92 protein-coding genes, 3 pseudogenes and 1 riboswitch are annotated in these 98,937 nt (G+C 70.7%); of the genes and pseudogenes, 49 read left to right on the top strand and 46 right to left on the bottom strand.

The window, feature by feature from the left end:
• Positions 1 to 123: 123 nt before the first annotated feature.
• Positions 124 to 1,224 (bottom strand): pyridoxal-phosphate-dependent aminotransferase family protein, encoded by a 1,101-nt coding sequence (locus tag IG08_RS0135455; protein ID WP_030612395.1) that lies wholly within the window; start codon positions 1,222 to 1,224, stop codon positions 124 to 126.
• Between the two features lie 174 nt (positions 1,225 to 1,398).
• On the opposite strand from IG08_RS0135455, the gene IG08_RS0135460 reads away from it, so the two are divergent.
• From IG08_RS0135460 to IG08_RS0135510, 11 genes are all read left to right on the top strand, one after another.
• Positions 1,399 to 2,262 (top strand): ABC transporter substrate-binding protein, encoded by an 864-nt coding sequence (locus tag IG08_RS0135460; RefSeq protein ID WP_030612397.1) that lies wholly within the window; start codon positions 1,399 to 1,401, stop codon positions 2,260 to 2,262.
• On the top strand, positions 2,259 to 3,092 hold the full coding sequence (locus IG08_RS0135465; RefSeq protein ID WP_030612399.1) for an amino acid ABC transporter permease: 834 nt from the start codon (positions 2,259 to 2,261) through the stop codon (positions 3,090 to 3,092). The genes IG08_RS0135460 and IG08_RS0135465 overlap by 4 nt, the downstream gene beginning before the upstream one ends.
• Complete coding sequence (locus IG08_RS0135470) at positions 3,089 to 3,883, top strand: amino acid ABC transporter ATP-binding protein (protein WP_030612402.1); 795 nt, start codon at positions 3,089 to 3,091, stop codon at positions 3,881 to 3,883. Before IG08_RS0135465 ends, IG08_RS0135470 begins: the two co-directional genes overlap by 4 nt.
• A 109-nt stretch (positions 3,884 to 3,992) precedes the next feature.
• Positions 3,993 to 5,084 carry an amidohydrolase family protein gene (locus IG08_RS0135475; protein WP_030612405.1) on the top strand — a complete coding sequence of 364 codons (1,092 nt, stop codon included), beginning with the start codon at positions 3,993 to 3,995 and terminating at the stop codon, positions 5,082 to 5,084.
• Between the two features lie 156 nt (positions 5,085 to 5,240).
• Complete coding sequence (locus tag IG08_RS0135480) at positions 5,241 to 6,146, top strand: SCO1860 family LAETG-anchored protein (RefSeq protein ID WP_030612408.1); 906 nt, start codon at positions 5,241 to 5,243, stop codon at positions 6,144 to 6,146.
• 126 nt (positions 6,147 to 6,272) lie between these two features.
• On the top strand, positions 6,273 to 6,884 hold the full coding sequence (locus tag IG08_RS0135485) for a hypothetical protein (protein ID WP_030612412.1): 612 nt from the start codon (positions 6,273 to 6,275) through the stop codon (positions 6,882 to 6,884).
• A gap of 256 nt (positions 6,885 to 7,140) precedes the next feature.
• Complete coding sequence (locus IG08_RS0135490) at positions 7,141 to 7,995, top strand: ABC transporter permease (protein WP_030612414.1); 855 nt, start codon at positions 7,141 to 7,143, stop codon at positions 7,993 to 7,995.
• Positions 7,992 to 8,879 carry a carbohydrate ABC transporter permease gene (locus IG08_RS0135495; protein ID WP_030612418.1) on the top strand — a complete coding sequence of 296 codons (888 nt, stop codon included), beginning with the start codon at positions 7,992 to 7,994 and terminating at the stop codon, positions 8,877 to 8,879. Before IG08_RS0135490 ends, IG08_RS0135495 begins: the two co-directional genes overlap by 4 nt.
• Positions 8,880 to 8,940: 61 nt before the next feature.
• The gene (locus IG08_RS0135500) at positions 8,941 to 10,590 is read left to right on the top strand and encodes a type 2 periplasmic-binding domain-containing protein (protein WP_030612421.1); all 1,650 of its coding nucleotides are present in this window, start codon (positions 8,941 to 8,943) and stop codon (positions 10,588 to 10,590) included.
• A 50-nt stretch (positions 10,591 to 10,640) separates the two neighbouring features.
• Entirely contained in the window at positions 10,641 to 11,693 is a 1,053-nt protein-coding gene (locus IG08_RS0135505; RefSeq protein ID WP_043456087.1) for a LacI family DNA-binding transcriptional regulator, read from the top strand.
• Between the two features lie 110 nt (positions 11,694 to 11,803).
• Complete coding sequence (locus tag IG08_RS0135510) at positions 11,804 to 13,678, top strand: DUF2264 domain-containing protein (RefSeq protein WP_030612429.1); 1,875 nt, start codon at positions 11,804 to 11,806, stop codon at positions 13,676 to 13,678.
• Positions 13,679 to 13,896: 218 nt separating this feature from the next.
• Here IG08_RS0135510 and cobC read toward each other — a convergent pair whose 3' ends face one another.
• The 5 genes from cobC to cobM are packed head-to-tail and all read right to left on the bottom strand — an operon-like array spanning position 13,897 to position 19,683.
• A complete protein-coding gene (gene cobC, locus IG08_RS0135515; RefSeq protein ID WP_234343046.1) occupies positions 13,897 to 14,958 on the bottom strand; it encodes an Rv2231c family histidinol phosphate aminotransferase CobC in 1,062 nt (353 codons plus the stop codon).
• The gene (locus IG08_RS0135520) at positions 14,948 to 15,874 is read right to left on the bottom strand and encodes a sirohydrochlorin chelatase (protein WP_030612435.1); all 927 of its coding nucleotides are present in this window, start codon (positions 15,872 to 15,874) and stop codon (positions 14,948 to 14,950) included. The genes cobC and IG08_RS0135520 overlap by 11 nt, the downstream gene beginning before the upstream one ends.
• 46 nt (positions 15,875 to 15,920) lie before the next feature.
• Positions 15,921 to 17,621, bottom strand: coding sequence for a precorrin-3B C(17)-methyltransferase (cobJ, locus tag IG08_RS0135525; RefSeq protein ID WP_030612437.1), 1,701 nt, complete (start codon positions 17,619 to 17,621; stop codon positions 15,921 to 15,923).
• Positions 17,618 to 18,868: a bifunctional cobalt-precorrin-7 (C(5))-methyltransferase/cobalt-precorrin-6B (C(15))-methyltransferase gene (locus IG08_RS0135530; RefSeq protein ID WP_030612440.1), complete on the bottom strand. Its 1,251-nt coding sequence runs from the start codon at positions 18,866 to 18,868 to the stop codon at positions 17,618 to 17,620. Before IG08_RS0135530 ends, cobJ begins: the two co-directional genes overlap by 4 nt.
• On the bottom strand, positions 18,865 to 19,683 hold the full coding sequence (cobM, locus tag IG08_RS0135535) for a precorrin-4 C(11)-methyltransferase (RefSeq protein WP_030612443.1): 819 nt from the start codon (positions 19,681 to 19,683) through the stop codon (positions 18,865 to 18,867). The genes IG08_RS0135530 and cobM overlap by 4 nt, the downstream gene beginning before the upstream one ends.
• Before the next feature lie 98 nt (positions 19,684 to 19,781).
• On the opposite strand from cobM, the gene IG08_RS0135540 reads away from it, so the two are divergent.
• A complete protein-coding gene (locus IG08_RS0135540) occupies positions 19,782 to 20,510 on the top strand; it encodes a ZIP family metal transporter (RefSeq protein ID WP_030612446.1) in 729 nt (242 codons plus the stop codon).
• 17 nt (positions 20,511 to 20,527) lie between these two features.
• Here IG08_RS0135540 and cobI read toward each other — a convergent pair whose 3' ends face one another.
• The 7 genes from cobI to IG08_RS0135575 are packed head-to-tail and all read right to left on the bottom strand — an operon-like array spanning position 20,528 to position 31,540.
• Positions 20,528 to 21,292 (bottom strand): precorrin-2 C(20)-methyltransferase, encoded by a 765-nt coding sequence (gene cobI, locus IG08_RS0135545; protein ID WP_043456066.1) that lies wholly within the window; start codon positions 21,290 to 21,292, stop codon positions 20,528 to 20,530.
• Positions 21,277 to 22,824, bottom strand: a complete 1,548-nt coding sequence (locus IG08_RS0135550) for a cobyrinic acid a,c-diamide synthase CobB (RefSeq protein ID WP_030612450.1) — start codon at positions 22,822 to 22,824, stop codon at positions 21,277 to 21,279. Before IG08_RS0135550 ends, cobI begins: the two co-directional genes overlap by 16 nt.
• Positions 22,821 to 23,420, bottom strand: a complete 600-nt coding sequence (cobO, locus tag IG08_RS0135555) for a cob(I)yrinic acid a,c-diamide adenosyltransferase (protein ID WP_030612453.1) — start codon at positions 23,418 to 23,420, stop codon at positions 22,821 to 22,823. Before cobO ends, IG08_RS0135550 begins: the two co-directional genes overlap by 4 nt.
• Positions 23,420 to 25,435 carry a putative cobaltochelatase gene (locus IG08_RS0135560; RefSeq protein WP_030612456.1) on the bottom strand — a complete coding sequence of 672 codons (2,016 nt, stop codon included), beginning with the start codon at positions 25,433 to 25,435 and terminating at the stop codon, positions 23,420 to 23,422. The genes cobO and IG08_RS0135560 overlap by 1 nt, the downstream gene beginning before the upstream one ends.
• On the bottom strand, positions 25,432 to 29,088 hold the full coding sequence (cobN, locus tag IG08_RS0135565; RefSeq protein ID WP_030612460.1) for a cobaltochelatase subunit CobN: 3,657 nt from the start codon (positions 29,086 to 29,088) through the stop codon (positions 25,432 to 25,434). Before cobN ends, IG08_RS0135560 begins: the two co-directional genes overlap by 4 nt.
• Entirely contained in the window at positions 29,085 to 30,593 is a 1,509-nt protein-coding gene (locus tag IG08_RS0135570; protein ID WP_030612463.1) for a cobyric acid synthase, read from the bottom strand. Before IG08_RS0135570 ends, cobN begins: the two co-directional genes overlap by 4 nt.
• Positions 30,590 to 31,540 carry a cobalamin biosynthesis protein gene (locus IG08_RS0135575; protein WP_030612465.1) on the bottom strand — a complete coding sequence of 317 codons (951 nt, stop codon included), beginning with the start codon at positions 31,538 to 31,540 and terminating at the stop codon, positions 30,590 to 30,592. The genes IG08_RS0135570 and IG08_RS0135575 overlap by 4 nt, the downstream gene beginning before the upstream one ends.
• Before the next feature lie 101 nt (positions 31,541 to 31,641).
• Positions 31,642 to 31,781: riboswitch (cobalamin riboswitch) on the bottom strand.
• 224 nt (positions 31,782 to 32,005) lie between these two features.
• Between IG08_RS0135575 and IG08_RS0135580 the strand changes: the two genes are divergently transcribed.
• Positions 32,006 to 32,272 carry a DUF397 domain-containing protein gene (locus tag IG08_RS0135580; RefSeq protein ID WP_078655875.1) on the top strand — a complete coding sequence of 89 codons (267 nt, stop codon included), beginning with the start codon at positions 32,006 to 32,008 and terminating at the stop codon, positions 32,270 to 32,272.
• Between the two features lie 244 nt (positions 32,273 to 32,516).
• On the opposite strand, the gene IG08_RS54725 is transcribed toward IG08_RS0135580, so the two are convergent.
• The 5 genes from IG08_RS54725 to IG08_RS0135610 form a co-directional block, all read right to left on the bottom strand.
• Entirely contained in the window at positions 32,517 to 33,161 is a 645-nt protein-coding gene (locus IG08_RS54725) for a hypothetical protein (RefSeq protein WP_043456069.1), read from the bottom strand.
• Positions 33,162 to 33,202: 41 nt separating this feature from the next.
• Positions 33,203 to 34,069: a helix-turn-helix domain-containing protein gene (locus tag IG08_RS0135595; protein WP_030612474.1), complete on the bottom strand. Its 867-nt coding sequence runs from the start codon at positions 34,067 to 34,069 to the stop codon at positions 33,203 to 33,205.
• Between the two features lie 324 nt (positions 34,070 to 34,393).
• On the bottom strand, positions 34,394 to 34,615 hold the full coding sequence (locus IG08_RS0135600; protein ID WP_030612477.1) for a hypothetical protein: 222 nt from the start codon (positions 34,613 to 34,615) through the stop codon (positions 34,394 to 34,396).
• 31 nt (positions 34,616 to 34,646) lie between these two features.
• A complete protein-coding gene (locus IG08_RS0135605; RefSeq protein ID WP_030612479.1) occupies positions 34,647 to 35,897 on the bottom strand; it encodes an inorganic phosphate transporter in 1,251 nt (416 codons plus the stop codon).
• Positions 35,898 to 36,050: 153 nt separating this feature from the next.
• The gene (locus tag IG08_RS0135610) at positions 36,051 to 36,800 is read right to left on the bottom strand and encodes a lysozyme (RefSeq protein ID WP_030612481.1); all 750 of its coding nucleotides are present in this window, start codon (positions 36,798 to 36,800) and stop codon (positions 36,051 to 36,053) included.
• Between the two features lie 196 nt (positions 36,801 to 36,996).
• On the opposite strand from IG08_RS0135610, the gene IG08_RS0135615 reads away from it, so the two are divergent.
• The 3 genes from IG08_RS0135615 to IG08_RS0135625 all read left to right on the top strand — a co-directional run bounded on the left by IG08_RS0135615 (position 36,997) and on the right by IG08_RS0135625 (position 40,536).
• Positions 36,997 to 37,728 (top strand): class II aldolase/adducin family protein, encoded by a 732-nt coding sequence (locus IG08_RS0135615; protein ID WP_030612483.1) that lies wholly within the window; start codon positions 36,997 to 36,999, stop codon positions 37,726 to 37,728.
• A 124-nt stretch (positions 37,729 to 37,852) separates the two neighbouring features.
• A complete protein-coding gene (locus IG08_RS0135620; RefSeq protein ID WP_030612485.1) occupies positions 37,853 to 38,980 on the top strand; it encodes an alpha/beta hydrolase in 1,128 nt (375 codons plus the stop codon).
• A gap of 158 nt (positions 38,981 to 39,138) precedes the next feature.
• Positions 39,139 to 40,536: a hypothetical protein gene (locus IG08_RS0135625; protein ID WP_199820961.1), complete on the top strand. Its 1,398-nt coding sequence runs from the start codon at positions 39,139 to 39,141 to the stop codon at positions 40,534 to 40,536.
• A 10-nt stretch (positions 40,537 to 40,546) separates the two neighbouring features.
• On the opposite strand, the gene IG08_RS0135630 is transcribed toward IG08_RS0135625, so the two are convergent.
• Entirely contained in the window at positions 40,547 to 40,960 is a 414-nt protein-coding gene (locus IG08_RS0135630) for a VOC family protein (RefSeq protein ID WP_030612492.1), read from the bottom strand.
• 99 nt (positions 40,961 to 41,059) lie between these two features.
• Positions 41,060 to 41,958: pseudogene (gene ypfJ, locus IG08_RS54730) on the bottom strand (KPN_02809 family neutral zinc metallopeptidase).
• A 210-nt stretch (positions 41,959 to 42,168) separates the two neighbouring features.
• Here ypfJ and IG08_RS0135640 point away from each other — a divergent pair.
• The 3 genes from IG08_RS0135640 (at position 42,169) to IG08_RS0135650 (ending at position 45,284) form a co-directional block, all read left to right on the top strand.
• A complete protein-coding gene (locus IG08_RS0135640; protein WP_030612495.1) occupies positions 42,169 to 43,767 on the top strand; it encodes an ABC-F family ATP-binding cassette domain-containing protein in 1,599 nt (532 codons plus the stop codon).
• A 375-nt stretch (positions 43,768 to 44,142) separates the two neighbouring features.
• Complete coding sequence (locus tag IG08_RS0135645; protein ID WP_010355597.1) at positions 44,143 to 44,364, top strand: helix-turn-helix domain-containing protein; 222 nt, start codon at positions 44,143 to 44,145, stop codon at positions 44,362 to 44,364.
• A 116-nt stretch (positions 44,365 to 44,480) separates the two neighbouring features.
• The gene (locus IG08_RS0135650) at positions 44,481 to 45,284 is read left to right on the top strand and encodes an enoyl-CoA hydratase/isomerase family protein (protein ID WP_030612500.1); all 804 of its coding nucleotides are present in this window, start codon (positions 44,481 to 44,483) and stop codon (positions 45,282 to 45,284) included.
• A 2-nt stretch (positions 45,285 to 45,286) separates the two neighbouring features.
• Here the strand turns inward: IG08_RS0135650 and IG08_RS0135655 are convergent, their stop codons facing one another.
• Positions 45,287 to 46,006, bottom strand: a complete 720-nt coding sequence (locus IG08_RS0135655) for a hypothetical protein (protein ID WP_030612503.1) — start codon at positions 46,004 to 46,006, stop codon at positions 45,287 to 45,289.
• 87 nt (positions 46,007 to 46,093) lie between these two features.
• Here IG08_RS0135655 and IG08_RS0135660 point away from each other — a divergent pair, with 87 nt between their 5' ends.
• Genes IG08_RS0135660 through amaP form a run of 5 tightly spaced genes read left to right on the top strand, consistent with a single transcriptional unit; the run spans position 46,094 to position 48,460 of the window.
• Positions 46,094 to 46,582 carry an Asp23/Gls24 family envelope stress response protein gene (locus IG08_RS0135660; RefSeq protein ID WP_030612507.1) on the top strand — a complete coding sequence of 163 codons (489 nt, stop codon included), beginning with the start codon at positions 46,094 to 46,096 and terminating at the stop codon, positions 46,580 to 46,582.
• A gap of 33 nt (positions 46,583 to 46,615) precedes the next feature.
• On the top strand, positions 46,616 to 46,810 hold the full coding sequence (locus IG08_RS0135665; RefSeq protein ID WP_020121359.1) for a hypothetical protein: 195 nt from the start codon (positions 46,616 to 46,618) through the stop codon (positions 46,808 to 46,810).
• A gap of 5 nt (positions 46,811 to 46,815) precedes the next feature.
• Positions 46,816 to 47,199 (top strand): Asp23/Gls24 family envelope stress response protein, encoded by a 384-nt coding sequence (locus tag IG08_RS0135670; protein ID WP_030612514.1) that lies wholly within the window; start codon positions 46,816 to 46,818, stop codon positions 47,197 to 47,199.
• The gene (locus tag IG08_RS0135675; RefSeq protein ID WP_030612517.1) at positions 47,196 to 47,876 is read left to right on the top strand and encodes a DUF6286 domain-containing protein; all 681 of its coding nucleotides are present in this window, start codon (positions 47,196 to 47,198) and stop codon (positions 47,874 to 47,876) included. The genes IG08_RS0135670 and IG08_RS0135675 overlap by 4 nt, the downstream gene beginning before the upstream one ends.
• A gap of 5 nt (positions 47,877 to 47,881) precedes the next feature.
• Complete coding sequence (gene amaP, locus IG08_RS0135680) at positions 47,882 to 48,460, top strand: alkaline shock response membrane anchor protein AmaP (RefSeq protein ID WP_030612520.1); 579 nt, start codon at positions 47,882 to 47,884, stop codon at positions 48,458 to 48,460.
• A gap of 6 nt (positions 48,461 to 48,466) precedes the next feature.
• Here amaP and IG08_RS0135685 read toward each other — a convergent pair whose 3' ends face one another.
• The 5 genes from IG08_RS0135685 to IG08_RS0135705 all read right to left on the bottom strand — a co-directional run bounded on the left by IG08_RS0135685 (position 48,467) and on the right by IG08_RS0135705 (position 53,254).
• Positions 48,467 to 49,222, bottom strand: a complete 756-nt coding sequence (locus IG08_RS0135685) for an SDR family oxidoreductase (protein ID WP_030612523.1) — start codon at positions 49,220 to 49,222, stop codon at positions 48,467 to 48,469.
• Between the two features lie 5 nt (positions 49,223 to 49,227).
• The gene (locus IG08_RS0135690; RefSeq protein WP_030612526.1) at positions 49,228 to 51,012 is read right to left on the bottom strand and encodes a glycoside hydrolase family 15 protein; all 1,785 of its coding nucleotides are present in this window, start codon (positions 51,010 to 51,012) and stop codon (positions 49,228 to 49,230) included.
• Between the two features lie 79 nt (positions 51,013 to 51,091).
• On the bottom strand, positions 51,092 to 51,886 hold the full coding sequence (locus IG08_RS0135695) for an SURF1 family cytochrome oxidase biogenesis protein (RefSeq protein ID WP_030612529.1): 795 nt from the start codon (positions 51,884 to 51,886) through the stop codon (positions 51,092 to 51,094).
• Between the two features lie 48 nt (positions 51,887 to 51,934).
• A complete protein-coding gene (locus IG08_RS0135700) occupies positions 51,935 to 52,168 on the bottom strand; it encodes a hypothetical protein (RefSeq protein WP_078655876.1) in 234 nt (77 codons plus the stop codon).
• A gap of 99 nt (positions 52,169 to 52,267) precedes the next feature.
• On the bottom strand, positions 52,268 to 53,254 hold the full coding sequence (locus IG08_RS0135705) for a DEDDh family exonuclease (protein WP_030612534.1): 987 nt from the start codon (positions 53,252 to 53,254) through the stop codon (positions 52,268 to 52,270).
• An 89-nt stretch (positions 53,255 to 53,343) separates the two neighbouring features.
• Between IG08_RS0135705 and IG08_RS0135710 the strand changes: the two genes are divergently transcribed.
• Positions 53,344 to 54,054, top strand: a complete 711-nt coding sequence (locus IG08_RS0135710) for a VIT1/CCC1 transporter family protein (protein WP_030612537.1) — start codon at positions 53,344 to 53,346, stop codon at positions 54,052 to 54,054.
• Here the strand turns inward: IG08_RS0135710 and IG08_RS62580 are convergent.
• Positions 54,051 to 57,020, bottom strand: a complete 2,970-nt coding sequence (locus IG08_RS62580) for an NACHT domain-containing protein (RefSeq protein WP_052425005.1) — start codon at positions 57,018 to 57,020, stop codon at positions 54,051 to 54,053. The two genes, IG08_RS0135710 and IG08_RS62580, sit on opposite strands and share 4 nt — an antisense overlap.
• A gap of 151 nt (positions 57,021 to 57,171) precedes the next feature.
• On the opposite strand from IG08_RS62580, the gene IG08_RS0135720 reads away from it, so the two are divergent.
• From IG08_RS0135720 to IG08_RS54735, 4 genes and pseudogenes are all read left to right on the top strand, one after another.
• A complete protein-coding gene (locus IG08_RS0135720; protein WP_030612543.1) occupies positions 57,172 to 58,038 on the top strand; it encodes a sterol desaturase family protein in 867 nt (288 codons plus the stop codon).
• Entirely contained in the window at positions 58,035 to 58,703 is a 669-nt protein-coding gene (locus IG08_RS0135725; protein ID WP_030612546.1) for a lysoplasmalogenase, read from the top strand. The genes IG08_RS0135720 and IG08_RS0135725 overlap by 4 nt, the downstream gene beginning before the upstream one ends.
• 37 nt (positions 58,704 to 58,740) lie before the next feature.
• Positions 58,741 to 58,899, top strand: a pseudogene (locus IG08_RS63135) (IMP dehydrogenase); the annotation flags it as partial.
• Positions 58,900 to 58,970: 71 nt separating this feature from the next.
• A pseudogene (locus IG08_RS54735) lies at positions 58,971 to 59,828 on the top strand (zinc-binding dehydrogenase); the annotation flags it as partial.
• Positions 59,829 to 59,841: 13 nt separating this feature from the next.
• Here IG08_RS54735 and IG08_RS0135735 read toward each other — a convergent pair.
• The 4 genes from IG08_RS0135735 to IG08_RS0135750 form a co-directional block, all read right to left on the bottom strand.
• A complete protein-coding gene (locus IG08_RS0135735; RefSeq protein WP_030612549.1) occupies positions 59,842 to 60,849 on the bottom strand; it encodes a CopD family protein in 1,008 nt (335 codons plus the stop codon).
• Between the two features lie 100 nt (positions 60,850 to 60,949).
• Positions 60,950 to 62,314 carry a CoA transferase gene (locus tag IG08_RS0135740; protein WP_030612552.1) on the bottom strand — a complete coding sequence of 455 codons (1,365 nt, stop codon included), beginning with the start codon at positions 62,312 to 62,314 and terminating at the stop codon, positions 60,950 to 60,952.
• Between the two features lie 73 nt (positions 62,315 to 62,387).
• Positions 62,388 to 63,956, bottom strand: coding sequence for a S8 family peptidase (locus IG08_RS0135745; RefSeq protein ID WP_030612555.1), 1,569 nt, complete (start codon positions 63,954 to 63,956; stop codon positions 62,388 to 62,390).
• 96 nt (positions 63,957 to 64,052) lie between these two features.
• Positions 64,053 to 65,582 (bottom strand): S8 family serine peptidase, encoded by a 1,530-nt coding sequence (locus tag IG08_RS0135750; protein WP_030612558.1) that lies wholly within the window; start codon positions 65,580 to 65,582, stop codon positions 64,053 to 64,055.
• Between the two features lie 253 nt (positions 65,583 to 65,835).
• Here IG08_RS0135750 and IG08_RS0135755 point away from each other — a divergent pair, with 253 nt between their 5' ends.
• From IG08_RS0135755 to moaA, 3 genes are all read left to right on the top strand, one after another.
• The gene (locus tag IG08_RS0135755) at positions 65,836 to 66,192 is read left to right on the top strand and encodes a DUF485 domain-containing protein (RefSeq protein ID WP_030612561.1); all 357 of its coding nucleotides are present in this window, start codon (positions 65,836 to 65,838) and stop codon (positions 66,190 to 66,192) included.
• On the top strand, positions 66,189 to 67,808 hold the full coding sequence (locus tag IG08_RS0135760; RefSeq protein ID WP_030612571.1) for a solute symporter family protein: 1,620 nt from the start codon (positions 66,189 to 66,191) through the stop codon (positions 67,806 to 67,808). The genes IG08_RS0135755 and IG08_RS0135760 overlap by 4 nt, the downstream gene beginning before the upstream one ends.
• A 156-nt stretch (positions 67,809 to 67,964) precedes the next feature.
• Entirely contained in the window at positions 67,965 to 68,954 is a 990-nt protein-coding gene (gene moaA / locus IG08_RS0135765; RefSeq protein ID WP_030612574.1) for a GTP 3',8-cyclase MoaA, read from the top strand.
• A gap of 12 nt (positions 68,955 to 68,966) precedes the next feature.
• On the opposite strand, the gene IG08_RS0135770 is transcribed toward moaA, so the two are convergent.
• Positions 68,967 to 69,185 (bottom strand): hypothetical protein, encoded by a 219-nt coding sequence (locus tag IG08_RS0135770; protein ID WP_030612578.1) that lies wholly within the window; start codon positions 69,183 to 69,185, stop codon positions 68,967 to 68,969.
• A 199-nt stretch (positions 69,186 to 69,384) separates the two neighbouring features.
• Complete coding sequence (locus tag IG08_RS0135775) at positions 69,385 to 69,783, bottom strand: DUF3099 domain-containing protein (RefSeq protein ID WP_030612580.1); 399 nt, start codon at positions 69,781 to 69,783, stop codon at positions 69,385 to 69,387.
• A gap of 245 nt (positions 69,784 to 70,028) precedes the next feature.
• On the opposite strand from IG08_RS0135775, the gene IG08_RS0135780 reads away from it, so the two are divergent.
• A complete protein-coding gene (locus IG08_RS0135780) occupies positions 70,029 to 70,307 on the top strand; it encodes a GlsB/YeaQ/YmgE family stress response membrane protein (RefSeq protein ID WP_030612583.1) in 279 nt (92 codons plus the stop codon).
• 56 nt (positions 70,308 to 70,363) lie between these two features.
• Here the strand turns inward: IG08_RS0135780 and tyrS are convergent, their stop codons facing one another.
• Genes tyrS through IG08_RS0135795 form a run of 3 tightly spaced genes read right to left on the bottom strand, consistent with a single transcriptional unit; the run spans position 70,364 to position 74,595 of the window.
• Positions 70,364 to 71,632 carry a tyrosine--tRNA ligase gene (tyrS, locus tag IG08_RS0135785; RefSeq protein WP_030612586.1) on the bottom strand — a complete coding sequence of 423 codons (1,269 nt, stop codon included), beginning with the start codon at positions 71,630 to 71,632 and terminating at the stop codon, positions 70,364 to 70,366.
• 48 nt (positions 71,633 to 71,680) lie between these two features.
• On the bottom strand, positions 71,681 to 73,075 hold the full coding sequence (locus IG08_RS0135790; protein WP_030612588.1) for a metallopeptidase TldD-related protein: 1,395 nt from the start codon (positions 73,073 to 73,075) through the stop codon (positions 71,681 to 71,683).
• Positions 73,072 to 74,595 (bottom strand): TldD/PmbA family protein, encoded by a 1,524-nt coding sequence (locus IG08_RS0135795; RefSeq protein WP_030612591.1) that lies wholly within the window; start codon positions 74,593 to 74,595, stop codon positions 73,072 to 73,074. Before IG08_RS0135795 ends, IG08_RS0135790 begins: the two co-directional genes overlap by 4 nt.
• A 240-nt stretch (positions 74,596 to 74,835) precedes the next feature.
• On the opposite strand from IG08_RS0135795, the gene fabG reads away from it, so the two are divergent.
• The 3 genes from fabG (at position 74,836) to IG08_RS0135810 (ending at position 76,840) form a co-directional block, all read left to right on the top strand.
• Positions 74,836 to 75,540, top strand: a complete 705-nt coding sequence (fabG, locus tag IG08_RS0135800) for a 3-oxoacyl-[acyl-carrier-protein] reductase (protein ID WP_030612594.1) — start codon at positions 74,836 to 74,838, stop codon at positions 75,538 to 75,540.
• A 5-nt stretch (positions 75,541 to 75,545) separates the two neighbouring features.
• Positions 75,546 to 76,313: an enoyl-ACP reductase FabI gene (gene fabI / locus IG08_RS0135805; RefSeq protein WP_030612597.1), complete on the top strand. Its 768-nt coding sequence runs from the start codon at positions 75,546 to 75,548 to the stop codon at positions 76,311 to 76,313.
• Positions 76,314 to 76,486: 173 nt separating this feature from the next.
• Entirely contained in the window at positions 76,487 to 76,840 is a 354-nt protein-coding gene (locus IG08_RS0135810) for a hypothetical protein (protein ID WP_030612599.1), read from the top strand.
• On the opposite strand, the gene IG08_RS0135815 is transcribed toward IG08_RS0135810, so the two are convergent.
• Positions 76,815 to 77,510 (bottom strand): FadR/GntR family transcriptional regulator, encoded by a 696-nt coding sequence (locus IG08_RS0135815; RefSeq protein WP_030612602.1) that lies wholly within the window; start codon positions 77,508 to 77,510, stop codon positions 76,815 to 76,817. The genes IG08_RS0135810 and IG08_RS0135815 overlap by 26 nt on opposite strands.
• 70 nt (positions 77,511 to 77,580) lie before the next feature.
• Here IG08_RS0135815 and IG08_RS0135820 point away from each other — a divergent pair, with 70 nt between their 5' ends.
• The 4 genes from IG08_RS0135820 to IG08_RS0135835 all read left to right on the top strand — a co-directional run bounded on the left by IG08_RS0135820 (position 77,581) and on the right by IG08_RS0135835 (position 80,022).
• Entirely contained in the window at positions 77,581 to 78,885 is a 1,305-nt protein-coding gene (locus IG08_RS0135820; protein ID WP_030612604.1) for a CynX/NimT family MFS transporter, read from the top strand.
• Between the two features lie 48 nt (positions 78,886 to 78,933).
• A complete protein-coding gene (locus IG08_RS62585) occupies positions 78,934 to 79,050 on the top strand; it encodes an SGM_5486 family transporter-associated protein (protein ID WP_106981092.1) in 117 nt (38 codons plus the stop codon).
• A gap of 181 nt (positions 79,051 to 79,231) precedes the next feature.
• Positions 79,232 to 79,438, top strand: coding sequence for a hypothetical protein (locus IG08_RS0135830; protein WP_030612607.1), 207 nt, complete (start codon positions 79,232 to 79,234; stop codon positions 79,436 to 79,438).
• Positions 79,439 to 79,503: 65 nt separating this feature from the next.
• On the top strand, positions 79,504 to 80,022 hold the full coding sequence (locus tag IG08_RS0135835) for a SixA phosphatase family protein (RefSeq protein ID WP_030612614.1): 519 nt from the start codon (positions 79,504 to 79,506) through the stop codon (positions 80,020 to 80,022).
• Positions 80,023 to 80,086: 64 nt separating this feature from the next.
• On the opposite strand, the gene serB is transcribed toward IG08_RS0135835, so the two are convergent.
• Positions 80,087 to 81,304 carry a phosphoserine phosphatase SerB gene (gene serB, locus IG08_RS0135840; RefSeq protein WP_030612615.1) on the bottom strand — a complete coding sequence of 406 codons (1,218 nt, stop codon included), beginning with the start codon at positions 81,302 to 81,304 and terminating at the stop codon, positions 80,087 to 80,089.
• A 195-nt stretch (positions 81,305 to 81,499) separates the two neighbouring features.
• A complete protein-coding gene (locus IG08_RS0135845; RefSeq protein ID WP_043456082.1) occupies positions 81,500 to 83,599 on the bottom strand; it encodes a streptophobe family protein in 2,100 nt (699 codons plus the stop codon).
• A 250-nt stretch (positions 83,600 to 83,849) separates the two neighbouring features.
• Here IG08_RS0135845 and IG08_RS0135850 point away from each other — a divergent pair, with 250 nt between their 5' ends.
• A complete protein-coding gene (locus tag IG08_RS0135850; RefSeq protein WP_030612617.1) occupies positions 83,850 to 86,351 on the top strand; it encodes an ABC transporter ATP-binding protein/permease in 2,502 nt (833 codons plus the stop codon).
• A gap of 81 nt (positions 86,352 to 86,432) precedes the next feature.
• Here the strand turns inward: IG08_RS0135850 and IG08_RS0135855 are convergent, their stop codons facing one another.
• The 3 genes from IG08_RS0135855 to IG08_RS0135865 all read right to left on the bottom strand — a co-directional run bounded on the left by IG08_RS0135855 (position 86,433) and on the right by IG08_RS0135865 (position 89,267).
• Entirely contained in the window at positions 86,433 to 87,191 is a 759-nt protein-coding gene (locus IG08_RS0135855) for a transglycosylase SLT domain-containing protein (RefSeq protein WP_030612618.1), read from the bottom strand.
• Between the two features lie 298 nt (positions 87,192 to 87,489).
• A complete protein-coding gene (locus IG08_RS0135860; protein WP_030612619.1) occupies positions 87,490 to 88,575 on the bottom strand; it encodes an S-adenosylmethionine:tRNA ribosyltransferase-isomerase in 1,086 nt (361 codons plus the stop codon).
• A complete protein-coding gene (locus IG08_RS0135865; RefSeq protein WP_030612620.1) occupies positions 88,572 to 89,267 on the bottom strand; it encodes an SDR family NAD(P)-dependent oxidoreductase in 696 nt (231 codons plus the stop codon). The genes IG08_RS0135860 and IG08_RS0135865 overlap by 4 nt, the downstream gene beginning before the upstream one ends.
• Positions 89,268 to 89,452: 185 nt before the next feature.
• Between IG08_RS0135865 and IG08_RS0135870 the strand changes: the two genes are divergently transcribed.
• From IG08_RS0135870 to IG08_RS0135885, 4 genes are all read left to right on the top strand, one after another.
• Positions 89,453 to 90,598: a GAF domain-containing sensor histidine kinase gene (locus IG08_RS0135870; RefSeq protein ID WP_030612621.1), complete on the top strand. Its 1,146-nt coding sequence runs from the start codon at positions 89,453 to 89,455 to the stop codon at positions 90,596 to 90,598.
• Positions 90,591 to 91,232 carry a response regulator gene (locus IG08_RS0135875; RefSeq protein WP_030612622.1) on the top strand — a complete coding sequence of 214 codons (642 nt, stop codon included), beginning with the start codon at positions 90,591 to 90,593 and terminating at the stop codon, positions 91,230 to 91,232. The genes IG08_RS0135870 and IG08_RS0135875 overlap by 8 nt, the downstream gene beginning before the upstream one ends.
• 179 nt (positions 91,233 to 91,411) lie before the next feature.
• Positions 91,412 to 91,657: a chaplin ChpE gene (chpE, locus tag IG08_RS0135880; RefSeq protein ID WP_030612623.1), complete on the top strand. Its 246-nt coding sequence runs from the start codon at positions 91,412 to 91,414 to the stop codon at positions 91,655 to 91,657.
• 187 nt (positions 91,658 to 91,844) lie between these two features.
• The gene (locus IG08_RS0135885; RefSeq protein WP_030612624.1) at positions 91,845 to 92,084 is read left to right on the top strand and encodes a chaplin family protein; all 240 of its coding nucleotides are present in this window, start codon (positions 91,845 to 91,847) and stop codon (positions 92,082 to 92,084) included.
• Positions 92,085 to 92,374: 290 nt separating this feature from the next.
• Here the strand turns inward: IG08_RS0135885 and IG08_RS0135890 are convergent, their stop codons facing one another.
• The gene (locus tag IG08_RS0135890; protein ID WP_078655877.1) at positions 92,375 to 93,163 is read right to left on the bottom strand and encodes a hypothetical protein; all 789 of its coding nucleotides are present in this window, start codon (positions 93,161 to 93,163) and stop codon (positions 92,375 to 92,377) included.
• Between the two features lie 138 nt (positions 93,164 to 93,301).
• On the opposite strand from IG08_RS0135890, the gene IG08_RS0135895 reads away from it, so the two are divergent.
• The 3 genes from IG08_RS0135895 to IG08_RS0135905 all read left to right on the top strand — a co-directional run bounded on the left by IG08_RS0135895 (position 93,302) and on the right by IG08_RS0135905 (position 95,706).
• Complete coding sequence (locus tag IG08_RS0135895) at positions 93,302 to 94,099, top strand: ABC transporter ATP-binding protein (RefSeq protein ID WP_030612626.1); 798 nt, start codon at positions 93,302 to 93,304, stop codon at positions 94,097 to 94,099.
• 94 nt (positions 94,100 to 94,193) lie between these two features.
• A complete protein-coding gene (locus IG08_RS0135900; RefSeq protein ID WP_030612627.1) occupies positions 94,194 to 94,625 on the top strand; it encodes an NfeD family protein in 432 nt (143 codons plus the stop codon).
• A gap of 130 nt (positions 94,626 to 94,755) precedes the next feature.
• Positions 94,756 to 95,706, top strand: a complete 951-nt coding sequence (locus tag IG08_RS0135905) for an SPFH domain-containing protein (protein ID WP_030612628.1) — start codon at positions 94,756 to 94,758, stop codon at positions 95,704 to 95,706.
• Between the two features lie 64 nt (positions 95,707 to 95,770).
• Here IG08_RS0135905 and IG08_RS0135910 read toward each other — a convergent pair whose 3' ends face one another.
• The 3 genes from IG08_RS0135910 to IG08_RS0135920 form a co-directional block, all read right to left on the bottom strand.
• Positions 95,771 to 96,277, bottom strand: a complete 507-nt coding sequence (locus IG08_RS0135910; protein ID WP_030612629.1) for an HNH endonuclease — start codon at positions 96,275 to 96,277, stop codon at positions 95,771 to 95,773.
• Positions 96,278 to 96,422: 145 nt separating this feature from the next.
• Positions 96,423 to 96,962, bottom strand: coding sequence for a YbhB/YbcL family Raf kinase inhibitor-like protein (locus IG08_RS0135915; protein WP_030612630.1), 540 nt, complete (start codon positions 96,960 to 96,962; stop codon positions 96,423 to 96,425).
• A gap of 44 nt (positions 96,963 to 97,006) precedes the next feature.
• Positions 97,007 to 97,789, bottom strand: a complete 783-nt coding sequence (locus IG08_RS0135920; RefSeq protein WP_030612631.1) for a sporulation protein — start codon at positions 97,787 to 97,789, stop codon at positions 97,007 to 97,009.
• Positions 97,790 to 97,927: 138 nt separating this feature from the next.
• Between IG08_RS0135920 and IG08_RS0135925 the strand changes: the two genes are divergently transcribed.
• Entirely contained in the window at positions 97,928 to 98,578 is a 651-nt protein-coding gene (locus tag IG08_RS0135925) for a DNA-3-methyladenine glycosylase (protein WP_030612632.1), read from the top strand.
• Positions 98,579 to 98,937: the final 359 nt, after the last annotated feature.

The raw sequence follows: 98,937 nt of genomic DNA on the forward strand, positions 1-98,937 counted from the left end.
GCCTCGGCCGGCAAAATCCAGCCCCTCCGGCGTTTGAGGAGCGGGGTCTGGGGCGGAGCCCCGGAAGGATGGGACGGGTAGGGGCGGCGGGGGCGAGAAAAAACCGCCCCAGCCGCCGGCACGCTACCGCCAGCTGTCCTCCGCCACCCGCAGCGCCCCCTCCACATCCACGCTCAACCCCTTCGAAGCCAGCGCAGCGCCCAGCGCCGAAAGACTCGCCCGCACCGCCCCCCGAGTCGCGTCCACCCCATAGTGGTTGACCCGGATCATCTCCTTGGCCAACGCACCCCCACCCGCGGCCAGCGGCACGGCCGGGTCGGACTCCATCGCCCGAGCCACCAGCTCCGACGCGTCGACCCCCGACGGCGCCCGCAGGGTCGTAGCGACCGGCGCCGCATCCACCGCCTCGTACACGTACGGCTCCAGACCCCCACCCAGAGCCGACGCCCCCGCCCTCGTCGCGGCCGCGGCAGCCGCGTGCCGCGCCATCACCGCATCCAGCCCCACGGCCTCGATCCGCTCCACGCACGCCTCCAGCGCGAGCATCTCCAACTGGGCCGGAGCGTGCAGCAGCGCCTTCCGCCCGCCGTCGATCCAGCGCTCCTTCCAGTCCAGCAGCGACAGATACGACCGCCGCGGCGCCAGAGGATTCGCCGCCATCCGAGCCCACGCCCGCGAGCTCACCGACACCGCCGACACGCCCGCCGGCCCGCCCATCGCCTTCTGCGCCCCGATCACGCACAGGTCCACGCCCCACGCGTCCGGCAGCACCGGCTCCGCCCCGATCGAGGCCACGGCGTCGAGGTAGAACAGCGCGCCGTGCTCACGCACCACCTCGCCGATCTCCGCGACGGGATTCGTGTTGCCGGTCGCGGCCTCCGCGTGCACGAGCGAGACGAAGTCGATCGCCGGGTGCTCGGCGAAGGCCTCCCGGATCTGGCCGGCGGTGACCGCCGTGTGGAAGGGCACCGCGAGGTCGATCACCGTCGCGCCGCAGTCCCGCAGCCAGTTCCCGAAGGTCTGCCCGTAGGGACCGGTGATGACGTTCAGTGCGGTGGTACCCGGACCGGCCGTCCCGCGAATCGCTCCCTCCAGCGGCAGCAGCGCCTCACCCTGCATGATCACGACGTCCTGCTCGGTGCGCAGCAGTCGTGCCACACGGTCCTCGATCGAGGCGAAGTGGGCGGCGCCGAGCGGGGGCAGGTCCAGAAACGGATGCGTCACGGTGGTGCTCTCTTCACTCACGGGGTAGACGAGACGAGAGTATCCGGAACCCTCCTAGCTCTGCCGACCGGCGACTTCTTAGGCCAGATGACCCCGGCACCATCGGTTTGATTTGAGAGGCTCAAACTTCTCCTTATAATCGGAACCTACAGTTCCCCCACAGGAAGGCCCGCCGTGAAGACGCTCCCCGGCCGCCGGACCCGCATTCTGGCCGTCACCACCGCGACGGCAGGGCTGATGCTCGTGTCTGTCACGGTCTCCGGCTGTACCTCCAGCGACGACGGCGGCAGCGGTTCGAAGACCGCCGCCGGTGGGGTCGAGCTGGTCAAGGCCGGTCAGCTGACGACGTGCACGCACCTGCCGTACCCGCCCTTCCAGTCGGAGATCGACGGCAAGGTGCAGGGCCTCGACGTGGCGCTGATCGACCTCGTCGCCAAGGACCTGGGCGTGAAGCAGGAGATCCTCGACACCCCGTTCGAGAACTTCAAGACCGGCGCCTTCCTCAACTCCGGTGAGTGCGACCTGGCCGCGGCCGGCATGACCATCACCGAGGAGCGCAAGAAGAACGTCGACTTCTCGGACCCGTACTTCGAGGCCACCCAGGCCCTTCTCGTCGACAAGGGCAGCGGGATCACCTCGCTCGCCGACGCGAAGTCCAAGGGCGTCAAGCTCGGCGCCCAGGCGCAGACCACCGGTGAGGACTACGCCAAGGGCCAGGGCTTCGACCCGGTCTCCTTCGAGTCCTCCGACGCGGTCCTGAGCGGCCTGCGCTCCGGCCAGGTCAAGGCCGTCGTCATCGACTACCCGGTCGTCCAGGGCTGGCTCAAGACCAAGGCCAACGCCGACGCCTTCGAGGTCGCCGACAACATCAACACCGGTGAGCAGTACGGCTTCACGGTGAAGAAGGGCAACACCAAGCTGCTGGCCGCCATCGACAAGGCGCTCACCGACGCCAGGGCCGACGGCACGTACAAGAAGCTGTACGAGAAGTGGATCGGCCCGTACGACGAGACCGCGGCGTCTCCGTCCGCGTCATGACCTCCACCGACGTACAACTCCAGCCGAAGAAAAAGGGCCTGACCCGCCGTCAGAAGCGCAGCCTCTCCCGCGGCGTCCAGTACACCGTCTTCGTCGCCGCCGTGATCGCCTTCGCGGTCTCGGCGGACTGGGGCCGGCTGAAGAACCAGTTCGCCCAGTGGGACATCGCCGAGCAGATGTTCCCGGACGTCATCACGCTGGCGCTGAAGAACACCGTGCTCTACACCCTGTCCGGCTTCGTGGTCGGCCTGGTGCTCGGCATGGTCATCGCGCTGATGCGGCTGTCGTCGGTGGGCCCGTACCGCTGGTTCGCCGGCGTGTACATCGAGATCTTCCGCGGTCTGCCCGCCCTGCTGATCTTCATCTTCATCGGCGTCGCCGTCCCGCTGGCCTTCCCGGGCACGGAGATCGTCGGCGGCACGTACGGCAAGGTCGCGCTCGCGCTCGGCCTGGTGGCGGCGGCGTACATGGCGGAGACGATCCGCGCGGGCATCCAGGCGGTGCCCAAGGGACAGATGGAGGCGGCCCGTTCACTGGGCTTCTCGCCGACGAGGGCCATGATCTCGATCATCATCCCGCAGGCGTTCCGGATCATCCTCCCGCCGCTCACCAACGAACTCGTCCTCCTCTTCAAGGACTCCTCGCTGGTGCTGTTCCTCGGCGTCACCCTGGAGGAGCGCGAACTGTCCAAGTACGGCCGTGACCTGGCCAGTACGACCGCCAACTCCACGCCGATCCTCGTCGCCGGCCTGTGCTACCTGCTGGTCACGATCCCGCTCGGCTTCGTCGTACGCCGTATGGAGGCGAAGGCCGGGGAGGCCGTGAAATGAGTGAGAAGCCCCTCGCGGCCCGTCCGGAGATCCAGGTCCGGGACCTGCACAAGTCGTTCGGCGACAACGAGGTCCTCAAAGGCATCGACCTGGAGATCGGCCAGGGCGAGGTCGTGTGCGTGATCGGCCCGTCCGGCTCGGGCAAGTCGACGCTGCTGCGGTGCGTGAACCTGCTCGAAGAACCCACCAAGGGCCAGGTCCTCGTCGGCGGCACCGAACTCACGGACCCCGACGTCGACATCGACGCCGCACGCCGCCGTATCGGCATGGTCTTCCAGCAGTTCAACCTGTTCCCGCACCTCACCGTGACGGAGAACCTCACACTGCCGCAGCGCAGGGTCCTCAAGCGCGACAAGGCGGCAGCCGCCAAGGTGGCCGCCGAGAACCTGGAGCGGGTGGGCCTGTCGGAGAAGGCGGACGCCTACCCCGCCTCCCTCTCCGGCGGCCAGCAGCAGCGTGTGGCCATCGCCCGCTCGCTGTCGATGGGCCCCGAGGTGATGCTGTTCGACGAGCCGACGTCGGCGCTCGACCCGGAACTGGTCGGCGACGTCCTGGCGGTCATGCGGATGCTGGCCGACTCGGGCATGACGATGATGGTCGTGACCCACGAGATGACCTTCGCGCGCGAGGTCGCCGACCGGGTCGTCTTCATGGACGACGGCGTGATCGTCGAGGACGGCACCCCCGAGCAGGTCATCACCAACCCCCGCCACGAACGCACCCGCCACTTCCTTTCGCGCCTGCTGGACCCGGCGATGGCAGAAGTCGAGGAGGAGGACAGCGCCCCGTAAGGGGCGCGGGGCTGTGACATTGTGCGGCTCCGCCGCGTGGGCGCGACCAGCCACAACGGACCCGCAGCCGACGCACGGTGCTTTCGGCGGAGCCTTTATCGTGCGGTACATGAGCGATCGCGCGGTGCTGCACGTGAAGGGCAGGGTCCTCGTCGGACCTGACGACGTCCGGGACGAACTGTGGGTCGTCGGCGGGCGGATCTCCTACGACCGCCCCGGCGGCGACCGCGACGTCCGTACCGTCGAAGGCTGGACCCTCCCCGGCCTCGTCGACGCCCACTGCCACGTCGGCCTCGGCCCGCACGGCCCGGTCCCGGAGGACGTCGCCGAGAAGCAGGCCCTGGCCGACCGCGAGGCCGGCGCCCTGCTGATCCGCGACGCGGGCTCGCCCTCGGACACCCGCTGGGTCGACGACCGCGAGGACCTCCCGAAGATCATCCGGGCGGGCCGGCACATCGCCCGCACCCGCCGCTACATCCGGGGCTACGCGTACGAGATCGAGCCGGAGGACCTGGTCGCCTACGTCGCCCAGGAGGCCAGGCGCGGCGACGGCTGGGTGAAGCTGGTCGGCGACTGGATCGACCGTGACCTCGGCGACCTGACCCCCAGTTGGCCGCGCGAGGCGGTCGAGGCGGCCATCGCGGAGGCCCACCGCCTGGGTGCCCGCGTGACGGCCCACTGCTTCGCCGAGAACTCCCTGCAGGACCTCGTCGAGTCGGGCATCGACTGCATCGAGCACGCGACGGGCCTCACGGAGGACCTGATCCCGCTCTTCGCCTCGCGCGGCGTCGCCATCGTCCCGACCCTCGTCAACATCGCCACCTTCCCGAAGCTCGCCGACGGCGGCGAGTCCAAGTTCCCCCGCTGGTCGGCCCACATGCGCCGACTGCACGAACGGCGTTACGACACGGTCCGCTCCGCGTACGACGCCGGTATCCCGGTGTACGTCGGCACGGACGCGGGCGGCACCCTGCCCCACGGCCTGGTGGCCGCCGAGGTCGCCGAACTGGTCACCGCCGGCATCCCGCCCGTCGAGGCGCTCGCGGCGACCTCGTGGGCGGCCCGCAAGTGGCTCGGTCGCCCCGGCCTGGAGGAGGGCGCACCGGCGGACCTGGTGGTGTACGAGTCCGACCCGCGCGCGGACGTACGCGTCCTGACGGCGCCACGGAGAGTGATGGTGAACGGCCGGGTCGTGAGTTGAGCCCCGTGAGTGTGGAGAACGTGCGTGCCCAGGGAATCGAAGGCGTGCGCGGAAATGGCACTTTGGGGTGAACCCGCGTCAGCATGCTGACCGTTCACCCTCAGTGCGTAATCCTTGCCGGGTCCCGAGCAAGTCACCCTTCTGGGAGTCCCCACCTTGAACGGCATCAACTTCCGCATGCCCGCACGCCGTCTCGCGACCGTCGCGACGGCCACGGCCCTGGCCGCAGGTCCCGCGGTCCTGGCCGGCGCGGGCACCGCCCACGCGACCGACGACCAGGGTCGCGCGAGCGCCGTCGTCCTGCGCACCGGGCTCGACGTGTCCCTGCTCAACAAGACCGTGAACGTCCCGCTCGCGGTCTCCCTCAACGAGGTCCAGGCGCCCAACAGTGCCCAACGGACCGCTCTCACCGCCAAGTTGGACGGCGTGAACGGAGGTCAGCCGTTCAGCGTGCTGGGCGCCGAAGTCGCCGACGCGAAGGCGACGGTCACCGCCGCCAAGGCCGAGGCCTCCACCAACCTCGCCCACGCCAAGCTCCACGTCCCCGGGCTGCCGCTGCTCTCGCTCATCGAGCTCGGCACGGTCACCTCCGAGGCGACCTGCGAGGCCGGCAAGACGCCGACCGCCTCCTCGAACCTGCTGGGCCCGGTCACGGTCCTCGGCAAGAAGGTCACGGTGACCGCCGGCGGCACGACGGACGTCAAGGTGCCCGGCGTCGGCGAGGTCCGCCTCGACCTGTCGAAGACGGAGACCACCTCGAGCACGGCGGCCGCCACGGCCCTCGAACTCAAGGTCTCCGTCAACCCGTTGAAGCTCAACGTGGCAGAGGTCGAGGGCACCCTGACCCTGGCCGAGGCGACCTGCGAGGCGCCGCCGGCACCCGCGGAGTCGGCCGACCCCACCACGAGTCCCGCCTCCGATGTCCAGGCGCAGGGCGCTTCGGCCGAGGGGGGCCTGGCCGAGACGGGCGGCAACTCGATGACGCCGTACATCGCGGGCGGCGCGATCGCGCTGCTCGTGGCCGGCGGGGGAGCGGTGGTGCTGGCCCGACGCCGGAGCTGATCGCCGAGTGTGACGGTCCGGGTGCGTACCGCACCCGGCCTTCACCCGAATGGCGCAGTATCGGGATCTCTGGGAGCTTGGAAGGCAGGAGGGGCACGCCCTGCGGGTGGGGGGAGGAGGTCCCGAATGCGAGTCGCACCGCTCACCGGTCTGGTGGCCGTGGCACTGACGGTCGCGGGATTCCTTCTGTTCGGCGACACGCCGGACTACGACGCCTCCGGCGCCGAGGTCAGAAGCTTCTACGACGACCATCGGGCACAGATCGCGGTCAGCCTGTATCTGCTGGTCCTCGCCTCGGTGTTCTTCGTCTTCTTCGCCGCTCACCTGGCCCGGGTGATCCGGGCCGCCCCGGGCGGCGACGACTGGCTGCACCGCGTGGTCTTCGCGGGCGGCGTGCTGATCGCCGTGGGCTTCCTGGTGGGCTCCGCCCTCAACCTGGCCCTGGTCGACCTCTCGGACAAGTCGTCGGCGGCCGACGAGGCGCTGCAGTCGCTCAACGCCCTCAGCGAGGACTTCTTCATCCCGTTCGTCGGCGGGATGGGCCTCATGCTGCTGGCCGCCGGACTGGCCACGGTCCGTGCCGAGGCCGGCCCCCTGCCCCGATGGCTGAGCTGGGTCGCCGTCGCCCTCGGTGTCCTGGTCTTCATCCCCTGGGTCGGCTTCTTCGCCTTCCTGCTCGCGGGAGTGTGGGTGGCCGTCGTGAGTGTCCTCCTGGCCCGTCGCTCCGAATCAGCCTGAGAGCGTTTTCACTCGTCGGTGCGCTTTGACGCATCGCTCTGACATGGGTCAACTTCCTATCTTTGTCAGATCTGTTGACCCAGACATGAAAGCGTTTTAACTTCCTCCTCGCTCCGACTCCTAGACGCGAGGGGGACCCGTGGCGGCTGTTCTGCGGGAACACACAGGTACCGAGGAGATGGGCGCGCCTCCCCGCCCGTCCGGCGACGCGCTCCGCAGACGAAAACCTTTTCAGAGCCGGGTCCTTCTGCTGTTGATGCTGCCCGGCCTCGCCTACTTCCTGCTCTTCCACTACGGCGCGCTGGTCGGCAACGTCATCGCGTTCAAGGAGTACGTCCCCTTCGACGGCCTCTGGGGCAGCCCCTGGGTTGGACTGGGCAACTTCCAGCGGATGTTCGAGGACGCGGCGTTCTGGGACGCGGTGCTCAACACCGTCTGGATCTCCGTCCTGCAGCTCGTCTTCTACTTCCCGGTGCCCCTCGGGCTCGCGCTGCTCCTGCACAGCCTCACCTGGAGCTCGGTGCGCCGGTTCGTGCAGTCGGTGGCGTATCTCCCGCACTTCATCTCGTGGGTGATCGTCGTCGCCCTCTTCCAGCAGCTGCTCGGCGACGCCGGACTGCTCAACTCCTCGCTGGACGGCATGGGTTGGCACACGGTCGACATCATCGGCAACCCGGACGCGTTCAAGCCGCTCGTCGTGGCGCAGGTGATCTGGAAGGACGCCGGCTGGGGCACGATCATCTTCCTCGCGGCACTGGCCCAGGTCGACGAGCAGCAGTACGAGGCGGCCGCGATCGACGGAGCCGGGCCCTGGCGCCGCTTCTGGCACGTCACGCTGCCCGCCATCCGCCCGGTGGTCGTGCTGCTGCTCATCATGCGGCTCGGCGACATCCTCTCCGTCGGCTTCGAGCAGATGCTGCTGCAGCGCGACGCGGTCGGCCCGGAGGCCTCCGAGATCATCGACACCTTCGTCTACTACCAGGGCATCGTCGGCGGCGACTACGGATTCGCCGCCGCCGCGGGCCTGTTCAAGGGCGTCATCGGCGCGCTGCTCGTGTACGCCGCGAACAAGGTCGCCCACCGCCTCGGCGAACAGGGGGTCTACAGGTGAGCTCATCGACAAGGCCCGGCTGGCTGGAGAAGCCGAAGCCCGTGACCCAGGCGGGGAAGGCTCTCGCCCTCGTCGCCGTCGTCCTCCTGGTCTGCGTGCCCTTCCTCGTCATCGTGTCGACCTCGCTCGCCTCCACCGACGAGGTCGTCGACAACGGCGGCTGGGTGCTGTGGCCGACCGAGCCGTCGCTCAAGGCCTACCGCGACATCCTCGACGGCGGCATCGTCACCCACGCCCTCGGCGTCAGTATCGGCGTCACACTCGTCGGCACCCTGCTCAGCCTCGTCTGCACGGTCACGCTCGCCTACGCCCTGTCCCGCCCCGGCGTCTTCGGCGGCAGACCGGTGCTGCTCCTGATCCTCTTCACGTTCCTGTTCCCGCCCGGCATGATCCCGAGCTTCCTGCTGGTCAAGGAGCTGGGCCTGCTGGACAGTTACTCCTCGATCGTCCTGCCCGTCCTCGTGAACGTCTTCAACCTCGTCGTCCTGCGCGGCTTCTTCCAGGGCATCCCCGAGGAGCTGTACGAGGCGGCACGGCTCGACGGGGCGGGGGACTGGCGGGTGCTCGTCTCCGTCGTACTGCCGCTGTCCAAGGCCGCGTTGGCCGTCGTAGGACTCTTCTACGCGGTGGCGTACTGGAACTCCTGGTTCTACGCCTCGCTCTATCTGGAGAGCGACCACTGGCCCCTTCAACAGGTCCTGCGCACCTACGTGGTGGCCGGTTCCGGGCTCACCGACGCCACCACCGGCGAGGGCACGGTCACCGCGCCGCAGACCGTGCAGATGGCGGTGCTGGTGATCGCCACCGTGCCGATCCTGCTCGTCTATCCCTTCCTGCAGAAGTACTTCACCAAGGGTGTGCTCACCGGCGCCATCAAGAGCTGACCCTCCTCGTGTCACGAACTGACCCTCCCTCAAGAGCCGCTCCCAGAAAGGTCGTTCGCTCATGCCCCGCATGTCCCGACGTACCCTGCTGCGTTCCATGGCCGCAGGCGGCGCCGCAGTCTCGGTCCCAGGTCTGCTGACCGCCTGTTCCACCGGCTCGGGCGACAGCGACGTCTCCAACGCCGGCAAGAAGCTCGCCGCCTGGCCCGCGTACAAGGCCGCCGCAGGCCCCAGGCCGGACCTCGCCGCCACCGAGGCGGGAGTCCAGGCCGGGTACACCGCCTACCCCTCCGACCTGGTCAAGTCGGTCTCCCGTACCCCCGGAGACGGTACGACCGTCAAGGTCATGTCGGTGTCCTTCGGCACACCGCCCAAGCCGGCCTCCGCCAACCGGTTCTGGGCGGCGGTGGAGAAGGCCCTCGGGGTGAAGATCGAGTACACGATCATCTCCCAGGCCGACTACCAGAAGAAGATGGCGACGGTGATGGCCGGTGACGCCGACACCCTGCCGGACATCATCAACATGTTCTCCGGCTTCGTGCTGCCCCGCGAGGCCGAGTTCGTGCAGCGGAGGGCCGAGGACCTCACGCCGTACCTCTCCGGCGAGGCGATCGCCGACTACCCCAACCTCGCGGGCATCCCCACCCACGCCTGGCGCGACATGGGCCGCATCGGCGGCCGCATCTTCGGCATCCCGCTGGAGCGCCCGCTGCCCGGCTCCACCCTCTGGATCAACCAGGGCATGTTCACCGACGCGGGCATGAAGGAGGGCTGGACCTCCGAGGACTTCGCCGCCGTCGCCAAGCGGGCGACCGGCGGGAAGACGTACGCGCTCGGCGCCGCAAACGGCTCCCTGTTCGGCAACGCCGTGCACTCCGCCGCCCACAACGCGCCCCAGGAATGGGCCGTCACCAAGGACGGCACCTTCCTGCCGGGCTGGGCCGACGAACGCTTCAAGGCGTCGATCGCCTTCCAGTCCGGGCTCCGCAAGGCCGGCTCCTACCACCCCGACGCCACGTCCGTCTCCCAGATCGACCTGACGACCCTCTTCTACAACGGCACCGTCGGCTCCATGCAGGACGGCTTCGGCGCCTACCTGCCCAAGTACCGTGAATCGCAAGGCAAGTTGACCCCGGCCGCCGCGCTGCCGTACAGCGTCGACGGCAAGCCCGGCGGTATCGTCGCGGCCCGTCGTTCCTTCGGCTACACCGTGCTGAAGAAGGCGAAGAAGGACCGCGTCGAGCTGCTGCTCCGGATCCTGGACTACCTCGCGGCCCCCTTCGGCAGCCGGGAGTGGGAACTCGTCCACTACGGCGTCGAGGGCACCCAGTTCACCCGCGGCAAGGACGGCTCGCCCGAGCCCACCAAGCTCGGCGAGGTCGAGAACAACACCAACCTGCCGCTGAAGTACCTCGCCGAAGGCCCTCAGGTGCTGTTCGTGCCGGGCATGCCGGATGCCGTACGGGCCCTGCACGCCTGGCAGCAGAAGGTGGTGCCGTACGCCGTCCGCAACGCCTCCTACGGCCTTCAGTCCCGGACCAAGAACGCCCAGGGCACCACGCTCAAGGCGATGCTCGACGACACGGTCACCGGGATCGTCGCCGGACGGCTCCCGCTGTCCGGCTGGGACGGGGTGGTCAAGAAGTGGCGTGCCCAGGGCGGCGACAGAATGGCCGAGGAATTCGCGAAGGACCATGCGGCCAACACGTGACGCGTGACGTTCCGCTGGTGCAACAGGAGACGTGGGGGATGGGGAACGGTATGACAGGCAAGGGTCGGGTCACGATTCGCGAGGTCGCCGAGCGGGCGGGCGTGTCGATGGCCACGGCGTCGCGGGCGCTGAGTGGCAACCATCCGGTGCCCGCCGCTACCCGGGCCCGCGTGCTGCGTGCCGCGCGTGATCTCGACTACGTCGCCAACGCGCATGCGCGGGCGCTGGTGGGGGGTGGCCGGAAGATGGCCGCGGTCGTCGTCCGGCAGGTCACCAGTCCCTTCTACGCCCAGGTCGCCGAGGGGGTCGAGGCGGAGGCCGCCGACCGGGGGTGGCTGTGCGTGGTCGGGGCGACCGGTGGGGATCCGCAGCGCGAGATGGAGTTCGTGCAGTTGATGCGGGAGGAGGGGGCGCGGCTGGTGATCCTGGTGGGCGGGGTCGTCGAGGACGACGCGTATCGCTCGCGCGTCGCTCACTATGCGCAGGCTCTGGATTCCTCGGGGGCGCGGCTCGTGCTGTGCGGGCGGCCGGCTCCGGATCCTGAAATACCGGCGCTGGTCGTCGAGTTCGACAATGAGGCGGGGGCTCGGGCGATCACCGGTTATCTGCTGTCGGCCGGTCATCGGCGGATCGTCTTTCTCGGGGGGTTGCCCGGGAACACCGCGCTGGACGCCCGTGTCGCCGGGTATCGGGCGGCGCTCGCCGAGCACGGGCTGCCGCCGGCGGCCGCGCACGTCGTGGACTGCGGGCTGGGGCGGGCGGCCGGCTTGCGGGCCATGGCTGAACTCCTCAAGGAGACACGAGAGTTCACTGCAGTGTTCGCCGGGGACGACATGGTTGCCGCCGGTGTGCTGCGGGCCGTCGCCGAAGCGGGTCTGCGTGTCCCCGAGGACATCTCCGTCGTCGGCTACAACGACATTCCGCTCGCGGAGGACTTCAACCCGCCGCTGACCACGGTCCGTACGCCGGCTGAGGAGCTTGGCCGTGCCGCCGTGCGGATCGCTCTGCGGGATCCCGAGAACGCGGCCGGGAATCACCACCTGCTGGGCACCCACATCGTCGTGCGCCGCAGCGTGGCCGCCCCACAGCGAGGGCCGTCGTGACGCTGCGGGTCGTTTGTGGCTGGTCGCGCCCCGCGGCGGAGCCGCTTGTCGATACAGCCCCGCGCCCCTAGGGACGTTGACCGCACCGACAGATGGAGGACCTACCCCGCATGACCGCGCCGCATGTGTCGCTGCCCGGTGACCCGACGCACCTGCTTCCGCCTTCCGATCACGGTTTGTCTCCTCTGACCGGCTGGACCCGTGTCCACTGGGAAGCGCTCGCCGACCGTCTCCTCGACGGGCTCCTGCCGTATGCCACCCCGGGCTTCGCCCAGTACCGCCTTCCCGGGCCGCCCAGCCACTCCGGCCCCTGGTCCGACGGGCTCGAAGGCTTCGCGCGCTCCTTTCTGCTCGCCGCCTTCCGGATCGCCGGCTCGGGCGGTCGAGTCGGACCCGCCCTCATCGAGCGGTACGCCACCGGGCTCGCCGCCGGTACCGATCCGCACCACACCGAGCGCTGGCCGCCCATCACCGATCGGGCCCAGCCGATGGTCGAGGCAGCGTCGATCGCCATCGCGCTGCACGAGTCCCGGCCGTGGTTGTGGGACCAATTGGATGAGCCAGTACGTGGCCAAGTGGTCGAATGGCTAGGCCACTTCGTCGGCGCCGACGTCAACGACTCCAACTGGCGTCTGTTCCAGGTCATCACGGAGGAGTTCCTGGCCTCCGTCGGCGCCCCGCACAGCCGCGCCGAGATCGACGCCGGGCTCGCCCGTCTCGACGACTGGTACCGCGGCGGTGGCTGGTACACCGACGGCGACGGCCGTAAGTTCGACTACTACAACGCCTGGGCCCTGCACCTGTACCCGGTCCTGTGGGCGCGCATCGCGGGCCCGCGCGCGGACCCTGACACCGTCGCCCGGCACCGCACGCGACTGCGCGAATTCCTCGGCGTACACCAGCACTTCTTCGGCTCCGACGGCGCCCCGGTCCACCAGGGCCGCTCCCTCACCTACCGTTTCGCGACCGCCGCCCCTCTCTGGGCGGGCGCCCTCGCCGACGCCACCCCGCTGCCCCCCGGCCGCACCCGCCGCCTCGCCTCGGGCACCCTGAAGCACTTCGCCGAGCGGGGCGTGCCCGACGAGCGCGGGCTGCTCAGCCTCGGCTGGTACCGGCCCTTCCTCCCCGTCTCCCAGCGCTATTCGGGCCCGGCCTCCCCGTACTGGGCGAGCAAGGCCTTCCTCGGCCTGCTCCTGCCCGAGGCCCACCCCGTCTGGACGGCCACCGAGGAGCCCGGCCCCGTCGACACGGCCGACACCACCCTTGCCCTGCCCGCACCGGGCTGGCTCCTGCACTCCACGGCGGCCGACGGGATCGTACGGCTCGTCAACCACGGCAGCAACCGGCTCCCGCCCCCGCCCGCGACGGCCGAGGACAGCCCGCACTACGCACGGTTCGCCTACTCCAGCGCCACCGCCCCGGAGACCCCGGCGGGCCCCGACAACCACCTCGCCCTGCTCGCCGCCGACGGCACGCCTTCGCCGCGCGGCCGTATCCATCCCCTCGGCGCCGACGGGCGTCGGGCCGCTTCCCGGCACGGTGGCATCGAGACGGTGAGCGTGGTGCACGGGCCGTGGGAGGTGCGGGTGCACCGGCTTGACGGGCCGCCCGACTCGCCGGTACGGGAGGGGGGTTGGGCCATCGCCGATGACAGCACTCCGGCGGAGAGTCGGACCGGTCCCGGCCGGGCGTGGGCCCGCCGTGCCGACGGACTGACCAGCGCGCTCGTCGGCCTGTACGGCTGGGGTGGCGCCGAGGGCACGGTGGTGCACGTCGTCGGCGCCAACGCCGTAGGAGAGCACTCGGCGACGCCCTGCCTCGAACTGGCCGCCGCGGTACCTGTGTTGGTCACGCTGGTGGTGCTCAGCGCCGACCCCCAGGTGTCGATCACGGGGGCCGGCGCCACGGTCGCCGGCGACGGCACGGTCGAGATCCGCTTCCCGGACGGGACCAGGGAGCGGGTGTCTCCCCCTGAGAGCCTGTGAACAAACCCCCGCCTGCGCTGCGGCGTCTGGCACGCACTCCCCCAGAGGGTGGACCCCCAGCGGCGTTGCCGAAACGCCCACGTGGCTCCTCCCCCACGCTCGAACAACCTCGCGCGGGTGGACCCCCATCGAGGACGCTCCGGCGCCTTGCGATCGCACGCACCAGACGCCGCAGCGCCCGCCCTTCGGGCGGACGACGGGGGTTTGTTCACAGGCTCTCACCGGTCCGCCAGCGTCACCGCCTGGTCCAGCGCCTGGAGGAACGAGTTGACCGTGGCCCGGTCCCGTACCGCGAGCCGCAGCCACTCCTCGCCGAGTCCCGGGAACGTGTCCCCGCGCCGCACCGCGAAACCGAGGTTGCGCAGGTGCCGTCGTACGGCGGCGGCCCGCGGCAGGCCGATGAGGACGAAGGGACCCTCGGCGGGCTCGACGACCCTCAGGCCGTCCGGGCCGAACTCCCGTAGCCCGGCGACGAGATGGGCCCGGTCGGCGGCGATGCGGTGGGCCGCGTGGGCGGCCTCCGCCAGGGCCTGCGAGGAGACACACACCTCCGCCGCCGTGAGGGCCGGCGTGGACACCGGCCACAGTGGCTGGGCCCGCTCCAGTTCCGCGATCGTCTCCGGGGCGGCCAGGACATAGCCGATGCGCAGTCCGGCCAGCCCCCACGTCTTGGTGAGGCTGCGCAGCACCACGAGCCCGGGCACGTCCGTCCGCCCGGCCAGCGCCTCCCGCTCGCCCGGTACCGCGTCCATGAACGCCTCGTCCACCACCAACGTCCGCCCAGGACGGGCCAGTCGGGCGATGACGGCGGCCGGATGCAGGACCGACGTGGGGTTGGTCGGATTGCCGATCACCACCAGGTCCGCGTCCTCGGGGACGGCCGCCGGGTCCAGCCGGAAGCCGTCCTCCTCGCGCAGCAGGACCCGGTCGACCGTGTGGCCGGCGTCCCACAGTGCGGCCTCCGGCTCCGTGAACTGCGGGTGCACGACAGCCGGTTGACGGACCTTCAGGGCACGGGCGAGCAGCACGAAGGCCTCGGCCGCGCCCGCCGTCAGCAGCACACGCTCCACCGGGAGCCCGTGCCGCGCCGCCACGGCCGCCCGTGCGGTCCGCCCGTCCGGATACGCGGCCAGTTCGCCGAGAGAGCCCGCGATCCGCTCCCGCAGCCAGGCCGGAGGCGTGTCCGCCCGGACGTTCACGGCGAGGTCCGTGAGCTGAGCTCCGTCGTCGCGGACCTCGGCGTCCCCGTGGTGCCGCAGGTCGTGTCTCTCAGTGGGCATGGGAGGGCGCGCCATGGTGGTGTCCGTGGTGGTGATGGTGGCCGTCGTCGTCGGGGTGGAAGTGCGGCTGCTGCGGCAGTCCCACCTTGTCCTCGAACCCGGGCAGCGCGATGCGGTACACGCACGAGTCGCAGTTCATCCGCAGGTCGCCCTTGAGGGCCTCCCGGTACCGCTCCATCACCAGGTCGAGCAGCTCCGGCTCCGGACCGATGACCTCCGCGGACCGCACCTCGATCTCCGGGTGCGCGGCCGCCCAGCCCTCCGTCTGCTGCGTCACCCGCTCCGGCAGGATCCCGGTGAACAGGAAGTACGGCAGCACGACGATCCGCCTGGCGCCCAGTTTGACGCACCGGTCCAGCCCGCTCGGCACGTCCGGCGCCGCCAGCGACACGAACGCCGTCTCCACGCCCGCGTACCCGCGCCCCTCCCACAGCAGCCGGGCCGCCTTGTGCACCTCGGCGTTGGCGTCCGGGTCCGTCGAGCCGCGGCCGACCAGCAGCACGGTCACGTCCTCCCGGTCCGCGGGCGTCCGCACGGCGGAGCCCAGCGCCTCGTCCAGCCGCCGCTCCAGCACGTTCAGCAGCGACGGGTGCGGGCCCAGCGGACGCCCGTAGGTGTAGGAGATCCCCGGGTGCCGCTCCTTCTCGCGGGCCAGCGCGGCCGGGATGTCACCCTTGGCGTGCCCGGCGGACACCAGCATCAGCGGCACGGCGGCGAAACGCCGTACGCCCTGCTCCACCAGCTCGGTGACGGCGTCGCCCAGCGGTGGCGGGGACAGCTCGATGAAGCCGCCCGCGACGGTCAGTTCGGGGTGACGGCGCCCCAGCTCCCGGACGAAGTCGCGGAAGGCCTCGGCTCCGCCCTCGTCCCGGGTGCCGTGGCCGGCGATGAGCAGGGCGGGCTGGGGGGTGGTCACTGTTTCTCCTCGGAGAGCTCGGAAAGTTCGGAAAGCGAAGTGGGGTTCACTTGGTGTCCTCCTGCGATGCCTGCCAGCGGTAGCCGCGCGGCGTCACCATGCGCCCCGCGATGTCCCGGGTCGCCGTGTTGCCCACGGTCACGACCGTCATCATGTCGACCGTCGCCGGGTCGAGGGCGGCCAGTGTCGTCAGCCGGCTGGACTCGTCCGGGCGCGACGCGTTCCGTACGACACCGACCGGCGTCGTCGGCTCCCGATGCTCCGCGAGGATCGCCAGCGCCTTGGGCAGCTGCCAGTCCCGGCCGCGCGAGCGGGGATTGTAGAAGGTGACCACGATGTCCGCCTCGGCCGCCGCCCGCACCCGCCGCTCGATGACCTCCCACGGCGTGTGCAGGTCGGACAGGCTGATCGACACGTGGTCGTGCCCGAGCGGCGCACCGAGGATCGCGGCGGCCGCGAGCGCGGCGGTCACGCCCGGCACACCGATCACGTCGATGTCGTCGGACGCCTCGGCGAGTGCGGGGGAGGCCATGGCGTACACGCCCGCGTCCCCGCTGCCGATCAGCGCGACGGCCTGCCCCTTCCGGGCCTCTTCCACGGCCGTCCGCGCCCGCTCCTCCTCCGCGCCGAGCCCCGACTCCAGGATCCGGGTGCCGGGGCGCAGCAGATCGCGGATCTGGTCGACGTACTGGTCGAGCCCGACGAGCACGGAGGCGCGCCGCAGCTCCGCCTTCGCGCGGGGCGTCACCAGGTCCCGGGCGCCGGGTCCGAGCCCGACGACCGCGAGCCGGCCGCGCGCGGAACGCCGTACGACGGCACAGGTCGCCATCGCGGGCTGCCCGTCCGCGCGCTCCGACTTCCGCTTGGGGACGAGGAGTTCACCCCCGCGGGCGAGCGCGGCGGCCTCCGCGACGGAAGGGGTGCCGACGGCGGCGAGCGGCGCGTCGGAGGGGTTGGGCACCTCGACCTGCGCCAACTCCTCTGCGGAGTGGGTGACCAGGGGCACGCCCAGGCGCTGGGCGGCCGCCACGATGCCGGGCTCCTCGGCCTTGGCGTCGACGGTGGCGAGTTCGGCGATGCTACGGCGGGACAGTCCCGCATCCCCCAACGCGCTCTCGATCAGCCCGAGCACCTCGTCGACCGGCGCCCCCTTCGAGGCGCCGACGCCCACGACGAGGGACGGCGGCCGCAGGACGACCTCGCGCTCGGCGGCCTCGACGAGACGGTCCGTGAGGCGGATCGCGTACGCGCCTTCCTCGCCGACCCGGAGCGGAGGCAGCGGCCAGGCCAACTCGGCCTTCAACGCCACCGGTTCACCGTCGAGCATGGCCCGGGAGACCCCGGCCACATCGCCCTCCACGGGGAACCCGAGCGTGTCCAGACCGGGCACCCCCACCGCATCCGTCGCCGTGGTCACGACGGGCTCGGCGCCCAGCAACTCCCCGACCTCGCGGGCGAGTTCATTGGCCCCGCCGCCATGTCCGCCCACCAGCGACACGGCGAACCGCCCGCTCTCGTCGACGCACACGACACCCGGGTCGGACGCCTTGTCGCCGAGCAGCGGCGCGATCAGCCGTACGACTGCTCCCGTAGCCAGGAAACACACGAGCTGCTCGCACTCCGCGAACGCGGTCCGTACGGCGTCCCCGACGGGACCGTCGTACACGCGCGTGCGGTCCGGCCACGCCGCGGCCAGCCGGTCGCGCGCCGCCGCCCCCGCCGAGGTGGCGGAAATGAGGCCGATCACTGGGCAACTCCTTCTCGATATACGGGATATACGGGATGTACGGGGTTTCTGTTACCCCACAGCAGGAAAACCGGATTGGTCGCCGCGAGCCGGGTCACGTCCCCCGGCAGCGGCGCGAGCCGGGACGACTGCAGCAGCACCCCGTCGCAGTCGAACCCGGCGCCGGTGAGCGCCGCACGCACGGCCGGCACCCGGTCGAGCGCGGCCATGGCGACGACGACGGTCCGCCGGGCCCGCCGCGCGGACGCCGTCACGATGGCGGGCAGTTCACGCCCTCCGCCGCCGACGAACACGGCGTCGGGATCGTCGAGATCGGACAGCACGGTCGGCGCGGCCCCGTGCACGACGCGTACGTCGACGCCGTGCGCGGCGGCATTGGCACGGATCCGCTCGACCCCGTCCAGGGTCTTCTCGACCGCGATGACGGCGGCGCCGAACCGCGCGCACTCGACGGCCACGGACCCGGAGCCCGCGCCCAGGTCCCAGACCAGGTCGCCGAGGCGCGGCCCGAGCCGGGCCAGGGCGAGCGCCCGTACCTCGGACTTGGTGATCATCGAGTCCCGGTGGGCGAACTCGCCCTCCTCCAGGGCCCATCGGGTGGGCCCGGCAGGCGGCCCGGCGACGGTACGCACGGCGCCGAGCGCCCGCGCTTCGTCCAGGCACAGCACCACGCTCACCGCCGGACCCCAGTCCCGGGCAGCGGCCTCGGCGGGCGTGACCCGCTCGACGTGCTCGTCCGCGGAGCCCAGCGCGGAAGCCACGACGAGGACGCGCGCATCGCCCCTGAGCGCGGTGCCGAGCTCCGCCGGTCCGGCCCCCGGCCCGGTCAGCACGGCCACCTTGGGCCGGGCGCGGCACACATTCACCGCCGTACGCAGATCGCGCCCGTGCGCGCTGACGACCACGGCGTCGTCCCAGGGCAGTCCCGCACGCGCGAAGGCGGTGGCGACGGAGGAGACACCGGGCCGGACGTCCAGCGCGGCGGAACCGAACCGCTCGGCCAGCACCCGCACGATCCCGAAGAACCCGGGATCCCCGGAGGCGAGCACGACGACCGGGCTCTGCTTGTCGAGATGCCGCTCGATGACGTCCAGCGCCGGTGCCAGCGGACCGAGGACGACCTGCTCGGCGCCGTCGGGGACCGGCGCGGCGGCCAGATGCCGCCGCCCGCCCACGACGAGCCGCGCCCCGGCCAGTGCCTCGGCCGGAACCGGCGCCCCCGTCCCCGTGCCGACAACCGTGATCACGTACTCGCACCCCGCTCGCGCAGAGCCCTGCGGGCCGCCGGGTCGGCCCTGCGGTAACCGTGGAAGTGACCGGGGTGGTAGAGATGCGAGCGCGTGCCCTCGGCGTCGAGCGCCGGGCCGACCAGGAAGAGCGTGTGCTTCCAGAGCTTGTGCTCCTTGACCGTCTCCTCCAGCGTCTCGATCGTGCACCGCACGATCAGCTCCTCCGGCCAGGTCACCTGGTAGGCCACCACGACCGGAGTGGAGGTCGGATAACCACCCTCCAGCAGCTCCCGCACGAGCTGCCCGCTGCGCGCCGCCGACAGGAAGATCGCCATGGTGGTGCCGTGCTTGGCGAACTCCCGCACCTCCTCCCCGGGCGGCATCGGCGTCTTGCCGCCGCCGAGCCGGGTGAGGACGACGGACTGCGCGACCTCCGGGATGGTCAACTCGCGCTGCGCGAGCGCGGCGACGGCGGAGAACGCGGAGACGCCGGGGATCACCTCGGTCGCGATGCCGATCCGGGCACACCGGTCCAGCTGCTCCTGGGTACCGCCCCAGAGGGCGGGATCGCCGGAGTGAATACGGGCGACGTGCAGGCCCTCGGCGACGGCCCGCTCGTAAACGGCGACGACGTCTTCGAGCGACATCGTCGCCGAGTCGAGGATCTCCGCGCCCTCGCGCGCGTGCTCGAGGACCTCCGCCTGCACCAGGCTCGCGGCCCAGATCACGACGTCGGCCTCGGCGATGGCGCGCGCGGCACGGAACGTCAGCAGGTCGGCGGCGCCGGGGCCGGCACCGACGAAGGTCACCTTGCCGGTGGGGGCATCGGCCATGGGATCGGTCCTCTCTGGTAAAGCTCTGGGTCTTACGAGTGCTGCGGCTGTCGCCGCCGGATGTGCGCGAACGGGGCTTGATCGGATACCAAGGGCCTATGGCGGTCTTCGTCGCGCTCGGCGCGTTCCTGATGACGCTGGCCGGCGGCTGGACGGCACTGCGTGTGACCGACCGCCGTCATCTGGTCCTGGGCCTGGCCGGTGGCCTGATGCTGGGTGTGGTCGGCCTGGATCTGCTGCCGGAGGCGCTGGACGCGGCCGGCACCGAGGTCTTCGGCGTACCCGCGGCCCTGCTCCTCTTCGTGGCCGGCTTCCTGCTGGCCCATCTGGTGGAACGTCTGCTGGCGGTGCGGCAGGCCGCGCACGGCGCCGACGAGCACAACGGCCGGGCCCCCGAGGTGGGCCTGACGGCAGCCGCCGCGATGGTCGGCCACAGCGCCATGGACGGCGTGGCGATCGGCGCGGCCTTCCAGGTGGGCGGCGGCATGGGTACGGCGGTCGCGCTGGCCGTCGTAGCCCACGACTTCGCGGACGGCTTCAACACGTACACGATCACGAGCCTGTACGGGAACGCCCGCCGCAAGGCGATCGCGATGCTGCTCGCGGACGCGGCGGCCCCGGTGGTCGGCGCGGCCTCCACGCTCTTCTTCACCATCCCGGAACAGCTGCTCGGCGGCTATCTCGGCTTCTTCGGCGGCGCGCTCCTCTACCTGGCGGCGGCCGAGATCCTCCCCGAGGCCCACCACGAACACCCCGCCCGCTCGACCCTGTTGTGCACGGTCGTGGGGGTGGGATTCATCTGGCTGGTGGTGGGGATCGCAGGTTGATCCGGATCTGGGGCCGGTCACAGCTTTCCGCCCCGCCCGCCCTCGCGCCGCGCGGGCGCGATGAGCGTCGACAGGTACGGCAGGGCAGCCCCGTCGAGCTCGGCGGCCGGCCGGATGTCCTCGGACTCCAGCCCCAGCGCCGACCCCCATACGGCGTCCTCGATCCGCCCGGTCTCCCGCAGCGCCTCGGCCACCTCGCCGGCCTGTCGCCCGAACTTGTACGCGACGACGGTCCCGGGCCCGTTGAGGGCGTCCTTGAGCGCGGCGGCTCCGGCGGTCACGGGAACGAGGGTCAGCGGCTCGGTCCCCTCCGTGAGAACAGCCCCCGACCGCGCGGCAAGGTCCTGCATGGCGGTGATCCCGGGCACGGTCTCGACGACGACGCCGGGCACGAGCTCGGCGATGGTCTGCGCGAGATAGGTGAAGGTGGAGTACACGTTGGGGTCGCCGATGGTCGCGAAGGCGACGGCAGCGTGCCGGTCGAGCAGCTCGACGACCCGCGCCCCGGCCGCGTCCCAGGCGGCCTCCCGCCGCGCCCGGTCGCTGCGCTCGTTGAGCGCGAACACCACCCGGACGACCTTCTCCTCGGGCACGTAGTGCAGCACGGTGGCTTCGGCCCGTCCCCGCTCCCCGCCATCTTTTCCATCAGACGCAGCCATCACGGGTACGACAACGACATCGGCGGCACGCAGAGCGTTGACGCCCTTGACGGTCACCAGCTCGGGATCGCCCGGGCCCACCCCGACTCCGATCAACCTGCTGCTGCTCATGACGTCCGGCACCTCTCCACGAACCTACGGGCGACACCGGGCTCGGACGCCCAGTGCGTGTGCAGATAACTCGCGTGCACACCACGCTGTACAAAACCCTCGAGCCGCCGTTTCGGAGTGCGCACACCCCAGGCGGCCTCCGGCCCCGAGCCGGGCTCGACGACCGTCCGATGAAACTCGTGCCCTCGCATCCGAGTCCCGGCGACCGCCAGCACACTGTCGCTCACGGCCACGGCGTCCCGATACCCCAGGGTGAGCCGCTCGTCCATCCGCGCAGTGGCGTCGAGCACCCCACACATGGGCTGCCCGTCGAGCTCATGGCAGAGATACAGCAGCCCGGCGCACTCGGCGGCAACGGGCGCGCCACTCTCCGCGAGGGCCGCGACGGACTTGCGGAGCGGTTCGTTGGCGGACAGCTCGGCCGCGTACACCTCGGGGAACCCGCCACCGATGACCAACCCGGCCGTCCCGTCGGGCAGTTGCTCGTCCCGGAGCGGATCGAAGGTGACGACCTCGGCACCGGCGGCGGCGAGCAGCTCGGCGTGCTCGGCGTAGGAGAACGTGAACGCTGCTCCACCGGCAACGGCAACCCTCAGCCTGTCCGGCGCGTGATGTTTTCGCCCCCGCCGCCCCTTCCCGTTCCCGTCCCCGGGGGCTCCGCCCCCGGACCCCCGCTCCTCAAACGCCGGAGAGGCTGATTTAGCCCGTCCGGCGTTTGAGGACGAGGCCCCTTCAGGGCCGATGCGGGGGTCTGGGGGCGCAGCCCCCAGGGACGGGACGGGAAGGGGCGGCGGGGGCGAGGAAGCCAAGACCTCAGCCGCATCCCAAGCCGCACACGACAACGCCCCCGCACTTCGCGCAAGCGCCAGCAGCCCCTCAAGATCACACCCTGCCTCGACCTGCGCGGCCATCGCAGCCACAGCCTCCACCGCAGCAGCCTGCCGCTCGGCAACCGGCACCAACCCCAGATGCCGAGAAGGCGTATCCACCTGCCGTACGCGCCGCAGCACCCCCAGAACAGGAACTCCAGCCTGCTCCAACGCCTCCCGCAACAACTCCTCATGCCGATCAGACGCGACCTTGTTCAGAATCACGCCCCCGACCCGAACCTCCGGATCCCACGAGGCAAACCCATGCACCAGCGCCGCAACGGACCGAGACTGCGACGACGCGTCGACGACCAGCACCACCGGCGCCCGCAACAACTTCGCGACATGCGCGGTGGACGCCAGCTCACCTTCCCCCGCAGCCCCGTCGTACATCCCCATGACACCCTCGACGACCGCGAGGTCACACCCCCGCGCCCCGTGCAGGAACAACGGCCCGACCAGCTCCGCCCCGCACAGATACGCATCGAGGTTCCGCCCCACCCGCCCGGTGGCGAGCGCGTGATACCCGGGATCGATGTAGTCCGGCCCCACCTTGTGCGGAGACACCGCAAGCCCCCGCGAGGCGAACGCGGCCATCAGCCCCGTGGCAACGGTGGTCTTGCCACTGCCCGACGAGGGCGCGGCAATGACCAGTCGAGGGACGGAAGACGTCACCACTCGATGCCCCTCTGCCCCTTCTGCCCGGCGTCCATGGGGTGCTTCACCTTGGACATGTCGGTCACGAGGTCGGCGAAGTCGACGAGCTTCTCGGGCGCGTTCCGCCCGGTGATGACCACATGCTGGGTGCCCGGCCGATCCCGCAGCACGGAGACGACCTCATCCACGTCGACCCACCCCCAGTGCATGGGATAGGCGAACTCGTCCAGCACATACAACTTGTACGTCTCGGCAGCGAGGTCCCGCTTGACCTGCTCCCAGCCCTCCCGGGCCTTCTCCTCGTTGTCCATCTGGGAGTCCCGCTGAACCCAGGACCACCCCTCGCCCATCTTGTGCCAGTCGACGGACCCGCCCTCACCGCTGGCGCCCAGCACCCGCAGCGCGTTCTCCTCGCCGACCTTCCACTTCGCCGACTTGACGAACTGGAACACCCCGATGGGCCACCCCTGGTTCCAGGCGCGCAGAGCAAGCCCGAAAGCAGCGGTGGACTTGCCCTTCCCCACCCCCGTGTGCACCACGACAAGAGGCCGATTACGACGCTGACGAGTAGTCAGGCCGTCGTCCGGCACCACACTCGGCTGTCCCTGCGGCACTACGCGGCCCTCCTCGAATTGCCCTGAACTTCCTTGACCAGCCCGGCGATCGAGTCCGCCCGCAGCTCGTCCAACGTCACCGCGGTACCCCCCAGCTCACCGGCGAGCTGCCCGGCGAGCCCGAGCCGCACGGGCCCGGTCTCGCAGTCGACGACCACGGAGGCAACACCCTCGGCGGCGAACAGCCGCGCCGCCCGCCCGGCGAGGGCGACCGGCTCGGGCCCACCCGTGGCGCGCCCGTCCGTCACCACCACGACCAACGCCCGCCGCGCCGGATCCCGCAGCCGCTCCACCCGCAGCACCTCGTGCGCCCGAAGCAGCCCGGCGGCGATCGGCGTCCGCCCACCCGTCGGCAGAGACTCCAGCCGAACCGCCGCCGCGTCCACCGACGAGGTGGGCGGCAGCGCGACATCGGCGGCGGACCCCCGAAACGTCACCAGCCCCACCTTGTCCCGCCGCTGATAGGCGTCCAGCAGCAGCGAAAGAACAGCCCCCTTCACCGCACTCATCCGCTGCCGAGCCGCCATCGACCCCGACGCGTCGACCACGAACAGCACGAGGTTCCCCTCACGCCCCTCCCGGGTGGCCTGCCGCAGATCGTCCCGGCGTACGACGAGCCCGCGCCCCGACCGCCCACGCGCCCGCTGATGCGGCGCCGCCGCCTGGATGGTCGCCGCCAGGTGCAGCTTGGTCAGCGCCCCTTGGGGCCGCCGCGCCCCGGTCGTCCGCCCGTGCTCGGTCCGCGCCCGCGAACGCCGCCCGGCGGCACCCTCACCGAGACCGGGCACGCTCAGCACCTTGGTCCGGAAGGGCTCGGAGGCCCGCACGGGCTGCTGCTCCCCGGCCCCGGAGGCCTGCGGCTGCCCGTCCTCACCGGCCTCGGGCTGAGCGCCCGTGTCCCCGTCCTGCGGCGGCCCGTCGGAGTCGGAAGGGGACTGTCCGCCGCCTCCACCGGGCCCGTCGGGATCGGGATCCTCGTCGTTCTCGCCCTGGCCCTCGCCCTCCCCGGAGAACTCCTCCAGCGTCTCGTCGAGCTTGTCCTCGTCAAGTCCCGGCGCGTCAAAGGGATTACGGCGCCTGCGGTGCGGCAGCGCGAGCAGCGCCGCCTGTCGCACGTCCTCGGCGAGCACCTCGGTCCGCCCGGCCCACGCGGCCAGCGCGGTCGCCGTACGTGCCATCACGATGTCGGCCCGCATGCCGTCCACCTCGAAGGCCGCACAGGTCGCGGCGATCTGCCGCAGCGCCCCGTCGCCGAGCCGCACCGACGGCAACAACTCCCGTGCGGCGACGATGCGTTGACGTACGGACGCTTCCTCGTCCGCCCAGCGCTCGGCGAAACCGGCCGGGTCGTCGTCGTAGGCGAGCCGCCGCCGTACGACCTCCACCCGCTGGTCGGGCTCCCGTGAGGCGGCGACCTCGACGGTCAGCCCGAACCGGTCGAGCAACTGCGGCCGCAGCTCGCCCTCTTCGGGGTTCATGGTGCCGACGAGCAGGAACTTCGAGGCGTGCCGTACGGAGACACCCTCCCGCTCCACATACGACGCCCCCATCGCGGCCGCGTCCAGCAGCAGGTCGACCAGGTGGTCGTGGAGGAGGTTGACCTCGTCGACGTAGAGGATGCCGCGGTGCGCGTCCGCGAGGAGCCCCGGCTCGAAGGCCTTCACGCCCTCGGCGAGCGCGCGCTCGATGTCGAGGGCGCCGACGAGCCGGTCCTCGGAGGCGCCGACGGGGAGTTCGACCATGCGGGACGCTCGGAAAGTCCCCGCTCCCGCCTCGTGCGGCCCGTCCGGGCAGGCGGGGTCCGGCTTGGCGGGGTCGCAGGAGAAACGGCACCCGGGGACGACGGAGACCTCCGGCAGCAGCGCCGAGAGCGCCCGCACCGCCGTCGACTTGGCGGTGCCCTTCTCGCCGCGCACCAGCACACCGCCCACGGCGGGGGACACGGCGTTCAGCAGCAGCGCGAGCCGTAGGTCGTCCTGGCCGACGACGGCCGTGAACGGAAAGGGGGTACTCACTTGTCGTCGCCCTCCAAGTCGCCTTCCAGCTCCAGGTAGGTGGCCCGCAGCCGTTCCAGGGTGTCGGCGTCCGGCTCGGCCCACAGTCCGCGGTCGGCGGCCTCCAGGAGCCGTTCCGTGATGCCGCGCAGCGCCCAGGGGTTGGACTTCTTCATGAAGTCCCGGTTCTCCTGGTCGAAGACGTACTCCGCGCTGAGCTTCTCGTACATCCAGTCGTCGACGACCCCGGCGGTGGCGTCGTAGCCGAAGAGGTAGTCGACGGTCGCCGCCATCTCGAAGGCGCCCTTGTAGCCGTGCCGCCGCATCGCCGCCATCCAGCGCGGGTTGACCACGCGGGCGCGGAAGACGCGGTGGGTCTCCTCGCCGAGGGTGCGGGTCTTCACCTGGTCGGGCGTCGCGGAGTCACCCACATACGCCTCCGGACTCGCCCCCGTCAGATGCCGGACCATGGCGACCATGCCGCCGTGGTACTGGAAGTAGTCGTCGGCGTCGACGAGATCGTGCTCGCGGGTGTCGACGTTCTTCGCGGCCACGGCGATGCGCTTGAACGCCGTCTCCATGTCCCCGCGCGCCGCCCGTCCGTCGAGCCCGCGCCCGTACGCGTAGCCGCCCCAGACCGCGTACACCTCGGCGAGGTCTGCGTCCGAACGCCAGTTGCGGGCGTCGATCAGCGGCAGCAGACCGGCGCCGTACGCGCCCGGCTTGGAGCCGAAGATACGGGCGGTCGCGCGCCGCCGGTCACCGTGCTCGGCGGTGTCCGCGTCGGTGTGCGCCTTCACGAAGTTCTGCTCGCCGGGCTCGTCCAACTCGGCCACGGCCCGTACGGCGTCGTCGATCAGACCGACGACGTGCGGGAACGCGTCCCGGAAGAAGCCGGAGATACGGACCGTGACGTCGATGCGAGGCCGGCCGAGCTCGGCGAGCGGGACGATCTCGAAGCCGGTCACGCGGCGCGAGGCGTCGTCCCACACCGGGCGGCAGCCGAGGAGCGCCAGGATCTCGGCGATGTCGTCGCCCTGGGTGCGCATCGCGGACGTGCCCCAGACCGTCAGGCCGACGGACTTCGGGTAGTCGCCGGTGTCCTGCAGATACCGCTGCACGAGCGAGTCCGCGAGGGACTGCCCGACCTCCCAACTCAGCCTGGACGGAATGGCCTTGGGGTCGACGGAGTAGAAGTTGCGGCCGGTCGGGAGGACGTTGACGAGCCCGCGGGTCGGCGAGCCGGACGGGCCCGCCGGCACGTAACCGCCGTCAAGTGCCTTGAGGATGTGGTCGATCTCGTCGGTGGTCTTCGCCAGGCGAGGCACGACCTCGTTGCAGGCGAACTCCAACACCGCGACGGCGTCGGGGAGTTCGGTGCCGAGCACCTCCCGTACGAGGGGTGCGCTCTCGGCGACCGCCCAGCTCCGCTCCTCCATGCCCTCCGCGAGCCGCCGGCACAGCTGCTCCAGCAGGTCGATCGCGTCGGCGGCGCTGCGCGACGGCCCGTCCACCAGGTCCGTCAGCTCGACCGGCGCCTTCACCGGAGCGCCCGGCTCGGCGAGCAACTCCTTCTCGACGAGCCCGAAATGGGCGGCCAGCGAGGCCCGCAGCCCCGGCAGCGCGTTCGCCTGCCCGCCCCACACCTGCGAGGCGCGCAGCACGGCGAGCACGAGGTTCACGCGCGGTTCGGCGACCGGACCGCCGCCCAGGATGTGCAGCCCGTCCCGGATCTGCACGTCCTTGATCTCGCACAGATAGCCGTCGATGTGCATGACGAACTCGTCGAACGTCTCGTCGTCCGGCTGGTCCTCGACGTGCAGGTCGTGGTGCAGCTCGGCCGCCTTCACCAGCGTCCAGATCTGCGCGCGCACGGCCGGCGCCTTCGTCGGGTCCAGGTCGGAGACGAGCGCGTACTCGTCGAGGAGCTGCTCCAGCTTGGCCAGGTCGCCGTAGGTGTCGGCACGCGCCATCGGCGGCACCAGGTGGTCGACGACGGTGGCGTGGCCACGCCGCTTGGCCTGGGTGCCCTCGCCGGGGTCGTTGACGATGAACGGGTAGATGAGCGGGAGTTCACCGAGGACGGCGTCCGGCGCACAACCACCGCTGAGCCCAAGTCCCTTGCCCGGCAGCCACTCCATCGTGCCGTGCTTGCCCATGTGGACGATGGCGTCGGCGCCGAAGCTGTTCTCCAGCCAACGGTAGGCCGCCATGTAGTGGTGCGACGGCGGCATGTCGGGGTCGTGGTAGATCGCGATCGGGTTCTCGCCGAAGCCGCGCGGCGGCTGGATCATCACGACGACGTTCCCGAACTGCAGCGAGGCGAGCACGATCTCGTCCCCGTCGACGTACAGCGAGCCCGGAGGCTCGCCCCACGCCTCCAACATCCCGTCCCGGAGCTCGGGGTCGAGCTTGTCGAACCACGCCCGGTAGTCGGCGAGCGGCACGCGCGCGGGAGCGGCGGCCAGTTGCTCCTCGGTGAGCCATTCGACGTCATGGCCACCGGCGTTGATGAGCGTGTGGATCAGCTCGTCGCCGTTGTCGGGGTGGCCCTCGACGACGTACCCGGCGTCCCGCAGCGCGTCCAGGACCTGGATGGCCGAGGCGGGCGTGTCCAGTCCCACGGCGTTTCCGACCCGCGAGTGCTTGGTCGGGTACGCGGTGAAGACGAGCGCGAGCTTCTTCTCCGCGTTCGGCTTGTGCTTCAACCGCGCGTGCCGTACGGCGATTCCGGCGACCCGCGCGGCCCGCTCGGGGTCGGCGACGTAGACCGGGACGTCGTCCGGGCCCTGCTCCTTGAAGGAGAACGGCACGGTGATGAGGCGTCCGTCGAACTCCGGGATCGCGACCTGCATCGCCGCGTCCATGGGGGAGAGGGCGGCGTCGGACTCGTCCCACGCCTGCTTCGACGACGTAAGGCAAAGCCCTTGCAGCACAGGCACGTTGAGGTCGGCGAGCGCCCCGATGTCCCAGGCCTCCTCGTCACCGCCGGCCGAGGCCTGCGAGGCGTGGGTACCGCCGGCGGCGAGGACGGTGGCGACGAGGGTGTCGGCCTTGCCCAGGATCTCGTACAGCTCGGCGTCCGCCCCGCGCAGCGAACCGCAGTACACGGGAAGGGCGTTGGCCCCCCGTGCCTCGATCGCGTCGCACAGGGTGTCCACGAAGGCGGTGTTGCCGCTGAGTTCGTGGGCCCGGTAGAAGAGCACGCCGACGGTCGGCCGGCCTGCCTGGATGGTGGGTTCGCCATGGACGCCGTACTCCGGCATCTTCTGCGGCTCGACGAACCCCTCGCCCGTCAGCAGCACGGTGTCGGACAGGAACCGGGCGAGTTCCACCAGGTTCGCCGGCCCGCCCTCGACGAGATAGCGCAGCGCCTCCGCCACGACACCGGCCGGCACGGACGACTCGGCCATCAACTCGGCGTCGGGCACGGTCTCGCCACCGAGCAGGACGGTCGGAATGCCGGCGGCCTTGAGAGCAGCCAGCCCGTCCTCCCAGGCCCGCTTGCCACCGAGCAGCCGTACGACGGCGATGTCCGCGCCCTCGACGAGCGCGGGCAGCTCCTCCGCGACATCCACCCGGGTCGGATTGCCGATCCGGTACGAGGCACCGGAGGCGGCCCGGGCCGCCAACAGATCGGTGTCGGCGGTCGACAACAACAACACTGTGCTCATGCGGGCGCTCCCGGTGGGATGAAAGGCAGTCCTTGAGGCGCGCCGGACTCGATGAGCCGCCACAGCGCGTCCGTGTCCGCGTGCTGTTCGATCAGGTCGCCGAGCCGGTCGAGCTGCTCCTCGCGCAGCGCGGCGAACGAAGTGTCGGGCGCCGGCACGAAACGGCGGCCCGCGGCGGCCGCCACCTCGCGCAGGAAGGCCCGCCGGAACCCGTCGGACTCCAGCGAACCGTGCCAGTGCGTGCCCCAGGTCTGACCGACCCGGCAGCCGTCCAAGAAGGGGTCCCCGCCTGCGATCTCGGCGACCCCGTGATGGATCTCGTACCCCTCGACATGCTCACCGAGGGCTTCGCCGACGGGCCGGGTGAGGGTCTTCTCGCGGGCGAACCGCACCCGGACGGGAAGGATCCCGAGCCCCTCGACATGACCCTGCCGGCTCTCGACCTCGTCCTCGATGTGCTCGCCGAGGACCTGGAAGCCGCCGCAGATGCCGAGAACGGGCTTGTGCTCGGCGGCCCTTCGAGTGATGGCCTCCGCCAGCCCCCGCTCCCGCAGCCACTCCAGGGCCCGTACGGTCCCCCGGGTCCCCGGAATGACGACCAGATCGGCGTCGGCCAACTCCTCCGGCCGGTCCACGAACCGTACGACGACGCCCGGTTCGGCGGCCAGGGCGTCCACGTCCGTGAAGTTGGACATGAGCGGGATCGCGCAGACGGCGACGCGCAGGACGTCCTCGCCGACGGGCGGGGCCGTGTTCGACTCCCGTACCGTCCCCCGCAACGACACCCGCAGCCCGTCCTCCTCGTCGATGCCGAGGCCGTGCCGGAAGGGCAGGACACCGTAGGTGTGCCGCCCGGTGAGCCCGTGGAGCATGTCGAGCCCCGGTTCCAGGAGGCTGACATCCCCCCGGAACTTGTTGACGAGGAACCCGGCGACGAGCGCCTGATCCTCGGGGGAGAGGAGGGCGACGGTCCCGAAGAAGGAGGCGAAGACGCCCCCACGGTCGATGTCACCCACCACCAGCACAGGCAGCCCGGCATTCCGGGCGATCCCCATGTTGACGATGTCGGTGCGCCTGAGGTTGATCTCAGCCGGGCTCCCGGCCCCCTCGCAGATCACCGCGTCATACGTGCCCCGCAACTCGGCGAGACAGTCGAGCACGGTGCCGAGCAGCTGTTGCTGCCGTCCCCCGTGATAGCCACGGGCGCTCAGCTCACCGATCGGCTTCCCGAGCAGCACGACCTGGCTGCTCTGCTCGCCGCCCGGCTTCAGCAGCACGGGATTCATCAGCGCGGTCGGCTCGACCCGACAGGCCTGCGCCTGCATGGCCTGAGCCCGCCCGATCTCGGCACCTTCCCGCGTCACGAACGAATTCAGGGACATGTTCTGCGCCTTGAAGGGCGCGACCTTGACCCCCTGCCGCACCAGCCACCGGCAGATCCCGGCGGTGACGACACTCTTGCCGGCGTCGGAGGTGGTGCCCGCGACGAGAAGACCACCGCTCATGAGGTACGCCCCTTTCGACCCGTCACCACGAGCCGTGCGGCGACGCTGACGCCGAGCGCGCACCAGCCGACGCGACGGGACAGCCGTACGGCCCGTTCGATGTCCTGGGTGGCGACGGTGCGCCCCCGCTGATTGAGCACAGGCCGGTGCTCGACCCGCCCCGCATACGACAGCGTCCCGCCGAGCCGCACCCCCAGCGCCCCCGCGAACGAGGCCTCCACGGGCCCGGCATTGGGACTCGGATGCTGCGCGGCATCGGCACGCCAGGCCCGTACGGCCCCCCGCGGATCCGGACCGGTCAGGGCGGCGAGTACGGCGGTGAGTCGCGCCCCCGGCCATCCCGCGAGGTCGTCGAGCCGGGCGGAAGCCCACCCGTACCGCCGGTACTTGGCCGACTTGTGCCCGACCATGGCGTCGAGGGTGTTGACGGCCCGGAACCCGAGAAGCCCCGGCACCCCACCGACAGCCCCCCACACGAGCGCCCCCACGACGGCGTCGGAGGTGTTCTCGGCAACGGACTCGACGACGGCCCGGGCGATCCCGTCGGCGTCCAGGGCCTGCGGATCCCGCCCGCACAGATGCGGCAGCCGTGCCCTGGCCCCGTCGACGTCCCCCGCCTCCAGGGCACGCCCGACAGTCCGGGCCTCCCGGGCGAGCGAAGTCCCCCCGACGACGGCCCAGGTGGCGGCACCGGTCAGCGCGACGGAAGCGGCGGGGGAGGTACGTACGGTACGAGCGGCGACGGCCCCGAGGGCGACGACGCCACCGGCACACACGAGGGTGTGCAGCGCCCCCCACCCCCGGTGGTCCCGCCACAACCCCCGCTCCACGGCACCCGCGGCCCGCCCGAACACGGCCACCGGATGCCCGCGGCGCGGATCGCCGAGCAGAAGGTCACCTAGGAGGCCGGCGGCGGCGCCGTACGCGAAGACGCGATCGGCACGCATCGGCTCAGCCGGCCGTGGGGTCGGGCAGCGACCTGGTGACGCACCTCAAACGGCAGCCGAACATGGCGATATGTCCTCACTCAGGGTGTCCACGCCCTGGTTCGACGAGACCGACGGCGAGAGTTCCTGGCTCCCGGGGCTACCTACCCCGGTGACAGTGGCGGGACCGCGCCGGATTCACACCGGCTTCCTCTTCTGCCGCCGTACATGGCTCCGGCAGTCCACCACGGGCCGAGAACAGCCGTCAACTTGCTGTTGACCTGCGACGGGAGAGTGTGCTGAGACCCACACGGGACCGGATTACGGCTAGGCAACGCCGAGTCGCAATTCGTAGAATTGGACACAACATCAGGGGAGCGGCACGGAACACTCGTGGACAGGTCCTGTCCGGTCTGGGCCCGGTTCGGTCAATCCGGCGACTCGGTGCCGTGTCCTTGCCCTTCAGGGCTAGCGTGCGTCGACCGGATGAACGTGCTCCGACCGGGGTCGACTCTCGGACATGGGGGAGGCGGTGTGGCCGACGGGTCGTCCGCGGGGCGTTGGCGGAAGAGCAGCTATACCAGTATGTCCGGGGACTGCGTCGAGGTCGCCAATCCAGGCGACGAGGTCTGGGTGCGCGACTCCAAGAACCGCCGGGAGCTGCATATGGTCGTGACCAGGGCGGCGTGGTCGACGTTTGTGACAGCGGTGGCGTCGGGGAGAGCCGGGGGCGACGTGATCCGTCCAGCGTGAGTCACGGGAGGCTGGGGGCACATGGTGGTTGAGAAGGGACGGCCGCCGCCGGGCAGGGGAGGCGCGGCGCACACGAAGCGGCTTGCGCTGGCGTCGTACTGCGGCGTCTGCGGAGCCGTGGCCACGGCCGTCGGAGCCCTGGCTTCTCTCCTGGTCGACGGCGTCCAGGAGAAACTGGCCGTTTGGCTCGTCACCTCGGCAGTGGTCGCCGCGGGTGCCGGGGTCGTCTGGGGTTTGGGGCCCGTCACGTTCCGCTGTCTCGCTGCGGGGCATCGCTCCGCCTCTCGTTCGCGGGACGATCTCCGTTCCTCATCGGGTCGTTGAGGCCCGCGGGGCCGGTTCGGCCTTGTGGCCGACCGGTGGGCGCTCGACGGTTCCGCAGCTTGCCCAGGAGCCAACCGACGGTCCCGGTCAGCAACGCGCTTCCCACCGAGACCAGTGCCACGTGCGCGGTGGGTGAGAGCCTGGCCTCCTGAAGGTCGAGTCCCTTTGCTATGTGCACGGACACCACCAGGCTTCCCACGAGCACGGAGATGCACAGAGTGAGGCAGCCGGCCTTGGCCAGGAAGCCCTTGAGTTCCTGGTCGTTTCTGTGGAGGCTGCGCTCGTGCTCGGAGTTCAGCAGGCCGTCCAGAGTGTCGGCCTGGTTCCGGTCTTTCATTCCCAGGGCGAACAGGTCATGGACCGTGTGATGGCTCCACGGCTCCTGAAGGGACTGGTTCTCGGCGGTGGTCGGCGTTTCCGCGGGATCCTGGGGTGTTGTGCTTTCGGGTGCGGGAAGCGTTCCTGTGGTCTGTGTTCCGGTGGGCGCGGCCCGGCTCTGGCCGACCGAGGTGGTCAAGGCCGTGAGGAAGCGCCGCACGAGCCCTGTCCAATCGAAGAGCGGCATCGCCGGCCCTCCCCTGCCGTGCCCGAGCCGTGGGCCCGGGGTCAGACCACGCTGAAGGCTTCCTTGGCCTCGTCGATCAGGTCGAGCGCCCGGCTCCCGCTGTAGGCGAGGTTCCGCAACTGCTCGAAGGAGTCCTGAAAGTTGGCCACGAGTTCGAAGTTGTCCCGGGTGGCGATCGCGCCTGCCTGGGAGAATTCGAGGTAGATCAAGTCTTCCTCGTCCTTGAAGCTGAGCAGAATGAACGCGGTCTGTGTGCTCAACAGGGCCCCCGCCGAGAACGGCAGGATCTGCAGAGTGACACGCGGGTGCTCGGCCATGTTCCTGAGGTGCTGCAACTGGCGGCGCATGACTTCCGGTTCGCCGATTCTGCGCCGTAGGGCCGCCTCGTCCACGACGAAGTGCAATTCGCCGATGCCGGTGTCTTCGTCGAAGACCCGCTCCTGTCGGGCGGTGCGGAAGTCCACGATCCTGCGCCGGAGAGCCGCATCGGGCACCTCGGGGGCGCCCAAGGCGTCCGCATAGTCCGCGGTGTGCAGAAGGCCGGGCAGCACGACGGGGTGGTAGGTACGCAGGGACGTGGCCGCGGTTTCGAAGCCGAGGTACTCGTAGAAGCGCGGAGCGGTGAGTCCGGCGAAGGGTGCCCACCAGGACTGCCCCTTGGAGTTGCGCGCGGCGTTCTCCAGGTCTGCCACCGTCTCAGGGTCCTCCAGCCGATACAGCTGAACGAGGGCGCGGAGATCGGTCAGCGCGACACTGACCGTTCCTGTCTCGATGCGGTTGAGCTTCGAGACGGACCAGTCCACCAGGCCTGCCGCCTCTTCCCGGGTCAGGCCGGCTTCCTCGCGGGCTCGACGCAGTGCGATGCGGAGCTTGCGGCGATTCAGGCTCGGGTCCACTTCCCTGCGCATGCCTCTTCCTTTGCTGCTCATAGCGAGCCGGCGGCGCTCCTGGCCAAGCGAGTGCAGGTCCCTCGATATGTGGCGAAGTGCTGCCTGTCCACTAGACTTGTGTCGCGCTGACCCTATCAGAAGGGTACACCTCTATATGACACATGTCGGAATGGCTTTCGGTGATTTGGATATGCCCGTCCGGCATGCGTCGGACGGACACCCTGCGTCCGCAGTGCCGCCCGCCCGGTGGGCTGCCGACATGGCTTTGAACAGGGAAACCCCCGTGAGTCACGACCGATGGTCGTGACTCACGGGGGTTTGGGTCGACGCGAGGCCGAAGCGTCAGACGACGATCAACGAGATTCCATATGCCACCGCCGCCGCACAAGCCCCGAAGCAGACGTACGCCCCGGTCAGCGCCAGCGCTGCGGACCCGCCCTGCTCGCTCGCCCGCTCGCGGCGGGAGAGGCCCATGACGCCGAGGGTGAACAGGGTCACCAGGCCCACGGTGACCACGAGGCTGACGCCGAAGACGGAGCCGAGAGCTGCCCAGTCGATCTTCATGCTGTTTCTTCCTTCGTACCTGGCTCGGGGCTCAGACGGTGGTGGCGGCCGGCGGGGCTGCCGGGTCGGCGGTCACGGTGGCGGCCGGCGCCGGGATCGTCGCCGTGAGGTCATCGGTCACCGTGCCCGCGGGCGGCGGGGTCACGGCGGCGATCGCCGTGGTGACGACGCCGGCCGGCTCCCCGGTTTCGTTGACGTTCGTCGCGTCGACGACCTCGCGGCGGGAGATCTTCCAGATCGCGGCGCTGGAGGCGATCAGGAAGACCGCGACCACGGCCGTACCCCAGTCACCGAGGTCGGTGACGGACTCGGCGAGCGCGCCGACCAGGGCCGCGGCCGGGAGCGTGAGGCCCCAGGCGACGAACATCCGGGTCGCCGTCGACCAGCGGACCACGCCGCCCTTGCGGCCGAGACCCGCGCCCATCACCGCGCCGGAGACGGAGTGCGTGGTGGAGAGGGAGAAACCGATGTGGGAGGAGGCCAGGATGACCGTGGCCGCGCTGGTCTGGGCGGCGAAGCCCTGCTGCGGCTGGAGGTCGGTCAGGCCCTTGCCCATGGTGCGGATGATGCGCCAGCCGCCGAGGTAGGTGCCGAGCGCGATGGCGAGACCCGCGGAGAGGATGACCCAGGTGGGCGGGTCGGAGTCGGGGGCGACGGCGCCGCCGGCGACCAGGGCGAGGGTGATGATGCCCATCGTCTTCTGCGCGTCGTTCGTGCCGTGGGCCAGCGAGACCAGGCCCGCGGAGGCGATCTGGCCGGTGCGGTAGCCCTTCGCGGCGGCCTTGCCGTCGGCCTTCTTGCCGAGGCTGTACGACAGGCGGGTCGCGAGCATCGCGGCGAGGCCCGCGACCAGCGGGGCCGCGATCGCCGGGATCAGAACCTTGGTGACCAGCACGTCACCGTGGACGGCACCCGCGCCGGCCGAGGCGATGGTGGCGCCGATCAGACCGCCCATGAGGGCGTGCGAGGAACTGGAGGGCAGACCCACCAGCCAGGTCAGCAGGTTCCAGAGGATCGCGCCGACCAGGGCGGCGAAGATGACCTCGGGACGGATGCCGGTCTCGTCGACGAGACCCTTGGAGATCGTGTTGGCGACCTCCACGGAGAGGAAGGCGCCTACAAGGTTCAGCACGGCGGACATGGCCACCGCGACCTTGGGCTTGAGCGCACCGGTCGAGATGGTGGTGGCCATCGCGTTGGCGGTGTCGTGGAAACCGTTCGTGAAATCGAACGCGAGTGCGGTTACGACCACAATCGCGAGGATCAGCGAGAAGTTTTCCATTTACCCAGGCAATCGTTCGAGGTCATTGGCTGATTGAACGTAGGCAACCTGAGTGAACGGAAGGTGAACTGGGGCAGGCCGCACGGTGTCCGGAACCGGCGGTTGTTGCTCCGTCGGGCTCCCATGATCCCGTACGGCCCGGACGCCCCATGACTACGAGCCTCGGGCGAACTTCCTCAGCTGGGTCCCGGACCCGTTGAAGAGATTCTGGTCACCCGGCAGGCTGCCGCTGTTGTCGTGCTGCCAGATCGTCCAGAACGACCAGCCGGCGGGCAGCGCTCCCGCGTCGGCGGAGTTGTAGCGGGCCACCCACAGCGCGTGGTTCGAGGCGAAGGCGCCACTCCTGCCGGTGCACGTGTTCCACCAGTGGGCGGTCGTGTAGATCACCGGTCGGCGGCCGGTGAGTCGCTTGACCTCGTTGCTGAACGACTTGATCCAGCTGACCATCTTGGCCTTCTTCAGGCCGTAGCACTTGTGCCTGCTGTCGTACGGGTTGTACTCGATGTCGAGCGCGGGCGGCAGAGTCCAGCCGTCCCCGGTCCAGGCGCCGCCGTTGCGCACGAAGTATCTCGCCTGCGCCGCGCCTGACGACTTGTTCGGCAGTGCGAAGTGGTACGCCCCGCGGATGATGCCCGCGTTGCGTGCGCCGTTGTACTGCTGGTTGAAGTACGGGTTGCGGTAGTTGGTGGACTCGGTCGCCTTGACGTAGACGAACTTGGCGCCCTTGGCCTTGGCCTTCGACCAGTTGACGTTCTTCTGGTGGGAAGAGACGTCGTGCCCCTTCGGCAGGCTCGCCGCGGAGGCGGGCGTCTCGGCGAGGGCGACCCCTGAGACGGTGAGTGCCGCCACGGATGCCGCTATGGCGCGGCGGTGGCGGCGGGATGGTTTGCGATCACGTGCCATATGTCCCCCCGGAATGGCGTCGTGCACGACAAATCCCTCGGAGATTACTGGAAGATCGGCGAATCCTCGGCGTTCTCAGGCCAAGCCATGGAAGAGAGGGATGTATCCCGATATGCGCTCTTTCGGAGGACCGGCTTCCGGCCTAAAGTGCCTCCGCCCGGCGGCGGGTTGACGGGCTGACTGGCAGGATCGCGGCATGGCTGAGCAACGACGGGACCCGCGGGGCGAACGGGGTGCCCGGGGCGGCGCACAGGATGTGCCGGAGGCGCGGGGGAAAGGTGTGGGCGCCGAGGAGGCGCGCGCCTGGGAGGAACTCGTCGACGCGGCACGCCGGACGGTGTCCGACGGACTGGTCGTCGGCACCTCCGGCAATGTCTCGGTGCGCGTCGGGGACACCGTCCTGGTCACACCGTCGGGCGTCCCCTACGACCGGCTCACGCCCGATGACGTGACCGGCGTCGGCCTGGACGGCCGGCAGGTCCTCGGTACGCTCGTCCCCACCAGCGAACTGCCCATGCATCTCGCCGTCTACGGCAGCACCGACGCCCGCGCCGTCGTCCACACCCACGCCGTGCACGCGACGGCCGTCTCCACCCTCGTCCCCGAGCTTCCGGCGATCCATTACATGGCCGGCGCGCTCGGCGGTTCCGTCCGGGTTGCCCCGTATGCCACGTACGGCACCGAGGAGTTGGCCGAGAACATGCTCCGCGCCCTGGCCGACCGCTCCGCCTGCCTCCTCCAGAACCACGGCACGATCGCCTACGGCACCTCCCTCGCCCAGGCCTACGACCGCACGGCCCAGCTGGAGTGGATGTGCCGCCTGTGGCTGACGGCGTCCTCGGTCCCGGGTCTGGCCCCCTCGTTGCTGTCCGAGGATCAGGTGAACGAGGCGGGGGAGCGGCTGAGGGGGTACGGACAGCGGGGCTGAGGGCTTTCCTCCGGCATGGCGGTGCGCTCATTCCTTTCACTGGGCCGCTCATTCCTCTCAGGAAAGGTCACCCCGAGCCGTCCTCCCGCTGGCCGGTCACCGGGTCCGCCAGGACACTGGACCCGTGCGCAATGTCAGAGCGACGGCCGCTGCCGTCACCGCAGCCCTCGCCGCCGGCGCGGCCGGTGTCGTCGCCGGGCGGCTCGCCAGCGACGCCGCGCTCAAGGCGCCGCCGGGCCGGCCACTGCCCGGCGAACCCCGGCTCACCGTGCACGCGACGGCCGCGGGCCGGATCGCGCTCACCCGTGACCTGGCCGCCCTGCGCCCCGGCACCTACGGCCTCGACGGCGACGCCTCGCACGCGGTCGTCGGCGCGGTCCTCGGCACGGAGGCCCACTCCGCCGACACCGTCGTACGCCGCCTGGAGCGCGTCACGCGCGGCACCCTGCACCCCGGCGACAAGGTCTGGTTCACCCCGACCGTGCACGTCGGCACCCCGAGCACCGCCCTCGACCTGGACCACACCGACGTCGAGATCCCCGGCGAACTCGGCACCCTGCCCGCGTGGTTCGTGCCCGGCGTCCGGGACACCTGGGTCATCGCGGTGCACGGCCTGGGCACCACCCGCGAACACCCCATGAACATCATGAAGTTCCTGCACCGCCACCGCTTCCCGGTGCTCGCCCTCGCCTACCGCGGCGACCTCGGCGCCCCCCGCCCGCCGGACGGCCTGAACCACTTCGGCGAGACCGAGTGGCGCGACCTGGACGCGGCGATCCGCTACGCCGTCAGCCACGGCGCCCGGCAGGTCGTCCTGCACGGCTGGTCCACCGGCGCCACCATGGCGCTGCGCGCCGCCGCGCACGCGGGCCTGCGCGAGCGGATCTCGGGACTCGTCCTGGACTCTCCGGTCCTCAGCTGGGAGACCACCCTGCGGGCCCTCGTCGCGGCCCGGCGTACGCCCGGTGCCCTGCTCCCGCTCGCGGTACGCGCAGCACAGGGTCGCACCGGCCTGTACGGCGACCGCGCCGCCCGGCCCTTCGCCGACAGCCGGTCCCTGCCGCCGACCCTGATCGTCCACGGTCCGGACGACACGGTGGCTCCCTGGGGTCCCTCCCGCAGTCTCGCGGCCGCCCATCCGAACCGGATCGCCCTCCACACCGTCCGGCACGCTCCCCACGCGGCCATGTGGAACGCCGACCCCGACGCCTACGAAGAGGCGCTGCGCCGCTTCCTCACCCCGCTGATGTGACCCCCTTCCGATCCCGGCACCCCGGGTTCCGTTTAAGCGCGTACCAGTGGCCTGATCTCGGCCTATGACCCCCGGCGAGGCCCCGGCGTTGACCATCCCCCTCGCCCCCCGTGGCATTCCGTTTGGGTTTTCGGACCGTCAACCGGAAGACTGCACCCGTGACGTCCCGTATCCCGCGCGACTCCAGGCTTCGACTCGTCCGCCCGCGACCCCTGGCCGCCGCCCCCCGAGCCGTGAACCAGCGGCGCCCGCGCCGCCCTGCGCCCCGCCCCCCGGAAGGCACACCGGCTCCCGCGGAACTGGCCAGAATGGCACGCTCCGGTCTGGCCGCAGCGGCCCGCGTCGCCCACTGGGCCGACGCCGCCCTCCGCCTCGGCCGTGACGGCTCGAACTCCGACGGCAAGGGCACCCTCTCCGACGAGACCGCCCAACGGGCGGCCGGCGACCTGGGCCTGACCGTGGCTCAGGTCCGGGCCGACTGGGACACCGCCCGCCTCGCCGGCCTCGTCGAGGTGCACGGCGACACCGCCCGCCCCGGCTGGCGGCTGCGTGCCTGGGACCGCGACGACAGTGCCGTGCTGCGCGGCTGGGTCGCCCTCTTCGACGCCTGGTCGCTCGCCCACCCGGAGTCCGCCGACCGCGAGCCCGGCGCCGTCGCCGAGGTCGTCTCGGCCATGCCCCAGGTGCTCTCCTTCCTCCAGCTGTCCGCCGGCCCCGTCCCCGTGGAGCAGCTCCTGGACCTCCTGGAGCAGCGCGTCACCGAGCTGCGCACCGAGCGCTGCGAGATCCCCTACGGCCCCCAGCCGGAGCCGAGCACCGAGGACATCTCCCTCGCCCCCCTCGCCCCTCTTCTCGAATGGGCCCTGCAGGCCCTCGCCTCCGTCGGCGCCCTCACCTACGGCGACGCCCAGGCCACGCTCACCCCGCTGGGCAGCTGGGCGGTCTGGGTCAAGCTGGAGCAGATCTGCGTCGCCGCGCAGAGCCCCGCCGGGAACATCGAGCAGGCCGCCGAGGGCATGCTCCGCGGCTGCGCCCAGCTGCGCCCCAACGCGGCCCGTGCCGAATACCGCGCCTGGCTCGCCGCCCGCCCCGTCGGCAGCGCCGTCACCGAACTCATCGGCGCCGCCCGCGGCGACGACGCCCTGCTGCGCGGCCTCGCCTTCGAGGCGCTGCGCGTGGTCGGCGCCCCCGCCGAGCCCGACGTCCGCTCCGTGGCCGACGAGCCCACCCTGCGGCCGTACGCCCTGCTCTGGCTGGCCGAGCACGACGGGATCGACCCGGAGGATGCCCACGAGGTCCTCACCCGGGAAGAAATGACCTGGCTGTGGGTCGACACCGCCGCCGCCGTCGCCGACCACGGCGAGGCACCGATGCTGGTGCGGCACCTGGAGTCCGCGGTGCAGCCGACCGTCCCCATGCTGCTGGACGAGGTGCGCGCCGTCGGTCACCCCCGCACCGTGCAGGTCCTGGTCGCGCTCGCCGCGGCGCACCCCGACCCGGCCCTCGCGAAGGCCGTGCGCCGGGCCGCCTTCCAGGTGCACACCGGCGGCAGCTGACAGCGGGCCGTCAGCCCCCGATCTCGGGGGCGTACGTGCCGAAGCTCCACACGTTGCCCTCGGCGTCCCGGGCCATGTAGTCCCGTGAGCCGTACTCCTGGTCCGTCGGGGGCATCAGGATCTCCGCGCCGTGCTCCACGGCGCGCCGGTGGTGTGCGTCGACATCGTCCACGACGACGTACACCCCGGTCGTGCCCGCGTCCTTCATCACCGCGTCGAAGGAGCTGCCGGTGCCCTTGGAGCCGATCATGACCGCGCCGTTGCCCTGCACCAGCTCGGCGTGCATCACCGAGCCGTCCTCACCCTCGTACACCGAGAGCTCCGTGAACCCGAAGGCCTCCGTGAGCTGCCTGATCGCCGTCTTCGCGTCCGTGTAGAGCAGCGTCGGATAGATGCTCGGACGCCCACCGCTCGTGCCTGCCATGTCGATCACTCCCTTGTGACCAAAAAGCCGGAAATTCCGTCTGCTGCCCAGTCTTGCAGCGCCCACTGACAATGCCCCGCCGACCGCGGACCCGCGACCTCAGCGGAACGTGTTGCACCGCCCCATGTCCCCGGTCCGGAAGCCCTGCCGGAACCACTGCTGCCGCTGCCCGGCCGACCCGTGCGTCCACGTCTCCGGCGTCACCCGCCCCTGGAACCGCCCCTGGAACCGCTCCTGGATCCGGTCGTCGCCCACGGCCGCCGCCGCGTCCAGACCGTCGGTGATGTCGGCGTCGGTGAGGCTGGTGATCAGCGGCCGCCCGGCGAACCGTCCTTCGTCGTCGTCGCGTGGTGCGCCCAGACGCCCGCGTAGCAGTCCGCCTGCAGCTCCGCCTTCACGGCGTTGCTGTCCGCACCCGTCCGCCCGTCCTGCGACCGGCTCAGCGTGCCCATCAGGTCCTGCACATGGTGCCCGTACTCGTGCGCGACGACGTACGCCTGCGCGAACGCCCCGCCGCTCGCGCCGAACGTCGTCCGCAGCTCGTCGAAGAACCCCAGGTCGAGAGAGACCTTCCGGTCGCCGGGGCAGTAGAAGGGCCCGACCGCGGTGCTCGCCGACCCGCACGCCGTGCCCACCCGCTGACCGAAGAAGACCGTCGGGGAGGACGTGTACGTGCCGCTGCGGCGCTCGAACTCCTGGTCCCAGTAGTCCTGCACGCTGTTGACCACCGCCACGACGCGGCAGTCGTCCTTGGTGTTCGCGTCCTGTCCGGTACGGCAGCTCTGCTGGACCTGAGCGAGCGCGGAGACCGTGGCCACGGGCTGGCCGGTCCCCTCGGCGAGCCCGAGCCGGTCCGGCCCGACCCCGAGGAAGAGCCCCAGAAGGAGCGTGATCAGCCCGGCGATGCCGCCGACGGTCGCCCTGCCGCCCGGGATGCGGCTGCCGCGCACGTCCTGCACCTCGGAGGTGTCCAGCCTGGCGTCGTCGTCGAACTGCATGTCGTCATCGTCGCCCGGCACCCCCTGGCCGAGCGCCGGGCGCTGACCCGAACGAGGGACAGTGTGATGCGCGGCTCGAACACCCGCACACAGAAAAAATGCTTGCACGGCCCCGTTAGACTTGGCCCATGGCCATTCTCCTCGCGCATTAGACGGCGGGAACGTCCTCAGCCGTCCACCCCGCCAAACAACCCGCCCTGGAGTCTGTCCGTGATCTCCGCCTCCGGTATCGAGCTGCGTGCCGGCGCCCGCGTCCTCATCGAGTCCGCCACCTTCCGTGTCGCCAAGGGCGACCGCATCGGCCTGGTCGGCCGCAACGGCGCCGGCAAGACCACCCTCACCAAGTGCCTCGCCGGCGAGGGCATCCCCGCCGGCGGCACCATCACGCGCTCCGGCGAGGTCGGCTACCTCCCGCAGGACCCCCGCACCGGCGACCTCGACGTGCTCGCCCGCGACCGCATCCTCTCCGCGCGCGGCCTGGACACCCTGATCCGCAAGATGCGGGAGAACGAGCAGCGCATCGCGAACGGCTCGGGTGCCACCCGCGAGAAGGCCCTGAGGCAGTACGAGCGCCAGGAGACGGAGTTCCTCACCAAGGGCGGGTACTCCGCCGAGGCCGAGGCCGCCACCATCGCCGCCGCGCTCAATCTGCCGGACCGGGTGCTCGGCCAGCCCCTGCACACTCTCTCCGGCGGTCAGCGCCGCCGTATCGAGCTGTCCCGCATCCTCTTCTCCGACGCGGACACGCTGCTCCTCGACGAGCCGACGAACCACCTCGACGCCGACTCGATCGTCTGGCTGCGCGACTACCTCAAGACCTACCGCGGCGGTTTCATCGTGATCTCTCACGACGCCGACCTGGTCGAGACGGTCGTGAACAAGGTCTTCTACCTGGACGCCAACCGCGCCCAGATCGACGTCTACAACATGGGCTGGAAGCTCTACCAGCAGCAGCGCGAGGCCGACGAGAAGCGCCGCAAGCGCGAGCGGCAGAACGCCGAGAAGAAGGCCGCCGCGCTGCACTCGCAGGCCGACAAGATGCGTGCCAAGGCCACCAAGACGGTCGCCGCGCAGAACATGGCGAAGCGGGCCGACCGGCTGCTCGCCGGCCTCGACGCCGTACGGGTCTCCGACAAGGTCGCCAAGCTCCGCTTCCCCGACCCCGCGCCCTGCGGCAAGACCCCGCTGACGGCCGAGGGCCTGTCGAAGTCGTACGGCTCCCTGGAGATCTTCACCGACGTCGACCTGGCCATCGACAAGGGCTCGAGGGTGGTCATCCTCGGCCTCAACGGCGCCGGAAAGACGACCCTGCTGCGGCTCCTCGCCGGTGCCGAGCAGCCGGACACCGGCGCGGTCGTCCCCGGCCACGGCCTCAAGATCGGCTACTACGCCCAGGAGCACGAGACCCTCGACCCGGAGCGCTCGGTCCTGGAGAACATGCGCTCGTCCGCCCCCGACCTGGACCTGGTCGAGGTCCGCAAGGTCCTGGGCTCCTTCCTGTTCTCCGGCGACGACGTCGACAAGCCCGCCGGCGTCCTCTCCGGCGGCGAGAAGACCCGCCTCGCCCTCGCGACCCTGGTCGTGTCCTCGGCGAACGTGCTTCTCCTCGACGAGCCCACCAACAACCTCGACCTGGCCAGCCGCGCGGAGATCCTCGGCGCGCTGCGCACCTACAAGGGCGCGGTCGTCCTGGTCACGCACGACGAGGGCGCGGTCGAGGCCCTCCAGCCGGAGCGGATCATCCTGCTGCCCGACGGCGTCGAGGACCTGTGGGGCGCGGACTACGCGGATCTGGTCTCTCTCGCCTGAGCCTCGCCCGAGAGCCGGTACCGCTTGATCGAAAGCGTGATCCACGGCGTGATCCACGGCGTATGGATCATTCGGCCGATCCGTGATCCATCATCTGTGTGAGATCTCCTCGTACTGAGGTGTGTCCTACATCAATTTCGCGGCCGAGCCCTTTATCGACAAGGGCTCGGCCGCTGTGCGTCCCTGACCTGGCACTTCGCAGAAAAACCCGTTCGGCCGAACGAACACCACTGTGTGGAATTACAGATTCCACTTGTGGGGACTCGCTCCTGTCGTCAAAACCGTGTCTTACGGACCTTGCCGAATGGGTGGCCATGAACGCTCGGAGGGGTGATCATGAGAGGACCAGAGCGCACTTCCCATGAGGAGGCACGGGTGGCCGAGACTCTGAAGAAGGGCAGCCGGGTAACCGGCGCCGCGCGCGACAAGCTCGCGGCAGACCTGAAGAAGAAGTACGACTCCGGTGCGAGCATCCGAGCGCTGGCCGAGGAAACCGGCCGCTCGTATGGGTTCGTGCACCGGATGCTCAGCGAGTCGGGCGTCACGCTTCGTGGGCGTGGCGGAGCGACCCGGGGCAAGAAGGCCGCGACGTCCTGATTCGGGCGGCCATCGGCTTTCGATGGTGGCCACCCGGTCGGTCAGTCGACCGGCCGGGTGGTTACTGTGCAGTCACTTAGCTTTGCTCTGCTGACCGCACTCATCGGAGGCGCCTTATGGCTTCGCCCGGCCAGGACCTCGGTCCCCTGCTCGACAAGGACGGCGTCCGGCTCACCGTCGACGACGCGATCGCCACGGTCACGCTGACCAACCCGGCCAAGCGCAACGCCCAAAGTCCCGCTCTGTGGCGGGCGTTGGCCGAAGCCGGGCAGCTGCTGCCGGGCACCGTCCGTGTGGTCGTGCTCCGCGGCGAGGGCAAGTCCTTCTCCGCCGGGCTCGACCGGCAGATGTTCACGCCCGAGGGGATCGAGGGCGAGCCGTCCTTCATCGAACTCGCGCGCAGTGGCGACGCCGAACTCGACGCTGCCATCGCCGGGTTCCAGGAGGGCTTCACCTGGTGGCGGCGCAGCGACATCGTGTCCATCGCCGCGGTCCAGGGGCACGCCATCGGCGCGGGCTTCCAGCTCGCCCTGGCCTGTGACCTGCGCGTCGTCGCCGACGACGTGCAGTTCGCCATGCGCGAGACCAGCCTCGGGCTGGTGCCGGACCTCACCGGCACGCATCCCCTGATGGGCCTCGTCGGATACGCCCGGGCGCTGGAGATCTGCGCCACCGGGCGCTCCGTGCTGGCCGAGGAAGCGGTGAGCACCGGCCTCGCGAACCTCGCCGTCCCGGCGGACCAGCTCGACGACGCGGTACGCGACCTCGCGGGAGCGCTTCTCGCCGCCCCCCGGGACGCCGTCATCGAGACCAAGGCGCTGCTGCGCGGCGCACAGGACCGCACCTACGACGAGCAGCGCGGCGCCGAAAGGGCGGCTCAGACCCGACGGCTGCGGGACCTCGCCGGCATCGGCGAATGAGGCTAATGAGGCAGATGAGCGGTGACCAGCACGGCCACCGTCGGGTGATCCGGTAGCGCCTGCTCCACCCTCGCGCGGACCTCCCGGGCCACGTCCAGTGCCCGGAGGCCCGCGCCCACCGCCAGTTCGATCCGGACATGGCGGCGCGGCAGAGCACCGTCGGACTCCCGTTCCCCGATGTGCACCGGCCGGCCCAGCAGGCGGCCGGTCAGGCAGGCCACGCCGGCGACCTCCAGAGCGGCGGCGGCCGCGCGGCCCTCGTCACCATCGCCGGCCTCCGCGGGACGCGGCGCTTCGGGCTGCCGTACGGGAGACGGCTCTGCGCCCTCGTCCAGCAGGGCTGTCACCCGTAGGTCCACCTCCGCCAGGGCCAGACCGAGGTGTTCCGCCGCGGCCGTCGAGAGAACCGCACGCACGCGTGCCGCCGTCGTCGGCAGTGGCTCCGTCGGCGCGGCCTCGAACTCCGCCGTCAGGCGCAGCGGTCCGGGCGGCAGCGCGCTCGGCGGAGGCGGTACGACGGGCTCGTCCGCGTCCTCCGGGTCGGCGAGGCCGATCCGCACCGGACCCAGCCGTACGTCCCGCAACTCGTCCACCGAACGCCGGAGCACCGCTCCGGCCGCGTCCTCGGAGATCCACGCGCCGTCGCTCGGGCCGCCCAGGGGCAGAAGTCTGCCGAGCCCCAGCTGATGTCGTACCGCCTGCGTCCACCGCTCAGCCGTCATTCCTCCAGCCTGCCGCATCCCCGGCGCGGGAACGCGCAACCCCACTTACGGTGGTTCAAGGACGACGACCGAAAGGGACGTACGGCGATGACCGACATGACGGAGCCGAACCGCGCGCAGGCCCCCGAGGGCGAGAAGGAGCCACAGGCACAGAGCCCCCGCAAGACCGTCAAACGCGGTGGCGGGGACCCGGCGACCCGCGGGCGGACCACCATCGCCGACGGTGTCGTGGAGAAGATCGCCGGGCTCGCCGCCCGGGACGTCCTCGGCGTGCACGCGATGGGGAGCGGACTGAGCCGTACCTTCGGGGCGGTGCGGGACCGGGTGCCCGGCGGGTCGAAGTCCGTGACCCGCGGGGTCAAGGCCGAGGTCGGCGAGGTGCAGACCGCGCTCGACCTGGAGATCGTCGTCGAGTACGGCGTGTCGATCGCCGACGTGGCCCGGGCCGTACGGGAGAACGTCATCGCCGCGGTGGAACGTATGACCGGCCTCGAGGTCGTCGAGGTCAACATCGCCGTGAGTGATGTGAAGCTGCCGGACGAAGAGGACGAGGAGCCGGAGTCCCGGCTCCAGTGACGCATCCGTGACCGAAGAACGAAGGGAGGCACCATGAGCATGGCTGTGGTCGGCATGATCGCCGGCATGGCGCTGGGTTTCGCCGGGTACTTCGGCGGGTTCGGCGCCTTCCTGCTGGTGGCGGCGCTGGGCGCCATCGGTTTTGTCGTCGGCCGGTTCCTGGAGGGGGACCTGGAGATCGGCGACTTCTTCCGTACCCGTGACGACCGGCGCGACCGGCGGCCGTGACGACCGTGACCCCAGTGAGCAGCGAGGCCGGCGAGCTGCGCAGACCCCTGACCGCCGTCGCGCCCGGCGAGCGCGGAGCGACCCGGATCGCCGACCGGGTCGTCGCGAAGATCGCCTCGCAGGCGGCGCGCGAGGCGGTCGGTGAGCTGCCCGCCGATGCCGCGCCCCCGTACGCCACCGTCGTGGTCCACCACGACGTCGCCCGGATCCGCCTCCATCTCGAACTCGACTACCCCTGCGACATCGGCGCCCGTTGCCGTCGGGTGCGTCATCAAGTGGTCGAGCGGGTAGGCGCGTTGGTGGGCATGGAGGTACCGGAGGTCGCCGTCCAGGTGGAACGGCTGCATCCGGTGCCGACACACGGCGCGGCACAGGGGAGGACGCGATGAGCGAGCCCCAGGGCTCCGAGGGCACCACACAACGACTGCCGGTCATCGAGAAGGCGGCCGACACGGACCAGCTCGACCAGGCGGCCTCGGCGGCCGCCTACGGGCCACCACCAGTCCTGGAGGGCGAAGGAGGCGGGGACGGGCGCTTCTGGTCGGCACGGCGCGTGCCCGCGGGCATCGTCGCCCTGCTGCTCCTGGTCGTCGCCGGATTCTTCCTGTACGACATCGCAAGCGTCCGCGCCGACCGGCCGGCCATGAGCTGGCGCCGCGAACTGGCCCGGCAGCTCGCCGAACGGCCCCTGGACGACACCTGGGTGCTCGTCGGCGCCGGCGTAGCCCTGGCCCTCGGCCTGTGGCTGATCGTGCTGGCGGCCACGCCCGGTCTGCGGGCCGTGCTGCCGATGCGCCGCGCCCACGCCGACGTACGCGCCGGGCTGCACCGGGACGCGGCCGCCATGGTGCTGCGCGACCGGGCCATGGAGGTCGCCGGCGTGCAGTCCGTACGGGTGCGGATGGGCCGCTCGAAGGCCGACGTCCGCGCGGTCTCCCACTTCCGTGAACTGGACGACGTACGCGCCGACTTGGACGCCACGCTCGCCGAAGCGATCAGGGGGCTGGGGCTTGTCCGGCCGCCCGCGCTGTCGGTGCGCGTGGCCCGCAGCGGACGGAAGGGGTGAGCGCGGTGCTCAGGACCGTCAACCGAGTGCTGATCGGGGTGGTCGGGCTCGTGCTGGTCGTGGTCGGCGGGGCGGCGCTGGCCGTCGGACTCGGCCTGAACCCGCCGTCCTGGTGGATCCACGACGGCCGGCACGACGTCCTCCTCGACGACTCCGAGCGGACCCGCTGGCAGGACGCCGGCTGGTGGTGGCCGACGGTCCTCGCCGTGCTCGCCGTCCTCGTGCTGCTCGCCCTGTGGTGGGTCACCGCGGTACTGCGCCGCCACCGCCTCACCGAGGTCCTCGTCGACACCGGCGACGGCGAGGGCGCGCTGTTGCGGGGCCGGGCCCTGGAGGGCGTACTCGCGGGCGGGGCGGGGGAGTCGGACGGCGTGGCCCATGCTCAGGTCCAGCTGACCGGCCGACGCACGGCCCCGGAGGCCCGCGTACGACTCCGGCTGGAGCCGCACGCGGATCCGGGGACGGTCCTGTACCACCTGACGACGGAGGCACTGACACACGCGAGGGATTCGGCGGGCTTGGCGTCACTTCCGGCAGAGGTGCGGCTGACGGGCGTCAAGCACCGTGCGGAAAGGGTCAGTTGAGGGAACTCAGAACCCGTGCCGCATCCCACCGTCGACAGGCAACATGATCCCCGTCAGATAGGACGCGGCCGGCGACAGCAGGAACGCCGCCGCACGCCCGAATTCCTCCGGCATCCCATACCGCCGCAACGGAATCCGCGACTCGTTGGCAGCCCGCGTGGCCTCCGGATCCGCGGACAACCCGTCCAGCTCGCGCACGCGATCCGTGTCGATACGAGACGGCAGCAGCCCCACGACCCGAATCCCCCGCGGCCCCAGCTCGTCCGCGAGCGACTTGGCGAACCCGGCGAGCCCCGGCCGCAGCCCGTTGGAGATCGTCAGCCCCGGAATCGGCTCGTGCACCGACCCGGACAGCACGAACCCGATGACCCCGCCCGCGTCCAACTCGGCGGCAGCCGCCCGCGCGAGCCGCACCGCCCCCAGGAACACCGACTCGAACGCGGACTCCCACTGCTCGTCCGTGTTGTCGGCGAGGAACCCCGGCGCCGGCCCCCCGACGCTGACGAGGATGCCGTCGAAGCCCCCGAAGTGCTCGCGCGCGGCAGCGATCAGTCGCTCCGGCGCCGACGGGTCGGCGTTGTCGACGGCCACTCCGACGGCGTTCGCTCCCAGCTCGCCCGCCGCGGCAACCGCCCGCTTCTCGTCCCGCCCGGTGACGACGACCTTCGCCCCGTCGGCGACGAGCTCGCGCGCCGCGGCGTTGCCCAGCCCGCGGGTGGCTCCGGTGACGACGTACACACGGTCCTTCAGTCCAAGATCCATGGTCCCTATCCTGCCTCCTCGCCCCCGAACAGGGTGAGGGCGGTGTTCACCAGACCGATGTGGCTGAACGCCTGCGGGAAGTTGCCGAGCTGGACGGCGGCCACCGGGTCGTACTCCTCGGACAGTAGTCCCACGTCGTTGGCGAGGCCCAGGAGCCGTTCGAACAGTTCCCGCGCCTCCTTCGTCCGGCCCGTCATGTGCAGCGCGTCCGCGAGCCAGAACGAGCACACGAGGAAGGTGCCCTCGCCGCCGGGCAGTCCGTCGACGGCGGTCTCCTCGGCGCTGTAGCGGCGTACGAGGCCGCCGTGGTCCAGTTCCGCGCGGATCGCGTCGATGGTGCCCACCACGCGCGGGTCGTCGGGCGGCAGGAAGCCGACGCGCGGGATCAGCAGCAGCGAGGCATCGAGTTCGCGGGAGCCGTAGTACTGGGTGAAGGTGTTCCGCCCGGGGTCGTAGCCCTTCGCGCACACCTCGCCGTGCACCTCGTCGCGCAGCGCGCGCCAGCCGTCCACGTCGCCGCTCAGATCCGGGTAGTTCTCCAGGGCACGCACGGCGCGGTCGGCGGCGACCCACACCATCACCTTCGAGTGGACGAAGTCACGGCGGCCGCCGCGCACCTCCCACAGCCCCTCGTCCGGCTGCCGCCACGAGGACCGGAGGAACTTCAGCAGGACGCTCTGCAGGGACCACATGTGCGGCTTGGCGGGCAGGCCCGCCCGCCGGGCCAGCGACAGCGAGTCCATGACCTCGCCGTACACGTCCAGCTGGAGCTGTTTCACGGCCTCGTTGCCGATTCGTACGGGCTTGGAGCCGCAGAAACCGGACAGCCACGGCAGCTCGTACTCGGGCAGCCGGCGCTCGCCCGCGAGCCCGTACATGATCTGGAGGTCCGCCGGGTCGCCGGCGACCGCGCGCAGCAGCCAGTTCCGCCAGGCCTCGGCCTCCTCCAGATAGCCGCAGGACACCAGGGCGCCCAGGGTGAGAGTGGAGTCGCGCAGCCAGCAGTAGCGGTAGTCCCAGTTGCGCACCCCGCCCAGCTCCTCGGGCAGCGAGGTGGTGGCCGCGGCCACGATGCCGCCGGTCGGCCGGTAGGTGAGCGCCTTCAGGGTGATCAGGGAACGGACCACGGCGTCCCGGTGCGGACCGTCGTAGCGGCAGCGGGCCGCCCACGCCTGCCAGTCGGCGACGCTGCTCTCCAGCGTCTCGTACGGGTCGATCAGCGGCGGGCGCCGCTCGTGAGAGGGGTGCCAGGTGAGCACGAAGGCGACCTTCTCGCCCTTCTCGACGGTGAACTCGGAGTGCGTTCCGAAGTGCTCGCCCCAGGTACGCACCGGGGGCTCGCTGCGCAGCCACGTCGAGTCGGGCCCCGCGACGGCCACCCGGTGCCCGCCGGACCTGCGCACCCACGGCACGATCGAGCCGTAGTCGAAGCGCAGCCTGAGCGTGCTGCGCACGGTGACCCGGCCGCCGAGACCTTCCACGATGCGTACGACGTCGGGGGAGCGGTGGCGCTGCGGCATCAGGTCGGTGACACGCACCGTGCCCTCGTCCGTCTCCCACTCGGTGTCCAGGACGAGGGTGCCGGGGCGGTAGGCACGCCTCGTACACCGGTCCGCGCCCTTCGGAGCGATCCGCCAGTGGCCGTTCTCCTCGTCGCCGAGAAGTCTGGCGAAGCAGGCCGCCGAGTCGAAGCGGGGCAGGCAGAGCCAGTCGACGGAGCCGTCCAGGCCGACCAGGGCTGCGGTCTGTTCGTCGCCGATGAGGGCGTAGTCCTCGATACGGGGGTGCACGGAGTGCGGGTTCCCGGACCTGCGGTGCGGCAATCCGGGGCGGGGCCGGGCGGGTGAAACGGGGTTCGTTCCGGTGTCCCTACACCGTCGCCGGTTCCGTCTCCTCCGTGGTCTCCTCGGCCTCCGCCGCCCGCCGGTCGCGGAGCTCCCGACGGACCAGGACCACCCAGCCGATCGGGACGCCGATGGAGAACAGCCACCACTGGTAGGCGTACGCGTAGTTCAGCGCGGCGTCCTCGTTGCCGGGCTTGCCCATCAGCTCCGGGGTGTCGCCCTTCGGCTCGGGCGCGGTCTGGGCGAGGTAGCCGCCGAGTACCTGGACGCCGAGGCGCCGCGCCTGCTGCTCGCTGTTGATCAGCATGACCATCCGGTCCGGCAGGCCCTTGAGGTTCTTGATGCCGCTCGCCGCGGTCGTCTCGTCGGGCATCAGCCGCCCGGTGACGGTGATCTCGCTCTTCGGGGGCGCCGGGACCTTCGGGAACGCGGTCTGGCTCGCGCCGTCCGCGGGGATCCAGCCCCGGTTGACGAGCACGACCTTGCCGTCGTTCAGGACGAAGGGGGTCAGGACGTGGTAGCCGACCTCGTCGTCCGAGTTGGTGCGGCGGCGGACGACGACCTCGTCGTCGGTGTCGAAGTGACCCTTCGCGGTCACCGCGTGGTACCGCTCGTTCGTGGTGACCGTGTGTCCCGGGGAGGTCATCTTCTCCACGGGCACCGGGTCGGCGGACAGCGCGTCGGCGACCAGCTGGTTCCGGGCGCTGCGCTCCTCGTAGCGGTGCATCTGCCAGATACCCAGCCTGATCATCGTGGGGATGAGGAGGAGGGAGACCAGCGTGAGGATCACCCACTGCCGGGACAACAGGAAGCGGTACACCCCACGACCGTACAACTCGGGCCGTGGGGTGTTTCCGGAGGGGGGTGCTCAGACGCGGTCGACGATGCCCACCTTTCCCTCCGCGCGGGCGCAGTGGGCGCCGCAGAACCATTGACCCTCGACCTCGACGCCCTGACCGATGATCTGCACACGACAGTGCTCGCAGATGGGTGCCATGCGGTGGATCGCGCAGGAGAAGCAGTCGAAGACGTGCACCGCACCCTGCGCGTGCACCTCGAAGGTCATTCCGTAGTTGTTGCCACATACTTCGCAGGTCGCCATGGGCCACAGGGTGAGCCGTCGACGCGACGCGGGCGAGCGGGCGCCGGGCGAGTCGCCCGGCAATCACCCGTCCGTACGGTCATCTCTACGGCTTTATGGTCATCCCTCCGACGCCGGCTCCACGTTGCCGAGGAGTTGTCCGAACGCCGCCTCGTCGACGACCGGTGTGCCGAACTGCCGCGCCTTGACCACCTTCGACGTGCCCGAGTCCGGGTCGTTCGTGACGAGCAGGCTGGTCAGCCGGGAGATGCTGGTGGCGACGTGCAGTCCGGCCTCGATCGCGCGGTCCTCCAGGAGGTCGCGCTCGATCGACGTGTCCCCGGAGAACGCGATGCGCATGCCCTGCTTGAGTGGTTTGCCCTCTTCGTACCGCCCGGGGTTGGGGTAGGGGCACGCGGGCCTCTTGCGGGCGGGGCGCCAACTGGTGGGCTGGTAACTGCCGTAGCTCGGCTGCTGCTGCCGGGGCACCGCCCGGTCCGTCCACTCGGTCAGCGGCCGGCATTCGTGCAGTGGCAGCCGTACGCCGCCCGCGGCCGCGGCCCTGAGGCTCGGCCGGAACGCCTCCGCGAGCACGCGCGCGTCATCGAGGGCATGGTGCGCCCGCTGCTGTACGACGCCGAAGTGCGCGGCCAGCGACTCCAGCTTGTGATTGGGCAGCGGCAGGCCCAGCTCCTTGGAGAGCGCGATGGTGCACAGCCGCTGCCGCACCGGCGCCTCGCGCGCCGCGCGCGCGTACTCGCGGGCGATCATCTGCCAGTCGAAGACGGCGTTGTGCGCGACGAGCACCCGGCCGTCCAGGCGGGCCGAGAACTCCTCGGCGATCTCCTGGAAGAGGGGCGCGCCCTCCAGCACGTCACTCGTCAGCCCGTGGATCCACACCGGGCCGGGATCGCGCTCCGGGTTGACCAGTGTGTACCAGTGGTCCTCGACCTCGCCGTGTACGTCCAGCCGGTACACGGCCGCGGAGATTATCCGGTCGTCCCGGGCCAGGCCCGTGGTCTCCACGTCAACGACCGCGTATCCCTTGGGGTACGCGGTCGGCCACGCTGTGGGGGAGGACACTGCGGTCGTGGAGTCTTCGAGCATGGTTCATGAGGATACGGGCCGCGACTGACAGTCCCTCACGGGGAGCGTCGGTACCGGGCCGCGGGTACCCGCGGTGCGATCCTCCCGGTGTGACCGAACCAACGCATGACGAGGCCCATGGGGGCGCGCTCGGCGCCCGCCTCAACTGGTTGCGGGCGGCCGTCCTCGGGGCGAACGACGGCATCGTGTCCACCGCCGGCCTGGTCGTCGGCGTGGCGGGCGCGACGAGCGACCGATCGGCCCTGCTCACGGCGGGCCTCGCGGGTCTGCTGGCCGGCTCCCTGTCGATGGCGGCGGGGGAGTACGTGTCCGTCTCCGCCCAGCGCGACTCCGAGAAGGCCGCACTCGCCGTGGAGAAGCGGGAGTTGAAGGAGCAGCCGGAGGCCGAACTGGAGGAGCTGACGGAGCTCCTGGAGGAGCGGGGCCTCACCCGTGAGGTGGCCCGGGAGGCGGCCGTCCAGTTGACGGAACGGGACGCTCTGCGGGCCCACGCGCGCGTGGAGCTCGGTATCGACCCCGACGCCCTCACCAATCCGTGGCACGCGGCGTGGGCGAGCTTCCTGGCGTTCACGGTGGGGGCACTGCTGCCGCTGCTGGCGATCGTGCTGCCGGGGGCGGGGTGGCGGGTGCCGGTGACCGTGGTGTCGGTGTTGGGGGCGCTGGTGCTGACGGGGTGGAGCAGTGCGCGGTTGGGGGCGGCGGCTTCCGGCAGGGCGGTGGTGCGGAACGTGACGGGCGGGGCGTTGGCGATGGGGGTCACGTATGCGGTGGGGGCCTTGTTGGGGGCGGCGGGGGTTTAGTCGGGGGTGTCGGCGCCCTCCAGGGTGACGGTCACGTCTTCGCGGTCGGCGAGGGGACTCGGGTCGACGGGTTCGCCGGACTGAGTGCAGGCGTCGAGGATCAGGGACTTGAGCGCCGGCAGCTCACGGAGGGCACCGAGGCCCTGGGGGATGTCGCACCGCAACAGCCGGAGAGTGTGCAGGTCGGTCAGATGCGTGATCCAGCCGAGGTCCAACTGGTCCAGATCCGTGAGGCTCAGAGTGGCCAATGAATCGAGCGAGCGGTGACGCGAGATCTCGCCTGTCTGCGTCGCGCTCGAGAGCCCGAGTGATGTGAGGTGCGGCCAGCGCTCGATGCCGTCCAGCCTCAGGTATCGGGTCTGCGGGAAGAGACTGAGCATGGTGAGCTGAGTACCGACAGGCAGTTCGGCGACGCTCTCCATGAGGACCGGAAAGGCCAGACCTAGGACCCTGAGTTCGGGCATGTCCCGCAGAGTTTCCAGGGACGTTTCGTGGCTCAGGTTGAACAGGCCCAGATTGCTGATCGTCGTCATGGACGTGAGGGCCGACAGATCCTTGAGTTTCTCGTTGTTGCTGAGGTACAGGTCCTTCAGCTCTCTCAGGGCGTGCAGCGGTCCTAGGTCCGTGTGGTTGCCCATCAAGTGCACCGACCGGGTGTTGGGCAGGAGACGGAGCGCCTGGAGTTGTTCCGGCGTGCGCACATCAAGGGAGGCGGCGTCCCAGCGGCTGCCCGCCAGCACCTCCTCGGCGTAGGCCTGTGTGTCGAACGAGCCCCAGGCGTTGCACAACTCGTCCGCCACCCCTGTCCGGGTGTCCTCCCGATACCGCGAAATCACCGAAAGTGCCGCATCCCCCTTCAGTAGCGCCGCCGTCCGCACCACCGCCCCCGCGCTCCGCTCGTTCAGCCCGTCGGGCCCCGGCAGCAGCTCCAGCACCAACTCCCCGACCTTCGCCAGCTCTTCGGCCTCCGTGAGACTCCGCGGCGGCACCAACTCCCCGGCCCGCCCCTGCACCTCCGCCCGCACCTCCGGCTCCAACTCCGGCGCATGCTCCAGACAGGCGGCAGCCAGCAGCACCAGCCGGTGCCGAAGCCGCGGTGCCCGATCGGCCCGGCGCAGCAACTGCCGTAGCAGCCGCCCCCGTTCCTCCACGCGCGCGTGCCCTACGGCCATGCGCACCACGTCGTCCCACTGGTCGTCATGGGCGTTGCGCACCAGCACCCCGAAGTCCCGCGCCTCCACCGCCGCCTTCGCGCCGAGATAGTCCTGGAAGGTGCGGTGGACGAAGTCGACCGCACCCGGCACCGGTTCGCGCAGCAACCCGCTCCGGATCAGCAGGTGCTGGAACACCTGTCCGGCGTCGCCCTCGACCTGCGGCATCGCCGCGAGCCACTCGTCGATCATCTCGACGGCCTCGTCCCGCGCCGCCTCCACCTGGCCGTTCCGGATCAGCCAGTACGCCAGTCTCTGCAGCAGCAGGGTCTGTTCGTCCCGGGTGAGCGTGACGCCCTCGACGCCCAGGATCTCCCGCTCGGTGTCGCGTCGCACGAGCAGCATCTCCAAGGCCGCGTCGTACAACTCCTTGCGCGCACGCGGAAGTTGCATACGCCGGTCCCGGTTCAACGCGCACAGCAGGGCGCACATCAGCGGATTCGTCGCCAGCCGCCCCAGATCCCGCCGGGTCTTCACCGCACGCAGCAGCGAGTTCTCGTACGTGTCCAGCCGCTCCCGATCGCCGTCCTCCCGGCACTCCAGCCGCGCCGACCCGTGCCAGCGGGCGACGAACGCCCGGATGTCGTCCCGCCCCATCGGCAACAGCGAGTGCGCGACGAAGCCCTGCTGTCCCAGCCAGTCCTCCGGCACCGCCGACGGCCGCGTCGTCACCACGTACCGCGCCTCGGGGAAGGCCGCGACCAGCGACTTCAGCCAGTCCTCCGTACGGGCGCGCAGCCGGCTCGGCACCTCGTCCACGCCGTCCACCAGGACCAGCGCCCGCCCCTGGGTCAGCAGCGACTCGGCCCAGCCCGGCGCGGGCGACAGCGGTACGCCCGACGCGCGCAGGAAGTCCTCCGGCAGGGGCAGCGACTCCGCCGCCGTGAAGGACCGCAGCCGCAGTACGAACGGCACGCACCGGTTCCAGTCGGCCAGTTCGGGCCCGAAGCCGCGCCGCGCGGCGTTCAGCGCCAGCCACTGCACGAGCGTCGACTTCCCGGAACCCGCGGACCCGCGCAGCAGCACCCGGTCCGAACTCTCCAGCGCCTGCTCGGCCTTGAGCGTCGCGAGCCCCTGATGGAGCCCGAAACCCGTCGACCGCCCGCCGTCCCCGCTCACCGCCAGGCTGATGTACGACGTGTCCAGCGGCCAGTCCCGGCCCGACCGGCCGAGCGTCAGCCCGAACAGCTCCAGCCGCCCGTGCGTCTCGGTCAGATAGCGCGCGTACCGCTCCTCGAAGTCCAGCGCCGCCGCCTCCGGACGCGCGGCGGCGGTCCGGTCCCGCAGCATCAGCCCGGTCCGTCTCGTCTGCTCCACCGCAGCCCGCGCCGCGAACGACGGGTGGGCGGTGAGCTGTTCGACGAGATGGGCGCAGCACAGCTCCAGCAGCTCGGCGTAGAGCTCGCGCGCCCGCTCGGCCAGGTCCGCGACCGGGCGGCGCAGTCCGGCCGCCAGACGCCCGGGATCCAGGTCCACCGCGAACAACCGGTCCGCGTCGACCGGGCCCGCCGCCGCGAAGGTGTCCTGTACGGCGGCGACGGCCGCCAACCGCTCATGCTCCGGCAGCGAGGCGTACGACGCCGCGATACGGCCGGACAGCACCCGCGCCAGCTTCTCCGGCGCCGCCGGCTTCGGCAGCGGCCGCACCGGGTCGCTCACCAGCCCTGCCCCGGATGCCGGCTTGAGCAGCGACTTCGCGACCGTCGCGGCCACCGTCGACGCCAGCCGGACGAGCACCGTTTCGAGCCCCTGCATACCCGACCTCCCCCTGTCCAGGCAGAGGGCAGCGTAGGCCAGACGGAGGGGGCACTTGGCGGAGATCGCCAAGAAGCAAGCGCGTACCCCCGGTAATACTTGTGGGTAACAACGTCTAGCCGTGGCCGACCAGCGGTTCTACGGTGCACGCATGCCGAACCTCCCCGACGTCGTGGTCTGGTCGATCCCCGCCTTTGTGCTGCTCACCGTCATCGAGATGATCAGCGTCCGCGTTCATCCCGACGAGGACGCGGCCGGCTACGAGACGAAGGATGCCGCGACGAGCATCGGCATGGGACTGGGCAGTCTCGTCTTCGACTTCCTCTGGAAGATCCCGATCGTCGCGATCTACACGGCGATCTACGAACTCACGCCCCTGCGCGTGCCCGTCCTCCTGTGGACCGTCCCGCTGATGCTGCTCGCACAGGACTTCTTCTACTACTGGTCGCACCGCGGCCACCACGTCATCCGCATCCTGTGGGCCTGCCACGTCGTCCACCACTCCAGCCGCAGGTTCAACCTCACGACCGCGCTGCGCCAGCCCTGGACCTCCCTGACCGTCTGGCCGTTCTACGTCCCCCTCATCGCCCTCGGTGTGCACCCGGCCGCCCTGGCGTTCTGCTCCTCGGCGAACCTCGTCTACCAGTTCTGGATCCACACCGAGCGCATCGACAAGATGCCCCGCTGGTTCGAGTTCGTCCTCAACACCCCGTCCCACCACCGCGTCCACCACGCCTCCCAGGGCGGCTACCTGGACCGCAACTTCGGCGGGATCCTCATCGTCTGGGACCGGCTCTTCGGGTCTTTCGTCGCGGAGACCGACCGGCCCGTCTACGGGTTGACCAAGAACATCAACACGTTCAACCCGATCAAGGTGGCCACCCACGAGTACGCCGCGATCATCAAGGACGTCAAGGCGGCCCGGAGCTGGCGCGAGCGGGCGGGGCGGGTCTTCCGGGGACCGGGCTGGGCGCCGGCCCCAGTGCCGGACGCGGCCGAGGAGACCGTGGCCGCGTGAGACGCATCCTGCTCACCTGCTTCGGCCTCGCGGCGGTTACCGACCTCGTCTCCCTGGCGGCCGGATGGGGTGCCGCGCACACCGTCGCCAAGCCCCTTCTGATGCCCCTCCTCGCCGCCTACTGCGCCGTACGCGGTGCCCCGCGGCTCCTCCTCGCCGCACTCCTCCTCGGCTGGGGCGGCGACGTCCTGCTCCTGTCCGACGCCGAGCCGGCCTTTCTCGCCGGCATGACCTCCTTCGCGGCCGGCCATGTCTGCTACCTCGCGCTCTTCAAGACCTACGGCAGCCCACGCGCGCGTGCCGGTCTCCTGGTCCCCGCCTACGCCACCGCCCTCGTCGCCACCGTCGTCCTGCTCTGGCCGGACCTGCCCGCCGACCTGCGCGTGCCCGTCGCCGGCTACAGCGTCCTGCTCACGGCGATGGCGTGCGCGTCCGCCGTCCGGTTCGGGCTCGTCGCCGGGCTGGGCGGTGCGCTGTTCCTGCTCTCGGACACCCTGATCGCGAGCGGTGTCGCCGGCTGGCCCCAGCTCCCGCGGCCCGACCTCTGGATCATGCTCACGTATATCGCCGCGCAGTTCCTGCTGGCCAGTGGCACACTGCGAGCCCTCGAAGCACGCCCGGAGCCGACGACGACGTACGGTGAGATGCGCTCGACCACCCCCTGAGCGCACTCACACCGACGTATCGAGAAGGACCCTCGCCATGCGCGCCACCACCATCCACGCCCCGTTCGACATGCGTGTGGAGGAGGTGCCCGAACCCGTCGTGCAGCTGCCCACCGACGCCGTGGTCCGGGTGCTGCGGGCCTGCATCTGCGGCAGCGACCTGTGGGCGTACCGCGGCGACGCGGCCCGGCAGCCGGGGCTGGGGGTCCCCCCAGGCCTTTAAGGCACTGGGGGAGGATCGGGCCGAGTTCTGGGGCGTAGCCCCCCGGCCTGGTCGAGGAGACCGGCTCCGCGGTGACCACGCTGCGCCGCGGCGACCTCGTGGTCGCGCCCTTCATGTGGTCCGACGGAGTCTGCGACCACTGCCGCGAGGGGCTGACCACCTCCTGCGAGCACGGCGGCTTCTGGGGCTCCGTCGGATACGACGGCGGCCAGGGCGAGGCCGTGCGCGTCCCCTTCGCCGACGGCACCCTCGTCCAGCTGCCCAAGGAGGTGGCCTCCGACGACCACCTGCTGTCCTCCCTGCTGACCCTGTCCGACGTCCTGGGCACCGGCCACCACGCGGCACTCGGCGCCGGAGCCCGCCCGGGCGCCACGGTCGCCGTCGTCGGCGACGGAGCCGTCGGTCTGTGCGCCGTGCTCGCCGCCAAGCGGCTCGGCGCCGAGCGGATCATCGCGCTCGGCCGCCACCAGGACCGTACGGACATCGCGCGCCGCTTCGGCGCCACCGACGTCGTCGCCGAGCGCGGGGACGCGGCCGTCGAGGCCGTCCGTGAGCTCACCCGCGGCCAGGGCGCCCACGCCGTCGTCGAGGCCGTCGGCACCGAGCAGTCGATGCGTACGGCGATCAACATCGCCCGCGACGGCGGCGCCGTCGGCTGGGTCGGCGTGCCGCACGGCAGCGGCACCGGTGTCGACCTCGGGGTCATGTTCGACCGGAACATCGCGCTGCGCGGCGGCGTCGCACCGGTGCGTGCGTACATCCCCGAGCTGCTGCCCGACGTCCTGGACGGCACCGTGGACGCCTCGCCCGTCTTCGACATGACCGTCGACCTGGACGGCGTCCCCGACGGCTACAAGGCGATGGACGAACGCACCGCTCTCAAGGTGCTCGTCACCAACTGAGGCTGAAAAGGCCTCACCAGCGGATCGGCACCGGTAGCGCCGTCAGCAGTCCCGACACCACGACCACCAGCCCCAGCGCGACGACCTCCGCCCGCGCGGGGACACAGGCAGCCAGTGGGTCGGGCGCCCGGCGCAGCCGGATCCGCGCCCACAGGGCGAGCCCGGCGACGGCGGCCACGAGGAGCACCTTGGCGAGCAGGGTGCGCCCGTACGCCGTGTCCGTCAGCTGTTCCAGGACGGTGCCGGGCGGCATGCGGCGCAGTGAACTCCACACCCCGGTCGCGGTGATGGCGGCGAGCAGGACGGCCGCCACGCGCGCGTAGAGGCCGAGCAGCGCCGCGCTCGCCTCCGCGGGGCCCCAGGTGCGCAGCGTCCGCAGCACGTGCAGCAGACCGCCCGCCCACAGTGCCGCGCACGTCAGGTGCGCCAGCGTCAGCCCGGAGCCGAGCAGTGCGCCGTGCTCGGTCGCGGGATGCGCGCGCAGGGCCTCCGCCACGACCACCGCGGCCAGCGGCCAGACCTGGGTCGCGGGGCGGCGTGAGAGGGCACAGAGACCGGCCGCGAGGAACGCGTTGACCTCCAGCAGGGCCAGCTTGCCGTCCCGCGACTCGTAGAGGCCGCCGACGTCGATCTCGGAGAGGCTGTGCGGCACCAGGTTGCCGGTCGCCACCACCGAGGCGAGCCCCAGCGCGGCGACGAAACCGGCGGCGGCCGCGTACGGGGCCCAGGCGCGGGGCGCGGCCGGGGGAGCGCCGGGCACGGAACGGCCCAGCCGGCCCACGAACAGCTCGCCCACCGGCACGCACAGCGCCGCGAACAGCACCGCCCGCAGCAGCGCCACACCGCCGACGCCGGGCGCGGCGGCCTCGCCGGTGCCGCGCAGCGCGGTGGACGGGCCGAGCAGCGGGATCAGCGCGGCCAGCGCCACCAGGACGAGGACGGCGACCGCGCGGCCGGCACCGGGGCGCCGCGCGGGCCCGCTAGCGTCGGCCACCCCGGCGGTGGGTCTTATCAAGGTCACCTCAAGATCTTCACCAGACCGGGCGGAACCGGGCAAGTGCAGGGAAACAACTGGCGGTACGGCATTCCGCCCATAGGTACGTTTCCGGCCCGGCCGTCGCTCAGGCCCAGCACGCGGCGTCGGTTCCCCAGGGCCCCGGCGGCCGGGACCAGATGGCGGGCCCGCCCTCGAAGGAGACCGGCGGCAGGGCGTACCGCAGCCGCCCCAACCGGCTGTCCGTCTCCGCGAGCCACGGGTCCGGCCCGTCGTACGAGGCGTCCATGGCGTCATCCGACCCGACCCCGTTCACCAGCCACTCCGCCGTCCGCGCCAGCGCGAGTCGCACGACCCGGCTGCCGCCCTCGTACGACTGCTCGGTCAGCGCCCGCAGCACCGCCGCCGCCAGCAGATATCCCGTCCCGTGGTCGAGGGCCTGCGCGGGCAGTGCTCCCGGCTGCTCCACCGACCCCTCGACGGTGGCGATCCCGGTGGCCACCTGCACCAGGCTGTCGAAGCCCCGTCGTTCACGCCAGGGCCCGTACGCGCCCCACGCCGACACCTGCGCCACCACCACTCCGGGCCGCCGTTCGGCCAGCGCGTCCGGCGAGAGCCCGAACCGGTCCAGGGCGCCCGGCCGGTATCCGGTGACGACCACGTCGGCCGCCGCGAGCAGGTCCTCGAACGCACGCCGGTCGACGGCCAGATCCAGCGTCGTCGACCGTTTCCCGAAGCCCGTGTCGGCCTGCTGGTCGGGCAGTTCGGGAAACCGCGGGCCGTCCACGCGCAGCACGTCCGCGCCCAGCAGGGCAAGCGTGCGGGTGGCGACCGGGCCGGCCAGGACCCTTGTCAGGTCCAGGACGCGGAGTCCGGCGGCAGGAAGCAGGGGATTCCCGTCGACAGGCGCGAGCACGCGCGCGCGTGCGGAGTCCAGGCGCTCGCGCTCGACGAGCGGCCGGCGGGCCACCTCGGCGGCCTGCTCCTGCGCGGCCCACGCCTCGGGCGTCCGCAGCGCGACGGCGAGGCCCCCGGCCGCGTACACGGCCTCCTCGACCTCCAGCGAGGACCGCTCGGCGAGTGCCCCCTCGACGGCGGCCACGTCGTCCCGCACCCCCAACACGTCCAGCAGCCGTGCCCGGTGATGCGGATAGTTCGCGTGCGTGCGCACCCACCCGTCCGCCGTCCGCCAGAACCGGGACAACGGAGCGAAGTTGATGGGTGCACGCCCGTCGATCAACAGATGACGCTCACTGTGGAACGCCGTCGCGACGGCCCCGTCGTCCACCCGTACTCCGGGGATCTGGGCGAGCCCGGCCCGCCGTGCCCCGAACTCGGCGCCGGCCAGCGCGCACGCACCGACGCAGGCCCGTGCCAACTCCCGTACGGGAAGGCGCGCTTGGAGAGCGCCTTCCCGCACCACGGTCGTCACGCGCGGGAGCAGGGCGGGATCGCCGCCGACCGCGGACCAGGCAGAGTTGATACCAGTCATGACTGCACTATGCAGTATTGACTTAATCAACACATTGACCGGTCCGGGTCTCCCTGGGGGCCCTGTGGGTCTCCTACTTGGTGACCGCGTCCAGCGCGTCCACAGTTCCCCAGCCGTAGAAGCCGTTGCGGTTCTTCGAGCCCTCGCACACCGCGTCGACCTTGCCGTCGCTGTTGATGTCGTACGGGTCCGTGCACGGCGTGGCGTCGGCCTCGGCGTACAGCAGGGCCTTCACCAGGGCCGGAGAGGCGTACGGATGCGTTGACTTGATCAATGCGGCGACGGCCGCGACATGCGGCGAGGCCATCGACGTACCGGCCATGTAGCCCCACTTGCCGCCGGGCAGCGTGCCCAGGATCAGACCGCTGGTCGCGGGCGGCTCCGGCTTCTGGTACGACGTGGAGTCGCCGCCGGGCGCGGCGACGTCGATGACGCCCAGGCCGTAGTTGGAGAAGGACGACTTGATGCCCTTCGCCCCGGTCGCCGCGACCGTCACGACACCCGGCAACTGGGTCGGTATGTCGTAGCACTTGGACGGGTCGATCACCCGGTCCGAGGGCGTGCCGTCGTTCGGCGAGGACGGGTCGGTGATCTCGTCGGCCGTGAGGTCGTAGTTCTCGTTGCCGGCCGCGGCCACGTTGACCACGCCCTTCTTCTCCGCGTACCGCGAGGCCCGGGTGATGGCGTCCACGAGGGCCTTCTGGTCCGGGTCGTCCGTGCAGTTGAAGTACCACGGGTCGGTGTAATAGCTGTTGTTGGTGACGTCGACGCCGTGCGTGGCCGCCCACATGAAGCCGCAGACCACGGCCTCGGTGTAGAAGTAGCCGGCGGTCGTCGACACCTTGATGCCGGCCACCTTCACGCCGGGCGCGACCCCCGTCATGCCGACGCCGTTCTTGGCGGCCGCGATCTCGCCGGCCACGTGCGTGCCGTGCGGGCTCTCCGACGCGCTCGGCCGCCACGCCCCGTCGGTCGTGTCCGGCTTGCCCGTCACACAGTTGACCGACGCGGCCCGGTTGAAGTTCGGCGCGATGTCGGGGTGGGTGTCGTCGACGCCGGTGTCGATCACGGCGACCGTCACCTTGCTGCTGCCGAGCGACTTCTCGTGCGCCTTGTCCGCCTTGATGGCGGGCAGGTCCCACTGCAGGGACTCGAGCGGGTCCTGCTCGGCGGTGGCATCGGCCGAGGCCTTGGCGATCTCGGCCGAGCTGAGCGCCTTCGGCGTCCCCTCGTCGGTCGTCGACTGCGCGGGCAGCGGCGCGTTACGGGTGTTGCCGGCCGACTCGACCCCGCGGACCTTGCGGATGGTCTTGGCGAAGTCCGGGTTCGACGAGTGGACGACGATCACGCCGATCTTGTCGTACGACGTCACGATCGTGCCGCCGGCGTCGGCGATGGCCTTCTTCACCTGAGCCGAAGGGCCGGACCCGGGACGGACGTTGACCACATAGCTGAGAGCGGTCGCGTCGGCCGTACCGACCGAGGCGAGGACGTCGTTCACGGCGCCGGTGACACCGGCCACCGTGTCGGGCACGGTGGCCGCGGACGCCGTGGCGCCCGGCAGGAACGCGAGGGCGGTCGCCGTGGCCATCCCGAGCGGGATGGCGATCGCGCGCCGGTAGCGCGGGTGAGGCGCTGTCATAGGAAAGTGTCTCCAGTTCGTTCGTGGTGCGAGCGGACCGTGCGGGAGGTCCTTGAGGGTGCTGCCCTTGGGTGGTGAAGTCATGTGCCGCGCGGGTCACTTGACCGCGCGCAGCGCGTTGACGAGGCCGGAGCCGTAGAAGCCGTTGGCCTTCTTGCCGCCCTCGCACACCGCGTCCTGCGTGCCGTCGCCGTCCTGGTCGTACGACACCGGGCAGTTCAGGCTGTCCGCCTGCGTCTTGAGCAGCCACTGCAGTTGGGCCGGGGTCGCCTTCGCGTGCGTCGACTTCAGCAGCGCCGCGACGCCCGCGGCGTGCGGAGAGGCCATCGACGTGCCCTGCAGGAAACCGTACGAGTTGTTCGGCAGCGTGGACAGGATGCGGCCGTTCTTCGACGGGGTGTCCGGGATCTGGTAGAGCCGGTCGCCGCCCGGGGCCGCGACGTCGACGACGCCGTAACCGTACGAGGAGTAGTACGACTTGACGTTGTTCACGCCCGTCGCGCTGACCGTGACGACACCCGGGAGCATCGTCGGCACGTCGAAGCACTCGTGCGGGTCGATGGTCCGCTCGACCGGCGTGGAGTCGTCGGGGCTGCTGTCGTCGACGATGGCGTCCGAGTCCAGGTCGTGGTTGGAGTTGCCCGCCGCCGCGACGTTCAGGGTGCCCTTCTTCTGGGCGTACAGCGAAGCCCGGTTGACCGCGTCGACGATCGCCTTCTGGTCCGGGTCGCCGAGGCAGTTGTACAGCCACGGGTCCACGTAATAGCTGTTGTTCGTGATCTCCACGCCGTGGTCGGCGGCGAACACGAAGGCGCACACGACGCTCTCCGGGTAGAAGAGGCCGTTGCTCGGGTCGGTCACGTTGATGCTCGAGACCTTCACACCGGGCGCGACTCCGGCCACGCCGATGCCGTTGCGGGCCGCGGCGATCTCACCGGCCACGTGCGTGCCGTGGTAGTCGTCCACGGTGTACGGCCGCCAGGCGCCCTCGCTGGTGTCCGCGACGCCGCCGTCGCAGTTGGCCGACTGCGAGGCGGAGAAGTTCGGCGCGATGTCGGGGTGGGTGTCGTCGACGCCGGTGTCGATCACGGCGACGGTCACCTTGCTGCTGCCCGGGTTGATCTGCGCGGCCTTGTCGGCGCCGATCGCCCTGAGGTCCCACTGGTCGGACTCGAGGGGCTCGCTCTCCGCGTCGGCGGCCGAGGCGCTCTCGGCCTTCGCGGCCTGCTCCTTGGTCAGGACCTGTACCGCGCCCTCGTCCGTGGTCCCGGCGACCGACAGCGGCGAGGTACGTGTCGCACCCGCCGACTGGACGCCGCGCACGGCGCGTATCTGCGCCCCGAAGTCGGGGTTGGCCGAGTGGATGACGATCACGCCGATCTTCTCGTACGTGATCACCACTGTCCCGCCGGCCGCGACGATCGCCTTCTTGACCGACGCGATCGTGCGGTGGTCCACCTTGGTGTTGACGACATACGACAGGTTCGGCGCGTCCGCGGCCTGAGCCGTGGTCTCCGCATAGGGGGCGGCCGACGCCGCGGCGGGCAGGAAGCCGAGCGAGGCCGTCAGCGACAGCACGACGGGCACGGCGAGCGCGAGACGACGTCTGGAACGCGTCTGGGACATGGGGTCTCCACATCGTCCGGAAACGAAACCGCCCGAGACACAGATGGTGCTCGGGCAGGTACATGACGGGGTCGTGCAGGGCGAAGTTATCGCCCGAAGTCGCTGGCCAGCAATGACTTACGGGAGGTGACTTCGGAAAGACGCCCTCGTTGTTGAACCGGTCCTTGCGCGCCGCCGTGACCTTGGGCAGGGAACGCGAGGACACTCGCCCCCGATTCCCGTCACAACCGCACCCGCAACGCGAGGAGACTCCGTGGCCACCGACGCACCGCCACCCTCGAAAGAGCAACACAAACTCCCCACCACCGAGGAGTTCACCGAGGTGCAGGAGAGCGCGGAGTTCGGTGAACTGCGCCGCTCCCACCGCTCCTTCGCCTTCCCGCTGACCGTCGGATTCATCGCCTGGTACCTGCTGTACGTCCTGCTGTCGAACTACGCGGGCGACTTCATGGGCACCAAGCTCTTCGGCAACATCAACGTGGCCTTCGTCTTCGGTATCGCCCAGTTCCTCACCACGTTCCTCATCGCCTGGTGGTACTCGCGGCACGCCGCCGCGAAGCTCGACCCCAAGGCCGAGGCCATCAAGACCCGAATGGAGGGCGGCGCATGAGCCCCGCGATCACCCTGGCGGCCGGAGAGGCCAGCGAGCACCGGCCGCTGATCATCAGTCTGTTCGCGGTGTTCGTCGTGGCGACCCTCATCATCACGGTCTGGGCGGGCCGCCAGACCAAGGACGCCGCCGACTTCTACGCGGGCGGCCGGTCGTTCAGCGCCTTCCAGAACGGCCTCGCGGTCTCCGGCGACTACATGTCGGCCGCGTCCTTCCTCGGCATCGCCGGCGCCATCGCCCTCTTCGGATACGACGGCTTCCTCTACTCCATCGGCTTCCTGGTCGCCTGGTTGGTGGCCCTGCTCCTGGTCGCGGAACCGCTGCGCAACTCCGGCCGCTACACCATGGGTGACGTGCTCGCGTACCGCATGCGCCAGCGCCCGGTCCGTACCGCCGCCGGCACCTCCACGATCGTCGTCTCGATCTTCTACCTGCTGGCCCAGATGGCGGGCGCGGGCGTCCTCGTCTCGCTGCTGCTCGGCATCACCTCCGACGCGGGCAAGATCGGCATCGTCGCCCTCGTCGGCGTCCTGATGATCGTGTACGTCTCCATCGGCGGCATGAAGGGCACCACCTGGGTCCAGATGGTCAAGGCCGTGCTGCTCATCAGCGGCACCATCCTGATCACCTTCCTGGTGCTGCTGAAGTTCAACTTCAACATCTCCGACCTGCTGGGCACGGCCGCCGAGAACAGCGGCAAGGGATCGGCCTTCCTGGAGCCCGGTCTCCAGTACGGCGCCACCGGCACCACCAAGCTGGACTTCATCTCCCTCGGCATCGCCCTGGTGCTCGGCACCGCCGGCCTGCCGCACATCCTGATCCGCTTCTACACGGTGCCCAACGCCAAGGCCGCCCGGAAGTCCGTCAACTGGGCCATCGGCATCATCGGCGGCTTCTACCTGATGACCATCGCCCTCGGCTTCGGCGCCGCGGCGCTGATCTCCCAGGACGAGATCATCGCGTCCAACCCGTCCGGCAACACCGCGGCGCCCCTGCTCGCCCTGCATCTCGGCGGCGTCGACTCGGCCTGGGGCGCGATCCTGCTCGCCACGATCTCGGCGGTGGCCTTCGCCACGATCCTCGCCGTGGTCGCCGGTCTCACCCTGGCCTCGTCCTCATCGTTCGCCCACGACATCTACGCGAACGTCATCAGGAAGGGACAGGCCACCGAGAAGGAGGAGATGCGGGCGGCCCGGCTGGCGACCATCGGCATCGGCGCGGTCTCCATCCTCCTGGGCGCCCTCGCCCGCGACCTGAACGTCGCCGGCCTGGTCGCCCTGGCCTTCGCGGTCGCGGCCTCCGCCAACCTGCCGACGATCCTCTACAGCCTGTTCTGGAAGCGGTTCACCACCCAGGGCGCCCTGTGGTCGATCTACGGCGGTCTGATCGTGGCCGTCGGCCTGGTGCTGTTCTCGCCCGTCGTCTCCGGTGACCCCAAGGCGATGTTCCCCGGCGTCGACTTCGCCTGGTTCCCGCTGAAGAACCCGGGCATCATCTCGATCCCGTTCGGCTTCCTGATGGGCTTCCTCGGCACGTACCTGTCCAAGGAGGAGCCGGACGCCGGCAAGTTCGCGGAGCTGGAGGTCCGGTCCCTGACCGGCACCGGCGCCCACTGACCCACCCCTCCGAGCGGCCGCGTCGTAGAGACCTACGACGCGGCCGCCTCGTACGTCGTGGGATCGGGCACTGTCGATGTCAGTCGTGTCACGTAGGCTCGCAGGTGACGGAAAATGGTTGGTCCGCACTGATCCGCGACGAGGGAGGGGGCCCACGTGCTCATCGACACCTATGGCCGGGTGGCCACCGACCTGAGAGTCTCGCTGACCGACCGGTGCAATCTGCGGTGCAGCTACTGCATGCCCGAGGAGGGTCTGCAGTGGCTGGCCAAGCCCGACCTGCTCACGGACGACGAGATCGTCCGGCTGATCGACATCGCCGTCACCTCCCTCGGAATCGAGGAGGTCCGCTTCACCGGCGGTGAACCCCTGCTGCGCCCCGGCCTGGTCGGGATCGTCGAGCGGGTCGCCGCCCTGGATCCGCGCCCCCAGATGTCCCTCACCACCAACGGCATCGGCCTCAGGCGGACGGCGACGGCCCTGAAGGCGGCCGGCCTGGACCGGGTCAACGTCTCCCTCGACACCCTCCGCCCCGACGTCTTCAAGACGCTCACCCGCCGGGACCGCCACAAGGACGTCATCGAGGGTCTGGACGCCGCCCGCGAGGCGGGTCTGACGCCGGTCAAGGTGAACTCGGTACTGATGCCGGGGCTGAACGACGACGAGGCCCCGGACCTGCTGGCCTGGGCCGTGGAGCACGACTACGAACTGCGCTTCATCGAGCAGATGCCCCTGGACGCCCAGCACGGCTGGAAGCGCGACGGCATGATCACGGCAGGCGACATCCTGACGTCCCTCCGCACCCGCTTCGAGCTGACCGAGGAGGGCGAGGGGGAGCGCGGCTCGGCCCCGGCGGAGCGCTGGATCGTGGACGGCGGCTCGCACCGTGTCGGCGTCATCGCCTCCGTCACCCGCCCGTTCTGCGCGGCCTGCGACCGCACCCGCCTGACGGCCGACGGCCAGGTCCGGACGTGCCTCTTCGCCCGCGAGGAGACCGACCTCCGCGCCGCCCTGCGCTCGGGTGACCCCGACGAGGAGATAGCCCGCATCTGGCGTGAGGCGATGTGGGGCAAGAAGGCGGGCGCGGGCCTGGACGACCCGACGTTCGTCCAGCCGGACCGGCCGATGTCGGCGATCGGCGGCTAGGAGCCTTCGGAGCTAGGCCCCTTCGGGGGCCTGCCACTCCTCGAACGTCACGACGTCCTTGAGGAAGCCCCGGACCCCGAGGAACTGCGACAGATGCTCCCGGTGCGCCTCGCACGCCACCCACGTCTTGCGCCGCTCCGGCGTGTGGACCTTCGGGTTGTTCCACACGAGCACCCACACGGCGTCGGCACGGCAGCCCTTGGCAGAACAGATAGGGGTCTCGTCACTCACGGATTCGTCTCACAGAGGTGCAAAAAAGGCGACGCCGAGCAGCCACGGGGGGAGCTGCCCGGCGTCGGTCCGTCGCTCCGACGGGGGATGCGGAGCGCGTACGAAGTATGTCACGGGTAACCCGCCGCCCGGCACTGGAACAACATGATTGATCTGAGCTTTTCTTGAGCTTGGGACAGGGCTGACGGACCCGTAATGATCACGTCCGGTCCCGCGGCTCGTTCCCCGCGCCCGGTGCCGGATCGGCCACGACGTCTTCCGGGACGGGTTCCGCGACTTCCTCTTCCGCCCGCGGCGGCGTGATCATCGGCCGGGTCGGAGCGGCCACGAACGTGGACGGCAGCGAGGGCACGTTCTCCCGCCCCGCGTTGGCGATCACAACGGCTACATAGGGGAGCAGCGCTCCGAGCACCAGTGCGACGATCGCGACGTGCCGTTCGACGTTCCAGAGCGAGGCCGCGAGGATCACCGACAGCGTGCGGACCGACATCGAGATGACATACCGCCGCTGCCGCGCGCGGACGTCCTCCGCGAGTCCCGTACGGGCTGCGGTGATCCGGAACACCTGGGCGTTGCCGCCGTCATGCTGCTTCCGCATCACATTCCACCATCCGCCCGCATCGGACTCTCCCCGCCCCGTACCCGCTCCGCCCCCGGTGGCGATACCGGGTCCGGACAGCTCCCACGTTACGCCGCGCCTGCGCTGCCTACGAGACCGGGGGACCTCCCGCCGGCCCGAACGAACTCGGCCGTAGCGCGTACAGCCGTACCCGACATGCGCCGTACGGCGGGTGGACCGACACTGGGCGAAATGCTCACGTCGAGCTGTACGAGGAGGCAGCCATGGGCTGGTTGTGGGCGATCATCGTGGGATTCGTGCTGGGTCTGATCGCGAAGGCGATCCTTCCCGGAAAGCAGCACAGTCCTCTCTGGCTGACCACCATCTTCGGCATGCTCGGCGCCCTCGCCGGCAATGCCATCGCGCGGGCGGCAGGCGTCGACTCGACCTCCGGCATCGACTGGAGCCGACACGCCTTCCAGCTCGTCGCAGCGCTCATCATCGTCGCCGTCGGCGACATGCTGTACATGGCGACGCTGGGCAAGAGGAAACAGCAGACCTGAGAGTGCGTACGACGAAGGGGCGGCCCTCGGTCGAGGGCCGCCCCTTCTGTGGTGCCTCAGACGCCGGTGACCTCGACCGCCGCCAGGTTCTTCTTGCCCCGGCGCAGCACCAGCCAGCGCCCGTGCAGCAGGTCCTCCTTGGCGGGGACGGCGTCCTCGCCGGCGACCTTCACGTTGTTCACGTAGGCGCCGCCCTCCTTGACCGTGCGCCGCGCGGCCGACTTGCTGGCCACCAGGCCGACCTCGGCGAACAGGTCGACCACCGGACCGAGCTCGGCGACCTGGGTGTGCGGCACCTCGGAGAGGGCGGCGGCCAGCGTCTTCTCGTCGAGCTCCGCCAGCTCGCCCTGTCCGAAGAGGGCCTTGGACGCGGCGGTCACGGCGGCGGTCTGGTCGGCGCCGTGCACCAGCGTCGTCAGCTCCTCGGCCAGCGCGCGCTGCGCGGCGCGGGCCTGGGGGCGCTCCTCGGTCTGCTTCTCCAGGTCCTCGATCTCCTGGTGAGACTTGAAGCTGAAGATCCGCAGGAACTTGGAGACGTCCCGGTCGTCCGCGTTGAGCCAGAACTGGTAGAAGGCGTACGGCGTGGTCATCTCGGGGTCGAGCCAGATCGTGCCGGACTCCGTCTTGCCGAACTTGGTGCCGTCGGCCTTGGTGATCAGTGGCGTGGCCAGCGCGTGCACCACGGCCTCGGGATCGACCCTGTGGATCAGGTCGGTGCCCGAGGTGAGGTTGCCCCACTGGTCGCTGCCGCCGGTCTGCAGCGTGCAGTTGTGTCGCCGGAACAGCTCCAGGAAGTCCATGCCCTGCAGGATCTGGTAGCTGAACTCGGTGTAGCCGATGCCCGCGTCGGAGTTGAGCCGCCGGGCGACGGCCTCCTTCGCGATCATCTTGTTGATCCGGAAGTACTTGCCCACGTCACGCAGGAACTCGATGGCCGACAGGCCCTGGGTCCAGTCCAGGTTGTTGACCATGACCGCCGCGTTCGGGCCCTCGAAGTCCAGCAGCGGGGCGATCTGCGCGCGCAGCCGCTCGACCCACTGGGCGACGACCTCGGGCGAGTTCAGCGTCCGCTCCGCGTTCGGCTTCGGGTCGCCGATCAGACCCGTGGCGCCCCCGACCAGACCCAGCGGACGGTTGCCCGCCTGCTGGATCCGGCGCATCGTCAGGATCTGCACGAGGTTGCCGAGGTGCAGGCTGGGCGCGGTCGGGTCGAACCCGCAATAGAACGTGACAGGACCGTCCGCGAACGCCTTGCGCAATGCGTCCTCGTCAGTGGACAGGGCGATCAGCCCTCGCCACTTCAGCTCGTCGACGATGTCCGTCACGGTTCTCGTATCTCCTTGATTTGTGCGGCCTCGTAATCAGGTACGAGGTTATACGCCCTGACTGACAGAGCTCATATTGAAGTCCGGCACCCTCAGGGCTGGCATCGCAGCCCTAGTGAACCAGTCGCTCCACTCCCTCGGCAGCGTCTTTTCCGTGCGCCCGGCCTCCGCGGCCCGGCCCAGCAGATCCACCGGCGACTCGTTGAAGCGGAAGTTGTTGACCTCTCCGGTGACCTCGCCGTTCTCGACGAGGTAGACGCCGTCCCGGGTCAGGCCGGTCAGCAGCAGCGTGGCCGGGTCGACCTCGCGGATGTACCAGAGGCAGGTCAGCAGCAGCCCGCGCTCGGTGTTCGCAACCATCTCGTCCAGGGAGCGGTCCTCGCCGCCGTCCAGGATCAGGTTGCCGATCGCCGGGGCCACGGGCAGCCCGGTCAGGCCCGCACTGTGCCGGGTGGTCGTCAGGTGTCGCAGCTCGCCCTCGTGAATCCAGTCGGTCGAGCCGACCGGCAGCCCGTTGTCGAACACCGACTGGTCGCCGCCGGAGGAGTGCGCGACCACGAAGGGCGCGGTCTCCAGGCCCGGCTCGTTCGGGTCGCTGCGCAGGGTCAGCGGCAGGTCGGTCAGCTTCTCGCCGACCCGGGTGCCGCCGCCGGGCTTGGAGAAGACCGTCCGCCCCTCGGCCGCGTCCCGGCCCGACGCCGACCACAGCTGGTAGATCAGCAGGTCCGCGACCGCGGTCGGCGGCAGCAACGTCTCGTACCGCCCGGCGGGCAGCTCGATCCGCCGCTCGGCCCAGCCCAGCCGTACGGCGAGCTCGGCGTCGAGCGCCGCCGGGTCGACGTCCTTGAAGTCCCGGGTGGAGCGGCCGGCCCACGCCGAGCGCGTACGGTCCGGCGACTTGGCGTTCAGCTCCAGCGTCCCGTTGGGCTGGTCGTAGCGCAGGCGCAGCCCGGTCGACGTGCCCAGGTACGTCGAGACCAGCTCGTGGTTGGCGAAGCCGTACAGCTCGCGGCCGCCCGCACGCGCGCGTGCGAAGGATTCGCCGAGCGCCGGCGCGAAGTCGGCGAAGACGGCGGACGACGTCGCGGTGGGCGCGTCGGTGAAGTCGGGCGACTCCGGTACGCCCGTGACCAGCGGCTGCGCGTCCTCGGCGGACCCGGCACCGCGCGCGGCGGCCTCGGCGGCCCGAACCAGCGGCTCCAGCTCGTCCTCGGTCACGGCCGACCGGGACACGACGCCGGAGGCGGTGCCCTCCTTGCCGTCGACGGTCGCGACGACCGTGAGCGTGCGCCCGCGCGTGACGCCGTTCGTCGTGAGCGCGTTGCCCGCCCAGCGCAGGTTGGCGGTCGACTGCTCGTCCGCGATGACGACACAGCCGTCGGCCCGGGACAGCGCGAGGGCGCGCTCGACGATCTCGTGCGGCTTGTTCGTACGAGGGCTCATCGACCGGCCTCCTGCGTGGTGTTGAGAATGTTGACGCCCTTGAAGAGGGCCGACGGGCAGCCGTGGGAGACGGCGGCGACCTGGCCCGGCTGGGCCTTGCCGCAGTTGAAGGCACCCCCGAGGACGTACGTCTGCGGGCCGCCCACCGCGGCCATCGAGCCCCAGAAGTCGGTGGTGGTCGCCTGGTAGGCGACGTCCCGCAGCTGCCCGGTGATCCGCCCGTTCTCGATCCTGAAGAACCGCTGGCCGGTGAACTGGAAGTTGTAGCGCTGCATGTCGATGGACCAGGAGCGGTCCCCGACGACGTAGATACCGCGGTCCACGCTGCCGATCAGGTCCTCGGTGGACATCCCGGCCGGGTCCGGCTGCAGCGACACGTTGGCCATGCGCTGCACGGGCACATGGCCGGGGGAGTCGGCGAAAGCGCACCCGTTGGACCGCTCGAACCCGGTCAGCTTCGCGATGCGCCGGTCCAGCTGGTAGCCGACCAGCGTGCCGTCCTTCACCAGGTTCCAGGACTGGCCCTCGACGCCCTCGTCGTCGTAGCCGACAGTCGCGAGGCCGTGCTCGGCGGTGCGGTCACCGGTGACGTTCATCAGCTCGGAGCCGTAGCGCAGCTTGCCGAGCTGGTCGAAGGTGGCGAAGGAGGTGCCGGCGTAGGCGGCCTCGTAGCCGAGCGCGCGGTCCAGCTCGGTGGCGTGGCCGATGGACTCGTGGATGGTCAGCCACAGGTTGGACGGGTCGACGACCAGGTCGTACAGGCCCGACTCGACGCTCGGCGCCCGCATCTTCTCGGCGAGCAGCTCCGGGATCCGGGCGAGCTCCGCGTCCCAGTCCCAGCCGGTGCCCGTGAGGTACTCCCAGCCGCGCCCGACCGGCGGCGCGATGGTCCGCATGGAGTCGAACTCGCCGCTCGACTCGTCGACCGACACGGCGGTCAGCTGCGGGTGCAGCCGAACGCGCTGCTGTGTGGTCACCGTCCCCGCGGTATCGGCGTAGAACTTGTTCTCGTGGACGGTGAGCAGCGAGGCGTCGACGTGGTTGACCCCGTTCGCAGCCAGCAGCCGTGAGCTCCAGTCCGCGAGCAGCGCCGACTTCTCCTCGTCGGGCACGCTGAACGGATCGATCTCGTACGACGAGATCCACGTCCTGTCGGTGTGCACCGGCTCGTCGGCGAGCTCCACCCGCTCGTCCGACCCGGCCGCCTTGATCACCTGCGCGGAGAGCTTGGCCATCGCCACGGCCTGCGAGGCGACCCTGGCGGCCGCGTCCATCGTCAGGTCCACGCCGGACGCGAACCCCCATGTACCGCCGTGCACGACCCGCACGGCGTACCCGAGGTCGGTGGTGTCCGAGGACCCGGAGGGCTTGGCGTCCCTCAGGCGCCAGGACGCACTGCGCACCCGCTCGAACCGGAAGTCCGCGTGGTCGGCCCCCAGCGCACGCGCGCGTGCGAGCGCGGCGTCGGCCAGAGCGCGTAGAGGAAGCGCAGTGAAGGCTTCGTCGATCGTATGGGGCACGGAGGTCTCCCTGTTGTCGTCGCCTGTCGGCTCCGATCATGTCGCGCGAGCGGGTGTGGGGACCACACGTTTCCGACCGCGGTCGGCATCTTTCTGTAGGGACCCGACAGCGAGTCCCGTGAGCCACTGTCGGTGCCCGAATGTCCGTGTGCCGTGGCGGACCGATAGGTTTCGAGGGAAGCCACCTGCCGGTCCAGTGTTCGGGCGGGTGTGTCAGACCGCTATCGAAAGGGTGATCCGTTGAGCCGCTCGGTTCTCGTCACCGGAGGCAACCGGGGCATCGGCCTCGCCATCGCCCGCGCATTCGCCGACGCCGGCGACAAGGTCGCGATCACGTACCGCTCGGGTGAGCCGCCGGCCGGCTTCCTCGCCGTCAAGTGCGACATCACCGACACCGAGCAGGTGGAGCAGGCCTACAAGGAGATCGAGGCCGAGCACGGCCCGGTCGAGGTCCTGATCGCCAACGCGGGCATCACCAAGGACCAGCTCCTGATGCGCATGTCCGAGGAGGACTTCACCTCGGTCGTCGACACCAACCTCACCGGCACCTTCCGCGTGGTCAAGCGCGCCAACCGCGGCATGCTGCGCGCCAAGAAGGGCCGCGTCGTCCTCATCTCCTCGGTCGTCGGGCTGTACGGCGGCCCGGGCCAGGCGAACTACGCCGCCTCCAAAGCCGCCCTGGTCGGCTTCGCGCGTTCGCTCGCCCGTGAGCTGGGCTCGCGCAACATCACCTTCAACGTCGTCGCGCCCGGCTTCGTCGACACCGACATGACCAAGGTGCTCACCGACGAGCAGCGCGAGGGCATCGTGAAGCAGGTGCCGCTCGGCCGGTACGCGCAGCCGGAGGAGATCGCCGCGACGGTGCGGTTCCTCGCCTCGGACGACGCCTCGTACATCACTGGAGCCGTCATCCCCGTTGACGGCGGACTGGGAATGGGTCACTGATCACCATGAGCGGAATTCTCGAGGGCAAGCGCGTCCTGATCACCGGTGTGCTGATGGAGTCCTCCATCGCCTTCCACACCGCCAAGCTGGCCCAGGAGCAGGGCGCGGAGATCATCCTGACCGCGTTCCCGCGGCCCACGCTGACCGAGCGCATCGCCCGGAAGCTGCCCAAGCCCACCAAGGTCATCGAGCTCGACGTCACCAACGACGAGCACCTCGGGCGCCTGGCCGACATCGTCGGCGAGGAGCTGGGCGGCCTCGACGGCGTCGTGCACTCCATCGGCTTCGCGCCGCAGGACGCGCTCGGCGGCAACTTCCTGAACACGCCGTTCGAGTCGGTCGCCACGGCCATGCACGTCTCGGCGTACTCCCTGAAGTCGCTCACCATGGCCTGTCTGCCGCTGATGCAGAACGGCGGCTCGGTCGTCGGCCTCACCTTCGACGCGCAGTACGCCTGGCCGCAGTACGACTGGATGGGCCCGGCCAAGGCCGCCCTGGAGGCCACCAGCCGCTACATGGCGCGCGACCTGGGCAAGCAGAACATCCGCTGCAACCTCATCTCCGCGGGCCCCATCGGTTCGATGGCCGCCAAGTCCATCCCGGGCTTCGGCGAGCTGGCCTCCGTCTGGGACAGCCGCGCCCCCCTGGAGTGGGACCTCAAGGACCCCGAGCCGGCCGGCAAGGGCGTCGTCGCCCTGCTGAGCGACTGGTTCCCGAAGACCACGGGCGAGATCATCCACGTCGACGGCGGTCTGCACGCCATCGGCGCGTGACGCTGCCGCTGTGACTCGGCCGATGGGTGAGGGCCCGCGTCCACAAGGACGCGGGCCCTCACCCATCACCCGTTCGGCCCACCCGGCCGGGCGGGGCGGGGAACAACTGCGCACTCTGGAGTACGCGTTCAGTTCGCCCTCCCCTCCCCAGCACGGCCGAGGAGGTCCCCCTTGTGCGCCTGTCCCGCAGCCTGGCCTCAGTGACCGTCGTCGTCTGCCTCGTGATGTCCCTGCCGTACGACGCGCTGCCGCACGCGCGCGTGGAGGTGCCCAAAGCCACCGAACCGGAGCTGTTCGGTGCCTGGTGCCGCAACCGTGTCACCGGCTCTCATGTGATCGCGTACTGCCACAACCCGTATCCGCGTACCGACAGCGTCAGGCTGCACATCGAGTGCGACCGCTGGTGGGACGTCGACAGTGACTCGGCCGCGGTCGACGCCGGGCCCGCGCAGACCGTGCGGCTGACCGGCCGCTGCTGGAAAGAGGTCCGGTCCGCGTGGGTCAGCCACCGGAAGCAGGCGCGCTGAACCGCCCCGGACGGCACCGGAACGGATAGCTCGCGGCCTCCTCGGCCGCCGCCGTCGCGTCACCCGCGCGGATCGCGTCGACGAGGCGCGTGTGATCCATGTGCGTCTCCGGCGTCAGCTCCTCGCCGACGTCCTCGCGCAGCCAGTCCCGCAGCACCTCGCCGAGGTCCGCGTACATCGCGGACATCACGTCGTTGTGGGAGGCCGCCACCACCGCGAGGTGGAAGGTGGCGTCCGCCGTCACGAACGCCTCCGCGTCACCCGACTCCCAGGCCTCCTCGCGCCGTACGAGGAGCGCGTCGAGCTGCTTGAGGTCCTTCTCCGTGCGCCGCTCGGCGGCCAGTCTCGCCGCGGACGACTCCAGCGTGGAACGCAGCTCGGCGATGTGCCGCGGGTCCGCGTCGGCGAAGCGGCGGTGCATCACTCCCGCCAGCTCACTGGTCGCCACGACGTACGTCCCGGAGCCCTGGCGGATGTCCAGCAGACCGTTGTGCGCGAGCGCGCGGACGGCCTCGCGCACCGTGTTGCGGGCAACCCCCAGCTGCTCGACCAGCTCGGGCTCGGTCGGGATCCGGGAGCCGACCGGCCACTCGCCCGAGGTGATCTGGTGGCGCAGCGCGGCGATGACCTGCTCGGACAGAGCCGAACGGCGGGGGTGGCTCAGGGGCATGGCACACCTTCGCACGAGCGGGACGGGAGAGGGCGCCCCGGGGATGGACAACCAATCATCCCATGATTCTATGATGGGCGGCATGGCGAGCGAGGAAACCCGGACGATGAAGTCCAAGACCGTACGCAGCTCCGCGACCGAGTCGGAGGGAGCCGCGGTGCCCGCCACGCGCGCGTGGGCGACGCGCCTGGTCGTCCTCGGCATCGTGCTGTCCGCCCTCAACCTCCGCCCGGCCATCACCAGCCTCGGCGCCCTCCTCGAAGAGGCCCGCGACGGGCTCGGCATGAGCGGCAGCGTCGCCGGACTCCTCACCTCGGTGCCCCCGCTCTGCTTCGCCGTCTTCGGCGTCATGGCGCCCCGGCTGGCCCGCCGCTTCGGGCCGGGCGCGGTGGTGTGCGCGGGCATGGTCGCCATCACGGCGGGTCTGGTCGTACGGCCGTACGCGGGAAGCACGGCCGGCTTCCTGGCCGCCACCGCCCTCGCCCTCATGGGCATCGCGGTCAGCAACGTGCTGATGCCGGTCATCGTCAAGCGCTGGTTCCCGGACCGGGTCGGCTCCATGACCGGCCTGTACTCGATGGCGCTCGCCCTCGGCACCGCGTCCGCAGCGGCCGTCACGGTGCCGGTGACGGAGATGCTGGGCGGGAGCTGGCAGTCGGGGCTGGCAGTCTGGGCGGGGCTGGCCGCGGCGGCCGTACTGCCGTGGATCCCGCTCGTACGGGACCGGGGGGCGACGCCGGCCGAGCAGCCGGCCGTCCGGCGGGAGCACGCGCGCGTGGAGCCGCCCGCACTGCGGATCACCCGGAGCCGTACCGCCTGGGCGCTCGCCGTCTTCTTCGGGCTGCAGGCCACCGCCGCCTACATCACGATGGGCTGGATGGCACAGATCTTCCGGGACGCGGGCGTGTCCGCGAGCACGGCCGGGCTGCTGCTGGCCATCACGATGGTCATGGGCGTGCCGCTGGCCTTCGTCATCCCGCGCGTCGCCACCCGGCTGCCGCAGCAGGGCCCGATCGTGATCGCGCTCGGCGTCTGCGGCCTCGCCGGCTACGCGGGCCTGTACTTCGCGCCCGCCGCCGGCGCCTGGGCCTGGGCCGTGCTGCTCGGTGTCTCCAACTGCGCCTTCCCGCTGGCCCTCACGATGGTCGGGATGCGGGCCCGGACCGGCGCGGGCGTCGCCCAGCTGTCGGCCTTCGCGCAGAGCACCGGCTATCTGATCTCCATCCCGGGCCCGCTCCTGGTCGGCGTGCTCTACCAGCACAGCGGCGGCTGGGGCCTGCCGATCGGGCTCATGGCCGCCCTGATGGTCCCGCAGATGGCGGTCGGTGTGCTGGCGGGGCGCAACCGCACCGTGGAGGACGAGGCGGCCCGCTGACGTCACCCCGGGGGAGCCGCCGAGGAGGGCGGGTGCGAGACTTGCCGTATGCCAGTGCTCGACCCGAACCCCCCGAACGGCCAGAAGAAGATGCTGCTCGTCTTCGGCTCGTTCCTCGCCATCTTCGTGATCATCGGGATCATCGCGTCGATCGCCTCGCCGTGATCCGAGCCCCCCTCGACGGCCGATGGTGGGGCTAGCCCCACCATCCCCTAGGGGGCGAGTGTCAGGGTCAACTGGGTGGATCTCCGGATGGGTTGAGGGCCCCCGGTTCCGTAACTTCGAGATGTGACCGCGATACGTCGATCGCGGTCCGCAGACCACTCGAAGACCAGCGGAGGCACCCATGTCGGCCCCTACGTACACGAGGCCCCGCCCGGCGTCCCGGGGCGGCGTCGACATCCGGCTGCCCTGGTGGGCCCTCGCGCTGCCGACGCTGGCCTTCATCGTGCTGCTGGCGCTGATCCTCAATCCGACCGACGCGCACGCGGCGACCGGCGACCCCGCCATCACTCATCTCTTCGAGCGTATGCAGCAGCTGATAGGCCGCTGAGCACCTGCTGAGCCGCCAGTCAACTCCCTGCGCCCCATGGCCTGTTTCATGCGAAGCTGGATCCTATGAGCGTCGCAGAACCCCGCAGGATTGTCCTCTTCCGGCATGCGAAAGCCGACTGGCCCCAGATGACCGACCACGAGCGGCCGCTCGCCGATCGGGGCCGAATGGAGGCGGCAGAAGCCGGACGGAGGCTGGCCGACACCGGCATCCCCTTCGATCTGGCCCTGTGCTCCACGGCGACCCGGACCCGCGAGACCTGGAAGCTTGCTGTCCAGGAGTTCCCGCACCGGCCGAAAACCCTGTACGAGGAGCGGATCTACGAGGCCTCGCCCGGCGAGCTGATCGCTCTGCTCAACGAAACCCCTGATGACGCGCAGAACGTCCTCCTGGTCGGCCACAACCCGGGCATCCAGGGCCTCGCCGACATCCTGGCGGGCTCCGCCGAGGACGCCGTGCGCGAGCGGATGAGCAGCCGTGGCTTCCCGGCCGCCGCCTTCGCCGTGCTGTCCTTCAGCGGCTCCTGGAAGAGCCTGGAGCCCGGTGTGGCCACGCTGCTCGACTACTGGGCGCCGTCCGACTGACGACCCGACCCGCGCGAGACGCACCAGGGGCCCGGCACCGTGACGGTGCCGGGCCCCTTGCCGATCAGTCCTCCACGTGCGCGTCCGCCGCCTCGACCTCTTCGCGGGTGACGCCCAGCAGATACAGCACCGTGTCCAGGAACGGCACGTTCACCGCGGTGTGCGCGGCCTCCCGGACGACCGGCTTGGCGTTGAAGGCGACCCCGAGCCCGGCCGCGTTCAGCATGTCCAGGTCGTTGGCACCGTCGCCGATCGCCACCGTCTGGGACAGCGGTACGCCCGCCTCCGCGGCGAACCGGCGCAGCAGCCGCGCCTTGCCCGCCCGGTCCACGATCTCCCCGGTGACCCGGCCGGTCAGCTTGCCGTCGACGATCTCCAGCGTGTTGGCCTGGGCGAAGTCGAGCCCGAGCCGCTCCTTCAGGTCGTCGGTGACCTGGGTGAACCCACCGGACACGACACCGACTTGGAAGCCGAGCCGCTTCAGCGTACGGATCAGCGTGCGCGCGCCCGGCGTCAGCCGCACCTCGCTGCGCACCTTGTCCACCACCGAGGCGTCCAGCCCCTCCAGCAGCGCCACGCGCGCGTGCAGCGACTGCTCGAAGTCCAGCTCCCCGCGCATCGCGGCCGCCGTCACCTCGGCGACCTTGTCCTCGCAGCCGGCGTGCGCGGCGAAGAGCTCGATCACCTCGTCCTGGATGAGCGTCGAGTCCACGTCCATGACGACCAGGCGCTGCGCCCGCCGGTGCAGCCCGGCCGCGACGACCGCCACATCCACACCGAGCGCGGCGGCATCCGTCACGAGGGCGGTGCGCAGCGGCTCGGTCTCCACACCGGACACCGCGAACTCGACCGCCGTGACCGGGTACTTGGCGAGCCGGAAGATCCGGTCGATGTTGCCGCCCGCCTTGGTGATCTTGGCGGCGATCGCGGCGGTCGCCTCCGCGGTGAGCGGATGCCCGAGCACGGTGACCAGCGAACGGCCGAGCCCGCGCGGCCGGTTGTCGCCGAGGCCGGAGATGATCTCCGCCTGCATCTTCATCGACTCGGCCCAGTTGTGGACAGTCCGCCGCAGATCACCCTCCAGTCCCGAGGGCGGCTCGGTCACCAGCGCGCACAGCACCATTCGGCCACGCGTGACGACCTGCTCGATGTCGACCACGTCGAGCGAATAGGCGGCAAGGGTGTCGAAGAGGCCGGCCGTGATGCCCGGCCTGTCCTTCCCGAAGATCTTGACGAGAAGGGTGGGGACATCGGAGGACGGCGAGGTCTGCGAAGCGCTCATGGTGTTCTAACCGTAACGGGCACGCAGTGCCGCCTGCTCCTGCGGTCCGTCTAGCGGACACGGAACAGTAGGTGTCGGACCGGTGGCGTGAAACTTACGGATCAGCCACGCCTTCGCCACATCGAGTCGTATCGAGTCGTACCGGGTCGTACCGAGGTGTGCCGAGCCGTGTTGATGCGTGCCGAACTGTGCCGATCAGCGGCGACCCTTCGGCTTCCCCGGGGGCGGCGGGGGCGGCGGGGGAGGCGGTGGTGGCGGTGGCCCGTCGTCCGGTGAGGACGGTCGCCGGTTGCCGCGCCGCCCCCGTGGGGGCTGCTGCGGCGACCGGGGCGGCGGCTCGATCGGCTGGGCCATCGTGGGCGCGCCGTACACGTCGTTGCCCGGTGGCGCGTCGCCGGACCGCCCCGCGTCGCCGGACCGCCCCGCGTCGCCGGACCGCCCCGCCTCGCCGGACGGTTCAGCGTCTTCGGGCGGGGGTGCCGCACGCCGTGGCCATGTGCCCCCGGACGGCCCTGCGCCCTGATCCGGCCGATTCCCGCCGGGCGACCGCGGCCCTCGGGCAGGCGGGATTCCGCTGCCCGGCCGCGCGTCCTCCGGTTCCCGCAGCTCTTCCGGTACCTGCAGATACGGATTGGTGGCCGGGTTCGGCGCCCGGTACGGCGCACCGGGCGCGTATGGCCCGGTCCCGCCCGTGTGCTGCCCGGTCCCGCCCGTGTGCTGCCCGCTCCCGCCCGCGTATGGCCCGGACTCACCGGCGTACGGGCCGGCCCTGGACCCGGTCTCCCCCGGGTGGGCCCCAGCCCCGCCTCCGCCGCCCCCGCCGCTCTCCCGCGCGTAGTACGGCTGCCCAGCGCCTCCCACGCTCGCCGGCCGGGGCACCCCGGCCCCCGCCGCCCCCGCCACGTCACCGAGTGCCAGCGGCGCAGCCCGCTGCCCCGCCGCCCCGGTCGCGCGCGCCAGCAACGCCCCGGCGGCCCCCGCACCCGCGCCCCACACGGCGCCGAGGAGCAGCGCCATGCCGAGGTTCCCGTTCAGCTTGATCCCCGCCCCGAACGCGTCGAAGCCCAGCACGGACAGTGAGGCGTCCACGGACAGCTCCGTCAGCCACGCGAGCAGCGGCAAGGTCAACGCGGTCGCGATCCCCAGCCGCAGCGCACAGCGCCCGGCGAAACCGAGGGCGCCCGGATCCCGTACGACACCACCGGTCACCTCCCCGGGTGTCCGTACCGCCGTCAGCACCCCCGCGAGCAGCATCATCATCGCCGCCGCGACACCCAGCAGCCACACCCGCCCGTCGAGGTCCGCCAGCCGCCCCAGCGTCACGGACTGGTCGGAGTCGGAGTTCAGCAGGTCGTCCAGCGGATCCGGCAGGAAGTTCGTCAGCACCCCGGTCGCCCTGCCGTCGAACGGCACGAACAGGCCGATGGGAATGCCCAGCCACACCCCGTTCGGCGCGCCCAGCAGGGCCGCGCCCGCGATCCGCTTGGGATTGTCGTCGCTGATCGCCGCGAACCCCGCCGCCGCGAACCCGGCGGCCACCGCCACCAGCAGCACCGTCACGAGGGCGGACGCGGCCGGCCGTACCACCCGGTGCACGGCCTCCCAGCCGCTCGGCAGGGGAGTCCGACGTGACGCCAGCAGGGCGATCAGCAGGATCCCGGCCGACCAGCCGAGCCCGCCGAGCAGTGTCGGTGCCGTGTCGACCGTGAAGCCCACCGCCGCCTTCGCGTCGATGAGGCCGCCGATCTGGTCGGGCAGCAGCCCCCCGATGTCGCCGACGCCGGGAATCTCGATGCCGCTCCCGCCCCCGCCGGGCAGGTCGTCGAGCCCCAGCGCGCTCCCGTCGATCGTGATGACGTCGTGCCCCGCCCAGGCCAGCCCGCCCAGCATCGCCGTGAACAGGGCGACCACCGCACCCGCGCGCGCGAGGAGTTCGGACCGCGCGATCTCAACTCCGGCCCCCCGCAGGGACCGTAGGAAGAACCAGGACAAAAGCACCGCGCCGACCAGGCTCACGCCCAGTGGCGTGATCTCGATGGCGGTCGCCGCCTCCGCGCCCGTGAGACCGAATGCGGACACATCTCCGGACGGGGTGACGGAACCACCCGCCCCAAGGGCCACCACCGCCGCGGTCATCGGCCCCAGCGAGCTCGCCGTGTCCGCCTCCAGCAGGTGCAGGCCGAGCGCCGCCGTGCCCGCCATCCCGATCAACGCCCAGCTCACGGAGGCGATCGCGGACAGCAGGATGTCTCCCCACGGCAGCCTCGTGCCCTGCTTCGTCGTTCCGACGCTCATGGACGCACTCATGGCAGACCCCCCGATCCGCGGCGCGGCCGACCGCCGCGCGTGTCCCCCTGGCGTGGATTACCACTCTCCGGGTCGGTTTCAACCCCGTCAACGGAACCGGGCGAAGCGTGCGTACGTGGTCTTCGGAGGGCTCAACTTTCGGTCAGGGGGTGGAGACTGAAATAGTTCCCGACGATGTTCGACATCCCTAGACTCCCTGTGTTGGGGGTAACTCGGGGGACTACTCATGGGGTATGGAGTGCCGGAACTCGTACTGGAATCCAATGGACGTACCTGGACGCTCGACCCGTCCAGGCCATACACCCTCGGACGCGATCCGCAGGGGGACATCGTGTTCGACGACGCCAGGGTGTCCTGGCGTCACGCCACGATCAGCTGGGGGGGCCGCAGTTGGGCCATCGAGGACCATGGCAGCACCAACGGAACGTTCGTGCAGGGCCAGCGGATCCATCAGATGGAGATCGGCCCGGGTTCGGCCGTCCACCTCGGCAACGCCGCCGACGGACCGCTGCTGAACCTCTCCGGCGCCGCGGCCGCGGTCGCACAGCCCCAGCAGCAGCCGTACGCCGCACAGGGCGCGAACCCCGGCTGGGCCCAGCAGGCGCCGCCGCAGCAGCAGGCACCGCAGGCGGACTGGCAGAAGCCTCAGCAGGCCGCTCCGCAGATCCCGCAGCAGCACGGGCCCGGCGTCGGCGCGGGGGCGCCGCCGGTCTACGGCGACCGCAGCCCGACCACGTTCCACCAGTTCTCGCTCGGCCGCGTCATGCGCATCGGCCGCGCCCTGGAGAACGACCTGGTCGTCTCCGACCTGCAGGTCTCGCGCAACCACGCCGAGTTCCACGCGACGCCCGACAGCCGCTTCGAGATCCGCGACCTGGGCTCGCACAACGGCACATACGTCAACGGCCAGCCGATCCCCAAGGGCGGCACGCAGCTGCTCGGCCCGAACGACATCGTCGGCGTCGGCCACTCCACGTTCCGCCTGGTCGGCGACCGTCTCGAGGAGTTCGTCGACACCGGTGAGATCTCCTTCTCGGCCCGCCATCTGACCGTCACGGTCGACGGCGGCAAGCAGATCCTCAAGGACGTCTCCTTCGGTGTCCCGGAGAAGTCGCTGGTCGCGGTCATCGGCCCGTCCGGCTCCGGCAAGTCGACCCTGCTCAAGGCGCTGACGGGCTACCGGCCCGCCAACCAGGGCGACGTCCTCTACGACAACCGCAACCTGTACAAGCAGTTCGCCGAGCTGCGCCAGCGCATCGGTCTGGTCCCGCAGGACGACATCCTGCACAAGGAACTGACCGTCAAGAAGGCCCTCAAGTACGCGGCCAAGCTGCGCTTCCCGGCCGACACCACGGGCGCCGAGCGCGAGTCCCGCATAGACGAGGTGCTGCGCGAGCTGAAGCTCGACATCCACAAGGAGAAGAAGGTCACCTCCCTCTCCGGCGGCCAGCGCAAGCGCGTCTCGGTGGCCCTGGAGCTCCTCACCAAGCCGTCGCTGATCTTCCTGGACGAGCCGACCTCCGGCCTCGACCCGGGCATGGACCGCGACGTCATGCAGCTGCTGCGCGGCCTCGCCGACGACGGCCGCACCGTCCTCGTCGTCACCCACTCCGTGGCCGAGCTGGCACTGTGCGACAAGCTGCTCGTGATGGCGCCGGGTGGTGCCGTGGCGTACTTCGGCCCGCCCGAGGAGGCCCTGAACTTCTTCGGCTACGACACCTGGGCCGACGTCTTCTCCGCCTTCGAGAACTACCGCGACTACGACTGGGCGGGCCGCTGGAAGGGCTCGCAGCACTACCAGATGTACGCCGCGGACATCGACGCCGTTGCCGCGCAGTCCGTACAGCTGCCGCCGATGCAGGCGATGAAGCCGCCGAAGCCACAGGGCTGGATGTCCCAGTTCGTCACGCTGGTGCGCCGCTACGTCTCGGTGATCGCCTCCGACAAGGGCTTCCTGGCCCTGACGGTGATCCTGCCGGCCGTTCTCGGCGCGGTGAGCCTCCTGATCGACTCGGGCAACAGTCTGCTGCCCAACCCGGCCAACCCGAAGACCGGCCAGATCATCCCGAACGGCACGGCCACCACGGTCCTGCTGATCCTCGCGGTCGGCGCCTGCTTCTCCGGCGCCGCGAACTCCGTCCGTGAGCTGATCAAGGAACGGGTCATCTACGAGCGGGAGCGCGCGACCGGCCTGTCGCGTTCCGCGTACCTGATGTCCAAGGTGTTCGTGCTCGGTGTGATCACCGTGCTGCAGGGCCTGATGGTCGGTCTCATCGGCTTCGCGAGCCGGGAGATCCCGCAGCAGGGCCTGGTCTTCGGCAATGTGATCCTGCTCGAGCTCGCCATCCCGATCATGGCGCTGGGCTTCACCTCGATGATGTTCGGCCTGATCATCTCCGCGGTCGTGAAGACGGCCGAGAAGACCATGCCGCTGCTGGTCATGTTCGCGATCATCCAGGTCGTGTTCACCGGCTGCCTGTTCACCCTGAACGGCGCGGTCGGCGTCAACCAGTTCTCGTACCTCATGCCGTCCCGCTGGGCGGTCGGTGCCGCGGGCGCCACGCTGGACTTCAACAAGATCAGCCCGCCCGAGAAGGGCGGCAGCAACGACCCGCTGTGGGAGCACACCGTCGGCGCCTGGGGCATGGACATCGCCGCCCTGGTCGTCCTCGGCGTGATCTGCGGCTTCTTCGTGGCCCGCTTCCTGCGCCGCCACGAGCCCGAGGTCATGCGCAAGTGATGACTGCCGTACGACCCGAAGGGCGGCGCCCCTGATGGGGTGCCGCCCTTCGGCGCTCACGCAAAGAGGTCCGCGCCGACCTCAGTACGCGCCGTTGACGTTGTCGATCGAGCCGTACTTGTCGGCCGCGTAGTTGGCCGCGGCCGTGATGTTGGCGACCGGGTCGTACTGGCTCCAGGCCGTGCCGGCGACGTGGTACGCGTTGAAGGTCGGCTTGATGACCTGGAGCAGGCCGATCGACGGCGTGCCATTGATGGCGTTGACGTCCCAGCCGTTGATGGCGTTCGGGTTGCCCGAGGACTCCCGCATGATGTTGCGGTACAGGCCGTTGTAGGTGCCCGGGATGCCCTTGGACTTCATGATGTCCAGGGACTCCTTGATCCAGCCGTCGAGGTTGTTGCTGTAGGTCTTCGCGGCGACGGCCTTGACCTTGGTGCGCTGCGCGGACCGGCTCGCGGCCTCCTTCGCCTTGCGCTCGGCCGCGGCCTTCTTCGCGGCGGCGGCCTCGGCGGCCTTCTTCTTCGCGGCAGCCTCCGCCTTGGCCTTGGCGTCCGCCTTGGCCCTGGCCGCAGCCGCGGCCTTCTCCTTCGCCTCGGCGGCCTTGCCCTGCAGGCTGGCCTCGGCGAGCTGCTCGCTGGCGCTCGCCCGGAGGCCCTTGAGCTGCTCGGAGCTGTACGCCGCCGGAGCGGCGGCCGCCTCGGACGTGGTCGTCTGTGCGTTGCCCGGAACCGCGGTGAACGCGACGGCGGCGGCGCCGAGCGTGGCGACACCGGCGATCGCGATCTTGTGGCGCTTGGTCAGCGCACGACTATGGCCAGGCGTGGTGGAGTTCTTGGGCATGGCGGGTGGACCTCTTCGAATAGCGCGGAGGTCGCTCGCTGTCCGGTGGGGACACGGGTGCTTCCGGCACAAACGCCGCGGGCGGAACCCGCGGCGCTGAGCGACGGGAGCCATTCTTAGCGGCCGCAAAATGCCCAGGCAAAGGTGTGACGTACGATCCCGGGTAGTGGACCGGGGGATACCAAAACGGGACAGACTGGAAGGTCTGCCCCGTTCATGAGGGAAGCCCGTGTCTCCTATTTCTTCTAGTAGGTGATCTGCGCCCTATGTGCGGGCTCACATCGGCGGCGTAACAGTCTCACCAGCAGTTGCTGAAGCAATGCTCTGTGTGAGGGTTCTCCTCCGGAAGGACGAGGTGTACGTCCCCGAACTCGTGCCACAGGTAGAGCCCGCGCAGCGCCTCGTCGTACCCGCGGTCGATCGCCGCCCGCCCGGCCACCGCCTCCAGCATCAGCAGATGCGAGGCCTCCGGCTCGTGCAGCCCGGTCAGCAGCCCGTCCACCACGCGCACGCCACGCTCCGGAGTGACGACGAGATCGGTCCACCCTTCACGCGCGTGTACGACGCCGTCGCACCCGGCCGCCGACTCCACGGCCCGCACCGCCGTCGTCCCCACCGCCACGACCCGCCCGTCCCCGGCCTTCACGGCATTGATCAGCCGCGCCGACGCCTCCGGCACCGCGAACCTCTCCGGATACGGCGGCTCGTGCGCCTCCGCCGAGGCCACCCCGGTGTGCAGTGTGACCGGCGCGAACTGCACGCCCCGGCTCACCAGCTCCGCCACCAGCCGCGCGGTGAAGGGCCGCGCCGCACTCGGCATCTCCGCGCTGCCCGACCCGTCGGACGACGGCAGCGCGAACACCGTCTGGTACACGGACAACGGCTGGTCCCGTTCCGTATAGGAGTAACGAATGGGCCGCCCGTGCTCCCGCAGCAGCCCGAGCACCCCCGTCGCCGGGACGCGCGCCCACCACAGCCGTCCGCTCCCCGGGTTCACCGGCTCCTCCAGAACCAGCCGCACGCCCCCGGACAGCCGCACCTCGGTCCCCACTGGTTCGCCCGCACGCGCACGCGTGGTGCCCCGCTCGTCGGGATCCCGCAGCTCGACCGCCCACCGCCCGTCGTCCCCGCGCGTGGAGAAGTGCACCACCACGCGCGCGTGCCCGATCCGCCCGTCGACGGCGGCAGCCAGCGTGGGAGACGTGTTGACGACCAGCAGGTCCCCCGCCCGCAGCAGCCGGGGCAGCTCGCCGAAGGCGTGGTGCGACACCGCCGTGCCCCGCGACACCAGCAGCCGTACGGCGTCCCGGTCCAGCCCCGGCCCACGCTGCTCGGCCGGCACCCGCGCCGACAGCTCCTCGGGCACCCTCACGGCGAGCGTCATCGCTCCTCCAGCAGGGACGGCGCCCCGTAGCGTCCGCTGGCCGGACGCTCGTCCAGCAGCCGCAGGAAGGCCGGCACCACGCCGGCCGGCTCCGGCCGCGGGTCCCTGTCGTCCGGTACGGCCGCCGCGTACAGGTCCGTCGCCATGTCCCCGGGGTCCACCGCCCAGACCCGCAGCCCGGGCTCCTCCTCGCCCAGCACCGCCGCGAGGTGGTCCAGGGCGGCCTTGGACGCCCCGTAGCCGCCCCACGTCTCGTACGCCTCGGCGGCCGCGTCCGAGCTGACCGCGATCACTGTGCCCGCCTCGGACGCCCGCAGCAGCGGCAGCGCCTCCTGGACCAGGCCCAGCGCGGCCACCACGTTCACCTCCAGCGCCCGCCGCAGCCCCTCCAGGGGCAGTCCGTCCAGCCGGACCAGCGGCTCGGCGCCCAGCGCGCTCGCGTTGTTCACCACCAGGTCGACCCCGCCGAGCTTCCACGCCGCCGCCACCAGCTCGCTTCGGTGCCCGGCATCCGTGACGTCCCCCGGCAGGGCCGTCACGCGCGTCCCGTGCGCCTCGAGCCACTCCGCCGTCTCCAGGAGTGCCTGCGGCGTTCTGGCGTCGAGCACCAGATCCCAGCCCCGCGCGGCCAGCGCCTCGGCCAGCGCCCGCCCCAGCCCCTTCGAGGCCCCCGTGATGATCGCTACCGACATGACACGTCCCCTCGTTCCCAGCCGCCACCTGATCGGCGTGCCCCCAACGTAGGAACCGGGCCGCCCCCGCCGCCTCGGACGCGGGCCGGAAAGAGGCGAGGCCCTTCGCCCTAGGTCCTCCGGCCCAGGCCACGGCCGCCACAGGTCCGATACGGACTGTCACACCCCGCCGGTACCGTGAGGGCATGAGTCAAGGCCCCCGGTCCGGCCTCGCCGCGGTGAGTTCCGCGCTGCTGGCCATGAGCAGGCACCTCGAGGTGCGCGACGTCCTCAAGACGATCGTCGCCTCGGCCCGCGAACTGCTCGACGCGCAGTACGCCGCCCTCGGCGTCCCCGACGACCACGGAGGGTTCGCCCAGTTCGTGGTCGACGGCGTGAGCGACGAACAGTGGAAGGCCATCGGCCCCCTCCCGCGCCAGCACGGCATCCTCGCCGCGATGCTGCAGGAGGCCCGCCTGGAGCGCCTCGCCGACGTGCGCAAGGACCCCCGCTTCGAGGGCTGGCCGTCCGCGCACCCCGAGATGGCCGACTTCCTGGGCATGCCGATCCGGGACGGCGACGAGGTCATCGGCGCGCTCTTCCTGGCGAACAAGAACTGCCCCAAGCCGGAGGGCGCCTGCGGCTTCACACAGGAGGACGAGGACCTCCTGACGATCCTCGCCCAGCACGCCGCGATCGCACTCACCAACGCCCGGCTCTACGAACGCAGCCGCGAGCTCACGATCGCCGAGGAACGCTCCCGCCTCGCCCACGAGTTGCACGACGCGGTGGCCCAGAAGCTCTTCTCCCTGCGCCTGACCGCACAGGCGGCCGCCGCCCTGGTCGACCGCGACCCGTCCCGCGCCAAGGGCGAGTTGCAGCAGGTGGCCGTGCTCGCCGCGGAGGCCGCCGACGAACTGCGCGCCGCCGTCGTCGAGTTGCGCCCTGCCGCCCTCGACGAGGACGGCCTCGTCGCCACCCTCCGCACCCAGATCCAGGTCCTCGACCGCGCCCACAGCGCGCGCGTGACCTTCGCGAGCCTCGGCGTCCGCGCCCTGCCGGCCGCCCAGGAGGAGGCCGTCCTGCGCGTCGCCCAGGAAGCCCTGCACAATGCCCTGCGGCACGCGGGTGCCGAGCACGTCGACGTGACCCTGGACCGGCGCGGCGGCGGAGCCGTCCTGCGGGTGACGGACGACGGCAGCGGCTTCGACCCGCAAGGGATACGCCGCGCAGGACGCCACCTGGGCCTGGTCTCCATGCGGGACCGGACGAGCGGCGTCGGCGGCACGCTGACCGTGGAATCGGCGCCCGGCAAGGGCACCACGATCGAGATGGAGGTCCCCGGTGGGTGACACAATCAAGGTGCTCCTCGTCGACGACCACCAGGTGGTCCGCCGGGGACTGCGCACCTTCCTCGAAGTGCAGGACGACATCGAGGTCGTGGGCGAGGCCGCCGACGGTGCCGAGGGCGTGGCCCGCGCCGAGGAACTGAAACCCGACGTCGTCCTCATGGACGTCAAGATGCCGGGTATGGACGGCGTCGACGCGCTGCGCAAACTCCGCGAACTGAACAACCCCGCGCGCGTGCTGATCGTCACCAGCTTCACCGAACAGCGCACGGTGGTCCCGGCCCTGCGCGCGGGCGCCGCCGGGTACGTCTACAAGGACGTCGACCCCGAGGCGCTGGCCGGCGCCATCCGCTCCGTCCACGCCGGCCACATCCTGCTCCAGCCCGAGGTCGCGGGCGCCCTGCTGTCCCAGGAGGAGAACAACTCCGGCCAGGGGAGAGGGGGTTCGCTCACCGAACGGGAGCGCGAGGTGCTCGGGCTGATAGCGGACGGCCGCTCCAACCGCGAGATCGCCCGCGCGTTGGTCCTCTCCGAGAAGACCGTCAAGACGCATGTCTCGAACATCCTGATGAAGCTCGACCTGGCGGACCGTACTCAGGCGGCGCTATGGGCGGTTCGTCATGGTGTGGCCGGCTGAAACGGGTGCGATGACGGTGGTGTTCGGCCATCCGCCGGCAATTCGGAGGGTTCCGCTCCGGACTGAGATTCATACCGTCGTGGGAATGTCCCCCGGATGGCGCATCCTTCGGCGATCTCCGCCGTTCTCCAGTGCGTGCTGCGGCGACTGCCGCGGCAATCGCTAGGGAGGGCTCAGAAGTGAAGAACCTGAAGAAGGCAGCGGCCGTGACGATGGTGGCCGGCGGACTGATCGCTGCCGGTGCCGGGATGGCTTCCGCCACCGACGGTGCGCACGCCGACGGCAAGGCCGTGGGCTCGCCGGGTGTCGTCTCGGGCAACCTCGTCCAGGCCCCGGTGCACGTCCCGGTGAACGCGGTGGGCAACAGCGTGAACGTCATCGGCGTGCTGAACCCCGCCTTCGGCAACCTGGGCATCAACCGCTGACTCCGGTCGCCCGGCGACAGTGACTTCGGCCTCCCGGGCACGCCCGGGGGGCCGGTCAGCTTGTCGCTCGAATGATCCGAACGGGCAGTACTACTTGAATTCCCGTGCCGTTCCGGATCCCTCCCGCGTTGATCAGCGCACGACCCGCGGCCGGGTCGGATACGCAAACGCAGGAGGAACGCTTCTCATGAACATCGCCAAGAAGGCCGCCGTAGCCCTCACCGTTGCCGGTATCGCCACGGGTGCCGCTGCCGGTGCCGCTGTCGCCGACGCGGGTGCCGACGGCGCGGCCGTGAAGTCGCCGGGCGTCGGCTCGGGCAACCTCGTCCAGGTCCCGGTGCACGTCCCGGTGAACGTGGTCGGCAACACCGCCAACCTCATCGCCCTGCTGAACCCCGCTTTCGGCAACGCGGGCGCGAACGACTGACGTCGGGTCAGGCACCGAGGGGCTCCGCAGGTCAACGGCGACTTGCGGAGCCCTTCGTCATGTTTGCGCAGGTGAGCGCTGTCCTTCGACTGCGGGCCGGTGGGGGCTGGTCGCGCAGTTCCCCGCGCCCGTGGGTTGGCCCAGCCACGGGTAGTCGCTGTGCCGCCGTAGCTGCGGGCAGTCGTGCCGCTTGGGGCGGCTCCCGACCCGCAGAAGCGGCACTCGCCCAAAGGCTGCGAGCGAGACCCACCCCCGCCCGGCACCCGCCCCGGGCACCGCAGAACACACGCTCACCGAACCCCGCGCTCCCGCTCCTCCACATACGCGTTGTACGCCGCGACCTGCGCCCGCCGAGCCGTCCGCTCCACCGGCCGCAATGCCTGAGAACGCGCCGCCATCTCCCCGGACGTCACCGCCGCCCCGTGCCCGTTCTCGTACGCCAGAGAAACGAGCAACCCCACCCGTTGGGCAAGTTCCAGCACCCGCACCGCCCGCGGCGGATACCCCGGCGCCAACACCTCCCGCCCCCGCTCGGCCCGCGCCCGGTACGCATCGAGCGCCGCCTCGGCCACCGGCCCCGACCCGGCCACATCCAGCCGGGAGAGAACCTCCGTCGCCTCCCGCAAGGCCTCCGCGAGCTCCCGCTCGGCCTCACCCAGCGACGGCACATCGGCAGGCGGAGCCTCCCGCACCGGCAGCACCTGCCACACGACCTCGACATGCACATCACCCTCGGGCCCGGCCTCGTACACCTCCGGCACCAACCCGAGCGCGGCGCCGTAACAGACCACGGCCTCCTCGGCCTCCATCGCCCGCGCGTTGAACTCCGGCGGGCCGCTCAGCCCCAGCGGATGCCCCGGCGCGGGCAGCGCGACCCGCAGGCCCGTCACCCCGAGCGACCGCAGCCGCCCCAGCGCCAGCGTGAGACCGACGGCTGCCGACTCACCCGGCAACCCCTCCACCCGGTGCACGGCGTCCTCGCCCACAATCGCGAGCACGGCGTCGTCCGGCGAGACAAGTCCGGCCAAAAGACCATTTCCCCAAGCGGCAAGTCGCCCTGAGCGTCGTTCCGAGAGCATGCCTCCACCCTAAGGACCGGACCGATGGAATGGAGCGGCCGACCGGTGGCGTAGATTTCCTTGAGGGCTGCGCCCACCGGCGCACGCGACAGCCGAGACGCCGAGACCGGCCACACTGCAAGGGGAGACAACGCGCTCATGAGCGATGTTCTGGAGCTTCAGGACGTATCCGTGGTCCGCGAGGGCCGGGCTCTGGTGGACCAGGTCTCCTGGTCGGTGAAGGAGGGCGAGCGCTGGGTCATCCTCGGCCCCAACGGCGCCGGCAAGACCACCCTCCTGAACCTCGCTTCCAGCTACCTCTACCCCAGCAAGGGCACCGCCACCATCCTCGGCGAGACCCTTGGCAAGCCCGGCACCGACGTCTTCGAACTGCGCCCGCGCATCGGCATGGCCGGCATCGCCATGGCCGACAAGCTCCCCAAGCGCCAGACCGTCCTGCAGACGGTGCTGACCGCCGCCTACGGCATGACAGCCGGCTGGCACGAGGACTACGAGGACATCGACGAGCAGCGCGCCCGCGCCTTCCTCGACCGCCTCGGCATGACCGAGTACGTGGACCGCAAGTTCGGCACGCTCTCCGAGGGCGAGCGCAAGCGCACCCTCATCGCCCGGGCCCTGATGACCGACCCCGAGCTCCTCCTCCTCGACGAGCCCGCCGCCGGCCTCGACCTCGGCGGCCGCGAGGACCTCGTACGCCGTCTCGGCCGCCTCGCCCGCGACCCGATCGCTCCCTCGATGCTGATGGTCACCCACCACGTCGAGGAGATCGCCCCCGGCTTCACGCACGTCCTCCTGATCCGCCAGGGCAAGGTCCTCGCCGCCGGCCCGCTGGAGCTCGAACTCTCCTCCCGCAACCTCTCGCTCTGCTTCGGCCTCCCGCTCGTCGTCGAACAGGTCGGCGACCGCTGGACCGCACAGGGCCTGCCCCTGTCGTGATCAGGTGAAGTACCCGCAAAAACACGGGTAAGAAGCCAGTTCCCGCCCCCCTGCGCCCTGTCCGAGGCAGGTCCCGCGGACCTACCATGACCATGTGAACGACATCGACGCATGGGTGTGGTGGCTCGTCGGCGCGGCAGCGCTCGGAATCCCGCTCGTGGTGACCGCGATGCCGGAATTCGGCATGCTCGCCGTGGGCGCTCTCGCCGCCGCGGTCGCTGCCGGAGCCGGCGGCGACATCGTCGTCCAGGTGCTTGTCTTCTCCGTCGTCTCGGTGGCCCTCATCGCCGTCGTACGGCCCATCGCGGTCCGGCACCGCGCCCAGCGTCCCCAACTCGTCACGGGCATCGACGCGTTGAAGGGCAAGCAGGCCGTCGTACTGGAGCGCGTCGACAGCGCCGGCGGCCGGATCAAGCTCGCCGGGGAAGTCTGGTCGGCCCGTTCCCTCGCCACCGACCGCGCCTACGAAGTAGGGCAGGAAGTCGATGTCGTGGACATCGAGGGAGCCACGGCGATCGTCATGTGACCTCGCAGGATGCAACTGAACCGAAGGCACTGCGAGTTGCACGACGGTCTGACAGACTCGACCAGCAAGATCTTCAACAACCATAAGATCTTCCGAAAGCGCCGAGGCGGAGAAGGGTACGGGGAGCACGATGGAACCGGTCATCATCGTCTTGATCATCCTGGTGGTGTTGGTCTTCATCGCCCTGATCAAGACGATCCAGGTCATCCCACAGGCGAGCGCCGCCATCGTGGAGCGGTTCGGCCGCTACACGCGAACACTCAACGCGGGCCTCAACATCGTCGTCCCGTTCATCGACACCATCCGCAACCGCATCGACCTGCGTGAACAGGTCGTACCGTTCCCGCCGCAGCCGGTGATCACCCAGGACAACCTGGTCGTCAACATCGACACGGTCATCTACTACCAGGTCACGGATGCCCGGGCCGCGACGTACGAGGTCGCCAGCTACATCCAGGCGATCGAGCAGCTCACCGTCACCACGCTCCGCAACATCATCGGTGGCATGGACCTGGAGCGGACCCTGACCTCCCGCGAGGAGATCAACGCGGCCCTGCGCGGCGTCCTCGACGAGGCCACCGGCAAGTGGGGCATCCGCGTCAACCGCGTCGAGCTCAAGGCGATCGAGCCGCCGACCTCCATCCAGGACTCGATGGAGAAGCAGATGCGCGCCGACCGTGACAAGCGCGCCGCGATCCTCACCGCGGAAGGTACGCGCCAGGCCGCCATCCTCACCGCCGAAGGTGAGAAGCAGTCTCAGATCCTGCGCGCCGAGGGCGAGGCCAAGGCCGCCGCCCTGCGCGCCGAGGGCGAGGCCCAGGCCGTCCGCACGGTCTTCGAGGCGATCCACGCCGGCGACCCGGACCAGAAGCTGCTCTCCTACCAGTACCTCCAGATGCTCCCGAAGATTGCCGAGGGAGACGCCAACAAGCTCTGGATCGTCCCCAGCGAGATCGGCGACGCCCTCAAGGGCCTGTCCGGCGCGATGGGCAACTTCGGCAACTTCGGCGGCGGTTCGGGGGGCGGCGGCAACTCCGGCAACAGCGGCTCGGAGCGCCGTGAGAAGCCGTCGATCGACTGACAAGCCTTTCCATACGACTCTGGGGCCCACCTCCGTCAGGAGGTGGGCCCCAGAGTCGTATGGGCTACGCCGCCGGCTGAACCAGCCAGTTCGGCAGCGCGCCGAAGTCCTCACGCCCCAGCGACAGCAGCATCGCGTCGGCCGGGGTCGGCTCGAACGGCTGCCGCAACAGCGGCATACCCGCCTCGTCCGGAGTCCGGTTCGCCTTGCGGTGGTTGTCCTCGGCGCACGAGGCCACCGTGTTCAGCCAGGTGTCCTGACCACCCTGCGCCCGCGGCACCACGTGGTCCACGGTCGTCGCCCGCCTTCCGCAGTACGCGCACCTGTGCCGGTCCCTCACCAGAACACCCCGCCGCGACCACGGGGCTTGTCTTCGGAACGGCACCCGTACGTACCTGCACAGCCTGATCACCCGGGGCGCCGGTATGTCGACCGCGGCTCCGCGCATGCGCAGTTCGGGGTGGGACTGCTCGACAACGGCCTTGTCCTGCAGCACCAGAACGACGGCTCGGTTCAACGTCACCGTCGACAGCGGCTCGAAGCTCGCGTTCAGTACCAGCGTGTCACGCATTACCAGCCCACCTCCCATGCGCACCGGCCCACCCCCTGGCGGGCTTGGATCAACTCTGGCCGGGCACGCCGAGATGGACAACGCAATAAAAATGCCCGCCTCTGATCACTTCCAAGACCAGAGGCGGGCAAACGTCCCGTGAACGTCAGCCTTCGGCGGGCACTTCGTACTCACCGATCAGCTGGGCACGCGCGATCGCGTGGAACCGCAGGTTGAAGCCCACGTAGGCAGGCGAGGCGTCGGCATCCGGACCGAGCTTCTCCTCATCCACGGCGTACACCGTGAAGACGTACCGGTGCGGCCCGTCCCCGGGCGGCGGCGCGGCACCACCGAAGTCCTTCGACCCGTAGTCGTTCCGCGCCTGTACGGCACCCTCCGGCAGCCCCTCGAACTTGCCGCTGCCCGCACCCACCGGCAGCTCGGTGACCGAGGCCGGGATGTCGAACACCACCCAGTGCCAGAACCCGCTGCCCGTAGGCGCATCGGGGTCGTAGCAGGTCACGGCGAAGCTCTTGGTCTCGGCCGGGAAGCCCTCCCACCGCAGTTGCGGCGAGGTGTTGCCGGCCGCGTAGACCTGAGCGTCCTTGAGCGTCGCGCCCTCCGCGACATCCTCGCTCGTCACCGCGAACGACGGCACGGGCGGGTGGAAGTCATGGGGGAGCGGCCGCCGCTTGAGCTCGGTCACCTCGGTACCTCCTGATCGGATCCTGTGAATCAGTGGTTCCGAGCCTAGAACCAGTTGCGCTTGCTGCCGACCTCGGACAGCCACTGGTTGAGGTACGCGGTCCAGTCGGTGCTCTGGTAGTCGTGCAGACCCACCTGGAAGGAGCGGAAGGTGTCGCTGCCCTCGCTGAACAGACCCGGCTTCTTGTCCATCTCCAGGATGACGTCCATCACGCTCTCGTCGGCCACGAAGCTCAACTCGACCTGGTTCAGCCCCCGGTACTGCTGCGGCGGGAAGAACTCGATCTCCTGGTAGAACGGCAGCTTCTGTCGCGTACCCCGGATGTGACCGCGCTCCAGGTCCGCGTTCTTGAAACGGAAGCCCAGCTGGAGGAAGGCGTCCAGAATCGCCTTCTGCGCCGGCAGCGGGTGCACGCTGACCGGGTCCAGGTCCCCGGAGTCCACGGCACGCGCGATCTCCAGCTCGGTGGTGACCCCGATGTTCATCCCGCGCAGCGGCTGACCGTCGATCGTCGTGATCGGCGTCTCCCACGGGATCTCGAGCCCGAACGGCACCGCGTGCACCGCGCCCGCCTTCAGCTCGAAGGCCCCGCCGAGCCGCACCTTCGTGAACTCGATGTCCTGCTTGTACTCCTGGTCGCCGCTCTCGACCTCGACCTTGGCCTGCAGTCCGACCGAGAGCCCCTCGATCTCCTGGTCGACGGACCCGCCCTGGATCCGCACCTCACCCTGGACGACACCACCGGGGACGACGTTGACCTCGGTCAGCACCGTCTCCACCGAAGCCCCGCCGGCCCCCAGGCTCGCGAGCAGCTTCTTGAACGCCATGTCTCTCCTTCAACGCGCGGATTCCTGATCCCTACAAACGCGATCCGGCCGTGGTCGGTTCCGCGCCTTCACCCTGGCAAGCAGAGACACCCTTGACCACCCCTTGGCCCACACCCGTCTGGACTAGGCTCCTACGCCATGATCGCGCTCCCGGACCGTACGCCACTCACGAGAGAGTTCTTCGACCGCCCCGTACTGGAAGTCGCCCCCGATCTCCTGGGCCGCATCCTCGTACGGACGACTCCGGACGGTCCGATCACCCTGCGCCTCACGGAGGTCGAGGCGTACGACGGCCCGAACGACCCCGGCTCCCATGCCTACCGTGGACGCACGGCCCGCAACGGCGTGATGTTCGGTCCGCCCGGGCATGTGTACGTCTACTTCACCTACGGCATGTGGTTCTGCATGAACCTGGTGTGCGGACCGGAGGGCACGGCCAGTGCGGTCCTCCTCCGCGCCGGCGAGGTCCTCGAAGGCGCCGAGCTGGCCCGCAAACGTCGACTCTCGGCCCGAAATGACAAGGAACTGGCCAAAGGCCCCGCCCGCCTGGCCACGGCCCTGGACGTGAACCGGGCCCTGGACGGCACGGACGCCTGTGCCTCCGGCGAGACACCGCTGAGAGTCCTCTCCGGTACCCCGGTGGCCTCCGACCAGGTACGCAGCGGCCCCCGCACCGGCGTGGCCGGCGACGGCGGCAACGGGGACGTCCACCCGTGGCGGTTCTGGACCGCCAACAACCCGACGGTGAGCCCCTATCGGGCCCATGTCCCAAGGCGTCGCTCAAGTTGACTCGCTCTTGGAAGATGCGTAACGTAGCCCGAGCCGCTTGAACCGGGTACTGCGTTCGTCAGCAGCCGGAAGCGGCTAAACCACTACCTACGATTACCCCTAAGCGGGGGCGAATTCGTCATGTCCGCATGCCTGAATTCGAACTCGCAGAACTCGATTATGAGTCCACGAGGGAATCGGCTAACGTAGTGAATGTCGAAAGGCCGACCGGCGAAAGCCAAGGCCTCCGGAAATCCCAGTCCGACTGGGAATCAGGCCCGAAAGGATCTGATAGAGTCGGAAACGCAAGACCGAAGGGAAGCGCCCGGAGGAAAGCCACGAGAGATTCTCTCGGGTGAGTACAAAGGAAGCGTCCGTTC

It is taken from the genome of Streptomyces fulvoviolaceus, from assembly GCF_000718165.1.
In the GTDB taxonomy this organism is placed as follows: domain Bacteria; phylum Actinomycetota; class Actinomycetes; order Streptomycetales; family Streptomycetaceae; genus Streptomyces; species Streptomyces fulvoviolaceus.

Coding starts and splice junctions, on each gene's coding strand:
- IG08_RS0135465 (WP_030612399.1), top strand. CDS start 2,259: ATGACCTCCACCGACGTACAACTCCAGCCGAAGAAAAAGGGCCTGACC.
- IG08_RS0135470 (WP_030612402.1), top strand. CDS start 3,089: ATGAGTGAGAAGCCCCTCGCGGCCCGTCCGGAGATCCAGGTCCGGGAC.
- IG08_RS0135475 (WP_030612405.1), top strand. CDS start 3,993: ATGAGCGATCGCGCGGTGCTGCACGTGAAGGGCAGGGTCCTCGTCGGA.
- IG08_RS0135485 (WP_030612412.1), top strand. CDS start 6,273: ATGCGAGTCGCACCGCTCACCGGTCTGGTGGCCGTGGCACTGACGGTC.
- IG08_RS0135490 (WP_030612414.1), top strand. CDS start 7,141: ATGCTGCCCGGCCTCGCCTACTTCCTGCTCTTCCACTACGGCGCGCTG.
- IG08_RS0135500 (WP_030612421.1), top strand. CDS start 8,941: ATGCCCCGCATGTCCCGACGTACCCTGCTGCGTTCCATGGCCGCAGGC.
- IG08_RS0135505 (WP_043456087.1), top strand. CDS start 10,641: ATGACAGGCAAGGGTCGGGTCACGATTCGCGAGGTCGCCGAGCGGGCG.
- IG08_RS0135510 (WP_030612429.1), top strand. CDS start 11,804: ATGACCGCGCCGCATGTGTCGCTGCCCGGTGACCCGACGCACCTGCTT.
- cobC (WP_234343046.1), bottom strand. CDS start 14,958: ATGCCCACTGAGAGACACGACCTGCGGCACCACGGGGACGCCGAGGTC.
- cobM (WP_030612443.1), bottom strand. CDS start 19,683: ATGGCCGATGCCCCCACCGGCAAGGTGACCTTCGTCGGTGCCGGCCCC.
- IG08_RS0135540 (WP_030612446.1), top strand. CDS start 19,782: ATGGCGGTCTTCGTCGCGCTCGGCGCGTTCCTGATGACGCTGGCCGGC.
- cobN (WP_030612460.1), bottom strand. CDS start 29,088: ATGAGCACAGTGTTGTTGTTGTCGACCGCCGACACCGATCTGTTGGCG.
- IG08_RS0135570 (WP_030612463.1), bottom strand. CDS start 30,593: ATGAGCGGTGGTCTTCTCGTCGCGGGCACCACCTCCGACGCCGGCAAG.
- IG08_RS0135575 (WP_030612465.1), bottom strand. CDS start 31,540: ATGCGTGCCGATCGCGTCTTCGCGTACGGCGCCGCCGCCGGCCTCCTA.
- IG08_RS0135580 (WP_078655875.1), top strand. CDS start 32,006: ATGAACGTGCTCCGACCGGGGTCGACTCTCGGACATGGGGGAGGCGGT.
- IG08_RS54725 (WP_043456069.1), bottom strand. CDS start 33,161: ATGCCGCTCTTCGATTGGACAGGGCTCGTGCGGCGCTTCCTCACGGCC.
- IG08_RS0135595 (WP_030612474.1), bottom strand. CDS start 34,069: ATGCGCAGGGAAGTGGACCCGAGCCTGAATCGCCGCAAGCTCCGCATC.
- IG08_RS0135600 (WP_030612477.1), bottom strand. CDS start 34,615: ATGAAGATCGACTGGGCAGCTCTCGGCTCCGTCTTCGGCGTCAGCCTC.
- IG08_RS0135605 (WP_030612479.1), bottom strand. CDS start 35,897: ATGGAAAACTTCTCGCTGATCCTCGCGATTGTGGTCGTAACCGCACTC.
- IG08_RS0135610 (WP_030612481.1), bottom strand. CDS start 36,800: ATGGCACGTGATCGCAAACCATCCCGCCGCCACCGCCGCGCCATAGCG.
- IG08_RS0135615 (WP_030612483.1), top strand. CDS start 36,997: ATGGCTGAGCAACGACGGGACCCGCGGGGCGAACGGGGTGCCCGGGGC.
- IG08_RS0135630 (WP_030612492.1), bottom strand. CDS start 40,960: ATGGCAGGCACGAGCGGTGGGCGTCCGAGCATCTATCCGACGCTGCTC.
- IG08_RS0135650 (WP_030612500.1), top strand. CDS start 44,481: ATGGCTTCGCCCGGCCAGGACCTCGGTCCCCTGCTCGACAAGGACGGC.
- IG08_RS0135655 (WP_030612503.1), bottom strand. CDS start 46,006: ATGACGGCTGAGCGGTGGACGCAGGCGGTACGACATCAGCTGGGGCTC.
- IG08_RS0135660 (WP_030612507.1), top strand. CDS start 46,094: ATGACCGACATGACGGAGCCGAACCGCGCGCAGGCCCCCGAGGGCGAG.
- IG08_RS0135665 (WP_020121359.1), top strand. CDS start 46,616: ATGAGCATGGCTGTGGTCGGCATGATCGCCGGCATGGCGCTGGGTTTC.
- IG08_RS0135675 (WP_030612517.1), top strand. CDS start 47,196: ATGAGCGAGCCCCAGGGCTCCGAGGGCACCACACAACGACTGCCGGTC.
- IG08_RS0135685 (WP_030612523.1), bottom strand. CDS start 49,222: ATGGATCTTGGACTGAAGGACCGTGTGTACGTCGTCACCGGAGCCACC.
- IG08_RS0135700 (WP_078655876.1), bottom strand. CDS start 52,168: ATGGCGACCTGCGAAGTATGTGGCAACAACTACGGAATGACCTTCGAG.
- IG08_RS0135705 (WP_030612534.1), bottom strand. CDS start 53,254: ATGCTCGAAGACTCCACGACCGCAGTGTCCTCCCCCACAGCGTGGCCG.
- IG08_RS62580 (WP_052425005.1), bottom strand. CDS start 57,020: ATGCAGGGGCTCGAAACGGTGCTCGTCCGGCTGGCGTCGACGGTGGCC.
- IG08_RS0135720 (WP_030612543.1), top strand. CDS start 57,172: ATGCCGAACCTCCCCGACGTCGTGGTCTGGTCGATCCCCGCCTTTGTG.
- IG08_RS0135740 (WP_030612552.1), bottom strand. CDS start 62,314: ATGACTGGTATCAACTCTGCCTGGTCCGCGGTCGGCGGCGATCCCGCC.
- IG08_RS0135745 (WP_030612555.1), bottom strand. CDS start 63,956: ATGACAGCGCCTCACCCGCGCTACCGGCGCGCGATCGCCATCCCGCTC.
- IG08_RS0135750 (WP_030612558.1), bottom strand. CDS start 65,582: ATGTCCCAGACGCGTTCCAGACGTCGTCTCGCGCTCGCCGTGCCCGTC.
- IG08_RS0135760 (WP_030612571.1), top strand. CDS start 66,189: ATGAGCCCCGCGATCACCCTGGCGGCCGGAGAGGCCAGCGAGCACCGG.
- IG08_RS0135775 (WP_030612580.1), bottom strand. CDS start 69,783: ATGCGGAAGCAGCATGACGGCGGCAACGCCCAGGTGTTCCGGATCACC.
- IG08_RS0135780 (WP_030612583.1), top strand. CDS start 70,029: ATGGGCTGGTTGTGGGCGATCATCGTGGGATTCGTGCTGGGTCTGATC.
- IG08_RS0135790 (WP_030612588.1), bottom strand. CDS start 73,075: ATGAGCCCTCGTACGAACAAGCCGCACGAGATCGTCGAGCGCGCCCTC.
- fabI (WP_030612597.1), top strand. CDS start 75,546: ATGAGCGGAATTCTCGAGGGCAAGCGCGTCCTGATCACCGGTGTGCTG.
- IG08_RS0135815 (WP_030612602.1), bottom strand. CDS start 77,510: ATGCCCCTGAGCCACCCCCGCCGTTCGGCTCTGTCCGAGCAGGTCATC.
- IG08_RS0135820 (WP_030612604.1), top strand. CDS start 77,581: ATGATGGGCGGCATGGCGAGCGAGGAAACCCGGACGATGAAGTCCAAG.
- IG08_RS62585 (WP_106981092.1), top strand. CDS start 78,934: ATGCCAGTGCTCGACCCGAACCCCCCGAACGGCCAGAAGAAGATGCTG.
- IG08_RS0135830 (WP_030612607.1), top strand. CDS start 79,232: ATGTCGGCCCCTACGTACACGAGGCCCCGCCCGGCGTCCCGGGGCGGC.
- IG08_RS0135835 (WP_030612614.1), top strand. CDS start 79,504: ATGAGCGTCGCAGAACCCCGCAGGATTGTCCTCTTCCGGCATGCGAAA.
- serB (WP_030612615.1), bottom strand. CDS start 81,304: ATGAGCGCTTCGCAGACCTCGCCGTCCTCCGATGTCCCCACCCTTCTC.
- IG08_RS0135845 (WP_043456082.1), bottom strand. CDS start 83,599: ATGAGCGTCGGAACGACGAAGCAGGGCACGAGGCTGCCGTGGGGAGAC.
- IG08_RS0135855 (WP_030612618.1), bottom strand. CDS start 87,191: ATGCCCAAGAACTCCACCACGCCTGGCCATAGTCGTGCGCTGACCAAG.
- IG08_RS0135860 (WP_030612619.1), bottom strand. CDS start 88,575: ATGACGCTCGCCGTGAGGGTGCCCGAGGAGCTGTCGGCGCGGGTGCCG.
- IG08_RS0135865 (WP_030612620.1), bottom strand. CDS start 89,267: ATGTCGGTAGCGATCATCACGGGGGCCTCGAAGGGGCTGGGGCGGGCG.
- IG08_RS0135870 (WP_030612621.1), top strand. CDS start 89,453: ATGAGTCAAGGCCCCCGGTCCGGCCTCGCCGCGGTGAGTTCCGCGCTG.
- IG08_RS0135885 (WP_030612624.1), top strand. CDS start 91,845: ATGAACATCGCCAAGAAGGCCGCCGTAGCCCTCACCGTTGCCGGTATC.
- IG08_RS0135890 (WP_078655877.1), bottom strand. CDS start 93,163: ATGCTCTCGGAACGACGCTCAGGGCGACTTGCCGCTTGGGGAAATGGT.
- IG08_RS0135895 (WP_030612626.1), top strand. CDS start 93,302: ATGAGCGATGTTCTGGAGCTTCAGGACGTATCCGTGGTCCGCGAGGGC.
- IG08_RS0135905 (WP_030612628.1), top strand. CDS start 94,756: ATGGAACCGGTCATCATCGTCTTGATCATCCTGGTGGTGTTGGTCTTC.
- IG08_RS0135910 (WP_030612629.1), bottom strand. CDS start 96,277: ATGCGTGACACGCTGGTACTGAACGCGAGCTTCGAGCCGCTGTCGACG.
- IG08_RS0135920 (WP_030612631.1), bottom strand. CDS start 97,789: ATGGCGTTCAAGAAGCTGCTCGCGAGCCTGGGGGCCGGCGGGGCTTCG.
- IG08_RS0135925 (WP_030612632.1), top strand. CDS start 97,928: ATGATCGCGCTCCCGGACCGTACGCCACTCACGAGAGAGTTCTTCGAC.